Annotated in this window: 109 protein-coding genes, 3 tRNA genes and 1 pseudogene (1 of these 113 running past the window's edge); 64 read left to right on the top strand and 49 right to left on the bottom strand. The window is 33.3% G+C overall.

Annotated elements, in window-relative coordinates; genetic code table 11:
• From JS605_RS13375 to JS605_RS13360, 5 genes are all read right to left on the bottom strand, one after another.
• A protein-coding gene (locus JS605_RS13375; RefSeq protein WP_262896324.1) for a DUF5712 family protein crosses the window boundary here: on the bottom strand, nucleotides 1–258 show its 5' portion. 63 nt of this gene lie to the left of the window's left edge; 258 of the gene's 321 nt are visible here — the first part of the coding sequence; it begins with the start codon at nucleotides 256–258; the stop codon falls past the left edge of the window.
• On the bottom strand, nucleotides 212–475 hold the full coding sequence (locus JS605_RS17750) for a hypothetical protein (RefSeq protein ID WP_394369024.1): 264 nt from the start codon (nucleotides 473–475) through the stop codon (nucleotides 212–214). Before JS605_RS17750 ends, JS605_RS13375 begins: the two co-directional genes overlap by 47 nt.
• Before the next feature lie 92 nt (nucleotides 476–567).
• Nucleotides 568–642: transfer RNA gene (locus JS605_RS13370), tRNA-Pro, on the bottom strand.
• Nucleotides 643–662: 20 nt separating this feature from the next.
• Nucleotides 663–746 (bottom strand) — tRNA-Ser (locus JS605_RS13365).
• Nucleotides 747–842: 96 nt separating this feature from the next.
• Entirely contained in the window at nucleotides 843–2894 is a 2052-nt protein-coding gene (locus tag JS605_RS13360) for an HD family phosphohydrolase (RefSeq protein ID WP_203258223.1), read from the bottom strand.
• 127 nt (nucleotides 2895–3021) lie between these two features.
• Here JS605_RS13360 and JS605_RS13355 point away from each other — a divergent pair, with 127 nt between their 5' ends.
• Genes JS605_RS13355 through JS605_RS13345 form a run of 3 tightly spaced genes read left to right on the top strand, consistent with a single transcriptional unit; the run spans nucleotide 3022 to nucleotide 5384 of the window.
• The gene (locus tag JS605_RS13355; protein WP_203258222.1) at nucleotides 3022–4200 is read left to right on the top strand and encodes an acetyl-CoA C-acyltransferase; all 1179 of its coding nucleotides are present in this window, start codon (nucleotides 3022–3024) and stop codon (nucleotides 4198–4200) included.
• A gap of 4 nt (nucleotides 4201–4204) precedes the next feature.
• On the top strand, nucleotides 4205–4954 hold the full coding sequence (locus JS605_RS13350; RefSeq protein WP_203258221.1) for a C40 family peptidase: 750 nt from the start codon (nucleotides 4205–4207) through the stop codon (nucleotides 4952–4954).
• A gap of 31 nt (nucleotides 4955–4985) precedes the next feature.
• Complete coding sequence (locus JS605_RS13345) at nucleotides 4986–5384, top strand: DUF5071 domain-containing protein (protein ID WP_203258220.1); 399 nt, start codon at nucleotides 4986–4988, stop codon at nucleotides 5382–5384.
• 1 nt (nucleotide 5385) lies between these two features.
• On the opposite strand, the gene JS605_RS13340 is transcribed toward JS605_RS13345, so the two are convergent.
• The 5 genes from JS605_RS13340 to JS605_RS13320 form a co-directional block, all read right to left on the bottom strand.
• Nucleotides 5386–5868 (bottom strand): ABC transporter ATPase, encoded by a 483-nt coding sequence (locus tag JS605_RS13340; protein ID WP_203258219.1) that lies wholly within the window; start codon nucleotides 5866–5868, stop codon nucleotides 5386–5388.
• 11 nt (nucleotides 5869–5879) lie between these two features.
• Complete coding sequence (locus JS605_RS13335; RefSeq protein ID WP_203258218.1) at nucleotides 5880–6671, bottom strand: (Fe-S)-binding protein; 792 nt, start codon at nucleotides 6669–6671, stop codon at nucleotides 5880–5882.
• Nucleotides 6672–6819: 148 nt separating this feature from the next.
• The gene (locus JS605_RS13330) at nucleotides 6820–8133 is read right to left on the bottom strand and encodes a (Fe-S)-binding protein (protein WP_203258217.1); all 1314 of its coding nucleotides are present in this window, start codon (nucleotides 8131–8133) and stop codon (nucleotides 6820–6822) included.
• Between the two features lie 2 nt (nucleotides 8134–8135).
• Nucleotides 8136–9074 carry an MlaD family protein gene (locus JS605_RS13325; protein ID WP_203258216.1) on the bottom strand — a complete coding sequence of 313 codons (939 nt, stop codon included), beginning with the start codon at nucleotides 9072–9074 and terminating at the stop codon, nucleotides 8136–8138.
• A 51-nt stretch (nucleotides 9075–9125) separates the two neighbouring features.
• The gene (locus tag JS605_RS13320) at nucleotides 9126–10268 is read right to left on the bottom strand and encodes an N-acetylmuramoyl-L-alanine amidase family protein (protein WP_203258215.1); all 1143 of its coding nucleotides are present in this window, start codon (nucleotides 10266–10268) and stop codon (nucleotides 9126–9128) included.
• A gap of 200 nt (nucleotides 10269–10468) precedes the next feature.
• Here JS605_RS13320 and JS605_RS13315 point away from each other — a divergent pair, with 200 nt between their 5' ends.
• Nucleotides 10469–13201 (top strand): putative LPS assembly protein LptD, encoded by a 2733-nt coding sequence (locus JS605_RS13315; RefSeq protein WP_203258214.1) that lies wholly within the window; start codon nucleotides 10469–10471, stop codon nucleotides 13199–13201.
• A 34-nt stretch (nucleotides 13202–13235) separates the two neighbouring features.
• Nucleotides 13236–13616, top strand: a complete 381-nt coding sequence (locus JS605_RS13310) for a RidA family protein (protein ID WP_203258213.1) — start codon at nucleotides 13236–13238, stop codon at nucleotides 13614–13616.
• Nucleotides 13617–13619: 3 nt separating this feature from the next.
• Here the strand turns inward: JS605_RS13310 and JS605_RS13305 are convergent, their stop codons facing one another.
• Nucleotides 13620–15053 (bottom strand): response regulator, encoded by a 1434-nt coding sequence (locus tag JS605_RS13305; protein ID WP_203258212.1) that lies wholly within the window; start codon nucleotides 15051–15053, stop codon nucleotides 13620–13622.
• A gap of 129 nt (nucleotides 15054–15182) precedes the next feature.
• Between JS605_RS13305 and JS605_RS13300 the strand changes: the two genes are divergently transcribed.
• Complete coding sequence (locus JS605_RS13300; RefSeq protein WP_203258211.1) at nucleotides 15183–16223, top strand: GMP reductase; 1041 nt, start codon at nucleotides 15183–15185, stop codon at nucleotides 16221–16223.
• Nucleotides 16224–16238: 15 nt separating this feature from the next.
• On the opposite strand, the gene JS605_RS13295 is transcribed toward JS605_RS13300, so the two are convergent.
• The 4 genes from JS605_RS13295 to JS605_RS13280 all read right to left on the bottom strand — a co-directional run bounded on the left by JS605_RS13295 (nucleotide 16239) and on the right by JS605_RS13280 (nucleotide 23738).
• On the bottom strand, nucleotides 16239–17099 hold the full coding sequence (locus JS605_RS13295) for an N-acetylglucosamine kinase (protein WP_203258210.1): 861 nt from the start codon (nucleotides 17097–17099) through the stop codon (nucleotides 16239–16241).
• Nucleotides 17100–17162: 63 nt separating this feature from the next.
• On the bottom strand, nucleotides 17163–18164 hold the full coding sequence (gene gap, locus JS605_RS13290; RefSeq protein WP_203258209.1) for a type I glyceraldehyde-3-phosphate dehydrogenase: 1002 nt from the start codon (nucleotides 18162–18164) through the stop codon (nucleotides 17163–17165).
• A 21-nt stretch (nucleotides 18165–18185) separates the two neighbouring features.
• Nucleotides 18186–19172: a 6-phosphofructokinase gene (gene pfkA, locus JS605_RS13285; protein ID WP_203258208.1), complete on the bottom strand. Its 987-nt coding sequence runs from the start codon at nucleotides 19170–19172 to the stop codon at nucleotides 18186–18188.
• Nucleotides 19173–19316: 144 nt separating this feature from the next.
• A complete protein-coding gene (locus tag JS605_RS13280; protein ID WP_239000350.1) occupies nucleotides 19317–23738 on the bottom strand; it encodes a translocation/assembly module TamB domain-containing protein in 4422 nt (1473 codons plus the stop codon).
• Between the two features lie 178 nt (nucleotides 23739–23916).
• Here JS605_RS13280 and tsaD point away from each other — a divergent pair, with 178 nt between their 5' ends.
• From tsaD to JS605_RS13265, 3 genes are all read left to right on the top strand, one after another.
• The gene (tsaD, locus tag JS605_RS13275; RefSeq protein WP_203258207.1) at nucleotides 23917–24939 is read left to right on the top strand and encodes a tRNA (adenosine(37)-N6)-threonylcarbamoyltransferase complex transferase subunit TsaD; all 1023 of its coding nucleotides are present in this window, start codon (nucleotides 23917–23919) and stop codon (nucleotides 24937–24939) included.
• Nucleotides 24940–25071: 132 nt separating this feature from the next.
• Complete coding sequence (locus JS605_RS13270) at nucleotides 25072–25713, top strand: peptidylprolyl isomerase (RefSeq protein ID WP_203258206.1); 642 nt, start codon at nucleotides 25072–25074, stop codon at nucleotides 25711–25713.
• Complete coding sequence (locus JS605_RS13265; protein ID WP_203258205.1) at nucleotides 25713–26432, top strand: 16S rRNA (uracil(1498)-N(3))-methyltransferase; 720 nt, start codon at nucleotides 25713–25715, stop codon at nucleotides 26430–26432. Before JS605_RS13270 ends, JS605_RS13265 begins: the two co-directional genes overlap by 1 nt.
• A gap of 9 nt (nucleotides 26433–26441) precedes the next feature.
• On the opposite strand, the gene JS605_RS13260 is transcribed toward JS605_RS13265, so the two are convergent.
• Nucleotides 26442–27140 (bottom strand): DUF1223 domain-containing protein, encoded by a 699-nt coding sequence (locus tag JS605_RS13260; RefSeq protein ID WP_203258204.1) that lies wholly within the window; start codon nucleotides 27138–27140, stop codon nucleotides 26442–26444.
• 31 nt (nucleotides 27141–27171) lie between these two features.
• On the opposite strand from JS605_RS13260, the gene JS605_RS13255 reads away from it, so the two are divergent.
• The 5 genes from JS605_RS13255 to JS605_RS13235 all read left to right on the top strand — a co-directional run bounded on the left by JS605_RS13255 (nucleotide 27172) and on the right by JS605_RS13235 (nucleotide 31236).
• Nucleotides 27172–27867: a DUF4159 domain-containing protein gene (locus JS605_RS13255; RefSeq protein WP_239000349.1), complete on the top strand. Its 696-nt coding sequence runs from the start codon at nucleotides 27172–27174 to the stop codon at nucleotides 27865–27867.
• Between the two features lie 201 nt (nucleotides 27868–28068).
• Nucleotides 28069–28401: a hypothetical protein gene (locus JS605_RS13250; protein WP_203258203.1), complete on the top strand. Its 333-nt coding sequence runs from the start codon at nucleotides 28069–28071 to the stop codon at nucleotides 28399–28401.
• 5 nt (nucleotides 28402–28406) lie between these two features.
• Complete coding sequence (locus tag JS605_RS13245) at nucleotides 28407–28907, top strand: TrmH family RNA methyltransferase (RefSeq protein ID WP_203258202.1); 501 nt, start codon at nucleotides 28407–28409, stop codon at nucleotides 28905–28907.
• 54 nt (nucleotides 28908–28961) lie between these two features.
• Nucleotides 28962–30050, top strand: coding sequence for an AI-2E family transporter (locus tag JS605_RS13240; protein ID WP_203258201.1), 1089 nt, complete (start codon nucleotides 28962–28964; stop codon nucleotides 30048–30050).
• 7 nt (nucleotides 30051–30057) lie between these two features.
• A complete protein-coding gene (locus JS605_RS13235; RefSeq protein ID WP_203258200.1) occupies nucleotides 30058–31236 on the top strand; it encodes a THUMP-like domain-containing protein in 1179 nt (392 codons plus the stop codon).
• Nucleotides 31237–31246: 10 nt separating this feature from the next.
• Here JS605_RS13235 and JS605_RS13230 read toward each other — a convergent pair whose 3' ends face one another.
• The 28 genes and pseudogenes from JS605_RS13230 to JS605_RS13095 all read right to left on the bottom strand — a co-directional run bounded on the left by JS605_RS13230 (nucleotide 31247) and on the right by JS605_RS13095 (nucleotide 70867).
• Entirely contained in the window at nucleotides 31247–32014 is a 768-nt protein-coding gene (locus tag JS605_RS13230) for a toxin-antitoxin system YwqK family antitoxin (protein ID WP_203258199.1), read from the bottom strand.
• Between the two features lie 147 nt (nucleotides 32015–32161).
• Nucleotides 32162–32719 (bottom strand): annotated as a pseudogene (locus tag JS605_RS13225) (REP-associated tyrosine transposase).
• A 293-nt stretch (nucleotides 32720–33012) separates the two neighbouring features.
• Nucleotides 33013–33303: a type II toxin-antitoxin system RelE/ParE family toxin gene (locus JS605_RS13220; protein WP_203258198.1), complete on the bottom strand. Its 291-nt coding sequence runs from the start codon at nucleotides 33301–33303 to the stop codon at nucleotides 33013–33015.
• On the bottom strand, nucleotides 33293–33535 hold the full coding sequence (locus JS605_RS13215) for a hypothetical protein (RefSeq protein ID WP_203258197.1): 243 nt from the start codon (nucleotides 33533–33535) through the stop codon (nucleotides 33293–33295). Before JS605_RS13215 ends, JS605_RS13220 begins: the two co-directional genes overlap by 11 nt.
• 467 nt (nucleotides 33536–34002) lie before the next feature.
• Nucleotides 34003–34263 carry a hypothetical protein gene (locus JS605_RS13210; RefSeq protein WP_203258196.1) on the bottom strand — a complete coding sequence of 87 codons (261 nt, stop codon included), beginning with the start codon at nucleotides 34261–34263 and terminating at the stop codon, nucleotides 34003–34005.
• Nucleotides 34247–34708, bottom strand: a complete 462-nt coding sequence (locus tag JS605_RS13205; protein WP_203258195.1) for a hypothetical protein — start codon at nucleotides 34706–34708, stop codon at nucleotides 34247–34249. The genes JS605_RS13210 and JS605_RS13205 overlap by 17 nt, the downstream gene beginning before the upstream one ends.
• The gene (locus tag JS605_RS13200; protein ID WP_203258194.1) at nucleotides 34705–44820 is read right to left on the bottom strand and encodes an RHS repeat-associated core domain-containing protein; all 10116 of its coding nucleotides are present in this window, start codon (nucleotides 44818–44820) and stop codon (nucleotides 34705–34707) included. The genes JS605_RS13205 and JS605_RS13200 overlap by 4 nt, the downstream gene beginning before the upstream one ends.
• Nucleotides 44821–44827: 7 nt before the next feature.
• Nucleotides 44828–45559, bottom strand: a complete 732-nt coding sequence (locus tag JS605_RS13195) for a hypothetical protein (RefSeq protein ID WP_203258193.1) — start codon at nucleotides 45557–45559, stop codon at nucleotides 44828–44830.
• Nucleotides 45556–46821 carry a hypothetical protein gene (locus tag JS605_RS13190; protein WP_203258192.1) on the bottom strand — a complete coding sequence of 422 codons (1266 nt, stop codon included), beginning with the start codon at nucleotides 46819–46821 and terminating at the stop codon, nucleotides 45556–45558. Before JS605_RS13190 ends, JS605_RS13195 begins: the two co-directional genes overlap by 4 nt.
• 38 nt (nucleotides 46822–46859) lie before the next feature.
• Nucleotides 46860–53351 (bottom strand): hypothetical protein, encoded by a 6492-nt coding sequence (locus JS605_RS13185; RefSeq protein WP_203258191.1) that lies wholly within the window; start codon nucleotides 53349–53351, stop codon nucleotides 46860–46862.
• 25 nt (nucleotides 53352–53376) lie between these two features.
• Entirely contained in the window at nucleotides 53377–55809 is a 2433-nt protein-coding gene (locus tag JS605_RS13180; RefSeq protein WP_203258190.1) for a fibronectin type III domain-containing protein, read from the bottom strand.
• A gap of 3 nt (nucleotides 55810–55812) precedes the next feature.
• Nucleotides 55813–57279 (bottom strand): autotransporter outer membrane beta-barrel domain-containing protein, encoded by a 1467-nt coding sequence (locus tag JS605_RS13175; RefSeq protein ID WP_203258189.1) that lies wholly within the window; start codon nucleotides 57277–57279, stop codon nucleotides 55813–55815.
• Entirely contained in the window at nucleotides 57276–57872 is a 597-nt protein-coding gene (locus JS605_RS13170) for a hypothetical protein (protein WP_203258188.1), read from the bottom strand. Before JS605_RS13170 ends, JS605_RS13175 begins: the two co-directional genes overlap by 4 nt.
• A 90-nt stretch (nucleotides 57873–57962) precedes the next feature.
• On the bottom strand, nucleotides 57963–58475 hold the full coding sequence (locus JS605_RS13165) for an OmpH family outer membrane protein (protein ID WP_203258187.1): 513 nt from the start codon (nucleotides 58473–58475) through the stop codon (nucleotides 57963–57965).
• Entirely contained in the window at nucleotides 58468–58962 is a 495-nt protein-coding gene (locus tag JS605_RS13160) for a hypothetical protein (RefSeq protein WP_203258186.1), read from the bottom strand. The genes JS605_RS13165 and JS605_RS13160 overlap by 8 nt, the downstream gene beginning before the upstream one ends.
• Before the next feature lie 4 nt (nucleotides 58963–58966).
• Nucleotides 58967–59920 (bottom strand): hypothetical protein, encoded by a 954-nt coding sequence (locus JS605_RS13155; RefSeq protein WP_203258185.1) that lies wholly within the window; start codon nucleotides 59918–59920, stop codon nucleotides 58967–58969.
• On the bottom strand, nucleotides 59904–60365 hold the full coding sequence (locus JS605_RS13150) for a hypothetical protein (RefSeq protein ID WP_203258184.1): 462 nt from the start codon (nucleotides 60363–60365) through the stop codon (nucleotides 59904–59906). Before JS605_RS13150 ends, JS605_RS13155 begins: the two co-directional genes overlap by 17 nt.
• A 66-nt stretch (nucleotides 60366–60431) precedes the next feature.
• Nucleotides 60432–61616 (bottom strand): hypothetical protein, encoded by a 1185-nt coding sequence (locus JS605_RS13145; RefSeq protein WP_203258183.1) that lies wholly within the window; start codon nucleotides 61614–61616, stop codon nucleotides 60432–60434.
• A gap of 7 nt (nucleotides 61617–61623) precedes the next feature.
• Nucleotides 61624–63561: a type II secretion system protein GspD gene (locus JS605_RS13140; protein ID WP_203258182.1), complete on the bottom strand. Its 1938-nt coding sequence runs from the start codon at nucleotides 63559–63561 to the stop codon at nucleotides 61624–61626.
• A gap of 3 nt (nucleotides 63562–63564) precedes the next feature.
• Nucleotides 63565–64974, bottom strand: coding sequence for a GspE/PulE family protein (locus JS605_RS13135; RefSeq protein ID WP_203258181.1), 1410 nt, complete (start codon nucleotides 64972–64974; stop codon nucleotides 63565–63567).
• On the bottom strand, nucleotides 64975–65454 hold the full coding sequence (locus JS605_RS13130; RefSeq protein WP_203258180.1) for a hypothetical protein: 480 nt from the start codon (nucleotides 65452–65454) through the stop codon (nucleotides 64975–64977).
• A 6-nt stretch (nucleotides 65455–65460) separates the two neighbouring features.
• Nucleotides 65461–65832, bottom strand: a complete 372-nt coding sequence (locus tag JS605_RS13125) for a type IV pilin protein (protein ID WP_239000348.1) — start codon at nucleotides 65830–65832, stop codon at nucleotides 65461–65463.
• A gap of 77 nt (nucleotides 65833–65909) precedes the next feature.
• Nucleotides 65910–67046: a type II secretion system F family protein gene (locus tag JS605_RS13120; protein ID WP_239000347.1), complete on the bottom strand. Its 1137-nt coding sequence runs from the start codon at nucleotides 67044–67046 to the stop codon at nucleotides 65910–65912.
• Entirely contained in the window at nucleotides 67021–67497 is a 477-nt protein-coding gene (locus tag JS605_RS13115) for a prepilin-type N-terminal cleavage/methylation domain-containing protein (protein ID WP_203258178.1), read from the bottom strand. The genes JS605_RS13120 and JS605_RS13115 overlap by 26 nt, the downstream gene beginning before the upstream one ends.
• Nucleotides 67487–67837: a hypothetical protein gene (locus JS605_RS13110; protein WP_203258177.1), complete on the bottom strand. Its 351-nt coding sequence runs from the start codon at nucleotides 67835–67837 to the stop codon at nucleotides 67487–67489. The genes JS605_RS13115 and JS605_RS13110 overlap by 11 nt, the downstream gene beginning before the upstream one ends.
• Nucleotides 67815–69080, bottom strand: coding sequence for a bactofilin family protein (locus JS605_RS13105; RefSeq protein ID WP_203258176.1), 1266 nt, complete (start codon nucleotides 69078–69080; stop codon nucleotides 67815–67817). The genes JS605_RS13110 and JS605_RS13105 overlap by 23 nt, the downstream gene beginning before the upstream one ends.
• Before the next feature lie 146 nt (nucleotides 69081–69226).
• Entirely contained in the window at nucleotides 69227–69904 is a 678-nt protein-coding gene (locus JS605_RS13100; protein WP_203258175.1) for a response regulator, read from the bottom strand.
• A 246-nt stretch (nucleotides 69905–70150) separates the two neighbouring features.
• Nucleotides 70151–70867 carry a LytR/AlgR family response regulator transcription factor gene (locus JS605_RS13095; protein ID WP_203258174.1) on the bottom strand — a complete coding sequence of 239 codons (717 nt, stop codon included), beginning with the start codon at nucleotides 70865–70867 and terminating at the stop codon, nucleotides 70151–70153.
• Nucleotides 70868–71095: 228 nt separating this feature from the next.
• Between JS605_RS13095 and JS605_RS17700 the strand changes: the two genes are divergently transcribed.
• The 8 genes from JS605_RS17700 (at nucleotide 71096) to JS605_RS13055 (ending at nucleotide 76867) form a co-directional block, all read left to right on the top strand.
• Nucleotides 71096–72595, top strand: a complete 1500-nt coding sequence (locus JS605_RS17700; RefSeq protein ID WP_317194157.1) for a polymorphic toxin-type HINT domain-containing protein — start codon at nucleotides 71096–71098, stop codon at nucleotides 72593–72595.
• A gap of 11 nt (nucleotides 72596–72606) precedes the next feature.
• Nucleotides 72607–73011: a hypothetical protein gene (locus tag JS605_RS13085; protein ID WP_203258172.1), complete on the top strand. Its 405-nt coding sequence runs from the start codon at nucleotides 72607–72609 to the stop codon at nucleotides 73009–73011.
• Nucleotides 73012–73013: 2 nt separating this feature from the next.
• On the top strand, nucleotides 73014–73415 hold the full coding sequence (locus JS605_RS13080) for a hypothetical protein (protein ID WP_203258171.1): 402 nt from the start codon (nucleotides 73014–73016) through the stop codon (nucleotides 73413–73415).
• A 63-nt stretch (nucleotides 73416–73478) separates the two neighbouring features.
• Nucleotides 73479–73856, top strand: a complete 378-nt coding sequence (locus tag JS605_RS13075) for a transposase (RefSeq protein ID WP_203258170.1) — start codon at nucleotides 73479–73481, stop codon at nucleotides 73854–73856.
• Between the two features lies 1 nt (nucleotide 73857).
• Nucleotides 73858–74394 (top strand): hypothetical protein, encoded by a 537-nt coding sequence (locus tag JS605_RS13070; RefSeq protein ID WP_203258169.1) that lies wholly within the window; start codon nucleotides 73858–73860, stop codon nucleotides 74392–74394.
• Nucleotides 74381–74818, top strand: coding sequence for a hypothetical protein (locus tag JS605_RS13065; RefSeq protein WP_203258168.1), 438 nt, complete (start codon nucleotides 74381–74383; stop codon nucleotides 74816–74818). The genes JS605_RS13070 and JS605_RS13065 overlap by 14 nt, the downstream gene beginning before the upstream one ends.
• A 232-nt stretch (nucleotides 74819–75050) precedes the next feature.
• Entirely contained in the window at nucleotides 75051–75386 is a 336-nt protein-coding gene (locus tag JS605_RS13060; protein WP_203258167.1) for an addiction module protein, read from the top strand.
• A gap of 440 nt (nucleotides 75387–75826) precedes the next feature.
• Complete coding sequence (locus tag JS605_RS13055) at nucleotides 75827–76867, top strand: tyrosine-type recombinase/integrase (RefSeq protein WP_203258166.1); 1041 nt, start codon at nucleotides 75827–75829, stop codon at nucleotides 76865–76867.
• 359 nt (nucleotides 76868–77226) lie between these two features.
• On the opposite strand, the gene JS605_RS13050 is transcribed toward JS605_RS13055, so the two are convergent.
• Both JS605_RS13050 and JS605_RS13045 read right to left on the bottom strand, forming a co-directional pair.
• Nucleotides 77227–77300 (bottom strand) — tRNA-Arg (locus JS605_RS13050).
• A gap of 102 nt (nucleotides 77301–77402) precedes the next feature.
• A complete protein-coding gene (locus tag JS605_RS13045) occupies nucleotides 77403–78491 on the bottom strand; it encodes a M42 family metallopeptidase (protein ID WP_203258165.1) in 1089 nt (362 codons plus the stop codon).
• Between the two features lie 302 nt (nucleotides 78492–78793).
• On the opposite strand from JS605_RS13045, the gene JS605_RS13040 reads away from it, so the two are divergent.
• Genes JS605_RS13040 through JS605_RS13030 form a run of 3 tightly spaced genes read left to right on the top strand, consistent with a single transcriptional unit; the run spans nucleotide 78794 to nucleotide 80594 of the window.
• Nucleotides 78794–79477, top strand: coding sequence for a DUF4294 domain-containing protein (locus tag JS605_RS13040; protein ID WP_203258164.1), 684 nt, complete (start codon nucleotides 78794–78796; stop codon nucleotides 79475–79477).
• Nucleotides 79477–80103, top strand: a complete 627-nt coding sequence (gene trhA / locus JS605_RS13035) for a PAQR family membrane homeostasis protein TrhA (protein ID WP_203258163.1) — start codon at nucleotides 79477–79479, stop codon at nucleotides 80101–80103. Before JS605_RS13040 ends, trhA begins: the two co-directional genes overlap by 1 nt.
• Nucleotides 80100–80594, top strand: coding sequence for a GNAT family N-acetyltransferase (locus tag JS605_RS13030; protein WP_203258162.1), 495 nt, complete (start codon nucleotides 80100–80102; stop codon nucleotides 80592–80594). Before trhA ends, JS605_RS13030 begins: the two co-directional genes overlap by 4 nt.
• Nucleotides 80595–80672: 78 nt before the next feature.
• Here JS605_RS13030 and JS605_RS13025 read toward each other — a convergent pair whose 3' ends face one another.
• Nucleotides 80673–81059, bottom strand: a complete 387-nt coding sequence (locus JS605_RS13025; protein WP_203258161.1) for a group III truncated hemoglobin — start codon at nucleotides 81057–81059, stop codon at nucleotides 80673–80675.
• A 90-nt stretch (nucleotides 81060–81149) separates the two neighbouring features.
• On the opposite strand from JS605_RS13025, the gene JS605_RS13020 reads away from it, so the two are divergent.
• From JS605_RS13020 to JS605_RS12945, 16 genes are all read left to right on the top strand, one after another.
• Nucleotides 81150–81917, top strand: coding sequence for a Rossmann-like and DUF2520 domain-containing protein (locus JS605_RS13020; protein ID WP_203258160.1), 768 nt, complete (start codon nucleotides 81150–81152; stop codon nucleotides 81915–81917).
• Nucleotides 81898–82428: a KdsC family phosphatase gene (locus tag JS605_RS13015; RefSeq protein WP_203258159.1), complete on the top strand. Its 531-nt coding sequence runs from the start codon at nucleotides 81898–81900 to the stop codon at nucleotides 82426–82428. Before JS605_RS13020 ends, JS605_RS13015 begins: the two co-directional genes overlap by 20 nt.
• A 25-nt stretch (nucleotides 82429–82453) precedes the next feature.
• Complete coding sequence (locus JS605_RS13010) at nucleotides 82454–83038, top strand: toxin-antitoxin system YwqK family antitoxin (protein ID WP_203258158.1); 585 nt, start codon at nucleotides 82454–82456, stop codon at nucleotides 83036–83038.
• Nucleotides 83039–83084: 46 nt separating this feature from the next.
• Nucleotides 83085–83420 (top strand): hypothetical protein, encoded by a 336-nt coding sequence (locus JS605_RS13005; RefSeq protein WP_203258157.1) that lies wholly within the window; start codon nucleotides 83085–83087, stop codon nucleotides 83418–83420.
• A complete protein-coding gene (locus tag JS605_RS13000; protein ID WP_203258156.1) occupies nucleotides 83417–84325 on the top strand; it encodes a geranylgeranylglycerol-phosphate geranylgeranyltransferase in 909 nt (302 codons plus the stop codon). The genes JS605_RS13005 and JS605_RS13000 overlap by 4 nt, the downstream gene beginning before the upstream one ends.
• Nucleotides 84326–84351: 26 nt before the next feature.
• A complete protein-coding gene (locus JS605_RS12995; protein ID WP_203258155.1) occupies nucleotides 84352–84945 on the top strand; it encodes a Maf-like protein in 594 nt (197 codons plus the stop codon).
• Between the two features lie 27 nt (nucleotides 84946–84972).
• Nucleotides 84973–85884, top strand: coding sequence for a septum formation inhibitor Maf (locus JS605_RS12990; RefSeq protein ID WP_203258154.1), 912 nt, complete (start codon nucleotides 84973–84975; stop codon nucleotides 85882–85884).
• Nucleotides 85885–85920: 36 nt separating this feature from the next.
• Complete coding sequence (locus tag JS605_RS12985) at nucleotides 85921–86475, top strand: mechanosensitive ion channel domain-containing protein (protein ID WP_203258153.1); 555 nt, start codon at nucleotides 85921–85923, stop codon at nucleotides 86473–86475.
• Between the two features lie 31 nt (nucleotides 86476–86506).
• The gene (gene corA, locus JS605_RS12980) at nucleotides 86507–87574 is read left to right on the top strand and encodes a magnesium/cobalt transporter CorA (RefSeq protein ID WP_203258152.1); all 1068 of its coding nucleotides are present in this window, start codon (nucleotides 86507–86509) and stop codon (nucleotides 87572–87574) included.
• A 281-nt stretch (nucleotides 87575–87855) separates the two neighbouring features.
• A complete protein-coding gene (locus JS605_RS12975) occupies nucleotides 87856–88338 on the top strand; it encodes a hypothetical protein (RefSeq protein WP_203258151.1) in 483 nt (160 codons plus the stop codon).
• 199 nt (nucleotides 88339–88537) lie between these two features.
• Complete coding sequence (locus tag JS605_RS12970; protein WP_203258150.1) at nucleotides 88538–91063, top strand: PIG-L family deacetylase; 2526 nt, start codon at nucleotides 88538–88540, stop codon at nucleotides 91061–91063.
• Between the two features lie 113 nt (nucleotides 91064–91176).
• Nucleotides 91177–92889 (top strand): sodium:solute symporter, encoded by a 1713-nt coding sequence (locus JS605_RS12965; RefSeq protein WP_203258384.1) that lies wholly within the window; start codon nucleotides 91177–91179, stop codon nucleotides 92887–92889.
• Nucleotides 92867–93856, top strand: a complete 990-nt coding sequence (locus JS605_RS12960) for a Gfo/Idh/MocA family protein (RefSeq protein WP_203258149.1) — start codon at nucleotides 92867–92869, stop codon at nucleotides 93854–93856. Before JS605_RS12965 ends, JS605_RS12960 begins: the two co-directional genes overlap by 23 nt.
• A 113-nt stretch (nucleotides 93857–93969) precedes the next feature.
• Nucleotides 93970–94443, top strand: a complete 474-nt coding sequence (locus tag JS605_RS12955; RefSeq protein ID WP_203258148.1) for a hypothetical protein — start codon at nucleotides 93970–93972, stop codon at nucleotides 94441–94443.
• A complete protein-coding gene (locus tag JS605_RS12950; RefSeq protein ID WP_203258147.1) occupies nucleotides 94433–94633 on the top strand; it encodes a helix-turn-helix transcriptional regulator in 201 nt (66 codons plus the stop codon). The genes JS605_RS12955 and JS605_RS12950 overlap by 11 nt, the downstream gene beginning before the upstream one ends.
• Before the next feature lie 543 nt (nucleotides 94634–95176).
• Nucleotides 95177–95854: a TlpA family protein disulfide reductase gene (locus tag JS605_RS12945; RefSeq protein ID WP_203258146.1), complete on the top strand. Its 678-nt coding sequence runs from the start codon at nucleotides 95177–95179 to the stop codon at nucleotides 95852–95854.
• A gap of 63 nt (nucleotides 95855–95917) precedes the next feature.
• Here JS605_RS12945 and JS605_RS12940 read toward each other — a convergent pair whose 3' ends face one another.
• The gene (locus JS605_RS12940) at nucleotides 95918–96766 is read right to left on the bottom strand and encodes a DUF2911 domain-containing protein (protein WP_203258145.1); all 849 of its coding nucleotides are present in this window, start codon (nucleotides 96764–96766) and stop codon (nucleotides 95918–95920) included.
• A gap of 208 nt (nucleotides 96767–96974) precedes the next feature.
• Here JS605_RS12940 and JS605_RS12935 point away from each other — a divergent pair, with 208 nt between their 5' ends.
• From JS605_RS12935 to JS605_RS12840, 20 genes are all read left to right on the top strand, one after another.
• A complete protein-coding gene (locus JS605_RS12935) occupies nucleotides 96975–97631 on the top strand; it encodes an MIP/aquaporin family protein (protein WP_203258144.1) in 657 nt (218 codons plus the stop codon).
• A 98-nt stretch (nucleotides 97632–97729) separates the two neighbouring features.
• Nucleotides 97730–98386: a TetR family transcriptional regulator C-terminal domain-containing protein gene (locus JS605_RS12930; protein WP_203258143.1), complete on the top strand. Its 657-nt coding sequence runs from the start codon at nucleotides 97730–97732 to the stop codon at nucleotides 98384–98386.
• 6 nt (nucleotides 98387–98392) lie between these two features.
• Nucleotides 98393–99706: an ABC1 kinase family protein gene (locus JS605_RS12925; RefSeq protein ID WP_203258142.1), complete on the top strand. Its 1314-nt coding sequence runs from the start codon at nucleotides 98393–98395 to the stop codon at nucleotides 99704–99706.
• A 1-nt stretch (nucleotide 99707) separates the two neighbouring features.
• Entirely contained in the window at nucleotides 99708–100343 is a 636-nt protein-coding gene (locus JS605_RS12920) for a flavin reductase family protein (protein WP_203258141.1), read from the top strand.
• Entirely contained in the window at nucleotides 100340–101800 is a 1461-nt protein-coding gene (locus tag JS605_RS12915; RefSeq protein ID WP_203258140.1) for an SDR family oxidoreductase, read from the top strand. Before JS605_RS12920 ends, JS605_RS12915 begins: the two co-directional genes overlap by 4 nt.
• Nucleotides 101760–101906, top strand: a complete 147-nt coding sequence (locus JS605_RS12910) for a DUF2256 domain-containing protein (protein WP_203258139.1) — start codon at nucleotides 101760–101762, stop codon at nucleotides 101904–101906. The genes JS605_RS12915 and JS605_RS12910 overlap by 41 nt, the downstream gene beginning before the upstream one ends.
• A complete protein-coding gene (locus JS605_RS12905) occupies nucleotides 101876–103186 on the top strand; it encodes a DASH family cryptochrome (protein ID WP_203258138.1) in 1311 nt (436 codons plus the stop codon). The genes JS605_RS12910 and JS605_RS12905 overlap by 31 nt, the downstream gene beginning before the upstream one ends.
• Nucleotides 103187–103188: 2 nt before the next feature.
• Nucleotides 103189–104673: a cryptochrome/photolyase family protein gene (locus JS605_RS12900; RefSeq protein ID WP_203258137.1), complete on the top strand. Its 1485-nt coding sequence runs from the start codon at nucleotides 103189–103191 to the stop codon at nucleotides 104671–104673.
• Nucleotides 104666–106147 (top strand): cryptochrome/deoxyribodipyrimidine photo-lyase family protein, encoded by a 1482-nt coding sequence (locus tag JS605_RS12895; RefSeq protein ID WP_203258136.1) that lies wholly within the window; start codon nucleotides 104666–104668, stop codon nucleotides 106145–106147. The genes JS605_RS12900 and JS605_RS12895 overlap by 8 nt, the downstream gene beginning before the upstream one ends.
• A 124-nt stretch (nucleotides 106148–106271) precedes the next feature.
• The gene (locus JS605_RS12890) at nucleotides 106272–106700 is read left to right on the top strand and encodes a hypothetical protein (protein ID WP_203258135.1); all 429 of its coding nucleotides are present in this window, start codon (nucleotides 106272–106274) and stop codon (nucleotides 106698–106700) included.
• Nucleotides 106697–106969 (top strand): TIGR03643 family protein, encoded by a 273-nt coding sequence (locus tag JS605_RS12885; protein WP_203258134.1) that lies wholly within the window; start codon nucleotides 106697–106699, stop codon nucleotides 106967–106969. The genes JS605_RS12890 and JS605_RS12885 overlap by 4 nt, the downstream gene beginning before the upstream one ends.
• A gap of 67 nt (nucleotides 106970–107036) precedes the next feature.
• Entirely contained in the window at nucleotides 107037–107732 is a 696-nt protein-coding gene (gene folE, locus JS605_RS12880) for a GTP cyclohydrolase I FolE (protein ID WP_203258133.1), read from the top strand.
• A gap of 4 nt (nucleotides 107733–107736) precedes the next feature.
• Nucleotides 107737–107958: a hypothetical protein gene (locus JS605_RS12875; protein ID WP_203258132.1), complete on the top strand. Its 222-nt coding sequence runs from the start codon at nucleotides 107737–107739 to the stop codon at nucleotides 107956–107958.
• 152 nt (nucleotides 107959–108110) lie between these two features.
• Entirely contained in the window at nucleotides 108111–108326 is a 216-nt protein-coding gene (locus tag JS605_RS12870) for a hypothetical protein (protein ID WP_130935604.1), read from the top strand.
• A gap of 21 nt (nucleotides 108327–108347) precedes the next feature.
• The gene (locus tag JS605_RS12865) at nucleotides 108348–109031 is read left to right on the top strand and encodes an SDR family NAD(P)-dependent oxidoreductase (RefSeq protein ID WP_203258131.1); all 684 of its coding nucleotides are present in this window, start codon (nucleotides 108348–108350) and stop codon (nucleotides 109029–109031) included.
• A 3-nt stretch (nucleotides 109032–109034) separates the two neighbouring features.
• Nucleotides 109035–109571 carry a glutathione peroxidase gene (locus tag JS605_RS12860; protein ID WP_203258130.1) on the top strand — a complete coding sequence of 179 codons (537 nt, stop codon included), beginning with the start codon at nucleotides 109035–109037 and terminating at the stop codon, nucleotides 109569–109571.
• A 7-nt stretch (nucleotides 109572–109578) separates the two neighbouring features.
• Nucleotides 109579–109758: a Lacal_2735 family protein gene (locus JS605_RS12855; RefSeq protein ID WP_203258129.1), complete on the top strand. Its 180-nt coding sequence runs from the start codon at nucleotides 109579–109581 to the stop codon at nucleotides 109756–109758.
• Complete coding sequence (locus JS605_RS12850) at nucleotides 109742–110206, top strand: TspO/MBR family protein (protein WP_203258128.1); 465 nt, start codon at nucleotides 109742–109744, stop codon at nucleotides 110204–110206. Before JS605_RS12855 ends, JS605_RS12850 begins: the two co-directional genes overlap by 17 nt.
• Before the next feature lie 41 nt (nucleotides 110207–110247).
• A complete protein-coding gene (locus JS605_RS12845) occupies nucleotides 110248–110712 on the top strand; it encodes an SRPBCC family protein (RefSeq protein ID WP_203258127.1) in 465 nt (154 codons plus the stop codon).
• An 88-nt stretch (nucleotides 110713–110800) separates the two neighbouring features.
• The gene (locus JS605_RS12840; protein ID WP_203258126.1) at nucleotides 110801–112105 is read left to right on the top strand and encodes a cryptochrome/photolyase family protein; all 1305 of its coding nucleotides are present in this window, start codon (nucleotides 110801–110803) and stop codon (nucleotides 112103–112105) included.
• Nucleotide 112106: 1 nt separating this feature from the next.
• On the opposite strand, the gene JS605_RS12835 is transcribed toward JS605_RS12840, so the two are convergent.
• Nucleotides 112107–113174 (bottom strand): tyrosine-type recombinase/integrase, encoded by a 1068-nt coding sequence (locus tag JS605_RS12835; RefSeq protein WP_203258125.1) that lies wholly within the window; start codon nucleotides 113172–113174, stop codon nucleotides 112107–112109.
• 201 nt (nucleotides 113175–113375) lie between these two features.
• Between JS605_RS12835 and JS605_RS12830 the strand changes: the two genes are divergently transcribed.
• The 3 genes from JS605_RS12830 (at nucleotide 113376) to JS605_RS12820 (ending at nucleotide 115211) form a co-directional block, all read left to right on the top strand.
• Nucleotides 113376–113813: a hypothetical protein gene (locus tag JS605_RS12830; protein ID WP_203258124.1), complete on the top strand. Its 438-nt coding sequence runs from the start codon at nucleotides 113376–113378 to the stop codon at nucleotides 113811–113813.
• Nucleotides 113797–114240, top strand: coding sequence for a hypothetical protein (locus JS605_RS12825; protein ID WP_203258123.1), 444 nt, complete (start codon nucleotides 113797–113799; stop codon nucleotides 114238–114240). The genes JS605_RS12830 and JS605_RS12825 overlap by 17 nt, the downstream gene beginning before the upstream one ends.
• A 161-nt stretch (nucleotides 114241–114401) precedes the next feature.
• Nucleotides 114402–115211 (top strand): HNH endonuclease, encoded by an 810-nt coding sequence (locus tag JS605_RS12820; RefSeq protein WP_203258122.1) that lies wholly within the window; start codon nucleotides 114402–114404, stop codon nucleotides 115209–115211.
• Nucleotides 115212–115343 lie beyond the last annotated feature (132 nt).

Below are 115343 nucleotides of genomic sequence, written 5' to 3'. Positions count from 1 at the left end.
TTTATGTAATAGTCTAAAAGTGACCTGCTTTTCGGTTGTTGGAAGTCCTGCCATGATAGCAAAGAACTTCTTTGGGTCTTTTTTAAACATATTCTTTGCTCGGTAATTCTCCACAAAATTCCGGTTATATCCAAATTTCTTGTCAAAAGTCTTTTCTGATGCCTTGTATTTCGAACCAGGGGACAAACTATAAGAATTGCTCATGTCTCTTCTACTGACAATGATATGGATATGGGTTTGATGCCCTTCCTTTTTCATGCCGTTTACAATTTTGTTGATGCGGAGCTTCCCTTTCTAATTTGGCAATCCTCAGTTTCAGTCTATCAACATTCCCTTTTTCCTCGCCCCGTTCTATTTGCCAGCTCTCTTTTTTAAGTTCCAATATGTTATTGGCATAGGATTGGTTCTCCTGTATATTTTTGTCCGTTTCCTTATAAAAACGTTCATGTTCAATCTTGGCATAGTACTTTACCATATCAATTCAAATAAAACAATTGTCTTAAAACGACAAAAACTTGATAATCATACGATTACCAAGTTTTTATTACTGATTGATTTGTTAAAAAGTCGGGGTGGCAGGATTCGAACCTGCGACCTCCGCGTCCCAAACGCGGCGCGATAACCGGGCTACGCTACACCCCGAGGCTATCTTTAAAATTTTGCGGAGAGACCGGGATTCGAACCCGGGCAACACTTACGCGTTGACAGATTAGCAATCTGCTCCATTACCACTCTGGCACCTCTCCTAAATCCTCTAAAGAACTTATGCAATCGAAATTGCGGATGCAAATGTAATTTAAACATTATAAGAACGCAACTATTTTATTTAATTTTTGACAATTTTATTCTGGATATTCTATGCGCAAATGGTAAATGTTTGCTAGCTTGTGTTTTAGCACTTTTTTTATAGACTGAATTTCTTTAAACGTAATGTTAGCATTCAAAAATTGCTCCTCGTCAATCTGTTTATTTATGATGTTTTCTACAAATTCATCAATTTTAGTAGATGTTGGATTTTTTAAACTTTTGGAGGCTGCTTCTACACTATCGCACATCATTAGTATAGCAGTTTCTTTACTAAATGGTTTAGGTCCAGGGTATCGGAATAAATCTGCATCAATGTTAGCATCAATTTCCTTTGCTTTCCTATAAAAATAATACACAACACTTGTACCGTGATGCGTTCTTATAAAATCGATTACCCTATCTGGTAACTTATATTTTTTAGCTATTTCAATTCCATTTATCACATGGTCTGTTATTATTCTTGCACTTTCTTTTGATGACAATTCATCATGCGGATTAATTCCTGTGGATTGATTTTCAGTAAAATACGTTGGGTTTACCATTTTACCTATATCGTGATACAGAGCTCCTACCCTAACCAACATGGCGTTTGCCCCAATTTCATTGGCAGAGGCTTCGGCTAAATTCGCAACATTTAAAGAGTGATGGAATGTACCAGGAGATACGTTTGATAATTCCTTTAAAAGCTTTGTATTAGTATCTGATAATTCTAGAAGTGATACATCAGACACTAATCCAAATAATTTTTCGTAGGCATAAATTAAAGGCTGTACAAACAGAGTCGCAAGTCCACAAAGAATAAATAATAAAAATGTTGTTAAGTTTATAGTTTCAATACTGCCCTCATGAATCACAAAAAATGCAAAATAAGCAATAATGTAAATTAACGTTATCTGCCCTACTGAAATAAACAGATTAGCTCGTTTATATAGTTCTGAAACCGTTAATATGGTTACTATACCAGCAAGAATTTGTAAAAACATATACTCATAACTATTGGGTACTATGGAGCCCAATAGTAACACTGTAATTACATGGGCAAACATACCCAAACGTGCATCAAAAAAAGCTTTTAAAACCAGAGGTAACATACATAGTGGCACCACATACAGATATTCTGAATTATAATTCACAACCATTGTAGTTATAAAAACCATCAATAATATGTTGAAAAAGATAAAAGTAACTTTAGTATTGTTTTCAAAAACCTCCAGTCTATATTTTCTTAAAAACAACAGCAACATCAACAATGCTAGGGCTACCAACACCGTGTAAGCAAATAAAATCCAATTGTAATTGGCTTCATTCCATACTTGGGATTCGTATTCTGATTGTAATGATTTTAGTTTTTGAAACTTATCGCCTTCTACCACTTCACCTTTGGAAATAATTAGTGTACCACGCTCTACACTACCACGTGTGTAGGATATTTTATTTAATTCGTCTTGAAGGGCTTTCTCTGTAAATGATTTATTATAAGTAAGATTTGGCTCTATAATATCAAAAAACAATGATGTGAACTTAGGTGTGTAACGATCTAACCCTATAGCATTGAGTTTTTTTTCAATCAACAATTTTACCTTGTCTTGTTGAATTAAATTACTATAAATAGTATGTTTCTGCTTTACATTCCCGCTGATGATTTCTACAAGTCTATCTTCTTTAAAAGCGTAACTATCAGATAGTATCCCAAAATTGTATAACTCACTTAAAATACGTCTACCCGAAGTATTTAAGGTAGTAAGATTTGTGGTGGTGGTAAGCGAATCGGAAAACACATTAGGAAACGATGCGTCATAATCTTGAAACACTTTTATCTTTGTAGTGTTATCAACATCAAAATACAAAGGAGATTTAGTTTCTATAGATTTCCTCTCCGCATTTATTTCGTCCTCAGATTTCTTTATGGCAAAATCAAAAGGGGCTAATAAGTTTTCAGATTGCCAAGGTTTCCCTTTTTCAAAACTATATTTAAACTTTCCACTTTTGGGAAATAAATACACAATTAAAAAGGTAGTACATATAAACAATAAAACTTTATAGATTAAAGAATGGTTTCTATATAACTTATTTATAAAGTCTTTCATGTGTAGAAGATAATATTGTCAAATGTAATAAATTCTATGGGTTATAGAGAATCTTATAATCCAATTAATCCCTATATTATGAACCAAAAATTGATTATTTTCGCCTTATCAATTTTAAACTAAAGTTATGAGTACAGAAGTTGTTATAGTATCTGTAGCAAGAACACCTATTGGTAGTTTTTTAGGTGCTTTATCAACTGTTCCAGCTACAAAATTAGGCACTATTGCCATCAAAGGTGCATTGGATAAGATTAACTTAAAGCCTGAATTGGTTGATGAAGTATTTATGGGCAATGTAGTGCAAGCAGGAAACGGACAGGCTCCTGCCAGACAAGCTGCCCTAGGAGCGGAAATCCCAAACACAGTGCCATGTACAACCATAAATAAAGTATGCGCTTCTGGAATGAAAGCTGTAATGCATGGTGCGCAAGCCATTGGTTTAGGAGATGCTGAGATAGTAGTTGCTGGAGGTATGGAAAATATGAGTTTAATTCCACATTACCTTTATGCAAGAACTGGAACTAAATTTGGACCAACAACTTTAATTGATGGTTTGCAACGTGACGGTTTAGTAGATGCTTACGATCAAAACGCTATGGGAGTGTGTGCTGATGCTTGTGCTAGTAAATATGAGTTTTCTCGTGAGGACCAGGATAATTATGCTATTGAGTCATACAAAAGATCAGCTGCTGCGTGGGAAGCAGGAAAATTTAAGAATGAAGTGGTTCCTGTAGAAGTACCACAGCGCAGAGGCGAACCTGTAATTGTTGATACAGATGAAGAATTTACAAAAGTTAAATTAGATAAAATACCTAGCTTACGACCTGCTTTCACCAAAGATGGTACCGTTACCGCTGCAAATGCCTCTACCATTAACGATGGTGCAGGTGCTGTGATTTTAATGAGTAAAGCAAAAGCAGAAGCGTTAGGGTTAAAAATCTTAGCTACTATTAGAAGTTACGCTGATGCTGCCCACGAACCTGAATGGTTTACAACGGCCCCTGCTAAAGCACTACCCAAAGCCTTGGCTAAAGCTGGAATTACCCAAGAAGAGGTAGACTATTTTGAATTCAATGAAGCTTTTTCCGTAGTGGCTTTAGCAAATATGAAAATTCTAGGATTACCTAATAACAAGGTTAATGTTAACGGCGGAGCTGTATCTCTAGGGCATCCATTAGGCTGTTCTGGAGTTAGGATTTTAATTACTTTACTAAAGGTTTTAGAACAAAATAACGCCAAAGTTGGTGCCGCTGCTATATGTAATGGCGGTGGTGGTGCTTCTGCTATGGTAATTGAACGCAATTAAACGAATGCAATACGGAATTTGTAATTTAAGTATCGTTCCCTTACGATTTGAAGCATCTGATAAAAGCGAATTGGTGTCGCAGGTATTGTATGGCGAATGGTTTAAAGTACTTGAAAAACGGAAAAATTGGAGTAAAATCCGATTGGCTTATGATAAGTACGAAGGTTGGATTGATAACAAACAATACCAACATATTGAAGTTGACAACTACAATGATTTAAATTCAGAACCCTTAAAACTCTCTATGGATTTAGTTGAATTTGTTCAAGATGAAAATGAGCAAATATCCCCAATCCAATTAGGGTCTACGCTAAATGGGTTAACACTATTAAACCATACTTTTGATGGCAACACTGCTACAGGTGTTATCCAAAAAGAGAACATTGTACAAACGGCTTTCCTTTACCTAAACAGTCCTTACTTATGGGGAGGTAAAACACCTTTTGGTATAGATTGCTCTGGGTTTACGCAAATGGTTTATAAACTAAATGGCTATAAATTATTAAGGGACGCTTCGCAACAAGCTACCCAAGGAGAGGCCTTAAGTTTTATTGAAGAAAGTGAACCTGGAGATTTAGCTTTTTTTGATAATGCCGATGGGGAAATTATTCATGTGGGTATTATCATGAAAGACAACTACATCATACACGCTCATGGCAAAGTAAGAGTGGATAGATTAGACCATTCAGGAATTTACAATGTAGATAAAAATATACATACACATAAATTACGTGTGATAAAAAAAGTGGTTTAAAATCCGCCTTTAAGTTTTACAGAATTAGTATATGGACATTAAAAGTTTAATTCCTAAAGATAAATTAGATATAGATACCGCTGAAAAGCTATTTAATTTTTCATATCAAGAAATAAAACCTATTGTTCCAGAACTTCTGGAATGGATAAAAGATATGAATTGGCCAGTAGCCCATCCTATTGCAGAGTATTTAGTTACGATTTCCGAAAATATTACTCCTGAAATTATTCAAATTCTATCTGGAAATGATGAAATTTGGAAATATTGGTGTGTTGGAGTTTTTGGAATTTTTTCTAATAAAATTTTAGATGATAAAGTCTATAAGATTTTATGCAAAATAGCACATCAACCCAATGAAACAGAATTAGAGCATGAAGTTAACAAACAAGCTCTAGAGGCGATTAAAAGACATGAATACAAGTGTTCTTAAACTACAAAAACCTAGCATGCCAACTTTCACTAGCTGGTACTTCCCAGTTTTCTTTAAATTCAGCAATATTGTTAACTAAATTATTAAACACAATAGTGTTTTTAGAAACTGCACGTTGTTTAGCCATTTTCTTAAAATCGGCCAAGGGTTTGTAAGCTATAAATTCCCCTTGCTTATACGATACATTCATTTTATCCATTAAATCAACCTTATAGTCCTTTTCTAATTGCTGAATAAAATGCACTGAGGCATCTATAGAACACCCAGTTGCGTTATTTAAGTTTTGGTTTAATCCTATGATTATAAAACGCTTATATTTAATAGAATATCCTGCTTGTAAATTACTACCATGAGCAGTCCAGTTTTCTATAAACACATCTAATTTATGTCCAATTTCTATAATCTCTTCTGGTGTGAATGAACGGTTGGCTTGGTATATCCAAACCCTAGATTCTTCTGGTAATGAGTTAAAATCTACTAACATTTTTTCTTCTACTAATCATTAAAGGAATTGGCAATGAGTTCTGCAACATCTAATACCTCAATTTCTGTTTCTTTTTCTTTTGCTTTTACGCCATCTGTCATCATGGTATTACAATACGGACAACCAGTAGCGATAATATTTGGCTTGGTTTCTAGGGCATCTTCGGTTCTTAAAACATTAATGTCTTTATCTCCTTTTTCTGGTTCTTTAAACATTTGCGCACCACCAGCACCACAGCATAAAGCTGTACTCTTGTGACGTTTCATCTCTACTAAATTTGCTTTAGTATTTTGTAGTACGTCTCTTGGTGCATTATACTCATTGTTGGCACGTCCCAAATAACAAGGATCATGAAACGTAATACGTTTACCTTTATAGGTGTCTCCTGATACTTTTAACCTTCCAGAGGCAATCAGTTCTTTAATATATTGCGTATGATGAAACACTTCGTAATTACCTCCTAAACTTGGGTATTCATTTTTAATACAGTTATAGGAATGCGGATCGCAGGTTACTATTGTTTTAATGTCGTAACCATTTAATAGCTCAATATTCATAACAGCTTGCATTTGAAATAAAAACTCGTTTCCTGCACGTTTTGCTATATCGCCTGTACTACTTTCCTCCTGCCCTAACACAGCAAAATCTACATTTGCAGCGTTTAAAATTTTAACAAAAGCCTTAGTTATTTTTTTAGCACGATCATCATAACTACCAGCTGAGCCTACCCAAAATAATATTTCGGGTTGCTTACCTTCTGTCATGAACTCTGCCATTGTTTTTACTTTGAGTGTTTCGCTCATAGTGTTTGTTTTTAAGCTATAAATAAATTTATATATGCCTTTTTATTTTGACGACGGATTTGCGTTAGGGATTGAGGCATTTGTTGAAGCTCCTCGCAGAGAGCGACTGCCGAAAGCCCGACCGCGCCTTAGCGTGGTAACGCCCTAATTATTCATCTTTCCAATTTAGGCGATCCATTTGGTTATATGGCCAAGGAGCTCCGTTATTCTCGATGTTAGACATCATATTATTTAGTTCGGTTGGTGCAGCACTTTGCTCCATAACCATGTAACGTCTCATATCTAAAATGATAGACAAAGGATTTATGCTTACCGGGCATTCTTCTACACAGGCATTACAGGTTGTACATGCCCAAAGTTCTTCTGATGTAATGTAATCGCCCAATAATTGCTTACCGTCATCTTTAAACACGCCTTTATTAGCGTCGATGTTTTTACCTACTTCTTCTAGTCTATCGCGGGTATCCATCATTATTTTACGTGGCGATAGTTTTTTACCTGTTAAATTAGCTGGACATGCCGATGTACAACGCCCACATTCTGTACAGGTGTATGCATTTAGTAATTGGACTCTATTTAAATCCATCACATCACTAGCTCCGAATTTGGCTGGCACTTCCTCTTCATCACCTTCAGCAGGAGTAGCGTATGGGTCTGCATCCGGATCCATCATTAATTTGACTTCATTTGTAACCGCTTCCAAATTATTAAACGCGCCTTTTGGTTTTAAGCTTCCATAGAATACATTAGGGAATGCCAATAAAATATGTAGATGCTTAGAGAAATAGAGGTAATTAAGAAACACTAAAATACCCAAAATGTGTAACCACCAAGCAGCTCTCTCAATAGTATAAAGTGTTGCTTCAGATATACCAGAAAACCAAGGTGCTATATGCTGGCTTACTATATTCCCTGAATTTAAAGCTTGAAATTCTAGGTCTGTAGCATTCATAACTAAAAATAGAGTCATTAATACCATTTCAAAATATAGAATAAAATTACCATCGTTTTTAGGCCAACTGGTCATTTCACTTTTCCAAAAGCGTGCTAATTTTAAAACATTTCTTCTAATCCAGAAAATAATAACTGATACAAACACCAAACATGCCAATACCTCAAAAGTTCCTATTAAAAAACCATAAACTGATTCTGGCAATATCTTTAAGCCAATACGGTGTGTACCAAATATACCATCTATAATGATTTCCAGCACTTCTATATTAATGATTATAAAACCTATATAAACAACAAGATGTAAGATACCTGATACCGGACGGCGTACCATTTTACTTTGTCCTAAGGCAATATTTATAACATTTTTCCAGCGTTGCGATTTGTTATCTGAAGCATCTACATCATGCCCCAGCTTAATGTTGCGGATAAGCTTTTTTATGTTTTTTACAAAGTAGCCAACCCCTAGCACTAAGGCAATCGCAAAAAGAATATTAGGTAAATAAGTCATGCTTAGTTAGTTTCTTCTTTATATGGTATCTCCTTTTTGGAAAGGATTCTAAAATAACGTTTAGGGTGTAATTTTACATCACGCAATAATTCTTCTAACTCTTTTGAAGCGCCTTTCATATTATTATAAAGCGACTCATCTTTAAGTAATTTCCCCATTGAGCCTTCCCCCTGTTCTAAATCGGCCAGAATGGCATCTACATTTTTTAAGGTAGACTCAAGGTTATTCACTGTCTGTGCTATATTTGTACTTGCTATAGAATCTGATACTTTAGATAAATTTGAAGATACGTTTTCAAAATTATCAAGAGACTTGTTCAGCTTACTATCTTCTTTGGAAATTAATATGTTTAATGACGTTGATGTATTTTTAAAATCAATCATTAATTGGTTAAAACCTGATATACTTTTTCTCAAATTAGACTTCGTTTTATCATCAAAAACCTCATTAAGGTTTACTAAAAGCGCATCAGCTTCAGACATCATATTTTCTATCTTCTCCTGTAATGGTGTTAGCCTTTGGTTAACTAGCTCACTTAAGCCAGCTTTAATACCTCCTTTAAGTTCATCGCCATCTTTGGCATTTTCTGCCCCATCAAAAGTTGGAACTATTGCAATGGCCTTACCTCCTATTAAACCTGTTTCGTATAATTCTGCGCGACTGTTTTTGGAAAAATCAAATTCACTATTTACTACAAGCGTAACTTTTAATTTGCCAGACCCATCGCCTTTAAATTCTATATCCATAACCTTACCAACAGCTAGCCCGTTAATGGTTACTGGTGTAGAAACTACCAAACCTTCCACATTGTTGTATTCAGTATAAAACGTTCTGGAAGAATCGAGTAGATTTTTACCCTTTAAGTAATTGAATCCAAAAATAAATAATACTATACCAGACAAGACTAAAATGCCTGTTTTTACTTCTTTTGATATTTTCAAAATCTGCTTTCTTTTAAAAACAAATTTAAAATAAATTTAGATAGGAACTTATTAATTCGAGGCTGTTTTTAGAACATTGGCTAGCGGAACCCTATTTCCATCCTTGAAAGCTACTACAAAACTGGTAGCATAGCCTTTTGCTTTTGCCTCTTTTACCAAAGACTTGGCTTTGTTATAATCCGAAGTACTTCCATAAAAATACTTGTATAAGTTTCCTTGCCTAATTCGAGAAATATCTTTTAAGCCTTTAAAATTATAGGGTTTGGGTTCTAGTACCCTTGAACTTGCTGCGATTTGAACCTTGAAAGTAACACCTTCTATGATGTTTTCCTCAATAATTCCACCAGAAGGGTTTTGGGGATTTTCATTTTTTTCTGTAACCGCAATAGCTTTCAACTTATTTTGGAAAATAGCATTCACATATTTTTCTATCGCGTTAAATAATGACTTTGTCATTACTTGCTTTCCTTTTTTAGAGTTTAAATAATCTTCTTCTTTTTTGTGTGTTAAAAACCCTAATTCCACAAGTACACTAGGCATATATGTATATGCTAAAACATACAAACCTGCCTGCTTTACCCCTCTACTTTTACGCTTACCTGTAACTTTAAACTCTGTTTCTATATAATTTGCCAACTCTATACTATGATCTAGATAATCCTCTTGCGCTAAAATCAAACTTATTAAAGACTCAGGCGAGTTAGGATTAAAATCTTTATATGTTTCCTCATAATTGTCTTCTAGATAAATTACGGAGTTTTCGCGTTTGGCAACTTCAAGGTTTGCAGCGTTTTTATGAAGCCCTAAAACAAAGGTTTCTGATCCATATGCTGTTCCTTTCCCTCCTGGTTGCGCATTACAATGTATGGATATAAATAAATCTGCCTTGTTATCGTTTGCAAAAACAGCGCGTTTATTCAAGGTAGGGTAAACATCTTTAGTTCTTGTATATAATACTTTTACATTAGGTATATGCTTTTTTATAAGCTTGCCCAATGCAAGGGTTACATCTAAAGCAATATCTTTTTCGGCGGTCTTATACCTCTTCGTTCCTGGTGTTCCAGAATCTTTACCACCATGTCCCGCATCTAAAACAATAACCAATTTGTTATTGTTGGACTGTGCATTAACAGATACATTAAATGTTAATACTATTATAAAACATACGAAACGTAATATCATGTTCGTTTTCATGTGGTAATTGTTAAATTTTGAATTTAGCATTCAATTTTACCTAAAAAGGTTCAGTTTTTGATTAAGCAAAAGGGCTGTATAATTTGGTTTATTTCAAATGAAAATTTTTCTAATGAAATATAAATTAAACCCAGAAAAATATATGTAATTTTGGCATTTCAAAAACCGAGCCATACTTTTACAAAAATACATTAAAAGCGTTGCGTACAAACCAATTTAAAATACTTTTTGCATTGAGTTTTACAGTGTTTATCAACACTTTTAGCTTCGCCCAAGATATCCCAAAAAAGGGGCAGTCTATTGAAGCAACCCCTAAAAAAGAACAGGATACTCTAATAAAACCCACAGATAGTATTATAAACCGAGAAGTTCCCGAAACACCTCAAGACACCACTGTTATAGATTCCATAAACCCCAAAAAGAAATCGTTTTTGGAGCATATAGTTACCTACAAGGCCCAGGACTATACCTCGATGAATCAAAGAAAACAGAAATTGTACCTCTATAATGAGGCAGAGATTACGTATGGAGATCTTAATATCAAGGCAGGAGATATAACCATAGATTATAAACGGAATATAGTTTATGCTAGAGGTATCGTTGACACTTCTGGCACGTATACGCAAGCTCCTGTTTTTGATCAAGGAGGAAATATAGTAAAACCTGACTCTATTGTTTTTAATACTAAAACCCAAAAGGCACTTATTTACAACAGTATTACCGAACAGGGAGAAGGAACCGTTATAGCTAAGGTTACGAAAAAAGAGAATGACTCTGTATATTTTATAAAAGATGCCAAATATACCACAGCTGAAAACTTAGATGATCCTGAATACTATATTCTACTAAAAAGGGCTAAAATTGTACCTAAGAAAAAAATTGTAACTGGGCCAGCGCAGATGTACTTCTACGATGTGCCTACCCCAATATGGATGCCGTTTAGCTTCTTTCCACAAAGGCCAGCGAATACTGCTGCCTCTGGAGTACTTATTCCAACATTTGGAGAACAAAATGAAAGAGGCTATTTTTTACAAAATGGTGGGTATTATTTTGCTATAAGTCCGCATATAGACCTAGCGCTAATGGGAGATTATTACACTAATGGAAGTTATGGTGTCCGGGGGGAGAGCACTTATGCGTTAAGGTATAAGTTTAGTGGTAATTTTGGATTTAGATACGAAAACCTTATAACTAGTGAACGTGGTTTCCCCGACTATTCTAAAACTACAGTGTATAACTTGCGGTGGTCTCACAGTCAAGATGCAAAAGCGAGTCCTAATTCAAGGTTTTCTGCATCAGTAAACTTAGGAAGTAGTACATTTTATAGGGCTTCTCTTAACCAAGCTACCACAGGTGCTTTTTTAAATAATACCTTAGCTTCATCAGTCTCTTATTCTAGGACATTCCAAGGGGAGCCACAAGTGGACTTTAGTGTTACAGCTACGCACTCACAAAATACCCAAACACAACAAATAAACATGACGCTCCCTACATTTCAGGCCAATATGGGACGTGTATTTCCTTTTGCTCCTAAAACTGGGACTAAGAAGGGAATGATTCAAAACATCAACTTTCAATATAATGTGCGTGGAGAAAACAGAATTCAAACCACCGATTCTCAATTCTTTAAAAAGGAAATGTTTGATGATGCCAAAGCAGGTTTTCAGCACTCTGTACCTTTAAGCACAAACTTTAAATTGTTTAAGCATTTTAGTGTAAGTGCTAGTAGTAGTTTTAACGAAGTTTGGACATTTAATACCATAGATAGGCGCTTTGATTTTGAAACTAGGGAAACGATAACAGACACTATAAAAGGCTTTGATTCTTATAGAACCTATAACTTTAGTACCAGTATAGGTACTACAATTTATGGTATGTTCAACTTTGAAAAAAAGGGAGAGGATAAAAAACTAAAGGCTATACGGCATGTAATGCGTCCTGCAATTAGTTACAATATTAATCCTGCTTTTGATAGGTATTATGATAGTTACGAAACCGAAGTAGTAACTGCTGATGGTGCAACGAGAGATGATGTAGAATTCACTCGTTTTGAACAAAGTTTATTTGGAGTTCCTAATAGACGATTTTCCAGTTCAATGGGTATTTCACTATCAAACAACTTTGAGGCGAAAGTAAGAGACAAGGATTCTACAAAAACCGAACCTAAAAAAGTAACACTCCTAAATAACTTAAACGTGTCTACCGCATATAATTTTGCTGGCGATTCCTTACAATGGAGCCCTGTAAGAATAAATGGTGGTACCCAATTGTTTGATAAAAAATTAAGTGTAAACTTTAGTGCAACTTTAGATCCCTACGCTTTGGATAACAATAATAGAAGAATAAACACCTTTAATATCGATAATGGAGGTAGTTTGTTTAGGCTTACAAGTGCAAATATGAATATGAGCTACTCTATTTCTAGCAAAAGCGGTGATAAAAAAGATGATAATGCTAGAGATGCCAGTGTAGAGGAAAATATTAGGAATGGTGGTAGAGCTGATGACTTGTTTGGGCGTTCGGAGGATTATACAAGTAAACGCTTTGATGATACTGACAAGAAAGATGAGGATCAAGAGGATAATAAATTTTATAACTTTAAAGTGCCATGGAGCCTGAGACTAGCCTATGCTGTAAATTATTCTAATCAAAGACGTAATAGTGAAATAGCATCACACTCGCTAATGTTTTCTGGGGATATTGAGTTGTCTCCAAAATGGTCTGTAGGAGGATCTTCTGGTTACGATTTTAAAAATCACGGATTTACCTTTACACAGTTACGTTTTGAACGGGATTTATTAAGTTGGCGTATGAATTTTAGTTGGGTGCCTTTTAGCTCTAGAAGCTCATGGAATTTCTTTATTGGGATAAAATCTAGTATTCTTAAGGATCTTAAATACGAGCAGAGAAGGCAGCCAGACCAAACTCTATAGGATTATCGTATCATTTAACACATAGAATATTCTAATGAAAAAAATAATTACTACCGATAAAGCCCCTGCTCCATTAGGACCATACAACCAAGCTATATTGAGAGGAAACACGTTATATCTATCGGGGCAAATTGCCATAAACCCAGAAACAGGACATTTGGTATTAGATGATATTCAATCTGAAACTATGCAAGTAATGCAAAATCTAAAAGCTGTTCTAGATGCAGCCAATTATACGTTTGAAAATGTTGTGAAATCTTCAATATTCATAGCTAATATGGATGACTTTAGTATAATTAATGATGTGTATGGTAGTTTCTTTAATGAGGAAACTGCACCTGCCAGGGAAACAGTTCAAGTGGCCAGATTGCCAAAGCATGTAAACGTAGAAATTAGTATGATTGCAGTGAAGTAAAACTTAAGACACCTGCTCCTCTTTTTTTAAAGCATATTTCCTTAAAACACTATTTAGTTTTTTACTATCTATAGGTTTTGCTAAAAATTCATCAACCCCAGCTACCTTTGCTTTTTTAATGTCCTCGTCAAAAGCACTTGCTGATACCGCTACTATTGGTATATTATTCTTCTGGTATTTATCAGAATTTTTTATGATTTTTGTGGCTTCATATCCATTGATTTTTGGCATGTATATATCCATAAAAACCATATCAAAGTTAATTACTTTGTAAAGGTTTACAGCATCTAGGCCATTGGTTACAAATGTACATTCAGCACCATGCTGTTCTAATAAAAAACGAAGTACTTTTTGGTTCATTTTATTATCCTCTGCTACCAAAACACTAAACTTGTAATCATATTTGTTTAATAAAATTGGGACTTCTTTTGGTGGTTCTTCTATAACATTAAGGGTTTTTTGCATTTGTAAGCTAAAGTAAAATGTGGACCCTTCGTTCTCCTTACTTTCAAACTTAAGCTCTCCTCCCATGAGTTCTATAAGTTTTTTACTTGCTGCAAGCCCTATACCAGATCCTCGATAATGTTTTAATGGTATTGTGCTTTTCTCTTCTATACTTTTTAAAGTTTGGTTTTGCTCAAAATCACTCATACCAATACCAGTATCTTTAATATAAAATGAAACCACTTGTAGGTTGTCATATGTTACTTTATGGTCAATAGTTATTTCTATTTTTCCACTGTTGGTAAACTTAATGGCATTGTTTACTATATTAATGAGCACTTGTTGTATTTTACTAATATCTCCCAATAATAAAAAATCCTGTTTCTTATCTATTAAAAATTTATAACTAAACTCTAGATTATTTTCCCATGCTTGATATTCAAATATTTTAAACAGCTTGGTAAAATCAGATTTTAAGCGAATAGGTACTTGTTCTATTTTCAAATCAGCCCCAACACTTTTAGAATTATTTAAAATCATATTTATAAGCTGTAGTAAGTGTTCTGAGGAATACTCTGCAATCTCAAGCTGCGCCTGTTGGTCTGAATCTAAGTCGGTATTTTTTAACATACGAATCATACCCATAATTGTACTCAACGGAATACGGATTTCATGACTCATATTCTCTAGATAGATAGATTTGTGTTCAGAACTCTCAGTGACTGTTTCTAATTTTTCTTCTAATTCATTAATTCTATTATTTAAATAAGATTCTACAACCCCATCATCAATTTGAGACCTTAATACATATAAAAACGCTCCAGTTACAATAACTAAGGTCATGAAAATCAATAAAGCGAAAGTTGAGAAATAATCAGCGCTATCAGAAATGTATCGTCCGGCAAAAAATAGAATCCCCAAGGTTATAAGCCCAAAAATAGAACCAATAGTCCACAGTCTAAAGCCTTGTTTGGATTTGGGAGGAAATTTCATTGCTAAAAATTAGTTAACATTAAATATACGAAACAATATGAATTTATGGATGTTATCAAATATATTTTCGTTCAAGAGGTTTAAAATCATAAAAGCCTTAATTTTGAATATTATTAAAATATGTGCCTCATGCGAATTGAATATGATATAAAATTAGGTTTTAAGGATGTTATGATACGTCCAAAGCGGTCAACACTTAAAAGCCGAAAAGAGGTTAATCTTACTAGGGAATTTAAATTTTTACATAGCCCATTAACTTGGTCTGGGATACCAATTATTGCTGCCAATATGGATACTGTTGGTACTTTTAAAATGGCAAATGCGCTTACCGAGGCACAACTATTTACTACGATACACAAGCACTACAGTACTGAAGAATGGACTGCGTTTTTAAATACATCCCCAAAAGGTATTGAAAACCATATTGCAATAAGCACTGGTATTGGCAAACAAGATGCGATACGCCTCTCTGAAAACATAAAAGCTAATCCTCAATTACAATTTATTTGCATCGATGTTGCTAATGGGTATTCTGAGCATTTTGCTGATTTTGTAAAACAAACAAGAGATAATTACCCAGAAAAAGTAATTATTGCTGGCAATGTTGTTACGGGGGAAATGGTAGAAGAATTATTACTCTCTGGTGCTGATATTATAAAGGTAGGTATCGGCCCAGGATCGGTATGTACCACAAGGGTTAAAACAGGTGTTGGTTACCCACAACTTTCTGCTATTATTGAATGTGCTGATGCTGCTCATGGTTTAGGTGGGCAAATAATTAGCGATGGTGGATGCACAACCCCTGGTGATGTAGCTAAAGCGTTTGGTGCTGGTGCTGATTTTGTTATGCTAGGTGGTATGTTTGCGGGACATGATGAAAGCGGTGGTACTATTATTGAACGTAATGGCAAACAGTACAGAAAGTTCTATGGCATGAGTTCTTCTACAGCAATGGATAAGCACTCTGGTGGTGTAGCTGAATACAGAGCTAGTGAAGGTAAAACTGTTGAAGTGCCTTACCGCGGACAGGTATCAGAAACCATAAAAGATATTTTAGGAGGCTTACGTAGTACCTGTACTTATGTAGGGGCTTCTCGACTGAAAGAGCTTACTAAGCGTACTACTTTTATTAGGGTTGCCGAACAGGAAAATAGGGTTTATTCTAAATAAATTTGGACTTATTAATTACATATCCTTTGTGTGGAAAGGTACCAAACCATCTATGGGTCTACGTTCAAAATTACCAACTGTAAAACCCATTTCTTCTGCCACTTCTTTAATTTCTTGTTGTGCAAAAAAGGCGATAGACCCTGCAAAATGCACTGGAACTGTTTTTAGTTCCTCTTTGTATTGAAAAATCATGTTTTTTGCAAATTCCCTAATGCCGTCCTTTATAAGTTTAATGGTGTATTCCGAATCTTTGTGTAAAAACATAAATTCCGCAAAACTTGCAAGATAAGCATTGGGACTTGGTTGCTTGTATAAATTATATTTTATAAAGTCTGCATCCATGTTATACTTAGCCCCAAATGCAACTTTTACATTTTCTGGCATATGGTTATAATAGTAATCCTTAATTAATTGTTTACCATAATAATTACCAGAAGCATCATCCATTAAAGTATAACCAAGGGAGATGATACGTTGGTGCAATTGTTCTCCATCATAATAGCTACAGTTTGACCCTGTCCCCATAATACAAACTACTGCAGCCTCTTTTGGATGATTAATTGTTGCATAAACAGCAGCTAGGGTGTCCTCATTTACCTCGACATGAGCTTTGGTAAATATGCTTTTTAAAACTGAAGATAGTAGTTCTCTTGCATTTTCTGTACCACAACCAGCACCATAGAAAAAGACATGGGTGGCCTCATCCTTATGTGCTTTTAATTCCTCACTCTTTAGGATTGTCTTGTGTAGCTTTTTTTCACTTAAAATAGCTGGATTAAGCCCTTTAGTGCGAACTTTTTCCATGAGTTTATTTCCTTCTTTGTCTACTGCTAACCAATCAGATTTGGTAGAACCACTATCAACAATTAAAATCATAAGTATGGGAATAAAAAAGCTTCGCAACCGTAGGATCGCGAAGCCTTTGAGTTATTTAAAGTATTATAAAGTACCAATGTGTTGTGCTAAATCAATAAGTTTAGTTGAGTAACCAAACTCATTGTCATACCAAGAAATTAATTTAATGAAACCATCATTTAAACCAATACTTGCTCCTGCATCAAAAACACTTGTGCGCGGTTCTGAAACAAAATCTTGGGATACCACACCTTCTTCAGTATATCCTAATATACCTTTTAATTCGTTTTCTGAAGCTTCTTTAAGCGCTGCTTTAACATCATCAAAAGATGCCGGGTTCTCTAAACGACATGTTAAGTCTACTACAGATACATCTGGTGTAGGAACTCTAAATGCCATACCTGTTAGTTTTCCGTTTAATTCTGGAATCACTTTACCAACTGCTTTTGCAGCACCTGTAGATGAAGGAATGATGTTAGCAATAGCCGCACGACCTAATCTGTAGTTTTTTCTAGACGGTGCATCAACAACAAATTGTGTTGAAGTGGCAGCGTGAACTGTTGTCATTAAACCTTCTGCAATTCCAAATTTATCATTAATGACTTTAGCTAAAGGCGCTAAACAGTTTGTAGTACAAGATGCATTAGAAACAATAGTATCTGCATCAGTGATTTTATCATGGTTTACCCCCATTACAAACATTGGTGCATCTGCAGATGGTGCGGATATAGCAACTTTCTTAGCTCCTGCTGTAATGTGTGCTTGTGCTTTATCTAAAGTTGTAAATATACCTGTACAGTCTAAAACAACCTCAGCACCTACTGCATCCCATTTTAAATCTTCTGGATTACGCTCTGCTGTAATTCTTATCTCATTACCATTTACAACTAGGTTACCGTTTACTACTTCAACAGTACCGTTAAATTTTCCGTGTACAGAATCATACTTTAACAAGTACGCTAAATGCTCAACATCCAGCAAATCATTAATTCCAACAACCTCTATGTCTGGTCTAGTTACTGCTACTCTAAAAGCAATCCTTCCTATTCTTCCAAACCCGTTAATTCCAATTTTTAAATTTGACATGTTTTTATTTATTAATGTTTATTATGTGCTCATTATATCTGAGACACGAAGTAATTCTAAGTTAATTTTTGATTTTCCTTTTATGGCTTGATCTAAAGGTGTTAACTGCATTACATTATTCAGCAAACCTACCATAAAATTTGTTTTACCTTCTAGTATGGACTCTACAGCCTTTACCCCCATTCTACTGGCAAGTACCCTATCAAAACAAGATGGGGCTCCACCACGCTGCATATGGCCTAAAACAGAAACCCTAACATCGTAGCCTTCCATGTTTTCATCAACATATTCTTTAAGTTCGAATATGTTTTTACCTATTTTGTCGCCTTCAGCAACTACAACTATACTTGAAGACTTTCCAGATGTTCTACTCTTATTTAAAGATTCTACCAATCTATCAAGTCCTAAATCTTCCTCTGGGATTAAAATTTCCTCTGCTCCACCGGCTATACCTACATTGAGAGCTATATGGCCAACATCGCGACCCATAACCTCTATAAAAAACAACCTGTTATGTGAGCTCGCAGTATCCCTAATTTTATCAATAGCTTCTACTACTGTATTTTGCGCAGTATCAAAGCCCAGGGTATGTGATGTTCCAAAAATATCATTATCGATAGTTCCAGGAATACCCATCACTGGAAAATTAAACTCTTGATTAAAAATCATGGCACCTGTAAAAGTTCCATCCCCACCAATTGCTACCAAGGCATCTATTTCTGCTTTTTGCAATTGATCGTATGCTTTTTGTCTACCTTCCTTAGTTCTAAATTCTTTAGAGCGGGCAGATTTAAGTATGGTACCTCCTTTATTGATGATGCCTTTCACACTTCTAGGACCTAAAATTTCAAAATCCCCTTTCATCATTCCCTCATATCCTTGGTAAATACCTACACACTCTATATTATGAAAGGCACAAGTTCTTACTACAGAACGCACTGCTGCATTCATTCCAGGAGAATCCCCTCCTGAGGTAAAAACACCTATTTTTCTTATTTTTTCTGACATTAACGCTTTAATTTCGAGGTAAAATTACTAAACAAATATTATATTTTTATAACATATATCATATTTTAATAGTATTATAAAACTATAACGTTTTAGTTAACAAAAAGCTCTGTTTTATTAACAAAACAAGTGGATGCCAAATGATTACCCTTTTTTCTCAGAAGATTTTATTGTTATAAAACTTGGGAGTGCCTCTGCTTCATTTTCCTGAGGTTGTTCTTTTGTAGGTGCTTTTGGTTTTTGTTTCTTTTTAAATAAACTTCTAATCAGTTCTTTAAAGGTATCGAAATCTACATTGTATGATAAACCTACACCTTGTTTATACCCTATATCTTGACCAAAACTCTGAATATCAACTTCTCTATTAAAAACTTTAGCAGATAAGGTACCTTCTTTATTTAATAAAAAATTAATCTCTAAATCCCCAGCAACAACGGTTTGGGTTTCCCCCGCACCTCCTACGGGCACACCAACACTTCCGTTGAAAAATACTTTATCGTTAATTTGTGTTTGAAATGTGGCCACTACCCTATCATCAGTTTGATAATCTGGCCTATTTTGGCCTGCTTCATAATTAAAACCAAAGTTTACTTTTCCATCCTCGCTAGAAAAGATACCATTTACGATACCATTTAAACGTTCTGCTATGGTGCCGGACACATTTAACTCTCCTGAGCCTCTATTTTGGAATGACCCTCCTGTAGCCAGAAAATATAATGCTTGGCTTTCACGCTCTGCATCAGAATCCAAACGGTATTGTAACTCTGACTTAATAGTAGAGTTAGCATTAGGAAATTCGAAATCGTAAGTTGGTTTTGGGCGTTCTAAATCTCCTGTTAGCGTAATATTTAATTCCACAGGAATACTTCTATTTATTGGATTATCTAATAGTGGAGAAGGGTTCGTTTGGGTTTTATAGGTTGCCAGCATATTTATAGTTGTGTTTCTTAGCGGATCCCCATTCCATGCTATGGTACCACCAGGTTGCACTATAAACTGTTTCTGCACTAAACCTCCGTATGCAAAATTATACACCCCTTCAAATACGGAGAAGTCCCCCCACATATCAAATTTACCATTAGTATTTATTTCAACTAAAACACCGCCAACTCCCCTGCCTTTAAGTGCGTGACCAGTTTCTTTATTTATAATTATTTCTAATTCTGCATCTTGTGTAACATCCAAATCAAAATCCAATTCTAATCCTTCTACATCTTCCAAAACAAATTCCTCACCTTTTTCGCGTGCCAGCTTTTGTTCTGGTGTTATAAAGTGTATGAAGGAATTATCCCCAAATGATTCTGTGTCTGATAAAGGAATTTTAAATACCGTACCTCGTTTTGTTTCTCCTACTACACTAATTACTAATTCTTCAGTAGGCCCATAAATACTTGCGGTTCCTCCAATAAACCCAGTACCATAATATAGGGATTCTTCTGTTTCTTTGGTATCGAGCACTAAAAGCCTTCCTGTTGATAGGCCTAAATCCAACCTCCAATCGGATAAATTTACATGACTTAATTTACCATTTAATCGTGCTGTAGAATTGTACTTTGTATCGGTTAACAAAATATCCTTAAACAAAAAACTCTGGTCTTCTAGAACGACTTCTGCATTATTGTTAAATTGATAATCTACATTTAAGTAAGGTATCGTAAAGCCTCCGCCATCGAGATTGAGTTCCCCTACTATATCGGGACGTTTTAAATTCCCAATAATATTGGCCTCTCCTGTAACCGCTCCTCTAATATTGGACAAAATACCTGATAACAGAGGGTTTAGTGGGTTTAAGTTAAACCTATCGAACTCCAAATCAACATCTATATTCGTATTGTTTCGTTTTACATTTATATCACCTATGGCAGAAAATGTACTTTTAATGTCATCGATTATACTAACATCAACATTATACTTGGTTAAATCTTCGTTACCTATAATTTGGGCATTGAAATCTCCTAGAGGAAAATTGTTGACTTTAAAATTATCAATCACTACAGTAGAGTTAGGAAGATATCCACCATTCGTTTGTAAAATATCCAATTTACCATTTACACGTCCGTTTAATTTTAGGCTATCGATATCAGGGATTATTTTTGAAAGCCTTACGTCTTTAAATTTAAGTTTTAAATCCTTTTCGGTAGAGTCCTTAACAAAACCTGATAAAGTCACTTGTTCATTACCGTGATTTATTTTTAACCTATCAATTTCTAAAGAAGATAAATCTTTTGTAAATGAAATTTTATTATACTTATCATTACTACCATTGATATACCATTTATAATCCTTAACAATGACATCAGATGTCTTAAAACCGATTACAGAATTATTCTCTTCATTTATTGTGTGGTAAAAACTAAGGTTAAACTTATCATTATTACGCTTTCCTCCTGAAAATTCTGAACGTATAAAAAGCGTATCATTAACAGTAACATTAATTAAACTAAACTTGGATGCACTATAGTATTTTGTATTTATACTATCTACTTCTACATAAGTGTTGAATAAAGGGTTGCCATTGTCTACTTGTAGCTCGATACCCTTGGCAAAATTTTCCAATAGTTTTATTTGAGGCGATTTAAAGGTAAGTCTAAATTGGTTTGCCTCACTCTCAATACGTCCACGAATAAAGGTGTTTTTACCTAGTTCTATTTCTGGATATATAACTTCTACAATTTTGTTATAGATTTTTAAATTAAAGTCTATTCTTTGATTGTCTTCTACCTTATGCGGTTTATAATTTGTGTAAATATTACCAACGGAGTTCTCTAAGAGCTTTACAATATCCCTAACCTTAAACTCTCCGCTTATGCCACCTTCAATAATATCTGGAGAATTAATATCCACATATCGTGTTTTACCTTCAAATCTAGATCCTATCTTAAAACTCTTAAAGTTATAGGTATCATGCTCATTTCTGTAGGATGTATTTCTAAACGCTATTTTACCATACGCATCGTCTAAACTACTACTGTTCATATTCATGCTAACAGTACTTCTAAAAATTGAAATACTGTCTTTTTTCACAAAGTTTAAGACGTTTAAATCTGCATAGTCTACTTCAGCTACAAAATCATATTTATTGATGGCATCAGAATAATCGATTAACCCATTAAACTTCAATTTAAGATTATCATCATTTACCAGTAAAATGCCATCAAATATTTTATTTTTTATTTTACCTGAAACTTGGGTTTTGCTGTAGTTGTAATCATTATAATTAAGCTGATATACATCTCCTTTTACTTCGGTGTTAATGGTTTCCGCTAGAAATCCCCTTCCGTTTACATTCATGTCAAGAGAGACCTGCCCTACTTTGGGATCTTCTATAAAAGTCCCTAAATTAAATGTATCTAATACAATTCTTCCTTTATAAGATGCATTATCAATATCGTTTATTTTGGTAATATGTAAGTCGGATTTCACAAAACCTAACTCTGTATTCATTACAATATCTGCATCCACCTCAGAAGCGGTAACTCTAGAATTTCCAGTGATCTTAAATGTACCCAACCTATCAAAAGAAGATGGGATAGCTGCTCCTAAAACATTTGGCAACAAAGCTTTTAAATCTTTGTATGTAGACGTAAGGTTTTTAAACTTGCCATCCATTAAAAAATCGTTGGAGGCTTTACTAAACAGGTTTTTAAAAACAATGTCCCCGTAAACTAGAGTATTGCTACTAGTGGTAAGTGCTAGATTTTTTGCAGTTAAATCATTTAATGTGCCAGAGAGGTTTACACTAAACGTTGTTTTTTGGTTTTTCCCAAACTCATCATAAAAGGTATTTAGCTCGTCCATGAGCACACTCGAATCTTCAAAAGAAGCCTCAAGCACCACTTTATCTGTAAAAAACTGTAAATCTTCTCTTTTGTAAAAAAACTTTAAACGCCCCTCTAAAACGGAATTAGCTGTTTTTATCTGTAAAGCATCAAACGTCATACTGGATAAGGTGTACTTAAAATTAGTCATCAAGTTATCTACCTTAACCCCTCTACTATCTTTAAAAGACAAGGTGTTTATTCTGGTACTTACATCACTACCGTGTATTAGAAAATTAGTGGCGTTAATATTTAAGTTGTTCAATTCTAAAACCTTGGTAGTCTCCCTGTTTTCATCTAAAAGTCTAAAAGTACTATCGTAAATGGAAACATCACTAGAGGATAATAAAAAACTACCATCTCCCTTTTTGGGGTTATCACCTTCTAATTTTGCTACAAATATATCTAGGTTGGTGTCTTTGTAGTCCTTGTAGGTTTTAATATTGAATACGAGATCCATAATATCAATATCTCCAAACACAAGCTGACCGTTAATTAAATTTGAAAAACTAAGTATAGAAGTATTTAATTCTTTAATGCTGATTAGCGTATCCTGCTTAAAATCTTCAACATAGATGTTTTTTAACTCTACATCACCATTAAATTGAAGTCCTAACTTTTCAATATTAATATTGGTTTTAAAAGCTTCGTTAAGACGTTTTGTAGCATAGTTACCCAGGCCGGTTTGTACAGAAGGAATAGTAAAAATAAGTACCAAAATAACAAAGAGCAATACCAGTATTGCCAAAATTTTATATGATATTTTAAATACTCTCTTAATGTTGCGTATTGGTTTTAAAACTTAATACCCCATTACCCCTTTTTAACATAGAAATAATGCCTAGTTTTGTATTTACGTTTTTACAAAAGAAAACAGATGTAAATTCGATTTCAAAATTAACAATTATTGTGCCTAATATTTAGTAATGGCAAAACAAAATATTTATATTCTGGGGATTGAGTCTTCTTGCGATGATACATCAGCTGCCGTAATACACAACGGAAAGGTTTTAAGTAATGTTGTGGCGAGTCAAAAAATACATGAAGACTATGGTGGTGTTGTGCCAGAATTAGCCTCGAGGGCACATCAACAAAATATAGTACCTGTAGCGCATCAAGCGCTTAAAGAAGCGGGCATAGATAAAACGCAACTAAGCGCTATTGCTTTTACCAGGGGCCCAGGACTTATGGGAAGTTTGCTGGTAGGTACATCGTTTGCTAAATCCTTAGCTTATGGTTTAAACATTCCTTTGATTGATGTTAACCATATGCAAGCCCATATTTTAGCGCATTTTATTGAAGAAGCCGGTTTTAAAAAGCCCCCGTTTCCGTTTTTGGCAATGACTATTTCTGGTGGCCACACGCAAATTGTAAAAGTAGATAGCCATTTTCATATGACCGTAATTGGAGAGACTATTGATGATGCTATTGGTGAGGCTTATGATAAAAGTGGTAAGATTTTAGGCTTAGGTTACCCTGCTGGCCCAGAAATTGATAGACGGGCGCAGTTAGGGAATCCCAAAGCATACAAGTTTACAAAACCTAATGTAGACGGACTAAACTTTAGCTTTTCTGGGTTAAAAACTGCAATTCTGTATTTTATTCAAAAAGAAACACAGGCAAACCCAAATTTTATAAATGAACATATAAACGATGTGTGTGCTTCTATACAATACACCATTATTGGCATTTTAATAGATAAACTAAAAAAAGCTTCAAAAGAAACTGGTATCAAACATATTGCCATTGGTGGAGGTGTTTCGGCTAACTCAGGAATTAGAAAAGCCTTAAAAGATGGCGAACAAAAATTTGGATGGACCACTTATATCCCTAAGTTTGAGTATACCACAGATAATGCAGCTATGATTGCTATTGTTGGTTATTTAAAGTTTTTAGAAGGTAATTTTGCTGATCAAGATATTATGGCTTCGGCTAGGTTGAAGATATAAAATTAGTTAGTAGTAATCAGTTGCAGTTAGCAGTACAACAAAGTTGTAAACAACCAATTCTTAAAAACTTCTTATGTATTAAAAATTATTGTTTTGTTTAAAATTTAAATTTGAAAAAATTTAATACAAAACATGAAACAATACCTACTATTTGCACTCGTTTTTTTATGCGCTATTGTGTCTTTATCTGCCCAAGACGACACAGAAGAAGCTCTTGCCTCTATTGAAACACAGGAGCAAGCCAAACAATTTATAAAAGATAAATATGCTTTTAACAGCAAGATTTTTACGTTTAATGAAGAAAAGCACAAATCCCAACTCGCAAAAGCCTTATTTACACTAGATAAAGGACAAGTAAAAACGGAAAAGACAGCGTACGAAAAAGTACTTTATAAAATCTTAGAAAAAAGTACAAACCCTTATTATCGTGTAGCCTATATCTTTTTAGACGGAAACACCTATAGCTTAGAAAGCATTAATGCTTTAAGAGAAACCTTAATAGAAAAATATAACAATGGTACGCCGTTTAGTGCATTAGCAAATCAATATTCCATGGATAAAAATCGCAAAAAAGGTGGTGATACTGGCTGGTTTACAGTAGGAAGTATGCCTGCAGCGTTAGAAAATGCGATTATATCTAACAATCATGTGCTTGAAGATATCTATACCGTTGATGTACCATCAAAACAATGGTATTATTTGGTGTTTCAATCTCATGAGCCAAAAGATATTTCTGAAATTAAAGTCCTAAAAATCGTTGAACCTCTAGAATAATGCAACTTTTTTATAGTCCAGACATTAATGAAGAATCAAAAGATTTTTCTTTCTCAAAGGAAGAAAGTAAACATATTGTTAAGGTACTGCGTAAATCTGTTGGAGATGTTTTAACTATAACTAATGGCAAAGGTTGGTTGTTTACAGCAAAAATCACTTTAGCTACTCAAAATAAATGTGTTGTTTCCATAACTTCAAAAGTCTTTGAAAAACAAAAAGATTATTCTTTGCATTTAGCTGTTGCTCCTACTAAAATGAATGACAGATACGAATGGTTTTTAGAGAAAGCTACCGAGATAGGTATAGATGCCATTACTCCTATTATTTGCGACCATAGTGAACGTAAAATAATTAAGCCAGAACGTTTTGAGCGTATTTTGCAATCAGCAATGAAACAATCGTTAAGTTGCTATAAGCCTAAGCTTAATGAGGCTATACCGTTTAAAGCATTTGTTGAACAAGACCACAACAGTAGTTTATTTATCGCGCATTGCGAGAATAGCGGTAAAAAATCACTAAAAGCAGAATTGCAACCAGCAACCAGTATTACTATTTTAATTGGTCCCGAAGGAGATTTTAGTAGTGAAGAGATTGAATTGGCTTTGCAGAAGAATTTTATGCCAGTTACTTTAGGCGACACAAGATTGCGTACTGAAACTGCTGCAATAGTAGCATGCCACTCTGTAGCTTTTGTCAATGAGGATTGTTCAGTAAACTGATTTAAATATTTATAAAGCTATTTGTGTGCCTCCTGTAATATCTAGATTTTCAGATTGCACCAGAGCCACAATAGCTAAATCATCTTTATCGTCTACAATTTTTGGAATTTTCAAATGCGTATTGCCAGTCTTGTCATCTAACTTAAAATACACTTCTTCAACTACAATATTCGAATTTTTTAAAGTCCTGTTTCTATTCTCGCCACGTTTTACATCGGTTACCCGTTCTTTAATTACCAATACCAATCGCAGGGTTCTATCTAACAGCGTTCCATCTACGATATAATCAAAATTTAGACTGGCATCCATTCGTTTTACATTAGAAATTGTAACCGTATTGCTCGGTAATTTTTTAGAATATAATGTTACATTTTCTTCCATTTTAGATGCATTAGACCCCACAAAATGCGTCTTCCCATTAACCACAACCTGGGGCGTATAAACAGACCTACTGTAAAACTTGTTGCCATAAGCTTTTTGCTTCTCTGTATAAGACACTTTACTAAAAGGATCTTTCCAACCTATATAATTCCAATAATCCACATGGTAAGAGAGTGCTATAATTTTGTCTTCGTATTCTGCCTGTACCTTATCAACCAAAACATCTGCAGGAGGACAACTAGAACACCCTTGAGAAGTAAACAACTCCAAAACCACAAGAGGTTTGTTATGGTTAACTTGAGACTGTGCGTAAAAAAAAGTACTCAAAAATATAATTGGTATTAAAAAAGTATTTCGCATGGTATTTCTTATTATTTTTGGAATTATGAGTTTTAGTTGTCAATCCTTACGATATCTTACACTGCTGTTTATATTTGGCATTTTTTTAACAGCTACGTGTTCTGCACAAGAAATTGCTGTTTTAAAATACAAAGGTGGTGGCGACTGGTATAGCAACCCTACAGCATTACCAAATTTGATAAAATTCTGCAACGACAACATAAACACTAAAATAACTACAAAACCAGAAACGGTTGAGACAGGAAGTACAGATATATTCCAGTATCCGTTTTTACACATGACAGGGCATGGCAATGTGTTTTTTACTGAAGATGATGCTGAAAATTTACGCAATTATTTGATTTCAGGCGGTTTTCTTCATATTGATGATAATTACGGGATGGAACCTTTTTTGAAAAAAGAACTTAAAAAAGTATTTCCAAATAAAGATTTGGTTGAGATACCTACAACGCATCCCATATTTAATATTGCCTATAAATTTCCCAATGGATTACCAAAAATTCATGAGCATGACGGTAAGCGTCCACAGGCATTTGGTATTTTTTATGAGGATAGATTAATAGTAATATTCACTTTTGAAAGTGACTTAGGAGATGGTTGGGAAGACCCCGAAGTACACAACGATCCTGAAGACATACGCCTAAAAGCATTGAAAATGGGTGCTAATATTGTGAAATATGCGTTTGAGCATTGAAATTAATTATCTTGGTTGATTTATGAACTTTTTCTTAGAAATGTTATTTTCAATATTTGATTTTTTTTCTGAGTATACTATCAATAAAGGTCAAAAGAATAAATTAACAAAACAGCAACGAAAAACAACTTATATTTTTTTAATTCTATTTCTCACAATCTCTATCACAGTTATTCTTTATCTAAACCAAACAAATAAAATATGAAGCTACAATATTACTGCAGTTCTCCTTCTTGTGGCAAAAGCAATACTATTAAAGTAAAATCCAATAACAGATTTGATTTAAAAGCTGAAATTGGAGAAGAACTAAACAAACGTTGTAAACATTGTGGACACCAAACAAAGCGACATATTAACAGACTGATGGCAGAACCAAATTATTATCTAATTATTGGAGGCATCATTTTAGCAGTGATAATAACAGTGTTGCTTTGGGATCTAGGCTTTATCTCCACACTAACAGGTACCATCCCCATAGCTATCTGGATGAATGAGAAAAAAAAGGCTAGTGCGTTTAATAAAATTATGGTGTAGTATTCATGCAACTTACCCACTATAATTCAACGTTTACTAAACAAACATTCCCAATAACATTAATTTGCGACAATGTTACTAATGCATCAAATATTGGTAGTATTTTTAGAATCTCGGATGCTTTTGGCATAAAACAACTCATACTTTGTGGCGATGGTATTACCCTGGGAAGAAAAATGACCAAAACCTCTAGATCTACTGAGAAAACAGTTAATTTTCAAATTAAAAATTCGGCTTTAGACACTGTAAAACACTACAAAGATTCAGGCTATCACATTATAGCTTTAGAGATTACGAGCAACAGTACCCCTATGTATATTGCCAAGTTCCCTTCTAAACATCCCATTGTTTTGGTAGTTGGCGATGAAAATTTTGGAATTTCAGAGCGCATTTTAAAACTATCTAACGACATCTTACATATTGATATGTTTGGACAAAATAGCAGTATGAATGTTGTACAGGCTACAAACATTGCATTATACGAAATCACAAAGCAATTGCGCTAACATCTTCTTACTTCTGTTTTTTATGCTTCCATCTGCATTGTTTATATTTACTACATGAATTCAAAAATCATCTCGAACGGCATCCTAAGAGCTATTGCCATTGTTTGTGGTATAGCACTTCTGTTCTATTTTCTTTATCAAATACAGTCCGTTATTGGATATGTTGCTATAGCAGCTGTAATATCGCTTATTGGGAGACCAATTGTGTTGTTTTTAGAGCGAAAGCTTAAATTTAAAAACACCATCGCTGTAGTAGTCACAATGACGCTTTTATTGGGACTTTTTATAGGGCTAGTAAGTTTATTTATTCCTTTGATTATAAAACAGGGGCAAAACTTATCCCTTCTAAATATTGAAGAATTACAAGGTAATATTGAAAATTTATATGCTGAAATCGTAACTTATTTTGATTTACACCAAATTGATGTAGAACAGTCCTTAAAAGATTCAAATTTATTATCGAAAATAGATTTCTCCTTAATCCCTAATTTTCTAAACTCTGTAATTGGTGGACTCGGCAGTTTCAGTATAGGGCTCTTTTCTGTGATTTTTATTTCTTTTTTCTTTTTAAAGGATAGTAGGTTATTTGAAAATAGCATTTTAACCTTAATCCCTGACAATAAAGAGAGTCGCTGGAAAACATCTTCCACAAAAATTAAGGATTTGCTATCGCGCTACTTTGTTGGTTTGATTTTCCAAATATTGATACTCTTTATCATTTATATGATAGGATTACTCATCATTGGTGTTGAAAATGCAGTGGTTATAGCATTTTTATGTGCGCTTTTAAACCTTATCCCCTATGTGGGACCATTAATTGGTGCTGTTTTAATGCTCACACTTACCATGACCAGTAATTTAGGTGAGAGTTTTAGTGATGTTATTTTACCAAAAACCTTTTGGGTGCTGCTTGTTTTTGTTATTGGACAATTGGTTGATAATTTTGGGAGCCAACCTATCATTTTTTCTAAAAGTGTAAAATCCCATCCGTTAGAAATCTTTTTAGTCATACTAATTACAGGTATTTTATTTGGTGTAGTTGGTCTTATTATTGCAGTGCCAGCTTACACGGCTATCAAAGTGATTTTAAAAGCCTTTTTATCAGAAAACAAGATTGTTAAAAAGTTAACTAAAGACTTATAGTTTTTGTTTGAATACATCAATTTTAAATATTGAAGTACAAGAGTTTATAAATTCCAATTTAAATTCTGATATTAATAAAATACTTTTAAAAGGCATAACTTTTGAAGGTGTAGAAACCCCCGAAATTGTTAACCATATTGAAGCAAAAAAGCGATGCAAATTAAAGCTTCCCACATGGTTTAAAACCAAAAATATTTACTATCCCAATAAGCTAAATATTGAACAAACCTCTTCTGAAATAACAGCAAAATACAAATCAGAGATCATAAAAGGCAACAGCTTAATAGATATAACCGGTGGCTTTGGTGTAGACAGCTATTATTTCGCAAAACGATTTAAAACTGTTACACATTGTGAAATCAATACCGCATTGTCGTCTATTGTAAAGCATAATTTTAAGCAACTAAATATTCAAAATATTGAGGCAAGGCAAGTTGATGGCATTACATTACTATCAGAAACCAACACTACATACGATTGGATTTATGTAGACCCCTCCAGACGTCACGATTCTAAAGGAAAAGTGTTCTTTCTTAAGGATTGTTTACCAGATGTCCCAAAGCATTTAGAAGTACTATTTCAGCGTTCTAAAAACATACTTATAAAAACTGCGCCTCTATTGGATATTTCGGCAGGAATTAACGAATTACAGCATGTAAAAACTATACATATTGTAGCTGTAAAAAATGAAGTGAAAGAACTATTGTGGGTTTTAGAAACAGATTACGATAGTACTATCGCAATAAAAACAGCTAATTTAAAAAACGATGCTATAGAAACATTTAACTTTGGTTTAAATGATGAAATTGTATCTGAGGTAAGCTATAGCGAACCCCTAGCCTATTTATACGAACCCAATGCAGCTATCTTAAAGTCTGGAGGTTTTAATCAGGTATCAAAACAATTAAATATTTTTAAATTACAAGCGCATTCTCATTTGTATACTAGCCAATTCTTGATAGATTTTCCTGGAAGACGATTTAAAATAGATACTGTAATTCCGTATAATAAAAAACGCTTTAAAACACTGAAGATAGATAAAGCCAATGTAACCACCAGAAATTTTCCTGATAAAGTTGAAGCTATTCGAAAAAAACTAAAACTAAAAGATGGAGGCAACCATTACCTCTTTTTTACCACAGATACAAAAGGTAATAAGATTATTATTAGTTGTAGTAAAATTTAATAAACCACACTTATCCTTTCTTTTTAAATAGGCGCTTAATAAAACTTTTCTTGTTACCTCTGGCCTTTTCAATAGAATCCAAACGTTTTTTGGTTAATCGTTCTTGCTTATTTTTTGCTCTTTCAATTGAGTCATTACGCTTTTTAACAATCCTTTCTTGTTTTATCTTAACCTTTTCAATAGAATCAAATTTTCGTTTGGCAATTCTATTAAATTTTATTTCTGCTTTTTCAATTGAGTCTTTTTTTCTTAGGATACTAAGCAACATAAGCTTAGGCTTTTCGGTATAAATAGTGTCTTTTGCGTGGTACGTAGTATCTTTAGTTTTATAATTTATCCATCGCCCTACTTTAATATTATGTCTATACGTACCAGCTAAAACCATATCCCCGTTGGTGCTATATGTTATGCATTTGCCTTGTTTATAACCATTATGCCAGTGTTCTAGTAACAATAGCTGTCCGTTTTCATCCCAATATTTCCAAATACCAGTTTTTAGGCCATAATCAAAAGCACCTTGTTCTGCTAGTTGGTTAGATCTGTAATACTTTAAATAAGAATCGTGTAGCACATTGCCACCGGCATTTGCTAATGATTGATGTACACCACCAGACTTAAACCAGTAATATGTTTTGTCTGAGCTGTAATTGTTTAACTTTTTGGTAGAGATGTAGCACTCAATATCATAGCCATTTTCTCTTACCATTCGCTTTTGCACATCGGTAGTAAACGCTATACATGTTAAAACCACGCATAAAACAAGTATCTGTTTTTTCATTTTTAGGTAAGTAAATTTTTTATGGCTAAAGTTATATACTCTACCTTAATGACAGTTAGGGTTTTGCCTTATTAAATGTATGGTTTTGGAGCGTAGATGTATCCTAAAATACATCTCAAAAAAAAAGAATAATAATACGGTTAGTGTTTATTGAAAAAATCCAATATCATCTGTTTCTAAAACAGTATGGTCGTCTTGATGATTTCTGGCACTTGAGTATTTCCAATCTTCAGGATTAGTTACAAAACCACTTTCTACAGGATTATTATGAATATAATCTATTTTCTGTTTGATTACTTTTTCGCTCCATAACTCTATTGGCTTATTGTGATGCTGCTAAAATTGGTATTTTGAAATATTGCCTTGTTTTTTTCCTGCACGTTCAAACATCCACAACAGCCATTCTTTTCTGCTTTCTTGTGGATTGTTTGCAATGGCTTCTATTACTTTTTTAGACGTATGACGTTTAAAGTCTCGCAATAGTTCTGAGGGTTGTTCATTTCTTGACCTGAATATAAAATGCACATGGCTAGGCATAAAACAGTAGCAATATAGTTCCATACCTTTTTCTACCCTGCAATAGTTTATACTGTCTACCAAAACGTTAAAATATATCTGCCTTGTAAATACGTCAATCCAATTTACGGTGGCAAAGCTTACAAAATATAGACCTGCTTTGTTGTGAAACTTATAATTTCTACTCATGATGCCAATATAGTAAATCTTTACAGCTACCGCTACTTTGTAGCTAGTGAACTAAAAACAACAAAAAAGCCTTTACGTTGCCGTAAAAGCTTTTCTTTTTTTCTTACTCTTGTACTAATCTTTACCGCCACTAGCAAATGCTAGCGGTAGCAAGAACTACAAACTAGGACCATCGGGGTTATTTTATTTTAAAGAACTTATGATTAATACTAGATTAATCGAAATCTAAGATATAAAAACCCACCTAGCAAATAGATGGTTTTCACTTTAAAATTTTATAATGTAAATCTGACTTATTTCGGTTTCTTATCTGGATTATCTTTGGTAGGAAATACAGAATAAACTATAATATCATTATCTAAAATCTCATAAATAATAACATAAGGAAATATCTTTAAAACACCTTCCCGTATATTTTTAAACTTAACTTGATAATGATGTGGATATTGTTTTATGTAGCCAAGTATCTTCTGAACTTCAGTATAGAATCTTTTACCTAATCCAATTTGCTTCTTCTCATACCAATCATAACTCGCAAACACATCTTTAAGAGCATCATCCCTAACAATAAGATTATATGCCATATCTCGCAGAAACCTCTTGCTTGAATTCTTCTAGAGTATAAGACTTTCCTTCTCCAGCTAAATGTTTTTCTCTCCTTCTTTCTACTTCTTTTTGTTGTGCCTTGGTTAAAACAGATGTAGATTTTTCTCGTTTATATTTTTCAACAAATTCATCAAAAGCCTTAGCCAAATCCAAATCATTGGTATATTTCATCAGCTCTTGCAGTTTATGCCTTAATTCTAATGCACTCATATTACAAATATACAAATTATTAAATTCTCATTATTTCTTAACACATAAATCATACCTAAAACGCCATGCTTTTCATCGGATGATGAAATTCCAGCTTTTTCTGTAAATTATCAATACTTTTAAAATGATATCGCTTTATACTGATTACGTACCTGTAGCCATCTAATACTATGCTTAACGTCATCCCAATTTCTTTACCCATATTGCTACATCACTATATTTTGAAACACTTAATATAGGAAAACTAACAGTTGTTACCTTAAAACTAAAAAAGCCTTTACGTTGCCGTAAAAGCTTTTCTTTTTTTCTTCTCACTCTTGCCTCCACTAGCAAATGCTAGCGGTAGCCGTAACTACAAACTAGGACCATCAGGGGTATGCCATGGCATACCAATTATCACTTAATTATTTATATTTTAAAATATTCCGCACACTACATTATACTTCTACCGCCTTTACCAATCAAAATTATTTTAATTTACTTTTTGAAATACTATCATTGCTATTTTTGATAGTTTCTTTTGTCATCTGATTAAACTTCTCAATCTCGAAAATCAAACTATCTATTTTTTCTGCCCTATCAATACTTTGCATCTCAATTTCCATCTTTAGATTCTCCAATTTTTCAGTATTCTCTGCTTCAATAATATCTTCAGAGGTTTTTGCCTTTTCAACATCTGTACAGCTAATTAAAAAAAACAATAATATAAAACTAAAATAGTTCGTCATCTTCTTCGGTGTAATAGTCAATATATTTTTCATAATTAATATTTAAATCATTTAGAAAATTTTCAAAAAAGGATTCTACTAAGTCAAAAGCAATTTCAACTTTTAACAATTCTAATATATCTTTTAAATTTATCAACAAATTTTCCATGAAAAAAATTGTTATTTCTTTAGAAGATATTCCTTTTTTAATAATTCCATTAAAAATTGAAAAAGTAACAATCTTATTTCTTTTATCAATATCAGGACCTTTTAACAATATGTCTTTAATAGGTTTTGAATGAGATAAATTTAAGCTTAAAATCCAATCTTTATACTTAGGATTTGCAATAATGATTTCTTTTTCAAAAACATTATTAAACCTTTCATGAAATAAAAGACCTATTTGATATGGAAATTCATATTCTAAATCTGAATCTACTAAAATTGACATCAATGATGCTTTCATATTTTCTTTCGTTTTGCTTTCTTCTTTCTCTCTGCTGCTTTTCTTTCCAATACATTACCTTTAGGGAAGGTCTTAAACTTTTTAACGTATTTCCTTACTGTTTTAGCTTCTATTTCCTTAATCTTCTTTGTTGTTATATTCTTCCTATTAAAAATTACCTTACCAGTTATAAGTTTTCCGGGGAATTTCTTTTTTAACTTATTAATTTGTGACTGAAGTCTTCTTGGTAAACCAGTGGAACTCATATTTGTCATATCAGCTTTCCCATACTTAAAGGTCTTTCCATTAACTTTAATCTCATAAACCCCTTGATGTCCTTTATACTTATTATTATTCTTATGAAGGCTATTATTAGTATTTGTAGCTTGAGATTTGGTTGTGGATGCGTTTGGGATTCTTCTATAAATCTCATAACCGCCATCTTCGGTTTCAAAAACAAGTTCTTCTGCTACATCACTATCTAAAAATTCTGCTAATGTTTTATTAATTTCATTGTAATAAGAATATAACCTCTCATACTCGTCTATGCGTTCTTCAGTTATAGAAACTACGTTATCGTACATTTCTTGAAGCTTTTCATCTGTAAAAGTATAAATAGCCTCGTTAATCCAAGATGATAAATTGTTTCTTTCAAAAAAGCCTAATGCCTGACGTTTCTGATTTACCAAATCCAACTCAGCATTCATAGCTTCGATTGTTTTTGTCCCATCTTCAATAACACTAGCTATATTTGATAACATCTCGCTCAATACAGTTATGTAAAGCAAGCCTTGATAAACTGTAATTGCTGGCTCAGGGTCATCTCCTAATCTATCAATATAATACATTGGGTTGTTAGAAAAAGCCACATAAGGACTTTCAAAAGGCTTGTAAACAGGGTCTATAGAAAGCCATCTTCCTATTCTTGGGTCATACTGTCTCCATTCAGTGGTGTAACTATTACCGCTTCCTTTAACTTCATCATCTTTTTCAAAACCATTAAATCCATAACGATAGTCGTCAGATTGTCCACTTCTACCCGGTAGGGCTTGACCGAAGGGATAGTAATCATTATATGAAAGAACGTCTGATGTAAATATACCATTTTTTAATAATTTACGATCGCTTATTACACTTAAAACATTGCCTAAGTGGTTACTTAGTTCGTAACGTTTATCTCCAATAGTATTGTTATATGTGTGTGCAACTAAAGTAGGGGTCTCTGTATATTGTTGTATCCCTAATCTTGAGCTACCGTATATATGATGTTCTGATAATTCTAAACCTACAATTTCAGTTACAGGTGGAATATTAATGTTTTGATTAATCTGTAAAAGTGCTTCTGCTCCTGACTCTATATGTGTTTCTGGTTTTAAAGTAATAGAATTACCAGCTTCTACAGTAATATTTCCATTTGGAGCAGTAACCGTAAATGTTCCGTTTCCGCCAAAGATAATATCTTGATTGGCTTGGTAAGTTTCTGTCCCCGAAATAATTCCTGATGGAATATTTGCTGTAGTAGAATTAGATACTTCCACAAGCCCTTTATTATAAACAGCCATTACATTGCCTTGGGCATCACGTATGTAATAGGTATGTGTGGCATCACTGGTATTACCTAAAGGTATATGTGTCTTTGATATGCGGTTACCTAAGCCATCATATTCAAAACTTGTTATGGTACCATCATCTTTTGTAATGCTTTCTACCTTACCATCTACACGCCAGTTTATGTTCGTAATCCCTTCTTGTTCATCACTTATAAGTTGCCCTATTGCATCGTATTGGTAATTGGCATTATTGAACTCTCCGGATTGGGTATCGAAAACACCTGTGGATTGTCCGCCATCAATATCTATATCTTCAAAGGTATTTGCAGCTACTGTATCGTCTACACTGTACAAGCGGTTGTTACGTAATGTGGAATTTTGAGTTAATTGATTGGAGTTATAGTTATAAGATAAACGATCCATTGGAGTTCCGTTAGCATCACGCTCTAAACTTGTGAGGTTACCATTTTTGTCATATGTATAATTGGATGCATAAACTAAATTGCTGTTTGCTATATTGTATGACTGCATGGTTTTTATACGATTTAACTGATCGTAAGTGTAATTGTTTTGCAGTACACTTAAGGCATCTTCATTTAAATCAATTAAACTAGTAACCATTGTTTTTATGTTACCATTGTACAAGTTATTTGGATTTTGGTTTGAGGACTCAGCTACTGTAAAAGGCGTAGTTCCTGCAACATTAGTATAGTCTCCACTAAAATAGTTTAACGAGAACCCAAAAGCATCTTTTGCTGTAAGTGTACCATCATCATTGCCCATATCATTAACACCTGCATTTTCTCCATTTACTCCTTTTAACCAGCCTTGTATGGTGTAAGCATAATCTATACCTTGTACTTGCTGTTCCCCTAGCACAGTACGAGCTAATGGTCCATACTCATAATACTGATAAGAAGCATCTGTTTCCCAAAGGACACCATCTCTGGAAGTTTGTACTGCTGTTATCCTATTATCTGCATCATATTGATAACGATGTATAAATTGATCTGGTTGATCTTTTTGATAAATAACTTGGTTAACATTACCGCTTATTAGATCGTACTCGTACTCTGTAGTTTTTAAAGTTTTTTGTGCACTTGGATCTCCAAGATACACGTAATACCCCATTTTTTTTACATTACCGTGAATGTCATAATCATAAAAAATAGCATTATTACAATCTAATCCAGAACTTGAGTCTTCAATGTAAATCACAGAGGTTACTCTATTTCGTGTATTTGTTGATTGATTAAAACCTAAACTTTGTGCTAGCGATGATGTGGTTGTATAGGTAGTTTTTGTAATTTGCTTTCTGTCCAGAAACTGAGGAAAGCTATTTTCAATATTAGCAGGATTGTATACGCCATTTACCAATCTGTACAATTTTCCATCATCACCAATTGCCCTCTTATAAGTGTTGTTTCCTGGATTTTGAATGGTAACCGGGTCAAAGACTTCTCCAGCTTCTATTATTCTACCTAGTTCATCATATTGGGTATAACTAAAGAAATTGCCAAAACCTACTTCAGGATTTCCTTTGATTTGTTTTGCATTTTGTGAAGCAATAATTCTACCTAATTCATCATAAGCAAAACGCGTTTCTCCACCATCTGGTGTACTTTGCCATACTAATTGGTTTAAAGAATTATAACGGTATTGTGTTTTAAATGTATGTTCTGGTTGATCTCCATTAGCTATTTCACTGGCGTTTAGTTTATCTACACCTTCTGGTGCTACGGTTTGTACCAGATTACCTGCTTGATCGTAATAGTATAATGTGTATTGGTATTCTTTATCAGAATATGATGCTGTTAGTGTCTCTTCTACATTTGTAATACCTTGTTTTATATACTCTCTTTTAAACTCCTCCTTTAGTTCATTAAGATAGCTTTCATAGGCTTCTTGTTTATAAGCTTCAGAAATACTTAGTCTAAAGCTTTCGCACGGATTTACTGGAGGAGTTTCAATTACAAATGTTTGTTTTGGTTGCATTGGTACTGGTGGACAAACAAAGTTATTTACCATATAAATGGTATTAACATAATCGTTCCAATAAATATCTTCTTCATTATCTGTTTCTGAGTGACCACCAGTATATGACACATAGGCGGCTACTACAGTATCTATCATATCGTATCCGTAATTTAGATTTGTATCTCCAAATTCAGCAATAGTAAGGTAGTATTTATCGTAAGTTGATGTAATGTTTAACGCTTCAATATATGCTATATAAGAATCTACTAAATACGCATAATTAAATGCCCTAAAGAATTCAAGAGTTTCATCATCATTGGGATCTGTTGTTGTTAATTTTGGTAAACTTGAGAAATATAAGTTGTTTATTTTGGTAGATTCTGGATCTGCATCTGAATTAAATGCTAAAAAGTTTATAAAATCGTTATATTTTTCATCAGAGCTTATTGGTGCTACTGTTTGAGGTATACAGTCCGCTAAGCAATTAGTATTAGAGCTAGATACATTAGAATTATCGATGGTTTTAGTAACCTTTATTCCATCAATACCTATATAGGATTTTGGCGTTCCTAAATTTGCTTTAAGACCTGCAAAATATAAATCATGTATAGAATCAGTTGCTACAAAAGTATGTTCTACATATTCCCACCTCTTAGCTCCAGAAGCAAAAGACATATTATCGCTAGTAGTTAAAGTTTGTTCATTAGGGCTATAACGATCTATAATTACCAACCATTTAGCAGGCGATAAACTAAGGTTAGAATTAGTAATAGCATGGTCTGAAAAACCTAAGTAAGTTTGATAGAATGATATCGTATAGGTTTCTCCAATCTCTAGATCGCGTACTTTTATATTTAATCCATCTGTTCCATTATCACTGTACTGAAAAGAAGCCATAAATGCACCACCATCAGGAGAGGGGTGTACATCTTCAGGAAAAAAACCATAATTAGGACTATCTATAGCTCCATATTGGTTGTGATTATAACAGCTAGTATCGTTAATAGCAGCATTTGAATAACCTATAGAAGGAAGACGTATTTCGAATGATGAACTAATTGATGATGTAGTCCAATCGGCATTTGGTAAAGTAAAACCAGTATTGTTAATGTCATAGTTACACACATTAGCAATCTCATTTTCATTAACCCAACTGAAAGATCCCAGCCCATTAATTAAATCTTGCCCTATTATATCAGAACTTCTCTCTGCAAATACAACAAATTGGTTTAAATGACCTGTTGCAGAATCTTGATGATCTAGTTGTAAAATAAATCCAGCATCATTGTATTCGGAATAGAGAGGATGGGGAGCGGGTATATCTCCCATAAATTTTATTTTTGTTTTAAGAAAATATAATCCATAGTTATCAATTTGATTCCAATGTGTCTCTAGTTGATCACTAAATTTTAGACCTGTACCATGTATTGGGTCTGTAATCCAGCTATTTTCATTAGTATTCATTTCTACTAAACCAAGAGAAGAAAATGCATTACCAGTACCTTCATTAAAATCAAATTCAACAAGTGGATCGTAATCATACGATAAATTATACATTTCAAAATCAAAAGGATAATACGCATTCCAAGATATGCGATTACGTGCACCTGCATGTACAAAACCATGAATATCCATGTTTTCTAAAAAAGAGATAGCCAATTTGCCATTTTCTCTTGTAAACTCCTCTCCATTAAGAAATAGTGTAAAATTAAAATCTTCAGGATTAGTAGAATTAAAAAAATTATCATAACCACTTCCTGCATCAAAATCTATATCAATAATTTCATTCAATCCAAATGAAATCCCCAATGGTTTTACTGTAACATCTTTGTAATACAACCTGTTACCCAGTGTGCCATCTCCGGTAATACCTCCATTGCTAATTTGTTTTCTAAAAGTAAAAGTTGGTACTAATTGAGGCCCTTCATCATCTTCTGGACAACAGGAATAATTTAGCCCTGGAGATATCCCTCCTCCTAAAAGACCAACACCAGTATCGTTATATATATTTCCTAATTCATCAGAGGCATAGATACTTATTTGATCTGAAGCTCCCTCATTAATAGTTATATATTCAAATGTGTGATCATTAGCAATATCTATGGATTCTGCATTAAAGGTAAACGTTATATTTCCTGAAACTTCTACAGTATAGGATGAAGAACTAAAACTCCAAGTAGCTGTATGATTCTCTGTAAAATCGTTAAAAAACTCTGGTAAAATACTGTTTATATAAGCAGGGTATTGATTTAAACTTATGTTAGTACCATTAATTGTATTATTTTGATTAAGAACATTTAAAAGTTTTACAAAGTCTCTCTTAAATTTGGCTTTTCTTGTACATCCAAACTTACTCTCAGGATTTGAGACATTGGTATCTATAACCTCACCAATGGTATCTCCATCATCAAAAGTAGAACACTCTCCGATAGCTGTACAAGTAGTTCCAGTTAAAACAATTTCTTTGAGTTCCGTTCCATCCTGAATACGTGCTAATATTTGAAATCCATAATTAGTATTACCGTTACTAAAATCAGATAAATCGTTATCATAATAAAGATTAGATAATCCTATTATATGCCAACCTGTACCTATTGTGGGATTATAGTTACTCCAACTTAAACTTGAAGAAGCAGGTAATGTTAAAGTAACTGGATTAACACATGGCACAGCTATTTCAGGAATAGAAATACTAATTGAGCTACCATTAATATTTGAATTAATATTTATAGTACTGGTTTCATTAATAATACCTCCAAAAGCTTCATATAAATCTGAAGATAAGTATTGACCTGCATATACTCTATTTTGAGTAATATTAAGCTGAATACCAGATGAGTTTTTCTCTTCAACAAAACCACTTAGAAACGCCTCTAAATCTTGTAAAAGTGGACATTCTCCTGTTTGTAAATATACAGCCACCTCAGTATCTACTTCTGTGTTTTCGATTAGGTCGTCTATATCTAAAGAAGAATCATATCCAATATCAATTGGTACAAATTGTTTTGTTTTTTCTATATATAGGCTCGATTGTGTAATATCACAAAATTGTGGGGTTGTAATGTTATTTATGTAATTGGCAATGTTGTCTTTTTGAGCATAATCCCGAATTACATTGGTAAGGGTAGAAGCTCCTTCTACACCAATACAACCATTATAGCAACCTTCGTTTTTGGCATATACATTTATAAAAACATACTTAATCTTCTCTTTAAGTGACAAATAAAATGATCTATAGGTTTCCCATATTCTATCTTTTAACTTCTCATTACTTAAATTGTTTATTTCACTAAAGTTTGAAGGAGTATTACATGTTGTAATACCATTACACATTACTGTAATATATGCCATTTGCCACATGCTTACATTAGCATTACCATCATAGTTAGTTGTAATGGCTTCTGTCATAATACCTCGTCTCCAAGTTAATATATCATTAGTCTCGTAAGGTGTACCCAAGGTATTATGGAAATAAGGATCTTCATCATAAATATCATCTTCATTTGCAAATACACCAGCAGAAACTGCATCGGCAAAGGTTGTGATAGAATTTATATAGCTATCATAAGCATCTGTATCTAAATCGTTATATGTTAATGTACACAACTGTGTATTATACTCCAAATAACAATTTTCTGGATGGTATTCTATAAGCGATTCTGCCCAAGAGTCTTCCCAATAGGATAAAAAGTCTTCTACATATAAGAGATCTTGAGGTTGTACCCATAAATATTTTAAAGTACCATCCTCATTATTTACAGTACGTACTGTAACATCTGGTTGTATTTGTGGAATATAGCTTCCATCTGCATTTTGAATAACTTCTATTTTTGCTACATTTCCATAAGAATCAAAATAAGCATCAGGAGATCTCCAGTGTGTTCCACCAGAAACCCCATTTATAATTAACTGGTTTGCTTCATTAAATATGCTTAATGGGTCATTAATGGTAAGTATATCGTCTGTGTCATCACTGTCTTGAATGCTTCCATATTGTCCAAGAGGACTCATATCTTGCAATAACAATGCAGTGTTTACAGAACAGGAAGATAACACTGGGGTTACACTACAGCCTTCCAACTGCTCACATGCCTGATAAAGTAACTCCCACTCTCGATTAAAAGTTATTATTAAAATCTCTACTTCTTCTTGATTGATATCTTCCGTTCCGTTGTTATCATCATCAGATTGAGGAATTGTATCTACAGTATACCCAGTACTACTATTTCCTGTTATTACAAAATCACTCTTACTACCGTAGTAGCTTCTCAATTCATCTTCAATATATTCATTTTGTAATCCTAAATCATTTTTACACTCATCACAGGTAAGATCACAGCCTTCTATTTCTGCTTCAGGGGCAAAACCATCTGGATTAATGTAGCAACTTGAACTTGAATCTTTAAGTTGAGAAATATAATCATTAGCATAATTGTTTAAAACATTTTCATCAATAGTTAGATTTTTATACAACGTATAAGTTCCTGTATTTAGAAACACTTCACTTAAGTCTTGGACTGTAGATGGTGTATTTACAGGTATAGCCGTACCATCTAGACTTTCTGTACCTACTATAATATTATTCACTGTAGATGGTAATAACTCATTAGCACAATCATCTTTGAGACTTAAAGTAAGGTTGTATACAAATGGGTAAATGTGTGTTGAACAATATTGAGGGGTAAAAGGTGTATCATTCAAAATTTGATAATCTATATCATAACTAGAAGCATCTGAAGCAACTGCTATTTGTTTCGATACTTGTAGGCCATCACGTATGTTACCAAATCTGGAAGTTGCATATTTTATATTATTATCAAGATCAGTATCTGTATCGGATGCATTCTTCTTGTTTAAAACATCTAAGACTTGTGATGCCTGATTCTCACTAGTTATTGATTCTAGAGCAGGTGGATTATCTCCTGTTAATGCTGTAGCTATGGTTCTACCTTGTGGATCTATATAGCTTATGCTTACTTGGTTGTTAGGGTCTACAACCATATTTTTTTTATAGTGTAAAACATTACCAACATTACTCCCAAACAACCTCGTAAGTTCGGTCTGGGAAGGTGTACTATAATAGTACTTCATTTCATGACCAGAGCCTAATTGGTGTTCAGCACCTACACCGCCTTTTCTTCTTATCCTTCCAGTATTATCTGGCGTATATTCTATTTGAGAAAAGGGGAAATTTTCAGCATCAGGTACGTAGTCTTGAAATGTATTTGTTATATTATCTAAAACACCATAATATTTACTAGCCCCATTTTGAGTGGACATACCCAATTTATCTTTATCAATTTCACATTGTGAAGCATCAGCCGAGTCCCAATCAAAATTATTATGTGTATATAATTCATTATCTATATTTAAATTAAAATCTGGATAAAAATCTAGCCTATTGTCTCCAGCTGGTACTGGTAATACTTCTATTGCTGGACGTCCTTGATTATCATATATTACCTCACCCACAATAGCATTATTGTCACTATTAATTTTAGTTACGGTTTGCCTGTTTCGTAGTGTTCCATCAAAATAACTTACTACTTCTTTTTTCTTACCTTCTTCAGCATAACTTGCTTGAAACTGCCAATTCTTTTTATTTTCATGAGATGTTATTAACGTTTTATCGTTCCATTCACTAACATAGGTTTTAGATGTAATACCAGAGCTCCAATCTCCATAATTGTATTTTGTAGGATCTGATAAAAATTTACCAACTGCCCTAATGCGATATACAATATAGCCTTGAGAATATATTAAAGGTATTTGATAACTTAAGTTACTGGTATTTATTCTAGTACTGTTTCTTTCAAAATTACTATTTGATAGCTTAATATCTGTTGCATCCAATGGAGTTGGATTTTCGGGATCGCTACCATAATTATCAACCCATGTCCATTCCAGATCATAAGAAATTGCTCCCTCTATAGTTGTCCAACTTAAACCTAGGCAGTTACAGTTTACAGTTGTATTATTTTCATCAACATAAGTACCTAAAGTACTTGTAAAGCTTGTGGGTTGATTTGATTGAAAATAATAGCGTTCTGATTGAAACCCTGTTTCTAGATATATATTTGTTGGAGATGTACTCGTATTTATAGGCTGCGAAGTATCGCTCAAATTTTCAGTTGTAATACTTAGTACTTTTATTTTAATGCCGTTACTATTTGGAATTTGGTGTTGTGTTACATCAATATAATTGTTGCTAGGCCCAGAAGGGTTATATTCTACAGACAAGGCATCATCTCCATTTAATAGATAAGCAGTACCATCAGTACCATCAGACAAAATAGGTGTTATTTCTAAAGTTATCGTATACTTGTACCAGTAGGAAAAAGATGTATCATGATCCACTCCTAATTTTACGTATGAGACATCAGCCAAAGATACTTTGTCTTGGAGCGCAATTTCCGCATCTTCTTGACTTGATAGAAATGTACCCGATGCTACATTAGCATCTATTGATGCAGAATTGTAAGTTCCTGATACTTCATAAGTATAATCTTGACCATAGCTAATATTTTTTACAGCCAGTACTACAAGAAACGTACAGATATAATTTCTAAACATAGAGGAAGTTGTAAGTATTGATGTGATTTTCATGTGAACTCTAGTTTTTTGAAGCATTGATAAGTTGGTATGCTTCTAATTTTTTTGATGGATTTATTATATTCTGAGATATGTTTACATAATTATTTAGTATGAAAACATCTTGAGAATTGTTGATGCCTTTATTCGAGAAGTTAGTAAACATAATCTCTAGTCTAGGATTAGAGACAACATCTTTTCCATTTTTATCTTTTGATATGGAATGCTGCGCGAGATATACAACTTGTTTTTTTAATCTAAAACTATTCTTATCTACATATAGTACTAATTTAGTAAATGGAAGAAAGGTAACTTGTTTAGCAGTAATTTCGCATTTATACATTCCATTCTCTAATGCAATATTTGCTTCATTAAAATGTGCTAAATATTTTGTAAAATCTGTAATACTCTCAACCTCCTTAGCTGGCTCATTAATATATAGCATTGCTTTTTCATCATGATTAATCTTCACATATGCATTGGTAAACTGAATAAACTCTGTATTGTTTATTTTGGAGTAATATTGATTATTATCTCTTATAATTTTACCCGTAAAAAATTCTTTTGGAGTAGTGCTCGTAGAGTTCTCATACAACTTATATGTTACATTTAAGCTATACATATGCTCATCCTCGTAGGAGTGTTTTACTTTTTGAATCAAGCTTTGCACATCTAAATCTTCTTGTTGTGAAAAGCTAGTATGAGTAGCTAAACAACACATAGCAAATAATATAAATGTTAGTTTTTGTATCATGGCGTATTCAATTTAGAGTTTCCAGATCGTGTTTCTTGTATAGTATATATACCTCTCTCTGTTTCTTTTTTAACACGTACAAGACCACCTTCTTGGTCATATTCATAAAGTGTTGCATAATTGTTTTCGTCTAACTCTGCCATAAGGCGTTGCGTCATTGGGTCGTATACAAAACTCTTCATTGAACCATCTGCTCTATGAATACGTATGTCATCAAAATAAACTGGATTAGGGTTTACGTTATTATTTAACACGATATGTATATCTGTACTACCATTTGGAATTGAAAAAATTCCTTCTATACGTTGCCACCCATCAATAATGTGACCAGAAGGATAAAACTGAAAAGTATCTGTAGCATTATTAAAAGAGATATCTACATTGCTAGAATATGAGGTTTGTTGTATAGTGTGCTCTTCTTTTACCCATGCACTTAACACATAATTTCCTGGAGCAGGTTTAAAAGAACTGCTTTCTCTCTGCGTTACTCTAGCTGGTGCGTTACATTCTCCTTCTCTATATAGCTCAATATTATCTAATAACAAATAGTTGTCAACATAAAGTTCATCAGAAGTAGGTGAATTCATATTCTCTACTTTAAATTTTATATCGTAAGGTCCAGCACTAGGTATATAAAATTTTAAGAATGCTCTTTTCCAATTTCCTGTATTATCAATAAAATCGGTTGAATTTGGCATATATATACTTCTTTTTGTTACTCCATTTATTGTTACTGCCCACCTTGAAGAACTTACTGCTCCTAATTCATTAACCTTAGTAGCATTTAATTGAGAGAAAAAAAGGTAATAATAACCTTCTTCTATAAAATTTAATTCTTTATGAATACCACCTCCTGTTTTTGCTCCTAACATAGTGCCAGATCCAGCTAAATTAAGAGGGCTTTTGTAAGTGTCTTCTACGATATGAGGAGATATCAAGTAACCTCGATCTTGCCCTTTATATATCCCTGAATTACTGATAATCTTAATGTTTCCATTCCATGGAGTACTAATGATGTTGGCATAATTGCTAGATGTATTAAGTTGTAACCATCCTGATCCAGCTAAACTTATTGACAAATCTTGTTGACTAGTTTCATTGTAACCATGTGATCCTATGCTTAATTCAAAATTAGAACTATTTGTAGTGCTTGTCTCGTCGTTTTGATAGTTAGGTATTAAACTTTGGCACTGTTGAGAGTACAAAGAATAGTTGAATAACAAACAAAGGCTTCCTACTAATATTTTATGTAAAATTTTCATGCTCATCTTATGTGTTGATTAACTTATAATTATTACAATTATGGGGTAACTCCATCTAGATCTACTGTAAAACGGGTATCATTAAAAGGTAAGTTAGATTGTACTCTACCATATTCATCTAAAAAGCGAAACTCTACGATTGAATCAAATTCTAATCCAACAGGGGCATCGTAAGTTTCCACTTCCAACAAGTAGTCGATAGTTAATTTCAAGTTTATTTTCATTAAAAGGTCTTCATTGTCAATAGGTGTATCTGGGAATGTAAGTTCTATTAGCTGGCTTGTATTATTTTCTCTAATAAAATCATTAGTTTCGGAACTAAATATATCACACTCTAATACATTTATAACACTTGAGTCATTATTTGGATTGTTTAGATCTTCTAACTCAACCACTGTCGATAGAGCATTTGTAAAGCCATTTTGTGGATTTTGAGGATCTTGAGGATTATCTTGACCACAAATTGGGAAATCAAGTTCGTTCTTAATATTTACGAATAGAAAAGTTCTATCCATGGTAGCTAAATCTTCTATTGCATCAGCACTAATTTGTATTTCAAACTGTCTTATTGCATTCCCTCCCATGTAACTACTATTCCCAATGACCTGACCATTACTATCAAGGATATCCGCATAAGATGAATCATGATCATCCACCTGATTAGGATCTACTATTAGACTAAGATCTGTATCTAAATATTTTATTTGAGGCAATTCGCCTTCTTCTAGACATAAAGGTGGATTAAATTCATGCTCTAATTCAGTAAGGTCTCTAGTTACCTTTACCTGATCTCCTGTTACTTTATAGCTCTGGGTGCCAGTATGCGATTCTTCAGCACTTACCTCTCCATTTCCAGTAGTATCTTCAGTTAGTGTATTAAAGCTAAAGTGATCTCTATTAAAATATGTTATTTCTCCTGTTACAAAATTTACGTCATCTACAAGTGCAGAGGTTTCGTTTAAAGGGGCATTATTGTTACCATCTTCAAAACCATCAAAAGCAATCTCACTATATTTGTTATTTGATGCTACTGCTGTTGGCAAAGTATAGCCGTAACCGTATATGGCAGAAGAGTATCTATTTAGTGCATCTTTATTTTCAAGCTCTGCACCATAGGGGCTATATTGTGTTACAGTACTCGCAGTTGTCCAATTAGTATTATTAACTTCCCAATTGGTGCCATTAAGTTTATAAAATGGTTCAAAAGCAGTAAAATAGCCATCATCTTTTAAATTAGGATCATTACCAGCATTTACGATATTAGAATTTCTATTGGTTAAATACGCATAAGATTCTATAGCACGCCATTCTCCTCTTACATTGTATATATAAGGGTTAAAACCATAGGCAGTAGCTTCTACGTTTGGACTGTTATTAACAACATTATTAATAGCCTCATTAAATTGGCCATCAACAGCTGTTGATAGTCGTGGTAAACCAAACTGATCTTGAGGTTTCCAATACTCATTGTACCTAACAGCACTACTATTAATAATGTTAGAGTTTATAGTTTCGTTAGTATTAAAAGAAGTATCTGATAAATTATTATACTCTCCACTAGGTAGGTGTGCATCATTATCAATATCTATAGGATTTATTTGACTAGTTACAGATGACATAGATGCCATTTGTTGGTTTTTGTAACCAGATCGTACAACTTTAAAGTATACCTGTCCGTTTTTAGTAAAAGGTGAGCATTCATGATTAATTAGATTACCGTCTTTATCCATAAATTTTACTTCATCGTCTGTAACTTCTGCTACCCATAATAATTCATGCTTCTTTTCATTTTCTTCTAACGCTTCCTCGTATAAGGTGTATAACATATCACCCGGATATAAGGGTAAATTACTGGTAAGGTTTGTGGCAGATGTTAATGATCTAATATTAAAGCTACCGTCGGTTTTTTCAGTAGATAACAAAAACCCTTCAAGCCCCAAATTTGTTGATGCTAAATCCATACCTTTATAATACCAATAGGCCGGATATGTAAAATTGTAGTATGAATTATCATACTCATTAATAGTTTTGGTAAGTAGTACATTTCCTGTTTTTGCATCCCAAGCAATATTCTCTGTAGATACACTAGCACCTAAATCGTAAGCTATTTTTTCTTTTAAAATACCTGTTTTGTGTATTACTTTTGTAGTAACAGCAGTACGTAAAATATCTTCATGAAAAGCATACTGTGGTACTGGGAGTACCACAAAACCAGGGAAAATACCCACCAGAAATGCAGTGAAATTAGTATTTACACCAAAGGTTTCTGATTTGCTGTAATTTTCTCTAAAATCGTTAACTACATCATAGTGTACTCCTAATAAATGTGTATTGTCAACAATACCCTTATTGTTAATGGTAGGTAATACATTGTTAAGCGTACCATCTTCATTCACACTATAGTTATAATCTACTCCAGAAATTGCAGAGTTTTGATCTTCAGCATATACGCGTTGTCTTTTTAGTTTCCCATTCATGTCGTTAGTTTCAACAACAAACCCTTGAGATAATGTATAATGATTTCTAACATAAATATTAAAAATACTAGACAACTTAGAAGCATTGTCTGGGTATTTAGGATTTATATCTGTGTAGTCTGTAATTGTTGGAAAATCAAAAGAGGTATAAAACTCATTTACTACTTTACCTGTAGCATGTTTTTTTAAAATAATATCTGTATCGTCTACTGTTTTTACCCTTTTAAGGTTTTTTACTTCTACGCGCCCATAAGTTACAGTTGGTAATGGAAAAAAGGATTCCCCAATTGGTTTTTCTGTATAATTAGATTCTTTAGGTGCGGTTATCTTATCTCTAAGATTGTTATTTTGTTCGTCAAATACAGGCTCTATAAATGGATTTTCCTTACTAGATGTAGGTTCAAAAGTTGCTACACCACTTGTGTTTCCATCTTCGTTATTATAATTATATTCTTGCCCATAAAACTGGTTATAAAGTACATCTGTTGGATTATCTGTCATTGCTCCCCAATTATCATACATTTGTATTTTTGTAACTCTTAGACCTCCTCCTAACTTTCGCTTAGTTGGGTTTAACAAGCGTACCCATGATTTTTCTGGGTTAAATAATCGAGCACAACCTTTATCTTGTAGTCTACCATTTGGACCAGGAAATATTTCAAAAACAGATCCAAGACTTGAAACTAAATCACCAACTATATCAATAAATTTAGTATTTGTTGATGCCCCTCCTAAACTATAAACTTCTCTATTTAGATAAGTTCTTCCAAAATACCACCCAGCTTTAGATATTGGGTTAACAAGTGCGTTACTGTTTATAAAACCACCTTCTTTTTTTATTTTTTTTACTGGCAAAGCAGCAAAGGTGCCTCCACTATCTGGTTTTATAACCTTAAAATCCAAGCTATTATCAAACTCAAAATATCCAGTTACATAATCATACTGCCATCCTTTATTGGTCATATTTAGTAACATTCTAAATTGAATAGCTTCGCCTATCTGATCTCCTATATAATTATCTAGTAAATCTTGATCTGTTATGTTTTCTATTGACTCATCACTTAATTTTACATATATATATTCAGCATGATTTGCTCCATTATATAATACTGTATTGTTTAATTGTGCGTCAGACGGATTATTTGTATCTCCAGCACCAGTAACATTAAACATTTGCATTACTTTTTTGTTTTGAACGTATTGGTAATCGTCAGCTTCTGTCTCAATTTCTAATTTACCTCCTGATGGTAAGTCAATTGATGTTAATGTCCATTGCTTAGCATTTTTATCTGCAAGTGCTTTAGTTTGATCTGTATAGGGGAACTCTGCAGCAGTAATAGGAGCATTAGCTTCACAGCCTGCAGAAGGGCTATTGGTTTTATAATTTCCCCATACGTCATACCCCTTTAAGTTATAGGGTTCATTATTATCAATAATAGCGTCTCCATCAAAATCTTTTTCATAGTTAAATTTGTAAGGTGTGTACATGCCCATATTAGAGCCTCTATAAGTAAAATAAACTTTCTCTAGAGTAAGCTTTCCTCCTCCGTTAAGGTTATTAGGCACTCCAGGGCAAAGGATGTAACTATAATCAAAATGAGCCACCTTAATAGCTATTTTTTCTAAGTCTTCATAGACAGGGGCATTATCATCATTTATGTTGTTTATTTGATCTCTATAAGGCTCAAACTCTGGTCTTGATAATAAATATATTTTGTCTATCGCACGTTGATACCCTGGCTCAGATACATTAGCGGTTTCTCCTCTTGCTCCTCTACCATCTTCTCTGTTTTTTAATCTAAAAACAGCTACGTGTGTCTTAGTTTCAATTTTATCAATGTATACTAACTCTTTTTCTCCATACAAATAATTTCCTTTTTGGTCATTATTTTTAGACTTTAGGCCTTCATTATATGAGGCCTCATTTACATCATAAGGTATTCTCCATTTATAATTGTCATCAGCTGTCTTATAGGAAAAAGTAGTGTATGCTCCCAAATCATTAAGCGATGGCCCATTACCATCAATATCTTCATAATCACTAGATAATACACTGCTTAATAAATAGGTATGCACATACTCAGGCGTTGTTATTCTATTTAAAAACGCATCACTATTTAAATTATCATTTATTCTTCTAGGATCGCCTCCATCATTTTGAGGTGTATTAGCTCCAACATTACTTATAATACCTGTAGCGCAATCAATACTTTCATTACCAACTCCAGACATATCAAAAGTAGCTTCAACTTTTTTAGTATTGTAGGCTGTATTACCAAATACATAAGTACTACCATCAGGTTTAAGCACTTTTATTCCAGCAGTGTGGTGGGGGTTATCAAATTCATTTGCTCTGTTTACAATTAAATTATCATACTCAGCCTCAGCATTAGTGACTTTATGTATCGATTGGTTTCTGCTTTTACGAATTGTTCGCTTTATTGTTGAATTTATATCGTGTTTTTCGTAGTTAGCAGTACCTGCTATAGTCCCATTACTACCATCGTTGATAGTTTTTACACTAAATTCTGCTAATGCTTTGCGGTTATATCTAGAGCCGCCAAGACCTATTTTTATAGGCTTGTTTTTATATAGTTTAGAATTGTATATCTCAGGTTCTGTATCTAAACCTAATTCTGCAATAGTTTGAAAATAAACTGGTTCGTAAACAATGTCATTCTTGTCATTTTCCGTTTCAATAAATCTTGGTAAGGCAAAGTTCTTATCTTCCCACTTGCTAGTATAACTAGTTGAAGGTGATACTTTAATATCAAAACCAGTATGTACTAAATTACCAACATCTGCTTCTATACCAAAGCTGCCTCCCATTCCATAATCAGTAATTTTTTGATCGTAAACATAACTTGTTTGGCTTCTAAAAGGTCTAAATTGGCCCCCAGCTCCTTGTCCCTGAATTGCATAAATATCATAAGTATAATTTGTAATAGGCAATACAGTGGTATTATGTGTATAAGCTTTTTCTTTTTCTCTGTTAAAATCTAAAATTCCATTTAATCCTTCATTAGCTTCTGTATGTTCGTAACCAAAAGTTGGGACATATTTGTCTTTTTCTGAGTTTCTTATATCTTGATAAGAACCATAACCTGTAATTCTAGCTTGAACATCTACTCCGAATACAGTAACACCAGCACCACCACTAAAGGAGAAATTTTTATTTTCTAATCCAGCTCTTTTTGTGGGTGTGTAACTTTGATCATTAAAAGAAATATACCCTCCTGTATTTCCGCTACGTAGAGTTTCACCTACATCATATTCTAACTCGCCAGTTGTAGCATTTGAACTAGCGTTAAGCATTTCATTGACCCTTCCTGATGCGGAGATACTCATATTTTCTAAACCTTTTCTTGAATTAAAACTAACACCTAAGTTCCCACTGGCTGTAGAAACAGTCATGTCTTCTAATTGCTCTCCCTTTTTGGATATAGAAATATTAGGACTAACAGTAGGCCCTTCAGCTGTAGATGAAGAAACATTAACACCTAATTGTACATTCTCACTAATTGAATATGTTAGTCCATAAGAGGGCTTCCAAGAAATACCTTCATAATTATTATACTGAACACCTAAACCTAGGCCTATATCTAGAGGTGCATCTTTTCCAAAAAAACCCGGTTGAATATTGAAATTGACCCCTACGGTAACATTTTCTCGCATGTCATTTTCATACCTAATTTCATCCCCTTTAAAATCATCTGGTATGCCACGGACGTTTCTAGCTATTTGACCTACATTTAAATTCCAACCTAAACCAACCCAAGAAGCTTCTTGATCCATAGTAATACCAGAGTTATAAGCTAAGTTTAGAGGATAGCCTCCCACATCCATAATGGGAATATTGTAATTAAAATCTCCTGAAGATAAATCAACCATATCCGATGTTCCTATTGGTGTAAAGGAATTAAACTCTGGTTGGGATGGACCACCAGTAAGCGCAAACAAATTTGAAGGCTGAATGGTTGTAAATATCAATTGAATAGCTAAATAGCTAGCTATTATTTTTGAATATCTGCTTTTTCGAATATTATGGATCATAATAATTTAAAAGGTTTAAATAGTTTTATTCTTTTATACTTTTAACCAATGCCTCTAACTGTTGTAAACGTTTTTCCAAGCTTTGGTTGTTTGCTTCTTGTTGCTTTAACTTATTTTCTTGCTGAATTATATAAAGGGTTAGCTCCTCTATTTTCTCAAGGAGTTTAGCATTCATTTCCCCGATGAGTACCCCATTTTCTTCAACTTCTTTTGCGGATGGTATATTTGGTAGATGCCCTTGTTGTTTTATATAGTCCTGTAATTCTTTTAGAGTAGGCAGTTTATATGTTTTATCAAAAACATAATCTGGCCAAACGCTTTGTAATTTTACTTTAACTTCTTCGCTTATTATTTTACCAGCAACTGCTAATTGATAATCAGATGGTATTGCAGAGAATTCAGCACCTATGGCTAATTTTCCATTATTAATAATATGTACATCATTTTCAAAACTTGTTTTGTGTTTGTTTATCAAACCATAGCCTAGGTTCTTTTTATAGTCTCCATAATCACCAATTACTATAGTGGATTTTTCTTTTGGCATATGGATAAAATTTGTTGCTGTTGTTTCTCCTTCAAAAATGGCTGAACTAAGCTTTATGGCATTACTTTCTGCATTATCATTTCTGAATTCTTGAATTACAACGCTATTATTAAGATGTCCTTGATCCGATCTACTTGTCATCGTAACGGCATATTTTCCATTATCAGCTCTATACACACCTACATAGCCTCCTCCATGCCAATTTCCATCTATATCTACAGTTTTATTATTTGTTGGCGCATAAATCTTATGGTTTGTATTAATGTTGATTTCAGTTCTAGCACCGTCTGGGTTACCTATTACAAGATTATCAGAATATCGACCAGTTCCATTTACATCTAAACTGTATTGTGGAGTATCAGTCCCTATACCCACATTGCCCGTATTGTAGTATACATCTTGATTTTCAAGACTCCAATAGCCAGATGCAGCTTGGTTATTTCCTGAGTTACCATTTGACTGGGCATTACTTACGAGCTCTTGAATAGTCGGCTCTTGTCCGTTAACTTCATACATGGTAGGGCCGTAGGTCTCAAATTCGATATTTGCATCCGTTGTGTGTGACAAATAGTTACGCAGCCTAAACCTTGTAGCAGTAGAGGAGAACTTATAATCTGTGGTGTTTAATTGCTTGACACCATTTGTATCATATACACCGCCTATACTCGTTTGTGTACCATAACTGCTATTATGAATATATCCAACTACGAGATACCACTGGTCTGTATTAGGGAGGCTTGTATCAAAAACATAAGGATTCCCATTAACACTACCATTCAAACGTAAACCAGTATTATTATCTAGATCGTCTTTACAGAAAAAAGCCATATAATGCCACCCGTCCAATGTGTTTTTTTGTTTTACCCAAGTAGTAAACCTATATGTTTTTGTATGGTCTATGCCAATGTAGTCTGTAATCCAACCTCCTGGTTTATTAATAGTTTCGTCATAAACGTTTTTCCATATTACTCCTTGTGTTCCATACGGTGTTGTGCCAATCTCTCTTATATTAACCTCATCTGCATATATTGTACTGAAACCAGATGTATGCCCTGTTCCTTCGGTCCATCCAGAGCTATCAATGAGATTAACCGCTGATGTTGTCTCGTTGTTGGTCGTAACAGAAATAGCACTACTTTCCGTACTCTCATTTCCAGCATCGTCTAAGGCTGTTATTGTATAATTGTATAATGTTGCCGCTGTTAGTCCTGTCACTTGGTAGTTAGTTATATTACCAAGTGTAACAGCTAAAGTTCCATCTTGATAAATATTATAGCCTGTTACACCTGTATCATCCGTTGCTCCAGACCAACTTAAATCTACTGTTGTTTCTGTAATGTTAGAGGCAACTATATTTGTAGGGACGGTTGGAGCCTGAGTATCAAGTGCTCCAACTTCTTGTATTGATATACTACTTATATATAGTTTATCATCAACTGAAGAACAAATACAACCATAAGCTGTAATAACTAAATCGTTCCCATCTGAAGTTATTGGAAAAATATAATCTTGATATGTGGTTGAAGTAACAGCTGTATCTATAGTTTCTGAAATACCAGACCATGCATAGAAATATCCATTACTTGTATTATTGATATCTTTCCTAGCTCTTATCACTACGTTATACTGTGTGCCGTTTGTAAGGTTTGAAATGGTAGTTTGTGCGGCATTAAAACCCGTAGCACCATTACCTCTTGTTATTACGACAGAATAATTACTAGAGCCATCAGTTTCAGTAACCAATCCAATGGTAGAAACTCCTGTTGCTACCCATCCTGTAAGAGTATTAGACTCATTGTTTATACTCGTTGCATTATTTATATTATATAAATCTTCTGAGTTTGTTTGTAGCCCTAATGCATCACCTGAAATGAATACTATTAAAACGTAAAAAAATATCTTTTTTAATTCCATTTTTTACTCTGCTTTAAGCTTTTCTAAAATTGCATCAATCGTATTCTTTTGCAATTCTATTTGTTTTTGTTGTTGTAAAATATATAGTGTGAGCTCTTCTATTTTTTCGAGGAGTTTAGCATTCATCTCTCCAAGCTCAATACCATTGTTATCTTTTACCTCCTGAGCAGAAGGTATATTTGGTAGATGCTTGTTGGTATATATATAAGCCTCTAATTCTTCTAAACTTAGCAAGTTGTAATTAGCATTGAACACATAATCTGGCCAACCGGTTTGTAGTTGAACTTTTACTTCTTCGCTTATCATTTTTCCTGCAATGGCTAATTTATATCCACTAGGCACAACTGAAGTTCCTATAGCTAGATTACCTTCTACATGTAATTTTGATCCATGAACTTTTACGCCTTCATTAAAATCTCCCCCATAGTTGATAATTAATAATGATTTATCAGTTGCTTCAACATAACTTGGCACCAATGCTCTTCTATATTGAGGGTCGTTACTTGCAACTCTTCTCATTTGTAGATCTCCAAAAGAGTTGGAAAACTTAAAAGTAGGTGTTACAACTAAACCCTCTACATGAAGCTTTCCTGCAGGAGTTTGGGTTCCTATTCCTAAATTCCCATTAATGTTTACAAAATTTTGATTAAAATCGCCATAAATAAGAGGGGTATTTGTTGACGAATTATCTATATATAATTTATTATTACCCAATTCATTATAACCAGCATAGTTTCCTATAAAAATGTTACTGTGGCCTGAAATATTTGTACCTCCAGCAAAAGGACCTAAAAACACATTTCTGTATCCCGATTCATTCTTGGTACCACTGTGCTGACCTAAAAACACATTATGAAACCCACTATTATTTTTATAACCACTTTTAGTTCCTACAAATACATTTTCAGCCCCCCAATTATTGTAGAAACCACTAGCGTTTCCAAGAAAGACATTTCCACCACCTTTATTGGTGCGTCCACTATTAGTACCTACAAAAGTGTTATATCCTGAACTATTATTACCATACCCACTTCCATAACCTATAAACACATTACCCTTACCTGTGGTATTAGTACCCCCAGATTCACTTCCTAAAAACACATTTCTATATCCAGTTGTGTTGCTTTGCCCACTGAAGGTTCCATTAAAAAGGTTATGTGAACCATCAGAGTTATTAAAACCACTATTAATCCCTAAAAAAACATTACCGTTGCCACCAATATTGTTCTTGCCTGAATTGAGCCCTAAAAACACATTATAATTCCCATAGGTAGTTTTTCTTCCGCTGCCATACCCTAAAAAAGTATTTCCGTTACCAGTGGCTATATTACCTGAATATTTGCCAATGAACGTGTTATCATTTCCATTTGTCCCACTAAAATCACCTAAGTTAGTAGCTTGTGATAAAGACGTTTTTGATATTGTTAAAAACAATATCAATACTAATATTTGTTTAATATGATTCATCATAGTTTTAAAGGTTTATCGTTAAAATCAAATTTTATAATGCCATTTTGGAATAAATGGTCTTGATACAGTAATTTTATGTGGTCATTGGGATCAATATTATTAAAGTAGAGTAGCACTCTTTTAAAAGGTGCTATTTTAAAGTTACGTTCAAAATTAACTCCAGAACATTGTATAGTATCGTTTGAAGAGGTTACTGCAGTAAAATCTTTTTCTATTGTAAACGCCATATATTTTACAGCGTCTTCGTAACTTCTGTTGGTGTATTCTTGTTTTAAAAGATCTGTATTATCCGCATGTTGAAATTCTATTTCAACAACACGTTCTCTGTTACTTAATTTGTATAGAGAATCTATTTTTTGATGATTGCCTGGATTGTTTTTTAAGAGATAGTATTGTATAGGGACTTCTGTAGCTGTATAATTTATATCTCCTATAAATTGAGTGATGGATTGTGACTTCCACTCACGCTGGTTTAAACTAAAAGATTTGTAGCTTAATCGTGTTTTCTTATCATTGGAGTTACCACATGATATACATAAGCAAAATGTGAAAATTAATATTAAAAGGCAGGTTTTATTACTTGTTAAAATCACAAAAACTAGTGTTAAAATACTAGCTAAAAGTAGTAAAGCCTATTTGTTTATGTGTAGGGTATAGCCATCACATAATTAAGGAAAAACCCGCTATTTCCCCTCATACTTTTTATTTGAAAATTCTAATACTTTATCAGTGATATTAATAGCATCTTTTGCATACATTATATTACCTTTACCGCTTGTTCCTAAAATAACAGAACACCCTTTTTCCTTTGCATACATCTCAATATATTCATTGAGTCTTTTCCATACATTCACATTTAAACTATGGCTATATGTATCCTTTAACTCTTGTAGTTGCTTACTCTTTATTGCTATTTGTTGCTGTAACTGCTTTGTGGTTGTTTGCTTTTTTTCTTTATCTGATAAAGCATTATAACTTGCATACAAACTATCTAATATTTTGGTTTGCTTTTTAATTTTAGCTTCTTCAAAAAGCTTAATATCCTTAACCATATTAAATCCATTAAAAAGTTGGATATTATCTACGTAAACTAAATTATTATCCTGGTTAGAGGAAAAGTAATTGATAAGTAGCATGCTACTTATTACCAATAAAAGTATGAAATTTAATACTGGGAGTTTATTAATATTAGTCATGAATTTTCTTTATGTTTTTTATGTTGTTTTGATAGGATACTTTTAAGGAATCGTTGTACACTTTAACTAATGTTATACCTTTAACACTTTCCGTTACACGTTTTCTGTACAACACATTATCTACATTTAATAGAATTAATGGAGTATTCTGGTAGTTGCTTTTCACAAAACCATGATATTTTATTTTTGGCCATTCTAATTTGGCATTAGTTTTTGGTTTTACTTTTGGCTTTGCTTTATGTGTCACTATGGTTTTGCTATATTTTTTATTAACACTTATAGCCGTCTTGAAAGGATTGTTATTAATTAATTGTAATGTAAAGGTATCCTTAGAGAAGGCAGCTTTTGGTGTGTAAGCAACAGTATTTATATTATTTTCTTGGGGATTTACCACTACATTTGACTTGCCAAAGTGCTTATATAAAACACCTCCCCATATTACGATAAGTAATACCAATAAAGTTATATTAAAATGTTTTTTATTCATGTAACTATTCAACAATAATTGATCTTATTGTGCTGTAATCGCTTTTATTGGAGGCTGCATCCATAGCTACAACACGCCAATAATATGTATTTGGTGTTGTAAACTCATATTGTAAGGTGTTGTTCACTGTATTTTCTGAGTGTATTATATTATTAAAACTATTATCTGTTGCTATGTCCAAGGTGTTTGTAATTTCAGATGTTACAGCTCCAGTATCAGATCCATTGGTCCAATTAAATGTAACGATTGAAGGAGACACAGTATTTTCATTCGCTGGCTCAGATAGGCTTGGTTGGTTAGGAACAGTAGTATCTAAATAGAAAGATCGTTCTGAAAACGCACTTTCAGATGTTGTATTCACTGCTTTTACCCTCCATCCATAAGCTGCATCTTCATTTAGTAATGAAGCTTCGATGGTAATAGCATTAGACATAATATTTGCTTCTTGAAATATTGTTTGCTCTCCCGTAGTTGTTTTTTTTATCAACTGAAAGTTATAATGCTCTGCCGTATTTATGGCATCCCAATTAAAAATAGTAATCGCTGTATTGGTATATAGGTTTTCTGAGGGAGCTTGTAATGCAACAGACTGTCCAGATAAATCGTTAGTTTCTTTTACTGAAAAATTCACAGGGAATGTGTAAGTAGATTGATATGCGAAATTTTCTGCCCTAACACGCCATTGATAGTTTCCTGTATTTAAAGTGTACTTTAACTCTGTATTGGATACTAATGTGTCAATCGTACTTGTTAGCTCTTCATTAGTAATTTGAATTCTATAACTATCAGCCCCATCTATGCTTTGCCACAAAAACAGAACTGTATTACCTTCAATAGACGCATTGGATACAGGGGCTATTATTTGTACTGTATCATTTGTGATGTCTTCTTCCAAAATATCATCGCAAGCACACAATAATGCTAAAAAAAGTGTAAAATACTTACTTAAGGTTTTCATAGTTTTGTAAAATTATTTTTAGAAAAAGTTTTTTAGAATTGGTTCTGTAATTTTTTTTCGAAAAAAAATGAGCATTCGCTACTCTTGAATCCTTAAAATTTTTCTCTATTTCGTATAGGGTATGTATTAAATCTGTATAATTTCCCTCTAATTGGATCTGATTGGAATAAATTAAGAAATCATTATCTGAGAACAGATGAACGTCTTCAATAGAAACAATATCTATAGCAGCCTCTTTTTGAGAAATAAAATCTAATAGACTTTGTTGTACTAGTTGTGGGTTATTAGTTTGCCCTCCAATTATTTTATTTAAATGATTGATTTCATCTTTTAAATAGCTTAAGTTGATTAATAAACTTTCGTTATTGGATAAATTTTCCTCTACACGGTTTAATTCTTTTTTTGCTAATAAGGTATGTTTAAATGTCTTTTTATAAGACGCCATAAATAGTATTATAAAACCTATTATAACAGCAAAGAACTTTTGTTTATATGTAAAATTTTTAAACACTTAAATTTGTATTATAATGGAAAAATTATTTTCTCTGGTAGTTTCTTGAGAATAGTCCTCAATCTTTATTTTTTTAATCCATTCCAAGCTTTCAATATTTTTAATCCATGTATTAAACATTTTATCATCCATTGATACACCAGATATGTTGATGGCATTTATGTTAAAATTGATTTTTTCTGAAGGCTTTATTTTTTTTTGATTGGGCATTACATGTATTGCTGCTATACTTAAGCTTTTTGGAACTGTATTGCCAATATCTGCGATATATTTTGTGATAAAACTGTTGTTATTTATGCCACTGGATTGTAATATTTTTTCCTTTACTGTTTTTTCCTCTTTCAAAACGTTAAGCTTCTCTATATTTTTTTGTGAAATGAGGCTAAGTGATTTTTTTTCGGCTAGTTTATTATTGTAATAATCCATGAATTGATGGCTGGTAAAAAGTGTAACTAAAAAAAATACCAATGTGAAAATACCTGCTATTTTAAACCATGTTTTATACTTTATTTCAGATTTATTTTTGTCTAAAAAACCTGTGTCAAACTCAACAAAGCTGTTAGGAAATTTATAATCAAAAAAAGAAGCTAGCAGGGCTATTTCCTTTTCATTAAAAACATCTCCATTTATATTATATTGTTTATCTGTTACACCCTTGTTTTCAAAAGAAAAAACACTTTTGTTTTCGATGTTTAGACTATAATTTGAAGATGATAATTCACTGCTATCTTCAAGCATAGGTATTAAATTAGCCATTACAAAAGGCCCAAAAGAAAGGTGTACCACAAATTTATCATTTGCAGTTATTTTTGATATTAGTTCATTAATGTTTTGCTTTCTTGCTACTGATGTATATATGGTTTCTTTTTGATGGTATTCGTAAAAATAAAAATCGTCCTGATTGGCTTTAAATATTAAGTTTTTTCTGTAGCCTGCTTTGTTTTCTACAGCTTTATTAATGATACTATCGCCTTCTACATGTAAAATTATTGGGTAATCTTTATTTAGTTTTGATACAAAAGATGCATCATTACTCTCCAAAGGACAACTACGCTCTAATTTTAAGTTACCATTCTTATAGGAAAGCTCTATAAGATGACATTTTAAAGCACTAGAAATCGAAGTAATTCCTATTACGTAATACCCTTTTGAATGATTTAATATAGATTTTATGTTATCTATCATTTGCCACTTAATAGGTTACTGTTGGTTTAATAAAGATGTGTAATTTTGATTTTTCTTTACGTTTTGTTCTGCCACTAAACAACCATTTTATAATTGGTATCCTAGACATTAATGGCGTGCCTGTACCAGAGTTTTCATTTTCCAATTCATCTAAACCACCAAGTAAAACCATTTCATTATTTCTAACTCTAACTAAGGATTCAAATTTTTGAGTAGACTTTCCTGGAGGTGCATTTTCTCCAGCTCTTCCTAAAAACGAACTTTTTTCTACACTAATGGTTAATGTTACATTTTCATCCTTTGAAACGAAGGGTTTTATACTAATACTTAAATTAGCTTCGGTTGATTTCCAAGTTCCAGATTGTAGAATGTTGTTGTTTATTCCAGAGTTAATCAATCTATTGTTCTGCTCAAAATAATAATTTGTCTCACCTATTGAGGATGTGGCATCATGTCCGTTTAGGGTAACCAGTTTAGGTGTTGAGGATAGTTTTATTAATGAGTTATTTTCTAGAGCTTTTAAGTTTAAATAAAACCGCTCTGATACTTTGCCCAAATTAATAATACCTAACCCATTAAACGCATCAATTAAGCCATTAACTGATGTTGCGTTAAGCGCAACATCACTAGAGGGAAACAACACACCAGAGGTTTCAGCTCCTGCTTCATTATTAAGACCGGCCTGTAAGCCTGTTTGTATTTCATAAGATTTCTGATATTGCACGATAATAACCTCTATTTGTATTACAGGTACCACCAAATCAATTTCATAAATATAATCCTTGAACTCTTGAATATGGATTTTAGATCCAGAAACTACAAATCCATTAAGTTCAATAAACTCTTTAATTTCAAGCCCTTGGGTTAAATTAGAAGGTAACGTTGCCAAAACTGTCTCAATAGTTCTGTTTTCTAATTGGATGAGTTCTGTTGTTCGTAAACCTTGTGTTGCATGCTCACCTATTAAATACAAGTCGCCAGTTTTCTTATAGGTATAATTCTCGCCAGTGAATAGGTGATTTAACAAATTATCAAATGTAATACCCTTAGCCATTAATGTTGTACTAACATCAGCTGGAGTATTATACATGAAATAGTTAATATTTAATTTTTCTGCTACGTCCATAATTATGGACGCAGCATCAGCATCAAAAGCTTTAATATCCAAAAAACCTTGCGCATCAACTTCAATTTCATAGTTTCCTTCTTGATTACTTGGGAGTTTGTTATTCTGAGAAGCACCGCTTCGTCTACTTCTGCTTCTACTGGTTTGTGTAGTTGGTTTTGCAGTTTCTTTAGGTGTGTTATCTTTTTCTAAATAATAATTATCATGCTCATCAACTGTAAGTACCAAATTATTGGATTTAGCCATCATTTCCAGTACCTGATCAAAGGGTCTGTTTAAAATATATGCTGATACTTTTTCTGCTTTTACATCTGGTGCTAATACTACATTTTTTTTAGAAATATCCGTAATGGCTTGTGCCACCCTAGGTAAGGAATCATTTTTTAATTTAACAGATAAAAAATTATTGCTTTCGTTATAGCTAACATCTATTTTCTTTAAAGGTTTTGGCTGAATTTTAATAACCTCTTCTTTCTTTTTATTAAATACCATAATGTTGTTGATAACCTTAACATCTAGGTTATGCTTTTGGATTAAAAAAAGAAATACATCTTTTATATTAACATCATAAAAATTACTGGTGACTAATTGATTTAAATTAGAATCTACACTTACATTTAATTCATGCTCTTCTGCTATTGCATTTATAAAATCATAGAGGGTTAATCCCGATAAATCAATTCTCACATTATCATTCAAGCCTTCTTTTATTTTCGCTAGTTCATCAAGCTTTTTAGTAAACACATCAACAGGTGTTTGGGCAAAACCTACATGACATAGGACGCAAAAGAAAAAAGTATATATAAATCTGTTTAACATAGTTTATGAGTTAATGAGTATGGGGTAGATTTCATCTAAAGAGGTAGTACCTTTAGATAATAGGCTAAACGCTTTGTCTGATAGTTGTTTTCCTTTAATACTATCCAGTTGCTGCAGGGTATTGTTTTTAATGGCGCTTGCCACGTCATGTGTAATTGGCAATATTTCATAAATTGCTGTACGCCCTTTGTAACCTGTATGGTAGCATTCATTGCACCCTACAGCAGTATAGTGTTTCTCTATTGCGTATTCTGGTTTAAACGATTTTGGTAAGTCCTTTGCATTAAAAGGGGCTTCTTTTTTACAAGTATCACATAACACTCTTAAAAGGCGTTGTGCCACCGAGATATTAATAGTTTCAGCAATTAAAAAAGGAGGGATATCCATATCTATTAATCTAGAAATGGTGCCTACGGCTGAGTTGGTATGGATTGTTGATAACACTAAATGTCCTGTTAACGATGCTCGAATGGCCATTTGCGCTGTTTTCGCATCCCTTATTTCCCCAAGCATTATAATATCTGGGTCTTGCCTTAAAAACGAACGTAGCGCCGATGTAAACGTAAGCCCTATATCTTCTTTTAGTTGTACTTGATTAATACCTTTTAATGTATATTCAATAGGATCTTCTACTGTTACTATATTGCGTTTTACATTGTTAAGGTGTTTTAATGTCGCATAGAGAGTAGTTGTTTTTCCAGATCCTGTTGGTCCACTAATAAGTACAATACCGTTAGGTTTTTTAACTGCTTCTATATACAGTGCTATATCGTCTTGTTCAAGTCCAAGCTTATTAATATTTAAATGTGATGCATCTCTTCCTAATATCCGCATAACTACTTTTTCGCCATGGTGGGTTGGTAGTATGGACACCCTTACATCAAAATCATCATATTCAATCCTGCCATCTTGGGGGAGTCGTTTTTCTGTGATATCCAGATTAGACTTAATTTTTATTTGATTTATCAACTCTAAATAGTTGTCTTTTTTAATGTGGTTTTTTTCAATAAGATGCCCATCTACGCGAAGTCTTACACGCACATCGTCTTCGTATATTTCTATATGTATATCACTGGCATTTATATTTTTAGCCTCAAAAATCAAATCTTCTAAAAAATCATTTTTATAAGACACCAATCTCGGACCTTCATTACTTTTTCTGTAGTAAACGGAAAGTGCTCTCTTTATCAATGACGAGTCGATCTCCTCTAAAATAATGGCTTTATTAAAAATGAGTTTTAACTCTTCTTTTATGGACTCTTTTTCTGATAGTTTAGATGCATCAAAATAGAAAACGTAGGTATCGTTAGTGATTTCTTTTGGTACGATTGAGAAATGGTTAGCCATATCTGCATCAATGGCTTGTTGTAAATCTACACTTAAATTTATATGTTCAATGTTACCTATATCCATCTACAACTTTATATTAATTTTCAGTAGGTTATTTGCGACAATGTTTATCGCTAGAAATAGTGCCAAATACCCTGCTAGAGGAATTGTTTTTACCTTTTTAAACAAAAGCAAAACACCATGAACCATTAAGGAAAACACTAACCCTACAATAAAAAAAAGTATAAAGGGTTTTAAGTGAAATAATGGGGTAATGGCAAGGAAAAATGCAATATCACCCATGCCTATAAAGGAATCTATAGGGTTGACTAAAGTTTTATGTTTTAACGAAAAGTATAATGTTAGCCCCAATATATTTATTGTTATAAATGCCAAATTGTACAGCATTTGGTAAACGCTAAAATCATTGGATATAAGATTCACTGTAAGTGCAATGAGGAATACCCCTAATGGCAAACTCACATGAATGGTTCTCATCATGAAATCTTGATAGAGAATAATCGCCAAAACAATAATTAATAATATGTTTAGTGTAATAAGCATGTATTATTAGTCTTTAACTATTTCCTTTAAAATTCTATCTTGATTAATTTCCCATGTATTGTACACACCATCGCCATCAAAATCCTGTAAAGCGGTAGCTGTAGCTTTAAACGTATTTAGCGATGCTTCTGTAATTTCTATTTTATAAACAGCCTGACCTCCTTTATCTATGGTAAGCGCTTCTTCAAAACCTAGTTCATTAAAATCTGCGGTGTATTTGGAATGACGGTAAAAGTGACTTTTCTCCAAACCATGAATCATGCTTAACATATTTTGTGCCTCAATTGACTTTGCACTTGTAACTACAGATGTTTGGTTGGGTACTACCAAATAAATTAGAATTCCGATAATGCAGAGTACTATTAAAATTTCTGACATTGAATAGGCTTTTAAGTGTAATTTATTTTTGTTTCTATGTTTAGTTTTCATTGTCTAAAACGATTTACTATTTATGTTTAACTTTCTATAACCTTGCTTAAATTAAAAATGGGAGAGTACATTGCTATCATAATAAAACCAACAATCCCACCAATTACTACAATCATTAAAGGCTCTAAAATGGTACCTATCATTTTTGTAGCATGATCTACTTCTTCGTTGTACTGATTTGCCAAGCCATCATACATTGTATCTAACTCATTAATCTCTTCTCCTATAGAGGTTAGTGAAATAATTTTGGGCGTAAAAAATGAACTTTTTTTAAGACTGGAGGATAATGTTTCCCCTTTCATTACATCCTTTTTTGCTAGAGAGATAGCCGACTTTAGTGGGTAAAAAGAAATCATTTTCTCAGTAAGCTCAAGTGCTGTAATAAGTGGTGTTTTAGCCGACAAAAGCAAACTAAAGGACTGGCAGAATCTGGCTAAGTATACCTTTCTAATCAAACTCCCAAAATAGGGTAGCTTTAATAGTATTTTTGATGTAATGTTTTGATATTTACTATTAATTTTTAACATTCTATGGCCAACATATAATGCTAAACAAAAGCCTAATACAACACATAAAATAGTGTTGAAGTTATTAGAAACACTTACTACGAATTGTGTAATCTCTGGTAAATCTTTACCAAATTGTTGAAATACCGAAGCAAACATTGGTACAACAAAATTTAACATAAAGTATAGTACTGCAAACGTAATAACTAAAACAAAAATGGGGTATGCCAGTACTGATACTACTTGACGCTTCATTTTAATTTTTCTTGAAAAGAACTTTTGCAATTGATCAAAAATATCGGGTAGTCTCCTAGTATCTTCTCCTATTTTTATACTATAATACTCATAAGCAGAAAAATATTTATAATCCTTAATGGCTTCGTGTAATGATTTACCTTTTACCACATCGGCATTAATTTTCTTGTAAATAGAACTTATGAATTTTGATTTTTGCTGATGGGTTAAAATTGATAATGCCTTGTTAAAATCCACTCCAGATTTAATTAGTGTAGAAAACTCTCTGTAAAAATCCTCTTTTTGTTTATCTGAAAACCTTTTTAAAATAGGCCCAGATAAATTCGTGTCGAATTTTAAAGCATCCTTTTTTTTAGGTTTGTTATATGTAACCGTATCAATCTTCATTAAAAAAGGTGGCATTTATTAATTCTGAATTATCTTTCTTAAAAAAATAATTTGCGTTTATGGTATCATTAAGAATATCTAATGTTAATAAAACTGTGGCATCTGCATCATTACTATCAGAGATACCAAAATCAATAACTTTTAAATTAAATGTATCAACCTTAACATCATTTTGTCTCAATATATATTGCTTGTTTATGCTGTAATGTATGGTAGAGGCATCGTAATTTTCTATAAATAATTCATGTTCTGTATGTTCAAATCGTGTAGATTTTTCGATATCTCTCAATAAAGTTGAATTGAATAAATTGTATTCCAATACCTCAAAATTTTCCTGTTTAAAAAGTGATAGTTGTTTTTCTGTTAAACTAAACAAGGCATATGTAAGGGTAATGATTATACTCATTAACATCAAGCTAATTAGCGCCTCTAAAATTGTAAACCCCTTAAGCGTTTTATTCTTCATAGGGGATAATTTTATGGATTATATCAGTATTATGTCCTGTTTTAAATGTAAAGGTTAGCGTGGCGGTTTGGTCTGCTTTATTTATTTCAACACTTTTATCTATGGTATACCTTTTAAACGTATAGGTACTGTTGCTGTAGTCTTTTTGTTCAACGGTTTCTTTAATTAAACGACTGATATTGTGTTTTGCATTAAAATAGTTAATTGATCGATGTTGACGTATTACATTTAAATAAACCGTAAAAGCCACAAGAGCACATACCGAAATTATAGAAATTGCAATTACAGATTCCATTACAGATGAAGCTTTTAGCGTATTAAAATTCTTTAATGACTGCATAAGCTCTTTTATTATTAGTGGTATTGTCAAATAATGGTAACTCTATAAAGTTTTCTGGTAAACTGTCCCTGTTTATAACACTATTTAAAATAACATTCTCGTAATTTGAAGTTTTTGTTTTTAAGAAAAACTTATCTGTGTAAACACTACCTATAACCTTACCTTTCAACTCCGTATTTCCATAACAATATATATTGCCTATTACTGTAGCATTCTCCGCTATATGTAAGTTGCGATGTAACGCACTATTAAAAGCATCACCATCAATAACAATACCACCAGCTACTATAGTGTTTTTACCTACTCTTACTGTTGCTATTGCATCGTTTTTAATATATATACTAGAGGGGTATTTCAGTTGCACATCCTCATCTATCTTAACACTATCTGTAGCAATAATTTGAATATTACCTTTAAATCCGTTAGCTACATGCACAAATGGGGCAGATACCATTACATCATTTAAATGGGCTGTACTGGATATAGTAAGCTTGTGTTTAGACAACAAAATAATATTACCTTTACACGTAATGTTAGTAAGCACTTCACTTCCGGTAGATTCTATAACTTTGGTTGGCACATCAAAGCCATTTACAATAACAGCGTCTTTGTCAAATTGATCTAATGGAATTGGTTTTGATTTTAAAACATTAACAAAAATGTCTTTCTTTATTTTAGGAAGCCGATCCTGAGACTTTCGCTGTTTACCTTTAAGCTTAATGTTGTTGCCTTTTTGTCCATTTATATATGCAGTCTCTGTACGTGCATTAGGAATTTCCATAGCTCCTAATATTTTTGTGTTGCCAGATAGCTTTAGGGGTTTATCATAATCTGTTACATATAGCGCTAATTTATTTTTTGCATTGTCTTTTTGTCCCACTAGGGCTATTTTAGAAACCGTATCATTGCCAACCCCAGTTTTACATACTAAAATGTCATAAAAACCCCAATGCTTTTTTTCAATGTAAGATGCTAATCCATCACTAAACACATCAATAGTCCCACTTTTGGTATTTAATAAGGATTCAACATTATTAAGTAAATAATTAAATGAAGAATCATTTCTGTGTATTAAATCCTCTTGGGCATAAAGCTTGTTGTTTAATATATTTTGATAATGGGAGAGTAAAACAATACAACCACAAAATATTGAGATAATAACGCATATGAAAATGGCATTTACCAAGGAAGATCCCCTAAGGTAACGGGTTTTTAAAATGCTATATTTATGGTTATTATGCAATGGGGATAAATTATTGTAAGCTTTTAAAAAAGCCTAAATGCTTCTATTAAAACTTACTATTAAACGTACAAATATTGTCATCTTACCTACTAGGGTAGCGACTTATAATAATTAAGGTATTACCTTGTTAAAGCGTTATGTTTAGTTTATATAAAACCTCGCTCTCTAGCTGAGACCAATAGGGCCCTGTCACCTTTGCCATGCACATTAAACACATCTTTTAATATGCGTTTTCTACGTTCTAAAGCAGCAATAGACAGAGGTAAGACTTGTGGTAGTTCATTCATTTTTGTGCCATTTGCCAATTCATAAAGCATTTTACGGTCTATATTATCCACAAAGAAATCGTTAGTAGATTGTTTTCTAAAAAGCTTCATTACAGTATGGCTATAAAACGGAGGTTCAATAACAATTTTTTCAATAGCCTCTAACAATACTGGAGTGGTCAAGTCTTTTTTAACCAAAAGACCGTCTGGGTCTAGATTTTTTAAAATGCTATATATTCTGTAAGCATCATCATAAGATGTTGAAACAACAACTTTAGTGTTTTTAAACTTGTTTTTAATTTTGAGACCCAAATCTTCTCCACATAATATCTTACCACATTTAGATTCCGGTATTCTCATATCTAAAAAAATAATATCAAAAGCTTCATTTTTTCCTAGTCTATCAAGCTTTAAAATAGCCTTATCACAATTTACAGCTGATTGGATATCGAAAGATAAAGACTTATCTTTAGCAGCAATTTTTAACAAAGTACGCTCATAAACATTAATAATTAAAGGTTCGTCCTCGATAATTAAAACTCTAATGGTGTTCTTCATGTTCTAGTATGTTTTATGGTTTGTCTAGATTAAAAATGATAGATATGGGGACGAAAATTCATTTTTATATATAAGTAAACGCTTTACTGTTTTAGATATTTTCTTTTGTTTAAAATTGTCAATTCTTACTTAAAAGTAAATATATTAAACTAATTAAAAATTACCAATACATTAACTTTTCGTTGAGTGAACATTATAGTTGTATGGGTAAAACACCTGTTTTTAAGAGTGAAATTACTTTTCCCGTTAAGCGGAAGCTATGGGGGATAAATAATTAATCATATACTCTACATTATTTTTATAGGTTTTGGTAAATGGCACATTGTGTTTGTGCCGTTTTAATGTACATTTAGAATTACCGTAGTTAACCCTAGACACATAATTAGAATTTATTATATAACTTTTATGTACCCTTAAAAAATTGCTTGGTAAGATAGCCTCGAATGTCTTTAGCGTTTTAAAAGAATTAATTACACTGCCATCATTCATATGAAAATCTGTAGTGTTATTGTCTGCCCTTAGAAATAAAATCTCATCAACATTTAAATATTTATAATCCTTATAAGATTTTAAGCATATGGTTCTATGTGCTTTAGTAGGGCGTTTTTTTTTATATTTAATTACTGCTTTTCGTGTATCTAAACCATTGATGGGACTCAGTAAGTAGTCGAAAAAACCAATTTTAATAGCATCATATGTTTTTTCTTTGGAAGCTGAAATGGCAATAAATTCCGTATCAGTTTTTAAATACTGCTTTAGCTCGTTTACCAGTCCAAAAGGGGCATCTTTAACCTCGTCTATATTAACAAAAATTAAATCTGGCATTTCCCGTAACACTACATCCATAGATTGCTCATAATTGTGCGAATGCCCAATACAATTAAACTCAGGGAAATCATCAAGAATTCCGGTAATTTTATTAATTATTTTAGGATCCTTTTCAATTAATAAATAGTTTGTCAAAGCTATAGTGTATTTAAAATACTAATTTATTAAGGCACTAAAAATTAGCGATAAGGTTTTGCCTTAATTATATTAGGGTATATCATTAAATTTTAGCGAACTTTTAAAAGCATCGATAAATGGTAAGGAAATTTTTATATTTTTAGATTATGATTTTCGAGTGTTTTTTGGCTCTAAAAACAGCCAAAAATTACACGATTTAGCATTTTTTAGGTTTTAAAAAAACCAATACGTTCTTATTATTACTGGCTTTATAGCTATTTTGATTACTATCCCTTTGGAATGCTGCTGCCCAATCGAAGTGGTAGTGCGGATTCTTATAGGTATGGCTTTAACGGTATGGAAAAAGATGATGAAGTTTCTGGTGAAGGAAATAGTTATACTTCTCATTTTAGACAATATGACCCTAGGTTAGGTAGATGGAAAACCGTTGACCCTAAATATAGAGACCAGCCATGGCAAAGTCCATATTCGGCTTTTGATAATAGTCCACAATGGAAAAATGACCCTAATGGAGATATTGCTCCAATTGTAATTTGGCTATTAAAAAAGTTAGGAGAGGCTGCCCTATATGTTGCTATTGATGTTGCCATTCAAGCTGCTATTGAACATTATATAGGAGGAAAAGATTGGGATGATATAGAAATAGATTGGTGGGCAGCTGCAGGCTCCAGTAGTGAAGCCATTATACCTGGTAAAAAAGCTAAAATAGCGGCCTCTGCTGGTTGGGACATGCTTACTTACTCTTTTACTACAGACGATTGGACAACAGAAGGATTTGTAATGGCTGGAGTTAAAGGAGGTATCTCTTCATTAATAGGAGATAAAGCTGGGGATTTAATTGCAAAGTATGGTATAGGAAAGCTTCTTAAGTTCTATAAGCAGATTAATTTAAATCCTTGTGGATGTTTTTCTGCTGGCACAAGGGTAATGACCGAATCAGGCTACAAAAGTATCGAGGAAATAAAAGTGGGTGATTTAGTGTACACTTTTAATGAAGAAACCAAAGAAATAGAAGTAAAACCTGTTACTAATACATTTAAATTTGAAAGAGACCATATATATAAAATCTATTTCGAAGATGTATTGATAGAAGCAACTGAGGACCATCCATTTTATGTAGATGGTAAATGGGTAAAAGTAAGTGATTTAGAGGTTGGAGATTTATTAACACTATCAAACGGAAAAACATTACCAATTACCCAAATATTATACTTGGATGAAATTCACGAAGTCTTTAATATTGAAGTAGAAGATAATCATACTTATTACATCACTGAACTCAACGTGTTAGTTCATAATAGTGGGCTATGTGATATGATAATTAGGGGTATACGAAGTGAGGCGAAAAGAGTAATGGGTAAATCTAAAATTATGTCTCTTATAAAGAAATTAGATGGTGATGCCAAGTTTGGATATCGTGGGTCATTAGCTAGAGGTAAAAAACATATTGATAAAGGAGGGGGTAATTTTATGCCAGATGACTTTGATATCGATGCTTTTGTTGTAAGTGATAAATTAGCTAAAATGATAGAAGAAAATGGTGGAAATGTTAAATGGAGAGATTTAGCGGAAATTCCTGGTTTGGAAGGACAAATTGATAAGTTGAAAAAGGAGCTTGCAAATAAATTTGAGGGAATGAGAGATGAGTTTTCAATTAGAGTTTATACTAAAGAACAATTTAAGAAAATGGATTTGACCAAAGACCCTGTAGAGATTATAGAATAAATTTAAAAATTATGATAGACGTAATTGACCGTGTTAATATATCTGGAAATCTATGTATTCTTTCCACACTTCCTTTAGATGAGCTTGCTAGTATAGTTTCTGAAAAAATATTTAATAATCTTCAATTTGGAGGAAAAGAATTAAAAATCAGAGACGAATTTGAAGCGGTTTTTATTCCAGATTTTTTAGGATTTAGAATTGTTTTAATGGATAATGGAGGAAAAAAATATGGTTCTGAAAATCAAGAATTATTCTGGTTGCAATTTAAACAGAAAATTGTTTTTGAAGACAGCTTTGAAGGAGTTAGAATCAATAGCTTCTTATTTGAACTATTTAAAAAGAAGTTAAATGGTTTTTCAGAAATAGAAATAATAAAATCCCCAATTGATAAAAACAAGTATCCAAATTTAGAATAATAATGAAAAAAATACTTTTTACTATTTTACTTCTTTTTAGTTTGAATAATTATGCTCAAAAAGAATCGTCTATTTTAGCAAAAAAAATAGGTGTAGCGGAACAAAGTAAGCTAATTACAGAAAAAATATTTGAAATTTATAAAGAATTAAGCCCTAATGTTCCTCAGAAAGTATGGAGCGAGATTAAAACACAAATTAATACACTAAAATTTAGTAATGAAGTAGAAGCTCTGATTATTAAATATTATTCCCAGCAAGAATTAGCCACATTAAATGAAAAGGAAATCTCAGTGGCTAATTTAAAGCCACAGTTTTTAAATGATTTAAAGAAAGTAGCAGAAAAATTTGGAAAGTATGTTGGTGTGACGGTGAAGACAAGTTTGGCAAATAGAGGATATAATTAATCCCCCGCTAGCGCTCGACTGTGTCGGGTGCCGATAATGAGTAGCGGTAAACAATAGCACTCGTTGCAAACGAGCGCTAGAAATAGAATAAATAGCCATGGTGTTAAATCATGGCTTACTTCCATAAACCCAGCACAAGTTTCGTATTTTGTGGCTATGAGCAGAAAGTATAAATTTTACAACAGGCAAGGTCTGTATTTTGTTTCGTTTACCACCGTAAATTGGATTGACGTATTTACAAGACTAGTCTATTTTGATGTTTTGGCGGATAGCGTAGGCTATTGCAGAGCAGAAAAAGGAATGGAATTGTACAGCTATTGCTTTATGCCAAGCCATGTCCATTTTATATTCAGGTCAAGTAACCAAGAGCCGATGGAACTGTTACGGGATTTTAAAAAATGTACAGCCAAAAAAGGAAGAGATTTAGGAAATATTGATTAATATGGAGATAAGCTTATTTTCGCAACAAATACAAAATGAAAAAATATATTCACACTTTATTGAGTATGATACTAAAGAGTGTTTCATTAATGAAGGTGATAAAAGATTCTTTTATAAGTTTGTACTAGACAACTTTTTTAAGTTAAATGATAAAATATTTTTAGTAATTTCTGGAGGTCATAGACTTAATAATTTAGTATCACTTAATATTATAAATAAATTTGAGTATAAAGGTTCGTTATTAATTGAATCTGAGTTTAATGAAGAGTTTGTTTTAATGATAAACGAGATTATTTTTAATGATAATGATGTATTATTTTTGAAAACACAGAGTACTGTTCAATTCAAAGATTTATGTGATGTTTTTAAAAGAAAAAGTCTAAAAAAGGGTGGTTTTTTATCAAAATATCGTGTCTGGAAAGAATACTCAGGCAAAATATTGAATTTTGTTAGTCATTTCGATTATTTTATTTATTATTCTGAAAAAGAAGATAAAACACTTGTGGAATTAATCAAAAAAATAAATGAAATCAATTAAAGTTTTCATATTCGTACTATTCAGCTTTTTATTAAACTCTTATACCTTAATAAACAATAGACAACATATTGGAAAATGGATGGGAAAAGACAACCATGATATAGGTTATTTAATATTGGACAAAGAAGGTTATGCTAGTTTTGAAATTAATGGTAAAGTTTTAGGGGGTAAAGAGTCTTATAGAAAACAAGAAAAAGTTAAGATGGAATATCAAGTAGATTATAGCAAAAATCCAATTGAGATTGATTTAATAATTTCTACAATTAAGACCAATAAAGAGCAAGAGAGGATTAAAGGAATAATAGAGTTCATAAGTACAGAAAAGATGATTTTGGCATTGCAATTTAATTCTACAGGTGAGAGACCCGAAAATTTTACAAAAAACAACTCCATTACATTGCATAAAGAGATTGTTTTGAATTAGAAAATTCTAAAGGATGCCGCTAGCATTTGCTAGTGGCGGTAAAGATTGGGACAAGAATAAGAAATAAAGAATAGCTTTTACGGCAACGTAAAGGCTTTTTTAGTTTTAAAGTCAATATATGGATAAAGAAATTGGAATGACGTGAAGCACAGTATTTAGATGGTTACAAGTATGTAATCAGTATGCTGCCATATCATTTTAAAAGTATTGATGATTTACAGAAAAAGCTGGAATGTCATCATCCGATGGAAAGCATGGTGTTTTAGGTATGATTTGTGAAGCAATAAATAATGAGAATTTAATAATTCGTATATTAGTAATTATGGCAGAAATAGAATTAAGAAATAGTTTGATAAAGCGTTTTAACAGGATTATTAAAGATGATTCAAAGTTAATGACTTTGGATGGTATCTTTGATTCTATTAATGCAGTAGAATCATCATCAGTAGTTCCAGAAGAACATTATAAAATCGTTGAAGAACGCAGAAGAAAACATCAAGTGGGAGAAACAAAAGGTAAAAGTTGGGATGATGTAAAAAGCGGGATTAAAAAGAAGTATGGGTTCTAAATTGTTATTGAGCCAGAAGCTGAAATTGAAATTTATGATGCGATTGACTGGTATGAATCTAAGCAATTAGGTTTAGGACAAGAATTTTATAATTATCTGGAAGGTTATTTTGAAACTTTAAGGAATGGAAATGCAGATTTTTCCATAAAGCGAAAACCAGTATTTAGGGAACTACCTTTGAAACGATTTCCATTTGTGATTATTTATTAGAAAATAAAAGATACAATTTTTGTTTATTCTGTCTTTAACACACATCAACATCCTCTCAAAAAGATCAAATAATATACCTCTAAAAATATGCCCAGCTACCGCTAAGCTGAGCTTAGTGTAAGTAAGAGTAAGAAAAGAAATCTCTCATAAACAACTTTACCTACAATCTATACCCATTGATTTTTTTCATGTAGATTTATACGCTATAAACCATCATAAGGTTATAGCACATGAAAAAAACCACACTCCTACTCCCATTATTTAAACAGTTTATTCGTGATAGCGAAACAGGAAAACGCCTGAAGAAAAACGGAGAAAGAATAACAAAAGGTTCTATAAATAATTATAAATACACGTTTAATAACCTACAGAAATTCAGTATTGATACAGGTTATGAATTGCGTATCTGCGATGCATCTAAATTAAACAAACGCGAATTACGATCAGAGAAAAACTATTGGAAAAAGTTTTATAAAAGCTTTACCGATTACATGTATAAAAATGGATGTTTTGATAATTATGTAGGTGCCAATATAAAGCTAATACGCACCTTTTTTAACTATTTAAAGTACGATAGGGACTTCCCTACTGGCGACTTTCAACATCTATTTTATGTAAGAAAAGAAGATGTAGATATTTTAGTATTATCGCCAGAGCAACTAAAATTTTTAATACATGATACCGAGTTTGAAAATAGTTTAACCCCAGCCATAAGGCGTATTAAAGACATTTTTGTGTTTGGATGTACTACGGGCTTACGCTTTTCTGATATTTTTAATTTAACCAATAAAAACTTTGAACAGCAAAATAACGATTGGTACTTAAAAATAAAATCTCAAAAAACAAAAACCTATAGTTTTATTAAACTTCCAGAATATGCCATAGAGATTTACAAAACATATAAATCTAAATCCTCAAAAATACCTGTTTTTAAACCCATTAGCTTATTTGTTTTTAATAGAAATCTAAAATTAATTGGAGAGAAAGCTGGTTTTACAACCCCGATAGCAATGACACGTGAGCGTCAAGGCAAAACTAAAATGCTACATAAAAACGTAAAGCAAATACGCTTTTGTGATAAAATGAGTTCGCACATGATGAGACGTACTGCAATAACCACACTACTAATATTAGGCATGCCAGAACATTTGGTTAGAAAAATTAGTGGACATAGCTATGCCAGTAACTCCTTTAACAGATATGTACATTATGCACAAGCGTATATTGATAAAGAAATTGATAAAGTACATAGTAAATTGGAGGCATATTAAATCCCTTCTAAAGTGGTAATTGATGTATGTTTGTCACAGCAATAAATAGTCACAGTTTATATGCAGAATGAGCGTTGAGATTTGTTTAAAAACATCAATTGCAATAACACGATTATATGTTCAGTCGTTTTTAACCAATGAAGATCACAAACAGGATTCACTTCGTGCATTCTGGAAAGCTATCTATAAAGAAAAACAAGAATAGCAACAAAACTATCAGGCTATTAGTCCGTTTTAAACTAATGAAAATCACGAACAGGATTCACTTCGTGCATCCTGAAAAGCTCCGCTTTGAAAATAGTCCAAATAAAAAAACGCTCAAGTATACTTGGCGTTTTTTTATTTGGACTATTTATTCGTGATCGCGACAGGATTCGAACCTGTGACCGTCTGCTTAGAAGGCAGATGCTCTATCCAGCTGAGCTACGCGACCATTGACATTTTAAATAATAATTTATTTAAAAGCGGTGCAAATATAAAATAGCTGTAACTATTAAACAAGATAAATGTTTTTTAATTTAACTTAATTTTTCAGCTAATCAAAATAGCTAAAACTTTCGCCTTCTTTTATGTTTAGAAGCGACTCGTAAATTAATTTAATCACGTTTTCCACATCGGCTTTATGCACCATTTCTACTGTGGTATGCATGTAACGTAATGGTAATGAAATTAATGCAGATGCTACCCCTCCATTACTATATGCGAAAGCATCCGTATCTGTTCCTGTAGCTCTAGATAATGCCGAACGTTGAAAAGGTATTTTCTTTTCTTCAGCAGTATCAATAATTAAATCTCTAAGTTTTTGCTGTACTGCTGGCGCATAAGCTACAACTGGCCCCTTCCCTATTTCTAGATGTCCTTCTTTTTTCTTTTCTATCATCGGGGTTGTAGTATCATGCGTTACATCGGTAACAATGGCTACGTTGGGTTTAATTGTTTCAGTAATCATCTGTGCACCACGTAAGCCTATTTCTTCCTGTACCGCATTGGTAATGTATAAACCAAAAGGTAACTTCTTTTTATTTTCTTTTAATAAACGTGCCACTTCTGCTATCATAAAACCGCCCATACGGTTATCTATAGCGCGACATACAAACTTATCGTCATTTAATATATGAAATTCGTCTGGGTAAGTTATAACACACCCCACATGTACGCCTAATTTTTCAACTTCTTCTTTGTTTGCACAACCGCAATCAATAAAAATATTATCAGGTTTTGGCGGCTCCTCTTTAGCTCTATTTCTAGTATGTATCGCCGGCCACCCAAAAACACCTTTTACAATACCTTCTTTGGTATGGATATTTACAACCTTACTCGGTGCTATTTGGTGGTCACTTCCACCATTTCTAATAACGTAGATAAGTCCGTCATCCGAAATATAATTAACATACCAAGAAATTTCATCAGCATGTCCCTCTATAACAACCTTATATTTAGCTTTTGGATTAATAACCCCAACTGCCGTACCGTAGGTATCTGTAATAAACTCATCTACGTAAGGTTTCAGGTAATCCATCCATAGTTTTTGCCCATCCCACTCATATCCCGTAGGTGCTGCATTATTTAAATATGCCTCTAAAAATTCTAATGATTTTTTGTTTAAAATCGACTTTTTTGCCATGTGTTAAATTTTGCACTAAAATAAAATATTAATATGATTTTAAAGTTTTTGAAGTAAGTTTTTATACTATATATGTATTATAAATTATAGACGTAGTTCGCATTAGGGATTGCAGTGGCAGCTTTTGGAGAGGCGCGCATCGAGCCAAAACTATTAACGTAAAGCCCGACCCGAGCAACAAGATGTTATGAAACTTACAGTATATTCATCGAGGGTAATGCCCAAAAAATAATATTGATTTTAAAGCGAAACAACTTGTAAATTCTTAATTTTGGTACTGATTTTGCTCCAAAGGTTTTAGCATGAATTATTTAAAATACATACTGCTGTTGTTGCCTGTTTTGGCGTTTTCTCAAGTGAATGAAGTAGAACAGGATTCTACCGACGTAACTTATATTATCGTTGAGGGCGATTCTATACCTAAAACGGCGATTGATTTAGACGAAGTAATGCTGCTTCACAAATTAAAATTTGACAGTAAAAAAGATAGAATTCGCTATTTAATTTTAAGACGTAAAACGATTAAAGTATATCCCTACGCTAAAATGGCTGCGGAGCGTTTGGACTCTCTAACAACTCATCTTGCTAAACTCACTAAAAAGCGCGAAAAGAAGCGCTACACAAAAAAAGTACAAAAATATATTGAAGGCGAGTTTTCTGATGAGTTAAAGAAATTAACCCGTACGGAAGGCCAAATTTTGGTAAAACTGATACACCGACAAACGGGACGTACAGCCTTTGATTTAGTTAAAGAACTGCGTAATGGTTGGCGTGCGTTTTGGTATAACACCACCGCCAATGTGTTTGATATAAAACTTAAGAAGGAGTTTGACCCTTGGAATGATAAAGAAGATTATTTAATAGAGGATATTTTACAACGTAACTTTCAAAGTGGTAGGTTAGAACGTCAAAAATCTAAATTAGAGATTGACTTTTACAAGCTGACTGATAAATGGGTGTACAACGCACCTAAAACCGAACAGTAATGCGTATTCAATCTGCTGTTGAAGAAAAGTTAAATACCATATCGCATGCAATTGGTGCTGCATTTGGCGTTGTTGCCTTGGTACTTCTTATAGTTTTTGATACCCGAAAAACCGATTACAGCTTAACAAGTGTTGTTATTTATGGGTTTTCTATCATTATACTATTTACAGCATCTACATTTTACCATGCTGCAAAAAATGAGTGCAAAAAACGTTTTCTAAGAGTTATAGACCACATTAGCATATACCTTTTAATTGCTGGTACGTACTCGCCGGTATTACTTATTATGTTAGAGCAAAGCTCTGGATGGACTCTATTTTATATTGTTTGGGGCATTGCCACTTTTGGGGTTGTTTTAAAAACATTTTTTACAGGTAAATTTGAGATCTTCTCTACCTTACTCTATTTAGTTATGGGGTGGCTTATTGTGTTTGATTTTTCTACCTTATCACAAATTATGCACAGTAATGGTATTTTACTTTTGTTTGCCGGGGGTTTAGCTTATACTGTTGGTATCATTTTTTATGCGGTAGAAAAAATACCATTTAATCATGTAATTTGGCACTTGTTTGTCCTTGCTGGTGCCGTATGTCATTTCTTTATGATATTTTTATATGTGATATGATAACGTTCACTAAAGCCACAAACAACCAACATTTTGCAACTATTGAAACTCTTGCAAATACTATTTGGCAGCAACACTACACCCCTATTATAGGAGAAGCCCAAGTGATATATATGTTGAACAAATTTCAATCTGCACATAGTATAAAACAGCAAACCATAGATGGGTTTCAATATTTTATTTTAAAAAAAGATAATATTGAAGTTGGTTATATCTCAATAAAAAAAGACCGTAAAACACTTTTTTTAAGCAAGATTTACGTCTTGAAAACCTTTAGAGGTAAAGGCATTGGAAAAAGCGCAATGCAATTTTTAGAGGCTAAAGCCAAGGTGTTTGATTGTGACTCTGTGACTTTAACTGTGAATAAAAACAATGTAAACACCATACAGGCATACGAAAGTATGGGGTTTAAAATCCTAGAAGCCATTTGTATAGATATAGGTAATGGTTTTATGATGGATGATTATAGGATGATGAAAATTATTGACTAAATATGGTCTGTAATGAAGCTTAAGCATCCGTAAAGAAAAATTCCTGATAAAAAAGCTTCACTAGGTTTCGAATAACCACTATGGCCTAGCCTCAAAAATCTTTAAATGTATAAATGTTGCCATTTTCCTAGCACGCCGTTTTGCGTTTTCAGCATAATCACCCTCAAATAGCTCGTTAATGGTTTCAAACCACAGGTTGAGCCATATACCAAAATGCAGTTCTGAAATAGAATGGTTAAACGTTTGGTCTACCGCAATATGGGCCATTAAGGGATCTCCCATATAACGCGTTTTCAAAAACAAACTAGACTCCCAAAAGGTAGTAAGATGGTCTAAATGTGCATCCCAATCACTTATAGTTTCATTAAAAAAAGGGGCAAGTATTTCATTACGTCTAACTTTTAGATAGAATGTTTCTACCAACAAAAATACATCTTCCCTTGTTTTTATGTCTCGTCTTTCCATGTTTCAAAAATAAAACTTTAAGCAATTCTAGAACCATAAAAATTATCAATTCGTAATTCGTAATTCATAATTCGTTAGTATTTTAGCATCATGATTTCTGTAACCATCATTGGTGCTGGCAACGTAGGCACACATTTATTTAAAGCTTTTAATGACAATAGTCAAATTTCTGTAAAACAATGGTTTAACAGAAGTTTAGGTGTGATATCAAAATACAAGAGCAAAGTTAATATCACAAACGATTTGAAAACTTTGGAAGAGGCCGATGTTTACATTATTTCAGTTAGTGATGAAGCTGTTGCTCCTATTTCCTCGGCTTTACCATTTAAAAATAAATTAGTAGTCCATACAGCAGGAAGTATCAATATACATGATTTGGATAAGAAACACAGACGCGGTGTGTTTTATCCTTTACAATCGTTCACTAAAACTGCAGATTTAGATTTTTCTGAAATCCCCATCTGTATAGAAACTTTAGATAAGAAAGACTACCATACACTAAAAACCCTAGCCCTTAGCCTTGGCTGCCCAGTAAAAAAAGTAAATACAGACCAACGCAAGGTATTGCATTTAGCTGCGGTATTTGTAAATAATTTTACAAACCAAATGTACCGTATCGCTCATGAAATTACAGAGTCTGAAGCAACAGAGTTCGATCTTTTAAAACCTCTTATCTTAGAAACTGCTAAAAAGGTACAAGATTTGTCGCCTTATATGGCGCAAACAGGTCCAGCAAAGCGTAATGACCAAAAAACCATTAAGAATCACCTCAAGCTTTTAAAAAGCGAAACACATAAAGACATTTATAAATTAATAACCAAATCAATCCAGAATACACATGGCGGAAAAGAGTTATAAAGAATATTTGCATCAAATTACCACGTTTATTTTTGATGTTGATGGTGTGTTAACCGACGGTACAGTACACATTACATCATCAGGGGAAATGCTTCGTACCATGAGTATAAAAGACGGTTATGCCCTTAAAACCGCTGTAGACAAAGGTTTTAATGTTTGTATCATTACCGGAGGTAGTAACGGTGGTGTAAAAAAACGTTTGGCAGGTTTAGGTATTACAGATATCTATATGGGTGCGCACAACAAAATTGAACAGTTAAACGATTACTACAACCGTAAGAATGTGAATGCTGAAAATGTGCTATATATGGGAGATGATATTCCAGATTACCCTGTTATGAAAGCTATAGGCCTACCCTGCTGTCCGCAAGATGCAGTACCAGAGATAAAGGCAATTTCTAAATACATATCACATAAAAACGGTGGTAAGGGTGCAGTACGAGATGTTATTGAGCAAGTATTAAAAGTACAGGATAAGTGGGACGGTAATTTTAATGCAAAGTATGATTAGTTTAAATTACAACCAATTTTCAATAATGAAAAAGCAAATTTTACATATAATATTTTTAGTAATTATAACTTCTTGCTCTTCATCAAAAAAAGCAGTTGAAACATCTAACAGCTCTCAAAATCAACTTAATGGAATAACAAAAGAGTTTTATGAAGATGGAGGGTTAAAAATAGAATGGAAATATGAAAATAATATACTAAATGGAATTTCAAAGGAATACCACAAAGATGGCACATATTCTGACTGGAATTATAAAAATGGAAAGCTAGTTGAAGGGAAATCTTATTTTAAAAACGGAAAGCTTCTTCAAGAATACACTTTTAAAGATGGAAAAAAAGAAGGGGCAGCAATTAGATATTATGAAACTGGAGAGAAAAATACAATATGGATATTCAAAGACGATATTCTAGTTTCAGGTGTAGCTTATTACATAACTGGAGAAAAGAAAATAGATTTTAAATATGAAAATGGAATTCCTGAAGGAATATCAACTGAATATTACAAAAATGGTAAAAAGAAGATTGAATGGAATTACAAGAATGGCAAGTTGAATGGAGAGTCAATTGAATATTTCGAAAATGGAAACATAAAAAAGATTTGGAATTATTAAAAACTAGCCACGCTATTTTTGAATTTAGTTCTTGAAATTTGAATACATGAGACGTAAAAGTAGACGTATTAGCATAGGATTTGGTTATATAGGCTTTGGGAACAAGCAAAGTAATTTTAATCAGAAAAACGACAATCCGTTTACAACAGCAAAAGAGAGACTACATGAAGCGTCTCATTATCATTTTAAACTCGACTTTAAACACGAAAAACTCTCTAAAACGGACAAGGCGCTTATTAAAAATAAAATTAGAAAAGCAGAAAAACGCAAAGTTGTCATCTCCGCTATTATTACCCTTATCGTAATCATCATCTTATTTTTCCTTGTGCGTACTTATTTATTTACTGCTATCGACAATAGAAATACACCCATTATATATTGAAAGTTTTAAATCTCATTCGCTGGAAAAATTTAGTAATGATTGTATTGGTACAGTTACTACTAAAGTATGCACTTCTAGCACCATTTGGCGTCTCGGTAGCTTTAGATGGCTTGGGTATTACATTACTCATTCTAGCTACAATAGCCATAGCAGCTGCAGGTAACATCATCAATGATATTTATGATGTAGTAACTGATAACATCAATAAACCCAACAAGGTTATCGTTGGGAAAACCATTTCAGAGAAAACCGCCTATACCATATTTATAACTTGTAATTGCATAGGCATAGCTGTAGGTTTCTACATTTCACACAGTGTAGGCAAAAGTGCCTTTTTTACCATCTTTGTACTTATTTCTGCTTTACTGTATATGTATGCATCTTACTTAAAAAGCATAGTTCTGGTAGGCAATATTTTAATTTCAATATTAGTAGCCACAAGTATTCTTATCGTTGGGTTATTCGAACTTATCCCAACAATAACCGAGTTTAACAGAGATATACAAATAACCTTTTTTAAGCTTATTATGGACTACGCCGTATTTGCTTTCATGATAAATCTACTAAGGGAAATGGTAAAAGATATTGAAGATATAGATGGCGATTACCAAACAGGAATTTACACCCTACCCATTGCGATTGGCAGGGAACGCACCAGGAACATAGTGATTGTTCTAAACAGTATTTCACTGGCAATACTTATATTTTATGCAGTTTCAGGGTTTTATAAGCAACCACTCATGCTCATCTATTTTTTAGGTGCAGTAATAGGTCCTTTAATGTATGTTGGTATAAAATTATTCAGCGCAAAAACCAAACAACACTTTCATCATGTATCTACCCTATACAAATGGATTATGTTATTTGGTATGCTGTCGCTATTGGGCTATGCATTTATTTTGTAATTTCACAACTAACAACTAACTGTCAAATGCTCAGGGAAAAATTAAAAGATTACAACATCATTCTAGCCTCACAATCTCCAAGGAGGCAAGAGTTTTTTAAAGCACTTGATGTAGATTTTGAAATACGATTAAAATCTGTAAAAGAAGAATACCCACCACGTCTAACACACTTTGAAATCAGTAATTATCTAGCACAATTAAAGGCATTACCATTTAAAGATGAGCTGCAATCCCATGATATATTAATTACTAGTGACACTATAGTTTGGCACAACAACATAGCTTTGGGTAAACCAAAAGATGCCACCGAAGCATTTACCATATTAAAATCCTTGAGCAATGCGACCCACGAGGTAATTACCTCGGTTTGTTTTACTACAGCAAACTATGAAAAAACACTACATAGCACAACAAAAGTAAGCTTTAAAGCATTAAGCGACCAAGAGATAAACTATTATATAAAACAACACAAACCCTTTGATAAAGCAGGCGCTTATGGTATACAAGATTGGATAGGGCAAATAGGCGTCACAAACATTCAAGGTTCGTATTTTAATGTTATGGGCTTACCTATACATCTTGTTTACAAAACGTTAAATGCTATTGCAGACCTTAAGTAAGTTTGTAATTTTATAAAAAATAATGCTATGAAACAGATATTAAAACCAATAGTAGTGCTTGCATTGCTATTAGTATTTACTGCATGTAACAACCAAAAAGCAAATAAAGACTTACTAGCCGTTAACACCCACACGGCGCAAAAAAAACCAGCCCAGCCCTTATCCCAAGAATTTAAAGGCTACTGGTATGCGGGTAAAGCAGAAATTTCATCCTATAAACTAGAACAAGCCCGCTATGGTGAAATACGAGAAGGTAAAGCCGTTTTAATATATGTAACCGAAGATTTTCTTCCAGAGGTACAGGTAAAAGCCGATTACCAGAGCAGTAACAACATTCCCGTATTAAAACTAAATGCCACTAAAAACTTCAATACGGGTATTTACCCATACTCTATTATGCAGAGCACCTTTTATCCTGTGGCGAATAACCAGCATGCACTAAAAGTATCAAGCTCTATGCAGGAATGGTGTGGCCATATATATGCCCAGTTAAACAACAAGGAACAGTTTAACATCATGTCGCATTCCTATTTTCAAGGAGAAGCCGATGAGCAATTCAAACTAGATAAAACCATTTTAGAAAATGAGTTATGGACCCAATTACGTATCAATCCAAAATCGTTACCAACAGGAAACATTTCGGTAATACCATCGTTTGAGTTTACCAGAATGAAACATGTAAAAATAAAACCTTACCAAGCAATGGCCAAAACTACCGAAAATAGTTACACACTAACCTACAAAGACTTAAACAGAACCTTGGTAATTAATTACAACCCTAAATTTCCATACGATATCTTAAGTTGGGAAGAAACTTTTAAAAGCGGTTCTAAAACCATGAAAACCAAGGCCACAAAACTTAAAACCATAACCTCTCCCTATTGGCAACAAAACAATAACGCAAGCGAAGTTTTGCGAGACACTTTACAACTAAACTAATTTGGGTGTATCTTTGTATCATAATCCACCAGAATTATGATTGCTAACTTTATTGAAACCTACCAAACAGAGCTTATTCGCACAGCGTTTGTAATAGGAATACTCTTTATTATTGGTTTAATTACAAACATCTTAATAAAAAAAATAGGCGGTAAAAGCGGTATTAATGACGCAAGGATAAGACTTATGCGCAGATATGTAACAGTGAGCCTCTTTTTAATAGGTATCCTAATGGAATGCTTTGTTCTAGGAGCCGAATTCGAGGATATCGCCGTTATATTTTCCTCTGTATTTGCCATTATTGGTATTGCCCTTTTTGCCATTTGGTCCATATTAAGCAATGTAACGTCTGGTATCATCATGTTTTTTAATTTTCCATATAAAGTAGGCGATAAAATAGAAATTCACGACAAGGATTTCCCTGTAAAAGCCATCATTGAGGATATACGTGCCTTTCAGTTGCACTTAAGGCTAGACAATGGCGATTTGGTAACCTACCCCAATAATCTCATGCTTCAAAAAGCAGTTACCCTAGTGGAAAAAGATGCTATAGATCATGAAAACAGTGATGATGGTGCAGATATCGTTTAAATAACCCTATCTTTAACAAGACGCATCACTTATGCCACGACAAAGAATATACCGTTCCAAGAAAAAGCTAGGGCAAGTCCCGGGTAGTGTTATTTACACAGGAGAAAAAGTAAAAAGTCAGCTTTTTCTGGAAGCTTTCGATTTTACCAAAGACAATTGCTCCGAAACCCAGCTGCAAAGCGTAGAGCATGTATTCAACTTTAAAGACACGCCTACCGTATCTTGGATAAACATAAACGGACTAAACCATGTTAAACAAATAGAACAACTAGGGCAACACTACAATATACATCCGCTGGTTTTAGAGGATATTGTTAACATTGCACAACGCCCAAAAATTGACGAGTTTGACGATTACCTTTTTCTAGTACTTAAAATGTTGTATTACGATAATGATAAAAACATCGTCTCAGAGCAAGTAAGTTTTATTTTGGGAAAAAATTATGTGCTATCTTTTCAGGAATCCGAGGGTGATGTGTTCGATACCGTAAGAGACCGAATTAGGCACGCCAAAGGACGTGTAAGAAGCATGTCTGCCGATTATTTACTATACACCCTCATAGACGCCATTGTGGACCATTACTTTAGTGTTATAGAGATTTTAGGTGATAAGGTAGAAGATTTTGAAACTGCTATTTTCTCTAATGAAGTAGAAGAAGATACCAGTAAAAATATCCAAGATTTAAAACGTGAAATATTACGGGTACGCCGTGCCATATTTCCCTTGCGTGAAGTGCTTAACCGCATTGAAAAAAACGACAACAACCTTATACACCCAAAAACACTTACCTATTATCGCGATATTTACGATCACCTCGTACAAGTTTCAGAAAACATAGATATATACAGGGAAATGATATGGAGTTTAATGGATATGTACATGACTTCCATCAGTAATAAAATGAACGAAGTGATGAAAGTGTTAACCATAATGGCTTCCATATTTATACCACTCACGTTCATCGCTGGAGTATATGGTATGAATTTCCAGCATATGCCAGAGTTGCACTACAAATACGGTTACTATATTGTCTGGGGAGTTATGGTTGTAATTTTTGCTGCCTTACTCTATTATTTTAAACGTAAAAAGTGGTTGTAAATTAGAATCCTGCCAACTTGACATTTTTAAAACACATAACATTTACTCCAACCCATCTGGCATATTTTTTGAAAATTCCTTCATGTTTTAAACATATAATTTGAACTCATCTTGACTTTTTTGATTTAAGCGAAAAATAGATGTTTTGTGACCCCTATGAAACAGTTTTTTCTTTGCATAGCAGAGCTACGGAACTAAAAAATGTGAAATATGGATGCAAAAGAACATTTTTATAGCAAATTATAAAAAGTAAAGATGAGTTCTTTAAAAAATAAGTAAAGATGAAAACCTTAAAACTCTTATTGTTGTTTTGTCTGTTATTTTTTAATTGTTCAGGGCAAGACAACTCAAAACAAAAAACAAAAGAAAGCACCGTTACACCCGATGAAAACATTACCGTTAACAAAGAGTATGATGAATTTGGAAACCTAAAACGCTACGATTCTATTTACTCCTACAGCTATTCATCAAACGGAAAACTAAGCGATAGCCTAAAATTACAATTCCAGCAGCATTTCAATAATCATTCGCTTTTTAACAACTCTTTTTTCGATGATTTTTTTGGAAAAGATTCTATCTCAGGTGGTGGTTCTTATCCAGACAATTTCTTTCAAAAAGGGTTTATAGACCATAACCAAAGCATCCAACACATGATGAAACGTATGGATTCCATTCAGCAACTCTTCTTTAACGACAAGCACCAAATGCTAATTCCGCCAGAGCCAGAAGAAAAGGCAAAACCTAAAAATATGAGACAAATTTAAAATAGCAGTATTATCCAAAAGTGATGCACGAAGGACGAAGTAAAATCCCATACAACTAGAAAACATCATAGTGCAAATGAACCAGATGGCTTTACTTCATTCACAATGACATCAAATTTAGATACCGTTAAAGAAACATTAAAACCAGCACACCTGCTGGTTTCTTTAGTTATATTTGGCAGTCCGCTAAAAGAAAGTTATGCAAAAAAGAGTACTCACGGTCCTAATAGCCACTTTTACACTGTCGTTCATTACAGCCCAAAAACCAAAAACACCCTCATCTTCTGAAATTTATGAATCTATCCAAAAACTAAACGTTTTGGGTTCTATTTTATATGTGGCAGCACACCCAGATGATGAAAACACACGTCTTATCGCATACATGGCAAATCATGTAAAAGCGCGAACCGCTTATTTATCCTTAACCAGAGGCGATGGGGGACAAAACCTGATAGGTCCAGAAATACGAGAACTTTTAGGGGTAATTCGCACCCAAGAGTTATTAGCGGCACGCCGTGTAGACGGTGGAGAACAACGTTTTACTAGAGCTAACGATTTTGGGTACTCCAAACATCCAGACGAGACTTTAGACATTTGGGACAAAGATAAAGTGCTAAGTGATGTGGTTTTAGCCATTAGAAAATTTAAGCCAGATATCATTATCAACAGATTTGACCATAGAAGAGCAGGAAAAACCCATGGGCACCATACCACTTCAGCTATGCTAAGCATAGAAGCTTTTGATTTGGCTAACAGCCCAACTGCATATCCAGAACAATTACAGCAAACATCATTATGGCAACCAAAACGCCTGTTTTACAATACTAGTTGGTGGCGCTACGGCAGTAGAGAAGCTTTTAATAAAATTGATAAAGGCAATATGCTTAAACTAGATATTGGGGTGTATTACCCGCTTAAAGGTATGTCTAATAACGAGTTGGCATCCATAGCAAGCAGTCAGCATTTATGTCAGGGTTTCGGGCGCATATCCACACGCGGTACCCAAAACGAATATATTGAGTTTTTAAAGGGAGAACCTATTGATGACACCAATAATGTATTTGCTGGAATAGATACCTCATGGAATCGTGTAAAAGGCGGAAACGCTATTGGAGCTATTTTAAATGACGTTGAAGCCAATTTTAATTTCACAAACCCAGCAGAACATATTTCAGACCTTTTGAAAGCCTATAAACTACTTCAAAACATTGACAATAAACATTGGAAGCAGTTAAAAACTAAAGAATTAAAACACATCATCCAGATGTGTGCAGGATTATACCTTGAAGCCTCTGCTGATACCAATTGGGCTTCAGCTGGAGATAAGGTAAATATGGCTTTAGAAGTTTTAAACAGAAGTACTGTACCTATATCGTTAATAAGCATAGGCAACTTGGGTAGTACAAATGTGTCTAAAAACATTGTACTAGATAATAATACAAAATTTATATTTAAAGAAGTGCTGAAAATAGAAGAGGATGCCACTCCCACAACGCCCTATTGGTTGGATAAAAAAGGCACTTTAGGCATGTATCAAGTGGAGGATAAAACTTTAATTGGACATCCCGAAACACCACGGCGCTATAACGTTGCTTTTAACCTCCTCATAGAAAATACTCCAATAACGTTCACTAAACCCGTAATTCAAAGATTTTCAAAACCAGAAAAAGGCGAATTATACCGTCCGTTTGAAATCATTCCAGAAGCTTCAGCAAAAATCAAAGAAAAAGTATTCATTTTCGAAAATGGTAACCAGCAAGATATTACAGTGGTTGTAAAGGCTGGCAGAGACAATTTAGAGGGCGATGTTGAAGTATGCCATCCAAATGATTGGCAAGTTTATCCCAAAAAACAAAAAGTGAGTATTGCGCATAAAGGCGAAACCCAAACTTTGGTATTTACAGTAATTCCTCCAAATAAACAAAGCGAAGGGTTTATTGGACCGATTGTACATATTGGCGATAAAGACTATACTAGAGAACTCATCGCGATAGATTACGATCATATTCCATTCCAAACCGTGTTGCTGCCCAGTGAAAGCAAAGTAGTACGCTTAGACATTAAAAAACGTGGCGAAAATATTGGCTATATCCAAGGTGCAGGAGATGTAGTACCAGAAAGCTTGCGCCAAATTGGGTATAACGTACGTGTGATTACTACAGATGAAATTACTCCTGAAACCTTAAGTAGGTTTGATGCTGTGGTTGTTGGTATTAGGGCACATAATACTTTGGATGATTTACAATTTAAGCAACAACAGTTATTTGATTTTGTGTCAAACGGAGGTAATGTTATTGTACAGTACAGTACATCCTATCGTTTAAAAACACAAGATTTAGCACCTTATGATTTAAATTTATCAAGAGATCGTGTAACCGATGAAAATGCTGAAGTACGCTTTTTACAGGCAGACCATAAGGTGCTTAATTTCCCCAACAATATAACCCAAAAAGATTTTGAGGGGTGGACACAAGAACGTGGGTTGTATTTTGCTGATAGTTGGGGTAAAGAGTTCACGCCTATCCTATCTATGAACGATAAAGATGAGCCGGCAAAAGAAGGTAGTTTACTTATAGCAAAACATGGTAAGGGTTATTATATCTATACAGGCTTAAGTTTTTTTAGGGAATTTCCTGCTGGCGTTTCTGGTGCCTACCGATTATTCGCAAATATGCTATCTTTAGGTAAAGACGAGATTAAAAATTCACTAAAACTAGAAGATTAAACATGAAAGAAGACGCCCCAAACCAAAAATGGAATACACTTTACACCGTGGTTTTAGTAGCTAACCTGTTGTATTTTTTAATGTTCTACCTTATCACAAAAGCCTTTTAAATGATGCACATGCTAAATTGGGTAGATTGGATTGTACTTTCCATCACACTTATTGCCATAGTTACCTACGGTACATGGCAAACACGGGGCAGTAAAAATGTAAAGGACTATTTAAGAGGAGGCAACACCTCTAAATGGTGGACCATTGGCCTATCCGTAATGGCAACACAGGCCAGTGCCATAACGTTTTTATCAACTCCGGGACAAGCGTTTAACGACGGCATGGGCTTTGTTCAATTTTACTTTGGGCTCCCCATTGCCATGATTGTGATTTGCATGGTATTTATTCCGCTGTACCATCGCCTAAAAGTATACACAGCCTATGAGTTTTTAGAAAATAGATTCGATTTAAAAACAAGGACGCTAGCAGCAATTCTGTTTTTAATACAACGCGGTTTAGCTGCTGGAATAACCATCTTTGCACCCGCTATTATTTTATCCGTAGTGTTAGGTTGGGATTTACTAACGCTAAACATAGCTATTGGAGTCTTGGTAATTATTTATACTGTCTCTGGTGGCACAAGAGCTGTAAACGTTACGCAAAAGCATCAAATGGTAATTATTTTTGCTGGAATGTTAGTGGCATTCTTTTTAATTGTGGACAAATTACCAGAGGATATCACATTTCAAAAAGCTCTAGAAATTGCTGGGGCTAGTGGTAAAATGGAGGTTTTAGATTTTTCTTTTAATCTGGATAACCGTTACACGGTATGGTCTGGACTAATTGGCGGTACGTTTTTAGCCCTCTCCTATTTTGGTACAGATCAAAGCCAAGTACAACGTTATCTATCTGGAAAATCTGTTAAAGAAATGCAATTGGGATTAGTCTTTAATGGTCTTTTAAAAATACCCATGCAATTTTTTATTCTTCTAGTTGGTGTGATGGTATTTGTCTTTTATCAGTTTAATGAAGCACCTGTGAATTTTAATCCAACTGCAACCGAAGTCGTTTTAAATTCTGAATATGCCGAGGATTATAAAAAACTTCAGAATGAACAACAACAGATTTTTAGGGATAAGCAAAAAATTATAAAAGCCTATGTGAACTCTGAAAATACAGAAGCTGCAAAATATATTTCAGCAGCTAATGCCGCAAATGAAGAGCTACGCAAAGAAGCTAGAGTCCTAATTGATAAAGCAGGAGAAAGCAAGGAACTAAAAGTAGAAAGTAATGATAAAGATTATGTGTTTATTCACTTTATTTTGAACAACCTACCTCGTGGTTTAATAGGATTACTGTTAGCCGTAATTTTAAGTGCGGCTATGTCTAGTACCGCAAGCGAATTGAATGCCTTAGGCTCCACTACCACAATAGATTTGTACAAAAGAAACGTTTCTGAAAAAACCGAAGAACAGATGGTAAAGGCTTCTAGGTGGTTTACACTGTTATGGGGTGTTATTGCCATTGCTGTAGCTTGTGTTGCAAAGCTTGCTGAAAATTTAATCCAGTTAGTAAATATCATAGGGTCTATTTTCTACGGTAATGTTTTGGGAATTTTCCTGTTAGCGTTCTTTTTCAAATTTGTTAAAGGTAATGCCGTATTTATCGGGGCACTAATAACACAGCATATCGTGATTGCATTATTTCTATTAAATGAGTACGAATATATAAACCTACCTTTTTTATGGTTAAATTTTGTTGGCTGTATTATTGTTATTTTTATAGCTTGTACACTACAAGGATTTACAAAAAATGAACCATCAACCACTACCTAAAACCATAAACTGGGGCATTATAGGCCTTGGCAATATTGCCCATAAGTTTGCGACTGATCTACTGATTATTGAAAACGCTAAACTTTATGCTGTTGCCTCCAGAAACCAAAATAAAGCAGATGCCTTCGCCACTAAATACAATGCAGTAAAAGCCTATGATAGTTATGGAGCCTTAGCTAAAGACCCAAATGTAGATGCGGTGTATATCGCCACACCACACGCACTTCACAAAGAGAATACCCTACTTTGCTTAGAACACGGTATTGCTGTATTATGCGAAAAGCCATTTGCTATGAATGCCAAAGAAGTCTCAGAAATGGTAGTTAAGGCTAAAGCAAAAAATGTGCTGCTTATGGAAGCACTATGGACGTATTTTTTACCACATTATCAATATGTACTAAAGGCTTTAAACGAAAAAAAATATGGGGAGATTTTAAAAATAGAAGCCGATTTTGGATTCAATCGTGCTTTTGATAATTCTCATAGACTGTTTAATAAATCCCTAGGCGGTGGTAGCTTATTAGATATTGGCATCTATCCTATTTTTGTAGCCTTATCTACTCTTGGTATTCCCAAGCACATTGATGCTAAAGCCTCTTTTTTTCACAATGGTGCAGATGCTTCATGTAATATGGTATTTAAGTATGACGATAATGTAAAAGCCTTTTTAAAAAGCACCTTAACTGAAGATACGCCTACAGAAGCTATATTTTATTGTGAAACAGGTACTATTAAGATAAATAGCATGTTTCATATGCCAACAACTGTAACGCTTGTGCCTAACGAAGGTGTTAATGAAACTTTAGATTTTGGTTACAACACCATTGGTTATAATTATGAGGCTATCCATTTTAATCAACTTCTACTTGATGGTAAAACTGAAAGCGATGTGATGACTTTTAAATTTAGTAAACAGTTGATTAATACTTTAGACCACGTTCGTTCTCGTATCAATTTACAATACTAAACAGTAATAAAAGACTAGTTTTTAAGACTTAATGTAATTTTTATTTGTCTAAATGTAAAGTTTGTTTTACTTTTGATAGATCAATTATTTTGTCAATCTTAAAACGAACAATTATGAAAACAAATTATTTATTACCAAGTAAGTGTAAGATACTTGGCTGGTTTCTATTTATAGCTGGAATAATATCAGGATTTAAAATTGTTTTTTCGGATTATGAACATGAGCCGATAAGGGCAAAAGTTTTATCAATTTTTAATGACTACGCTCTTGGAATCAAGCAAATGGAATACTTTGCAATTATTGAAACTGGTATATCTAGTGAATTAACGTCTATAGCTATCATAATTGGTGGTCTTATCATTGTATTTTCTAAAGAAAAAATTGAAGATGAATTCATTTATAAATTAAGAAAAGATTCTTTAGTTTGGGCTATTGTTTTTAATTACTTTATACTGATGTTGACCATTATATTTGTATACGATATCACTTTTTTTCACGTTTTGGTTTACAACATGTTTACTCCATTACTATTCTTTATCATTCGCTTTAATTTCTTAAAACTTAGATCTAGAAGCGATGAAGAATAGCATAAAGGTACAACGCGCCATACACGATATGACCCAAGCTGATTTAGCAAAAAAAATTGGTGTAAGCAGGCAAACTATTAACGCCATGGAAAAGAATAAATATGTGCCATCTACAGTACTTTCCCTAAAAATCGCTAAGCTCTTTAATCAGCCCGTAGAGAAATTATTTTTTTTAGATGATAATGATTAATGTTAATTACTTCTATATCTCTTCTAAAACTTCAATCAATTTAAACTAAAAAGAACAACAAATGAAAATATATATTTCTATTATAATTATCTCCATTAGTTTAACATCATGCTCAAAATCAAATAAATACATTTTAAATAGTGTTGTTGATAATTTAAACAACCTTAAAACAGTAAAATACTCTTCGTATTAGAAGCAAAAGAAAATGGACGCCCCATCTTTAATGACACCACATTATTTGCTTTTGATTTTACAAAAAATAAGCTAAAATATCATCTATTAAATAGTAGTGCTGAAAGGGTATATAATGGAGAACTCATACAAAATATAAAGCATAAAGAAAAAGTTGTAATTGTAAAAAAAACAACTGATACTAATGTAATCAATAACCCTTTAATCTCCAGTTTATACTATCTAAAGAACGTCATCCCAAAATTTATTGAAAATAAAGAAATCCATACGGAAAGAATAAATGATACCTTAATCAATAGGACACCATGTTATGGATATAAATTTACTCTAAAAAATGCTTATATAAATTTCGTGAATTATAATTATGAAAAAGGAATAGATTACAACTCAACGTATTTTTTGTTTATTGATAAATCATCCCTTTTACCCTATAAATATATAAGCCCTATGGGAGAAAATACTACTTCCAGTACAACTATTGAGAATGTTGATGTGAATTTCAAATTTAAAGAGAATCAATGGACACAAAAAATTTATCCTGACGGGTATTTGATAACCACATCAAACGAATATTATAAAAAACTTAGAAATACCGTTCTGAAAAACATAGGAAAGCAAATAAAAAGTTTTGAATTGCCTGTTCTTAATAAAGAAAATACTATAAATATTTCTAAACTGAAAGGAAACGTTATTTTATTAGAATTTTGGTTTAAGGGATGTGGTCCATGTTTGGCTTCAATTCCTAGCTTAAATAAAATTGAAGAAAAATATAGAGGTAAAAAATTTAAGCTCTATGGCATTGAAACTAAAGAAAAAAATACTTCAGATGAGCTAATAAGTTATATTAAAAAACAAAATATTCAATATGAAAACCTATCCAATGGGAAAAAATTCTCAGAAGCCTATAATGTTGTTAGTGCTCCTACTTTTTTTCTTATTGATAAAAACGGAACCATAGTATCTATAAAAACGGGGTATAGCAAGCAAAATATGAAGAAGTTGGAACTATTAATTGAACAACTTTTATAGTCATATTAAAAAAGCGCAACCCTAAAAAAATTGCGCTCTTAAATTGTAATCGTAAATCTAGTGTTACATAGCTCCCCATTCTTTTAAAGAATCTGTATTCATTTTCACATATCCTTTATTCCCTGCTTTTTCAGCAAGCTCTAAAGACTTTTTAGCGGCAGCAATAGCAGTGTCTTTAGCCCCTGCTTTAGCATGAATTAAAGATTGTTGTCTCAATACCCAGAAACGTGGTTTATCCTTAGTCATTTCCACAGCTTTATCTATCCACATTTTAGCTTTTTTAATGTCTTTATTTTCTTGTAAATAGTAGACCGCAGCAGAAAAATAATCGTTTACACTTGGACCTCCCATTACGCTATTTATACTTTTTAAAACAGCATTATCTGTTGGTAATGTAAAAGGAACCGCCACATAAGTTTTTTCCCAAATAAACTCCAAAGTACCCCCGCTATTGGTAATATTATTGATATCCATAGCATAAGTCTCCACATTAAAAGGTACAGGATAAGACTTTACAGTAGTTTTTGCAGCTACTTTACTATCATCCCAATCTCTAGGTGTACCCCAGTTTTCAGTATCCGTGTAAAAATACACTTCCCACATTTCTTTACCAGGTTTAGTGAAAATAGCATAAGTACCTGCTTGTAGTGTTTGCCCATCAATAGTAGCTGCTGTGCTAAAGGTAATAGTGGTGTTTTTATTGGCACCTGTTCTCCATAATTCTCCATACGGCACTAAACCTCCAAATATTTTACGCCCCTTTACACCAGGTCTGGAATAAGCTATGGTTACGTCAGTTAACCCTACTTTTTGCTCTAATTTAGCAGTAGGACTTGGTTGTGGGGTTTCAATTTGTGCTTGTACAGAAGTCATAGTGGTACAAGCCATAAACAATAATAGTAATTTTTTCATTTTTAAGTAGTTATTAATAATCAAGTTTTATCCCATAAAATTAACCAAACTAAAATCGCTTATTGTTAACAAAAGCTTAAAATAAGGGGAAACCCCCACGTAACCTATCTTAAGGAAGAACATCTAACTTTTGATATAAAAATTTGGGAACAGCTGTTTGGAATTTAGATTTTGGAATTTGATATTTGAGTTTTGGAATTTTATACTCATGAAACAATACTTATCTGAAACCATAGGAACTTTCGCCATGATATTTTGTGGTTGTGGCGCCATGACTATAAACGAAGTCACTGGAGGTAGTATCTCTCATGTAGGCGTTGCCATTACATGGGGGCTTATCGTTATGGCTATGATTTACGCTTTTGGGGAAATTTCTGGTGCGCATTTTAACCCTGCAGTAACCATAGGTTTTGCCTTTGCCAAAAAGTTCCCTTTAAATAAGGTCCCAAAATACATTTTAGCCCAAGCCATAGGAGCCATTCTAGCCATAGCTTTACTATGGTTTTTATTTCCAGAAAGTAAAACCCTAGGAGAAACAGTACCTGCAAATGGATTTCCAGCCTATAAAGCTGCTATTTTAGAATTTCTACTTACGTTTTTCTTAATGGTAGTTATTATTAACGTATCTACGGGCAGTAAAGAAATAGGCACTATGGCAGCCATTGCGGTTGGTGGAGTAATTTTACTTGAAGCCATGTTTGCAGGCCCCATGACCAAAGCATCCATGAACCCTATACGCTCTATAGCCCCAGCAATCTTTACAGGCAATTTCCAATTTTTATGGCTCTACGTCTCTGCACCAATTTTGGGAGCTATCGTAGCGGTTTCTAGCTGTAAATTGGTTAAAGATGAGCAGTGCTGTTAACCTAAAATAGATAAATCAAATAGTTCTATATTTTATTTTGTTTAACTTTTTTATTTAATTGTTAAACATTTTGTATCTTTACCATAAATATTACAATTATGGCAAAGAAAAAATCTATTACTAAAAACGATATCATTACCTGGTACATGGATTATGTACTAGAACATGACGAAAACCCAAAAACAGTGTTTGCTTTTGCCAAAATGAACAATTTTGAAGAAGCTAAATTTTATGAGCATTTCTCATCTTTTGAAGGCATAGAAAAAGGGATTTTCGAAGCATTTTATACAAATTCCATTAATGTATTAGACAAAAGCGAAGATTATAAAATTTTTGATGCCCGAAACAAACTACTGAGTTTTTACTATACCTTTTTTGAGAACTTAACTGCAAACAGAAGCTATGTAAAGCATGTTCTAGACAAGTACAAAAATGACCTTAAAGGCTTAAAAATACTATCTAGATTAAAAAAGCATTTTACACACTACATCAGCGGACTCGGTATCCAAATGCTAGACATTAAACAAGAGCAATTGGAAAAAATCCAAGACAGAGCTTTAAAAGAATCAGCTTGGTTACAGTTATTGCTGACCATGAAATTTTGGTTGGATGATACATCTGCATCCTTTGAAAAAACAGATGTTTTCATTGAAAAATCGGTCAATACAACTTTTGATGTACTCGATATAGCTCCAGTTAAAAGTGTACTGGACTTAGGCAAATTTTTGTTTAAAGAAAAATTCCACATGAATTAAACGTGTATGAAAACCATTGACAACATACCTACATCTAAAATTCAACGTGCCACAAAATTAGTATCCACTGGTGCTAAAGTGGGTGTTAATTACTTAAAATATTACGGCGATAAGATTGTAAATCCTAAAGAAGAGGCAAAAGAACGCCTAAATAAAAATAACGCTGCCGATATATACGACGGCCTAAAACAACTAAAAGGAAGCGCGCTTAAAGTAGCACAAATGCTAAGCATGGAAAAAAGCATATTGCCAAGAGCTTACGTAGAAAAGTTCTCCCTTGCACAATTCTCCGTACCGCCATTATCGCCACCTCTAGTTATAAAAACATTTAAAAAATATTTCGGAAAACACCCTAATGAATTGTATGATACTTTTAATGCAACTTCTGTGAATGCGGCTAGCATCGGCCAGGTGCACATTGCCTCTAAGAATGGGAAAAAACTTGCTGTGAAAATCCAATATCCAGGAGTTGCTGAAAGTATCGCTTCAGATTTAGCCATGGTAAAACCTGTGGCTATGAGCATGTTCAATATAAAAGGAAAAGATTCTAATAAATATTTTAAGGAAGTAGAATATAAATTGATTGAAGAAACCAATTATGTATTGGAGGTCGCCCAAAGTAAAGAAATAGCCAGTGCTTGCGCCCACATTACCAATCTTAAGTTTCCAAAGTATTATGAAACATTATCATCAGAGCGTATTATTACTATGGATTACATGGAGGGCGAACACCTTTCAGAATTTACAGCGCATAATACCAATCAAGACAAAGCAAATATATTAGGACAAGCCCTTTGGGACTTCTACATGTACCAAATTCATAACCTAAAAAAAGTGCATGCAGATCCTCATCCAGGGAATTTCCTAGTATCTGAAAAAGGAGAATTAATAGCTCTTGATTTTGGGTGTATGAAATCCATACCACAGGACTTCTATACACCCTACTTTGAGCTTGCAAAACGAGAAAACATTGACAACGAGGCCTATTTTACTTCAAAATTATACGAGCTTGAAATTTTAAGAGAAGACGATTCTAATGAAGAAATAGACTTTTTTACAGCCATGTTCCATGAAATGCTAAGCTTATTTACACTACCATTTCAAAATGAAACCTTCGATTTTTCTGATGCAGATTTCTTCGGAAAGATAGCTGAATTGGGAGAGCGGTACTCCAAAAGCACCGACTTAAAGAAAATGAATGGTAATCGTGGCTCAAAGCATTTTATATACATCAATAGAACATTTTTTGGACTATACAACCTAATGTTTGATTTAAAAGCTAAAAACATCAAAATTGATAATTATTTAAGACTGTCGTAATATGAAATATTTTAGCGAATCAGATATTCAAGAGTTAGAGCACATCTATAAAATCAATCTAATAAATAGCTGTTCTGGCTACAAATCGGCTAACTTAATTGGTTCCATTTCAAAGAATGGTGTAGAAAATGTAGCTGTGTTTAGTTCGGTTACCCACATTGGTTCAAGTCCTGCAATTTTAGGATTCTTTTTACGTCCCACCACAGTAATCCGTAATACTTATGAGAATTTAAAAGCTACAGGATATTATACCATTAACCACATACACGAGGCTATAAAAGAAGATGCGCATCATACATCAGCTAAATATGATAGCAACATATCAGAATTCGAGGTTACACATTTAGAAGCAGAATACAAAACAGGTTTTAATGCACCATTTGTAAAGGGAGCACCCATACAACTAGCCATGGAATACCTTGAAGAATACCCTATAAAAGCCAATGATACCATTTTGGTAATTGGTAAAATTATTGGGTTATATGTTGATAATGAACTAATTGAAGAGGACGGCTTTATCAATTTATCCAAAGCAAAAGTAGCTGCCATTAATGGTTTGGATGGTTATGCAGTACCAGAGTGCAAAACACGTTATGGATATCAGAGACCAAAAAACTTAGTAACAGAAACATCATGAAAGTCTTAGTAACAGGAGCAACAGGCTACATAGGCAAACGTCTTATCCCTTTTTTGTTACATCAAGGGCACACTGTTGTTTGTGTTGTAAGAGATCGGTTAAGAGCGGATAAGAGTTATACTGAAGATGAAAATGTATACGTTATTGAGGCAGACTTTCTAAAACCTGAAACCCTAGAAAACATCCCTAAGGGTATAGATGCTGCCTATTACCTTATTCACTCCATGTCCAACTCGTCTAAAGATTTTGAATCCTTAGAAGAAAAATGCGCAGTAAATTTTAAAAATTACGTAGAAACCACAGAGGCTAAACAGGTAATTTATTTAAGTGGTATTACTAATGAAGATAAACTTTCCAAGCATCTAAGGTCGAGAAAAAATGTAGAAGGCATACTGGCATCAGAGCAATATGCACTCACGATATTTAAAGCGGGAATTATAGTAGGTTCGGGGAGTTCTTCTTTTGAGATTATCAGGGATTTAGTAGAAAAGCTCCCCTTTATGATTGCCCCCAAATGGTTAAACACCAAAACCCAACCATTAGCCGTACGGGATGTATTGGCTTTTTTATCTCGTGCTGTAGGTAACGAAGCGTTGTACAATAAGAGTTTTGATGTATTTGGTCCAGAAATAATAACATACAGGGAGATGCTGTTACAATTCGCCAAAGTTAGGGGACTTAAACGTTACATCCTAACTGTACCGGTAATGACACCAAAACTATCGTCTTATTGGTTATATTTTGTAACATCTACCTCATACAAATTAGCAACATCACTAGTAGATAGCATGGGTGTACAAATTATAGGTAAACCCAGTGATATTAACCAAATATTAGATGTAAACCCCATTACTTACAAAGAAGCAGTCGCTTTAGCTTTTGAAAAAATAGAACAAAATGGTATCGTATCAAGCTGGAAAGACTCTATGGTAAGCAGCGGACGCCTCGGCAAACAATTACACAAATATGTAAACGTCCCAAAATACGGGTGCTTTAAAGATTACAAAGAACGTTACGTAACTGATGCTAATGAAACCATTGAGAAAATTTGGAGTATTGGTGGAAAAAACGGATGGTATTATGGTACTATACTTTGGCGCATAAGAGGTTATATTGATAAGCTCTTTGGAGGTATAGGACTAAGACGCGGACGTACAAGCCCCACAAATATAGATGCTGGAGATGCTTTAGACTTTTGGCGTGTAATTTTTGCCGATAAAGAAAAACAAAAACTGCTACTCTATGCTGAAATGCGTTTACCAGGAGAAGCTTGGTTAGAATTTAAAATTGAAGACAATAAATTAAAGCAAACCGCCACGTTTAGACCCAGAGGTTTGTGGGGACGTTTGTATTGGTATAGCGTTTTGCCTTTTCATGGCTTTATATTCTCGGGAATGATTGATAAACTGGTTAAAGTTGAGACACAAAAAACAACACTTACCACAGAAAACGTGTAACACCTGTAACCTACCTTTTACTTGGCGAAAGAAATGGGAAAAGAACTGGTACAACGTTAAATATTGTAGTGAACGATGCAGGAAAAACAAAAAAACCTCGGCTTAATTTGGTTTAGAAACGACTTAAGGGTAAATGATAACATAGCCCTCAATAAGGCACTACAACATCACAAACACTGTATTGCTGTTTACTGTTTTGAACCCAGGCTTTTTAGCGTAGGGAATTTTGGATTTAAAAAAACAGAGAAATATAGAGCAAAATTTTTAATTGAAACACTACAGGATTTAAAGAAAAATCTAAGCGATTTAAATATTGAACTGTTTGTTTACCATAACCATCCAGAGCAAGAAATTCCTAAATTAATAGAACAATTCAATACCAAAACCATTTATCTTCAAAGGGAATGGACACAAGAGGAAACCAAAGTTTTAGAACAGGTAAAATTAAATAGTCCTGCCCATACCGTATTTAACGAATACTACAACCAGTTTTTGTTTCATCCAGACGATATAGGAATATCTTTTTATAACATCCCGCAAGTGTTTACCAATTTTAGGAAAAAGGTTGAAAAAGAAAGTAAAGTTAGGCCTATCCATCATCCTATACCGAAAGCCCCCCTACAAGACATTTACAACCCTACACAAATACCATCATTGGAGGATTTAGGCTATAAAGATTTTACAGCACACCCTAACTCCGCTTTCCCATTTGAAGGAGGCGAGAATGCTGCATTAAACCGTTTAGATGATTATATATTTCAAACCAAAACCCTAGGAGTTTATAAAAAAACAAGGAATGGACTTGTAGGTAAAGACTATAGCTCAAAGTTTTCATCATGGTTGGCCAATGGCAGTATTTCTCCTCGCACCATTTTTTGGCAAGTAAAACAATTTGAAAAAGAATATTACAAAAACCAGTCTACCTATTGGTTAATCTTTGAATTGATTTGGAGGGATTATTTTAAATATATCTCGCTAAAACATGGTAATAGTATCTTTAAAATAGGTGGTATCCTTAAAAAGGAATACCATTGGGAGAGAGAAAAACAACAAATTGAAGATTGGATTGAAGGGAATACATCATCAAGTTTTGTAAATGCCAATATGCTAGAGCTTAAGCTTACAGGATGGATGAGCAATAGGGGGCGACAAAATGTGGCTTCGTTTTTTGCTAAAGACCTACTACTAGATTGGAGAATTGGTGCAGCATATTTTGAGTCGCTACTTATAGATTATGATGTGCACAGCAATTATGGCAATTGGATGTATGTAGCTGGCGTTGGTAACGATCCACGCGACCGAAAATTTAATGTGGAGTTACAGGCACAACGCTACGATGCTTCCAATAAATTTCAAAATATGTGGTTACAAACAACATTGTTTTAAGCATGCAAGACACACAAATACATATTATATTTCCTCACCAATTATTTAAAACTTCGGAGGTTTTAAACCATGTAGATGCTATTATCCTGATTGAAGAATATCTATTCTTTAGGCAGTACAAATTCCATAAACAAAAAATCGCATTTCATCGGGCAAGCATGAAAGCTTATCAAGCGTATTTAGAATCGCTGGATAAACATGTAACATATATTGAAGCCGAAGAGGAAACATCAGATGTAAGGCAGTTATTGCCAGAGCTAAAACAACAAGGTGTATCAACACTTCATATCATAGACCCCACAGATAATTGGCTTGAAAAACACATAACATCATCTGCTCAAGATATCAACATTGAATGGTATAATAATCCACTTTTCATCAATACCAAAGAAGAATTGTCTTCATTTTTTAAACCAGCAAAGAAAAAGTTTTTTCAAACTTCTTATTACAAAGATGAACGCAAAAACAGGAACATCTTGATGCAAGGCAACCAACCTGAGGGTGGTAAATGGACCTACGATTCTGATAATAGAAAAAAATACCCCAAAGGTAAAACCCCTCCAAGCATTCAATTTCCAGAGAAAACCAAATTCCATAAAGAAGCAGAAGCCTATGTTAGGGATAATTTCTCTGAAAACTACGGACAGCTAAATGATGTTTTAGTTTATCCAATCGATTTTAAATCTGCTGAAGCATGGTTAGACCAATTTTTAGAACTACGCTTTCATGAATTTGGAACTTATGAAGATGCCATAGTCAAGGAAGAACATATTTTAAACCACAGCCTCTTATCCCCTTTAATTAATGCTGGATTACTACATCCAAAAACAGTTATAAACAAGGCTATCAATTATGCAAAAAATTATAATGTACCCATAAACTCCACCGAGGGTTTTGTTAGGCAAATTCTAGGATGGCGCGAATTTATTCGAGGTGTATATGAGGCTAAAGGTACCGAGGAACGCACGAAAAATTTTTGGAAGTTTTCAAGAAAGATACCAACATCGTTTTATGATGGTACTACTGGAATTCCCCCTGTAGACGATGTGATTAAAAAAGTACTAAAAACAGGATATGCACACCATATAGAACGCTTAATGATTTTAGGCAATTTTATGGTATTGTGCGAATTTCATCCAGACGATGTGTATAAATGGTTTATGGAACTATTTATTGATGCTTACGATTGGGTAATGGTACCCAATGTGTATGGCATGAGTTTATATGCCGATGGCGGATTGATGTCTACAAAACCCTATATAAGCAGTAGTAATTACATCATGAAAATGAGCAACTACGGCAAAGGCAAATGGCAATCTACCTGGGACGGGTTATTTTGGACGTTTATGGACAAACACCGCAATTTCTTTTTAAGTAATCCAAGGTTAGGTATGCTTATTAGGACTTTCGATAAAATGAAACCAGAAACCAAACAACAGCATTTTGAATATGCCGAAGCATTTTTTAAAGCCCTAGATCATGACTAAAAAAGAACACGTACACATTGTTTGGTTAAAACGAGACCTAAGATTGTATGATAACGAAGCCATTTTTAATGCCTTAAAAACTGGCAAACGCGTTTTACTACTATATAGTTTTGAGCCTATGCTTATTAACGATCCACATTATAGTGAGCGCCATTGGAATTTTATAAAAGAATCCATAGTAGACTTAAACAACGCCTTAAAAACGTATAATTCTAAAGTATTGGTAGTGCAATCGGATATTATAGCCACCATAAATCAGTTACTAACCCACTACCATATATCAGATATTTTCTCGCATCAAGAAACAGGTATTCTAGTCACTTACAATCGTGATAAAAATTTTAAGCGGTTTTGTAAAAACAATCTCATCCAATGGCATCAAAACATTAACAATGGCGTTATACGAGGGTTAAGAGACAGGGAAGGTTGGAATGAAAAAGTAGATGCATTTTATGCCATTACACCACTACCCTTTCAGCCAAAACAACAGCAATTAATAGCTATAGAAGCTATTAATAGCTTAGAGCAAAACTTTAAAGTACCAGAGTTAACAACACCAGAGTTTACACCATTTCAAAAAGGAGGGCGAACTACTGGAAAACGTTATTTAGAATCCTTTTTATCCGAGCGTTATCCCAATTATATGTTTCATATTTCTAAGCCAGAGTTGGCAAGAACAAGCTGCAGTAGAATGTCCCCTTATTTAGCTTGGGGAAATTTATCGGTTAGAGAGGTGTACCATGAAGCATACCAATTAAAACAAACCTCAAAACACAAAAAGGCTTTGGAGGCCTTTATGTCCAGGCTACGCTGGCAAACACATTTTATACAAAAGTTTGAAATGGAACATACCATGGAAGAGGTCAGTGTAAACAAAGGGTTCCATAAACTAAAAAAGAGTGTATCTAAAGCCTACCAAATCGCCTGGAAAACAGGCAATACAGGGTACCCTTTGGTAGATGCATGTATGCGCTGCTTAAATGAAACAGGGTATCTTAACTTTAGAATGCGCGCCTTAGTAGTCTCCTTTTTTACACATAACCTATGGCAACCTTGGCAAGAGGCCACTACCCACCTATCGCAAATGTTTCTGGATTTTGAACCTGGTATCCACTTTCCGCAACTGCAAATGCAAGCAGGAGAAACGGGAATAAACATGCTTCGCATATACAACCCGGTAAAAAACAGTATAGAACACGATCCGGAAGCAACTTTTATAAAAAAATGGCTCCCAGAATTAAAAAACCTAGATACCCCTTTTGCACATCAACCCTATTTAATGACGGACATGGAGCAACAGTTCTATAACTTTAAACTAGGATTAGATTACCCAAAGCCTATTGTAGATTTAGAACTATCCAGAAAAAAAGCGGGAGACACACTTTGGAAATTACGCAAAGACAAAACAGTTTTAGAGGAAAGCAAAAGAATTCTAAAAAAGCATACCTTAAAAAACAGAATAAAAAACCCCTAAACCCCTATAAAATAAGGCGTTAAACTCACGATAAATTTTTCTGATAGTAATATGTTAATTTTTGTTTAACTTTTAACTTTAAAGGTTAAACATTTTGTATCTTTGGTATGTAAATAAAGAAAAATTGATACTAAATACTACACATTACAGTAAAGAGCACAAACATTTATTGACCGACATAGTAGGCAGATCGTTTACATTGTTGGAAGCTTTAAAGATGAAAGGTGTAGGTTCTAAAAGAATGATTGTAGAAGATGTTAGCCCAAATATGAAAACCTATATGAATGCAGTATCAGACATAAATTATGCCAATATAGAACTTAGAAAATCTGGTATTCTGGTATTTATAAATAAAGGCTTAAAAAATTTTACGTGGGCTATCCCCTATTACCAGTTAGTGCTGTATAAGATAAATGGTGCAAGCATACATGCACAGGGTAAATTTATTCACTTTAAAAACAACAAAACATTTAAGGAGAATAAAGGTTTTTTTAAAAAGATGTTAGAAGAGAAAATTAAGTACGACCAACAGTATAACTTTATGCAGGCATGACTTTTACTATTGAAGATATAGACAGAATAATAGAAATGGCATGGGAGGACAGAACCACTTTTGATGCTATAGAGTTTCAATTTGGATTAAAGGAACAAGAGGTAATAACGCTCATGCGCCGAGAAATGAAACCAAGTAGTTTTAAAATGTGGCGAAAAAGAGTTCAAGGTCGTGCTACAAAACATGAAAAACTAAGAACATTTGAAAGTGGTCGCTTTAAATGCAGCAGACAAAAGCAAATAACACAAAATAAAATTTCAAAACGCTAACGTGCTTTGATCAATACACACTAAGCATGAACAAGAATGTATTGGTACAGCACATAAAAAAGATGATATGCAACTAGAAAAATTAAAAAAAGAAGCTAACGGACACAAGTTAAACGGATTTTCGATTGAAGACATAGGAGACGACCATCTCTTTACTGGCCTAGAAACTCCAATGCGACCAGATGCCTTTAAATTAAGCGACACCGAAAAGAAAGCACGCATTGCTATTTTATTTGAAGAAATAATGGAAGTAATGGGTTTAGATTTAACAGACGATTCCCTTAAAGGCACACCAAAACGTGTAGCTAAAATGTATATTGAAGAGATATTTTCAGGATTAAACCCTAAAAACAAACCTAAAGTGGCTTTGTTTGATAATAAATATCAATATAACCAAATGCTTGTAGAGAAGAATATTACATTTTACTCTAATTGTGAACATCATTTTGTACCTATCATAGGCAAGGCACACGTAGCATATATTTCATCAGGAAAGGTTATTGGGCTTTCAAAACTAAATAGAATAGTACAGTACTATGCAAAACGCCCGCAAGTACAAGAACGCCTTACCAACCAAATTGCCAATGAGTTAAAAACCGTTTTAGATACTGAGGATGTTGCTGTTATTATAGATGCAAAACATCTTTGTGTATCATCTAGAGGTATAAAAGATGATACATCTTCAACCGTTACAGCATACTACGGAGGTAAATTTAATACCGCAGAAAAAATTACAGAATTACAAAATTATTTAAATAGCTAGTATTATGGAATTAGAATTAATTAACAGAGCATTAGAATTTGAACAAAGAAAAATGAAATCATTGTCTACTAGCGATCGCGTAAAAATATCCAGAGAAGCTAAAGCATTGATTTTAGATTTAAATCAAATTTATAAAGTAAAGAAAGACGAGCAAATCATGGACATCATGAAACGCTTAACCACAATTAAACGAAAAGTAGAAAAACGTTTAAAAATGCGTATCTAATCGCATAATCGTAAAAAGTAAGGTAAAACCACACCTGAATATTAAATTTTATCTAATAAATAGCCGTAAAAACAGTTAATCTGCTATATTTTATTATATTGCGAAGCTACCCAAAATTTAGGTTAGTGAATTAAAATTATAGTAACAAAATTATGGAGATTATTGATAAGGCTTTAGAGTTCGAGCAGCGCAGACACACTTTTAAAACAACAAGTGAGCGTATCGAATCGTCTAGAGAAGTGAAAAGTTTAATTTTAGGTTTAAACGACATCTACAAAAAAGAAAAAGATCCTGAATTAATGGATTTGATGAAGCGTTTAACCGTCATCAAACAAAAAATAGAAAAGCGGCTAAAGGGCAGGCCATAAAAATTATATGCCCTGAAACCCATGAAAACAATTATAATAGTTGGTGGAAGTAAGGGCATTGGAAACGCTTTAACAGAAAAGCTATTACCCTATTGCAATGTTATAAACATAAGCAGAAGCACCCCAGACATATCGCACAACAACCTCTCTCACTTTAATTGCGATGTAACACAAGATGAATTACCAGATATTGAATATGCGAACGGACTTGTTTATTGTCCTGGTAGCATAAATTTAAAGCCAATATCCCGCCTAAGTATCGATGATTTTAAAAACGATTTTGAAATCAATGTATTAGGAGCGGTAAAAGTAATTCAAAAATACCTTCCTATCTTAAAACAAGGAAGCTTACCATCAATAGTACTGTTTAGCACAGTAGCTGCCAAACTGGGTATGCCCTATCATGCCAGTATAGCCGTTGCCAAATCTGGAGTAGAAGGTTTGGTAAAATCACTAGGTGCAGAATTAGCACCTAAACTTCGTATCAATGCCATCGCCCCTACCGTTACAAACACAGACTTAGCGTCGAAACTATTGCGTAACGAAAAAATGGTAGAAAATATCACAGAGCGGCATCCCTTAAAAAAGTTCCTGGCACCAGAAGAAGTTGCAGACATGGCTGAATTTTTACTATTTGAAAAATCATCGTCAATATCAGGGCAAGTATTTGAAATGGATTGTGGTATAGTAAGCTTTAAAATTTAAATTATGAATTTGTTAAAAACATTTGTGGCGACACTTGGAACATCTTCAGAAGAAAAAAAACTGGATGTAAAACGTGTCTATGATATCAAGATAAATGCATTAAATGGACAACCCATAGACTTATCTAAATTTAAAGGAAGATATATATTGTTTGTTAATGTAGCCTCAAAATGCGGCTTTACACCACAGTATACATCGCTACAAGAACTACAAGACACATACAAGGACAACCTACAAGTAATAGGTGTACCGTGTAACCAATTTGGAGGTCAAGAACCAGGAGACGCCAAAGCCATCACAACGTTTTGCGAAACAAATTATGGCGTAACATTCCCCATAACAGAGAAGATTAAAGTTAAGGGCAAAGACCAACATCCCCTATACAGTTGGTTAACACTAAAAGTAAACAACGGGATGTCCAATACTTCAGTAAAATGGAACTTCCAGAAATACCTAATAGATAAAGAGGGTAATTGGGTAGACTATTACCTTTCATCTACCAACCCCATGAGTTCGAAAATTACGAAACACTTAAAATAAAGAAGCTATGTTTGGATTATTTAAAAGAAAATCAAAAAGAGAAAAATTAGAAGAACGGTTTAAAAAATTAATGCAAGAGTGGCATGAACTGTCCTCTGTTAACAGAGCCGCTAGCGATAAAAAATATGCCGAAGCTCAAGACATCGCCAAACTCATAAATGCGCTAAAGCATGAAACTGCTTCTTAAATACAGTTTTATATTCTTAGTTATAAATTTTGGAGCCTTGGCCATAGGCAATTGGCTTATGGCCAATGGCCCGCAAACCCAGTGGTATTTAAATCTAAATAAAGCACCATGGACACCACCAGGATGGGTGTTTGGTGTTGCATGGACCACCATTATGCTATGCTTCTCCATATACATGGCTTATTTATACAAGCTTAAGCCTACTGCAACAGTACTTAGTTTATTTACAGTGCAATTTATACTAAATACCATCTGGGGATATTTATTTTTTAACATACACCTTGTAGGTTTAAGTTTAACTGTAATTGTGCTTTTAACATTTGTTATAGCTGTGTTTGCAGTATTGTTTAAAAACCTATTAAAAGCCAAAACCCTATTAATTTTACCGTATTTAATATGGTTGTGCATTGCAACATCACTTAACGGGTACATTGTATTAAACAATTAAAACAATGCCTATTTATAATATATAAAAGCCATAAACATCACATGAAAATATATACACTGCATAAAACACAAAATTTACCTATAAGTATAGAACAGGCTTGGGAATTTTTATCAGATCCAAAAAATTTAAAAACTATTACCCCAGATTATATGGGATTTAATATACTATCTGGAGCAGATAGACCGATGTATGCAGGGCAAATAATCCAGTATATAGTAACACCAGTTTTAGGCATTAAAACCAAGTGGGTCACAGAGATTACACATTGTATTGACAAGCAGTATTTTGTAGATGAACAACGCTTTGGACCCTATGCCCTATGGCATCATAAACATTTTATTAAAGCAATAGAAGGTGGTATAGAAATGGAAGACATTATAGACTATAAAGTACCCTTTGGTATTTTAGGTCAGCTTGTACATCCTATTTTAGTAAAACCAAAATTAGAGGAAATATTTAATTACAGAACAAAAAAGTTAGAAGCGCTATTTGGTAAGTATAGCTAAAACACTGTTTTAAACAACAAATTTCCCAATTACGCAGATAAACATATACACAACAAGTTCCTAAACACAACAAAACCAACTTAAACGTATGAAACAACCAATTTCTATTTTTTGGTTTAGAAGAGACTTAAGATTAGCCGATAATAAAGGCTTTTATGAAGCCCTAAAAGGCGAATACCCCGTACTTCCTATTTTTATTTTTGATACTGAAATTCTAGACAAACTACCACGAGACGATGCAAGGGTTACATTTATTCATGACATATTGCAACACATGCGTGATACACTCCAAACAAAATACAATAGCAGCATAGCCTTATACCATGGTAACCCTATAGATGTTTACAAGCGCCTAATAGAAACTTACAATATTAAAACCGTTTACACCAACCATGATTATGAGCCTTATGCTATAACACGAGATAAAGATATAGAAAATGTATTAGCACAGGATGATATTGCATTTAAGAGTTATAAAGACCAGGTTATTTTTGAAAAAGACGAAGTGGTAAAAAGCGATGGCACCCCTTATGTGGTTTACACACCCTATATGAAAACCTGGAAAGACAAATTTACATCCCAAAATTTAGAAATATACCACACCAACCCGTATTTAAAAAACTTAGTAATAGATACACAATTACCCAACTTAAGTTTATCAGATATTGGGTTTAAAAAGTCCAACCAGAATATTAAACCCTATACCCTAACACCAACACTTATCCAACAATACGAAAGCACCCGTAATTTCCCTGCGAAGGATGCTACATCTAGGTTGGGGCCACATTTACGCTTTGGTACAGTAAGTGTACGTAAAATGATAAAACAAGCCATAGCAGAAAACAATGAGATATTTTGGCAAGAGTTGATTTGGCGTGAGTTTTTTATGCAAATTCTATGGCATTTTCCACATACGGTAAATAAAAGTTTTAAATCTAAATACGACCGTATACAATGGCGTAATAACGAGGCAGAATATAAGGCTTGGTGTGATGGTAAAACAGGGTACCCTTTAGTAGATGCGGGCATGCGACAGTTAAACGAAACAGGATTTATGCATAACCGGGTGCGTATGCTAGTGGGCAGTTTTTTATGTAAACATTTACTTATAGATTGGCGCTGGGGCGAAGCCTATTTTGCGGAGAAATTACACGATTACGAGATGGCCAGCAATATAGGTAACTGGCAATGGGTAGCAGGCTCTGGTGTAGATGCTGCACCTTACTTTAGAATTTTTAACCCTACTACACAAATACAAAAGTTCGATAAAAATTTAGAATATATTAAAACCTGGGTACCCAATTTTCAGGAACTTACCTATCCACAGCCTATTGTAGATCATAAATTTGCCAGAGAGCGCTGCTTAGGTGTATACAAAGCAGCTGTTGCATAACTTACAGGGTGTCTAGTGGGCTCATAATATTTTTAAGTGCTCGGTTAGATACTTTGGTATACACTTGTGTTGTTTTTATGGAATTATGTCCCAAGAGTTCCTGTATAAAACGCATATCTGCTCCAGATTCTAACAAGTGCGTTGCATAACTGTGTCTCAATCCATGAATACCTATTTTTTTATTTATACCTACCTTAAGCATAGCTTTTCTAAATATTTGTTGTACACTGCTTTTGGAATAACTACCCCCATAAGCCCCCTCAAACAAGTATTCTTTTGGTTTGTAAATTTGATAGTATGTTCTAAGTTCCTTTAAAATTGATTTAGGTAATGGTACATAGCGATCTTTTTTTCCCTTAGCCCCCACTATGTGTACCATCATTCTAGTGCTATCGATGTGATGTAGCTTAATATTTACAACCTCAGACACTCGCAAACCTAAACCATAACAAATTTTTAACGCTAATTTATGCTTAAGATTAGGTGTTGCAACTATTATTCGTTTTACATCATATTTACTAAGTAATCTAGGTAATGTAGAAGGTTTTTTCGGCCTTGGTATATTAAAAAACATTTTTGGTCTATGAATTACTTGTTCGAAATAGAACTTAATCGCATTTATTTTCCCATTCATTTTCCGCTCTTTCATTTTCAAATTTTTACTACAATACAAAAAATAATCCTTGAGTCTTTTTGGCGATAAATCCTGAACTCTATAATCATTAATTAAAATAAGTAATTCAGCAAATTCTTTTATATAAATACGTTGCGTATTTATACTGTATGCTTTAATTTGAAGTTGACTTAAAAAATCTAGAAACGCTTGTTTATTAATAGAATGGATATTATTAAGAAACTGATATCCCATTTCCTTTTGCTGCACTTTCAGTTTAGCTCTTAACACGGGCAAATCTGGCAAATACCAACATTTATTGCTTCCACTATATGATACTGAAGGGAATTTACTTTTTAATTCAAACTGCATCTGCTTATTATAAGGAAAGATAATCCAAATAACATCTTTACCTCTATGCGTTCCTATCTTAAATTTATAATTATCTAGCTTCATTAGTTGTGCATTTTGTATATCATTTTTAAATATACGCTTTTTTGATATACAAAATACACAACTCGCTATTTCCTTTAAGACACTGAAAACATTATATGATAGGTAAATTCAACAATATTTTTTACATTGCAATCAATTGTACATATATATGTGTTGTGCATAATGTAGAGCAACATTCTCAAAAACCGAAAAACGACTGAATTGAAAAGCGAAAGTTCGATAATTGAATATCTGAAAAATAATAAAAAGCAACGTCTGATTTATGGCGGAATTTTACTCTTATGGATATTTGTCGGATTGAAATTCGTAAAATATAAATATGATTTTAGTCCATTTAGAATTGACATGTTGACTTTAACAATCATTTCGATTTTAATACTAATTGGACCAATTATTATTAATAAGAAAATAATGTGGATTGGAGCCTTCGGATTTGCTTTACTACACGGACTTTGGACAACATACAAAATTATATTTAGTTCATTAGTAGATTTTCATCGTGATTACGTTCCTAGTACAACTTGGAAATTAAAAGATATCTTAGTTTCTATTTCTCTAATATTAATTTCATTTTTTGCGACTTGGATTATTTGGAAAATGAAACCTAATAAACAAGAACATATTGGACAAAACGCCTAACAAAATAAAATATCTGATTTATGGACTCTGCGGACTGATTTTCATTGCGCTGAATTTTGGACTTGGAGCAAAAATTCAGATTGAACTGACTGAAAACTTACAAAAACTGACTGACTATTTTTTTGGAATTTCAACAAATACCCTTGACTACTTGCTTTTTGCCTCTATTCCTTTTTTTGGGATGATTTACAATTCAACAAGAAAGGATTTTAAAGTAAAAGAGTTAACTATGGATATTTTGACTATTCTTTTTTTTGTAATTATAGTATTTGTAATTGGACTTTTTATAATGGTTTTTTCTGCCAAACACTCAAATCCTTTGATTCCTAATTATTTAAAAGCTGAACCTTTTGATTTATATTCGACAATATTAATCGGAATTGGAATAATGATGCCATTTTTAATAATAAAATTGATAAAAAAATAAAACACTATGCACAACACTGTGTATAATTCATTGCTAGTAAAGGCTTACTTACGAAAATTCCGCTGGAATTTTCTATCCGTGATTATTTGCTAACTTTAGTGCCTAAACACGCAACGATATCATACACTAACCCGTTACCTGCAAGCTGAACAAAAATCCGTATGAAATCATATTTATTCGCGTGGAACCCTAAAAAATGGGATTGGACAACTCTTGAAGAGAGTATTGACCAAATCGAACAAACGGGACGTGCGAATGAAAAATGGAGTGTTGTTAGCCATAAGAAAATTAAAGCTGGCGACAGAGCATTTTTGATGCGATTAGGGCAAGAACCGAAAGGAATAATGGGCTCGGGTTTTGTAACGTCAAATCCGTTTTTATCGCCTCATTGGGATGGTTCGGGCAGATTAGTAAAAAGAGTAATGATTGATTTTGAGGTTCTTCTAAACCCAAACGAAGAACCACTTTTAAATCTGAATTTATTGAACCAAGGGAATTTAGGACAAGTCAATTGGACACCTCAATCATCTGGTGTCGAAATCAAACCAGAAGTAACAGCTGAACTTGAAGCAGTTTGGTTTGACTTTTTAACAACTCAAGACATAAGAGTAAATCCATTCCAAGAAAATGAAAATTCTGAACAAACCGTATATACAGAGGGAACACCAAATCAAGTCCGAATAACCAAATACGAGCGAAATCCACACGCAAGAAATAAATGTATTGAACATTATGGACTATCCTGTTCTGTTTGTGAATTTAATTTTGAGGATGAGTATGGCGAATTAGGAAAAAACTTTATCCACGTCCATCATTTAAAACAAGTCTCTGATATCGGAAAAGAATATAAAGTTAACCCAATAGTTGATTTACGACCAGTTTGTCCGAATTGTCACGCTATGATACACCGAAAAAAAGAACCTTACTCAATAGAAGAAATTAAAAAAAGAATGGAAAAAGCCAGCAGGTAACAACGTGTCCTATGAAAAGCCATTGTTTAAGCAAGTACCTTAGATGAGTTTAAATTTACTATTTTATTTTTAATTATATCATAATGCTAATGTGGTGTTGGAATGTTGGCTAACGCGCAGCGTTATCAACAT

The sequence above is a fragment of the Hyunsoonleella ulvae genome (assembly GCF_016827605.1).
GTDB classification, from domain to species: domain Bacteria; phylum Bacteroidota; class Bacteroidia; order Flavobacteriales; family Flavobacteriaceae; genus Jejuia; species Jejuia ulvae.
This window is presented reverse-complemented; position numbering and strand designations above follow the sequence as displayed.

What these genes read in the sequence shown, in the direction of transcription:
- JS605_RS12925 (WP_203258142.1), top strand. Translation starts at nt 98,393, where the DNA reads ATGAAAACCATTGACAACATACCTACATCTAAAATTCAACGTGCCACA.
- folE (WP_203258133.1), top strand. Translation starts at nt 107,037, where the DNA reads ATGCAACTAGAAAAATTAAAAAAAGAAGCTAACGGACACAAGTTAAAC.
- JS605_RS13080 (WP_203258171.1), top strand. Translation starts at nt 73,014, where the DNA reads ATGAAAAAAATACTTTTTACTATTTTACTTCTTTTTAGTTTGAATAAT.
- JS605_RS12900 (WP_203258137.1), top strand. Translation starts at nt 103,189, where the DNA reads ATGCAAGACACACAAATACATATTATATTTCCTCACCAATTATTTAAA.
- JS605_RS12875 (WP_203258132.1), top strand. Translation starts at nt 107,737, where the DNA reads ATGGAATTAGAATTAATTAACAGAGCATTAGAATTTGAACAAAGAAAA.
- JS605_RS13135 (WP_203258181.1), bottom strand. Translation starts at nt 64,974, where the DNA reads ATGGATATAGGTAACATTGAACATATAAATTTAAGTGTAGATTTACAA.
- JS605_RS12865 (WP_203258131.1), top strand. Translation starts at nt 108,348, where the DNA reads ATGAAAACAATTATAATAGTTGGTGGAAGTAAGGGCATTGGAAACGCT.
- JS605_RS13165 (WP_203258187.1), bottom strand. Translation starts at nt 58,475, where the DNA reads ATGACTAATATTAATAAACTCCCAGTATTAAATTTCATACTTTTATTG.
- JS605_RS13145 (WP_203258183.1), bottom strand. Translation starts at nt 61,616, where the DNA reads ATGATAGATAACATAAAATCTATATTAAATCATTCAAAAGGGTATTAC.
- JS605_RS13160 (WP_203258186.1), bottom strand. Translation starts at nt 58,962, where the DNA reads ATGAATAAAAAACATTTTAATATAACTTTATTGGTATTACTTATCGTA.
- JS605_RS13340 (WP_203258219.1), bottom strand. Translation starts at nt 5,868, where the DNA reads ATGTTAGTAGATTTTAACTCATTACCAGAAGAATCTAGGGTTTGGATA.
- JS605_RS13350 (WP_203258221.1), top strand. Translation starts at nt 4,205, where the DNA reads ATGCAATACGGAATTTGTAATTTAAGTATCGTTCCCTTACGATTTGAA.
- JS605_RS13305 (WP_203258212.1), bottom strand. Translation starts at nt 15,053, where the DNA reads ATGAAATTTCCTCCCAAATCCAAACAAGGCTTTAGACTGTGGACTATT.
- JS605_RS13190 (WP_203258192.1), bottom strand. Translation starts at nt 46,821, where the DNA reads ATGAAAATTTTACATAAAATATTAGTAGGAAGCCTTTGTTTGTTATTC.
- JS605_RS13205 (WP_203258195.1), bottom strand. Translation starts at nt 34,708, where the DNA reads ATGAAAGCATCATTGATGTCAATTTTAGTAGATTCAGATTTAGAATAT.
- JS605_RS13140 (WP_203258182.1), bottom strand. Translation starts at nt 63,561, where the DNA reads ATGTTAAACAGATTTATATATACTTTTTTCTTTTGCGTCCTATGTCAT.
- JS605_RS12870 (WP_130935604.1), top strand. Translation starts at nt 108,111, where the DNA reads ATGGAGATTATTGATAAGGCTTTAGAGTTCGAGCAGCGCAGACACACT.
- JS605_RS13130 (WP_203258180.1), bottom strand. Translation starts at nt 65,454, where the DNA reads ATGCTTATTACACTAAACATATTATTAATTATTGTTTTGGCGATTATT.
- JS605_RS12905 (WP_203258138.1), top strand. Translation starts at nt 101,876, where the DNA reads ATGCAGGAAAAACAAAAAAACCTCGGCTTAATTTGGTTTAGAAACGAC.
- JS605_RS13360 (WP_203258223.1), bottom strand. Translation starts at nt 2,894, where the DNA reads ATGAAAGACTTTATAAATAAGTTATATAGAAACCATTCTTTAATCTAT.
- JS605_RS13245 (WP_203258202.1), top strand. Translation starts at nt 28,407, where the DNA reads ATGCAACTTACCCACTATAATTCAACGTTTACTAAACAAACATTCCCA.
- JS605_RS12840 (WP_203258126.1), top strand. Translation starts at nt 110,801, where the DNA reads ATGAAACAACCAATTTCTATTTTTTGGTTTAGAAGAGACTTAAGATTA.
- JS605_RS12885 (WP_203258134.1), top strand. Translation starts at nt 106,697, where the DNA reads ATGACTTTTACTATTGAAGATATAGACAGAATAATAGAAATGGCATGG.
- JS605_RS12960 (WP_203258149.1), top strand. Translation starts at nt 92,867, where the DNA reads ATGAACCATCAACCACTACCTAAAACCATAAACTGGGGCATTATAGGC.
- JS605_RS12990 (WP_203258154.1), top strand. Translation starts at nt 84,973, where the DNA reads ATGAAACAGATATTAAAACCAATAGTAGTGCTTGCATTGCTATTAGTA.
- JS605_RS13185 (WP_203258191.1), bottom strand. Translation starts at nt 53,351, where the DNA reads ATGATCCATAATATTCGAAAAAGCAGATATTCAAAAATAATAGCTAGC.
- JS605_RS13045 (WP_203258165.1), bottom strand. Translation starts at nt 78,491, where the DNA reads ATGGCAAAAAAGTCGATTTTAAACAAAAAATCATTAGAATTTTTAGAG.
- JS605_RS12835 (WP_203258125.1), bottom strand. Translation starts at nt 113,174, where the DNA reads ATGAAGCTAGATAATTATAAATTTAAGATAGGAACGCATAGAGGTAAA.
- JS605_RS13270 (WP_203258206.1), top strand. Translation starts at nt 25,072, where the DNA reads ATGAAACAATACCTACTATTTGCACTCGTTTTTTTATGCGCTATTGTG.
- JS605_RS12820 (WP_203258122.1), top strand. Translation starts at nt 114,402, where the DNA reads ATGAAATCATATTTATTCGCGTGGAACCCTAAAAAATGGGATTGGACA.
- JS605_RS13300 (WP_203258211.1), top strand. Translation starts at nt 15,183, where the DNA reads ATGCGAATTGAATATGATATAAAATTAGGTTTTAAGGATGTTATGATA.
- JS605_RS13295 (WP_203258210.1), bottom strand. Translation starts at nt 17,099, where the DNA reads ATGATTTTAATTGTTGATAGTGGTTCTACCAAATCTGATTGGTTAGCA.
- JS605_RS13040 (WP_203258164.1), top strand. Translation starts at nt 78,794, where the DNA reads ATGAATTATTTAAAATACATACTGCTGTTGTTGCCTGTTTTGGCGTTT.
- JS605_RS13240 (WP_203258201.1), top strand. Translation starts at nt 28,962, where the DNA reads ATGAATTCAAAAATCATCTCGAACGGCATCCTAAGAGCTATTGCCATT.
- JS605_RS12955 (WP_203258148.1), top strand. Translation starts at nt 93,970, where the DNA reads ATGAAAACAAATTATTTATTACCAAGTAAGTGTAAGATACTTGGCTGG.
- JS605_RS12950 (WP_203258147.1), top strand. Translation starts at nt 94,433, where the DNA reads ATGAAGAATAGCATAAAGGTACAACGCGCCATACACGATATGACCCAA.
- JS605_RS13005 (WP_203258157.1), top strand. Translation starts at nt 83,085, where the DNA reads ATGAGACGTAAAAGTAGACGTATTAGCATAGGATTTGGTTATATAGGC.
- JS605_RS13055 (WP_203258166.1), top strand. Translation starts at nt 75,827, where the DNA reads ATGAAAAAAACCACACTCCTACTCCCATTATTTAAACAGTTTATTCGT.
- JS605_RS13250 (WP_203258203.1), top strand. Translation starts at nt 28,069, where the DNA reads ATGAAGCTACAATATTACTGCAGTTCTCCTTCTTGTGGCAAAAGCAAT.
- JS605_RS13100 (WP_203258175.1), bottom strand. Translation starts at nt 69,904, where the DNA reads ATGAAGAACACCATTAGAGTTTTAATTATCGAGGACGAACCTTTAATT.
- JS605_RS12915 (WP_203258140.1), top strand. Translation starts at nt 100,340, where the DNA reads ATGAAAGTCTTAGTAACAGGAGCAACAGGCTACATAGGCAAACGTCTT.
- corA (WP_203258152.1), top strand. Translation starts at nt 86,507, where the DNA reads ATGCCACGACAAAGAATATACCGTTCCAAGAAAAAGCTAGGGCAAGTC.
- JS605_RS13150 (WP_203258184.1), bottom strand. Translation starts at nt 60,365, where the DNA reads ATGGCGTCTTATAAAAAGACATTTAAACATACCTTATTAGCAAAAAAA.
- JS605_RS13220 (WP_203258198.1), bottom strand. Translation starts at nt 33,303, where the DNA reads ATGGCATATAATCTTATTGTTAGGGATGATGCTCTTAAAGATGTGTTT.
- JS605_RS13085 (WP_203258172.1), top strand. Translation starts at nt 72,607, where the DNA reads ATGATAGACGTAATTGACCGTGTTAATATATCTGGAAATCTATGTATT.
- gap (WP_203258209.1), bottom strand. Translation starts at nt 18,164, where the DNA reads ATGTCAAATTTAAAAATTGGAATTAACGGGTTTGGAAGAATAGGAAGG.
- JS605_RS12930 (WP_203258143.1), top strand. Translation starts at nt 97,730, where the DNA reads ATGGCAAAGAAAAAATCTATTACTAAAAACGATATCATTACCTGGTAC.
- JS605_RS13070 (WP_203258169.1), top strand. Translation starts at nt 73,858, where the DNA reads ATGGAGATAAGCTTATTTTCGCAACAAATACAAAATGAAAAAATATAT.
- JS605_RS13120 (WP_239000347.1), bottom strand. Translation starts at nt 67,046, where the DNA reads ATGCCACCTTTTTTAATGAAGATTGATACGGTTACATATAACAAACCT.
- JS605_RS13110 (WP_203258177.1), bottom strand. Translation starts at nt 67,837, where the DNA reads ATGCAGTCATTAAAGAATTTTAATACGCTAAAAGCTTCATCTGTAATG.
- JS605_RS12970 (WP_203258150.1), top strand. Translation starts at nt 88,538, where the DNA reads ATGCAAAAAAGAGTACTCACGGTCCTAATAGCCACTTTTACACTGTCG.
- JS605_RS13155 (WP_203258185.1), bottom strand. Translation starts at nt 59,920, where the DNA reads ATGAAAACCTTAAGTAAGTATTTTACACTTTTTTTAGCATTATTGTGT.
- JS605_RS13065 (WP_203258168.1), top strand. Translation starts at nt 74,381, where the DNA reads ATGAAATCAATTAAAGTTTTCATATTCGTACTATTCAGCTTTTTATTA.
- JS605_RS12940 (WP_203258145.1), bottom strand. Translation starts at nt 96,766, where the DNA reads ATGAAAAAATTACTATTATTGTTTATGGCTTGTACCACTATGACTTCT.
- JS605_RS12850 (WP_203258128.1), top strand. Translation starts at nt 109,742, where the DNA reads ATGAAACTGCTTCTTAAATACAGTTTTATATTCTTAGTTATAAATTTT.
- JS605_RS12995 (WP_203258155.1), top strand. Translation starts at nt 84,352, where the DNA reads ATGCTCAGGGAAAAATTAAAAGATTACAACATCATTCTAGCCTCACAA.
- JS605_RS13335 (WP_203258218.1), bottom strand. Translation starts at nt 6,671, where the DNA reads ATGAGCGAAACACTCAAAGTAAAAACAATGGCAGAGTTCATGACAGAA.
- JS605_RS13310 (WP_203258213.1), top strand. Translation starts at nt 13,236, where the DNA reads ATGAAAAAAATAATTACTACCGATAAAGCCCCTGCTCCATTAGGACCA.
- JS605_RS12920 (WP_203258141.1), top strand. Translation starts at nt 99,708, where the DNA reads ATGAAATATTTTAGCGAATCAGATATTCAAGAGTTAGAGCACATCTAT.
- JS605_RS12845 (WP_203258127.1), top strand. Translation starts at nt 110,248, where the DNA reads ATGAAAATATATACACTGCATAAAACACAAAATTTACCTATAAGTATA.
- JS605_RS12895 (WP_203258136.1), top strand. Translation starts at nt 104,666, where the DNA reads ATGACTAAAAAAGAACACGTACACATTGTTTGGTTAAAACGAGACCTA.
- JS605_RS13175 (WP_203258189.1), bottom strand. Translation starts at nt 57,279, where the DNA reads ATGATGAATCATATTAAACAAATATTAGTATTGATATTGTTTTTAACA.
- JS605_RS13060 (WP_203258167.1), top strand. Translation starts at nt 75,051, where the DNA reads ATGTCATCATCCGATGGAAAGCATGGTGTTTTAGGTATGATTTGTGAA.
- trhA (WP_203258163.1), top strand. Translation starts at nt 79,477, where the DNA reads ATGCGTATTCAATCTGCTGTTGAAGAAAAGTTAAATACCATATCGCAT.
- JS605_RS12935 (WP_203258144.1), top strand. Translation starts at nt 96,975, where the DNA reads ATGAAACAATACTTATCTGAAACCATAGGAACTTTCGCCATGATATTT.
- JS605_RS17750 (WP_394369024.1), bottom strand. Translation starts at nt 475, where the DNA reads ATGGTAAAGTACTATGCCAAGATTGAACATGAACGTTTTTATAAGGAA.
- JS605_RS13320 (WP_203258215.1), bottom strand. Translation starts at nt 10,268, where the DNA reads ATGAAAACGAACATGATATTACGTTTCGTATGTTTTATAATAGTATTA.
- JS605_RS13025 (WP_203258161.1), bottom strand. Translation starts at nt 81,059, where the DNA reads ATGGAAAGACGAGACATAAAAACAAGGGAAGATGTATTTTTGTTGGTA.
- JS605_RS13355 (WP_203258222.1), top strand. Translation starts at nt 3,022, where the DNA reads ATGAGTACAGAAGTTGTTATAGTATCTGTAGCAAGAACACCTATTGGT.
- JS605_RS13255 (WP_239000349.1), top strand. Translation starts at nt 27,172, where the DNA reads ATGGTATTTCTTATTATTTTTGGAATTATGAGTTTTAGTTGTCAATCC.
- JS605_RS12975 (WP_203258151.1), top strand. Translation starts at nt 87,856, where the DNA reads ATGAAAACCTTAAAACTCTTATTGTTGTTTTGTCTGTTATTTTTTAAT.
- JS605_RS13030 (WP_203258162.1), top strand. Translation starts at nt 80,100, where the DNA reads ATGATAACGTTCACTAAAGCCACAAACAACCAACATTTTGCAACTATT.
- JS605_RS13125 (WP_239000348.1), bottom strand. Translation starts at nt 65,832, where the DNA reads ATGTCAGAAATTTTAATAGTACTCTGCATTATCGGAATTCTAATTTAT.
- JS605_RS12855 (WP_203258129.1), top strand. Translation starts at nt 109,579, where the DNA reads ATGTTTGGATTATTTAAAAGAAAATCAAAAAGAGAAAAATTAGAAGAA.
- JS605_RS13180 (WP_203258190.1), bottom strand. Translation starts at nt 55,809, where the DNA reads ATGGAATTAAAAAAGATATTTTTTTACGTTTTAATAGTATTCATTTCA.
- pfkA (WP_203258208.1), bottom strand. Translation starts at nt 19,172, where the DNA reads ATGTCAGAAAAAATAAGAAAAATAGGTGTTTTTACCTCAGGAGGGGAT.
- JS605_RS13265 (WP_203258205.1), top strand. Translation starts at nt 25,713, where the DNA reads ATGCAACTTTTTTATAGTCCAGACATTAATGAAGAATCAAAAGATTTT.
- JS605_RS13010 (WP_203258158.1), top strand. Translation starts at nt 82,454, where the DNA reads ATGAAAAAGCAAATTTTACATATAATATTTTTAGTAATTATAACTTCT.
- JS605_RS13015 (WP_203258159.1), top strand. Translation starts at nt 81,898, where the DNA reads ATGGCGGAAAAGAGTTATAAAGAATATTTGCATCAAATTACCACGTTT.
- JS605_RS13115 (WP_203258178.1), bottom strand. Translation starts at nt 67,497, where the DNA reads ATGAAGAATAAAACGCTTAAGGGGTTTACAATTTTAGAGGCGCTAATT.
- JS605_RS12985 (WP_203258153.1), top strand. Translation starts at nt 85,921, where the DNA reads ATGATTGCTAACTTTATTGAAACCTACCAAACAGAGCTTATTCGCACA.
- JS605_RS12965 (WP_203258384.1), top strand. Translation starts at nt 91,177, where the DNA reads ATGCACATGCTAAATTGGGTAGATTGGATTGTACTTTCCATCACACTT.
- JS605_RS12860 (WP_203258130.1), top strand. Translation starts at nt 109,035, where the DNA reads ATGAATTTGTTAAAAACATTTGTGGCGACACTTGGAACATCTTCAGAA.
- JS605_RS13210 (WP_203258196.1), bottom strand. Translation starts at nt 34,263, where the DNA reads ATGACGAACTATTTTAGTTTTATATTATTGTTTTTTTTAATTAGCTGT.
- JS605_RS13230 (WP_203258199.1), bottom strand. Translation starts at nt 32,014, where the DNA reads ATGAAAAAACAGATACTTGTTTTATGCGTGGTTTTAACATGTATAGCG.
- JS605_RS13215 (WP_203258197.1), bottom strand. Translation starts at nt 33,535, where the DNA reads ATGAGTGCATTAGAATTAAGGCATAAACTGCAAGAGCTGATGAAATAT.
- JS605_RS13195 (WP_203258193.1), bottom strand. Translation starts at nt 45,559, where the DNA reads ATGATACAAAAACTAACATTTATATTATTTGCTATGTGTTGTTTAGCT.
- JS605_RS13200 (WP_203258194.1), bottom strand. Translation starts at nt 44,820, where the DNA reads ATGAAAATCACATCAATACTTACAACTTCCTCTATGTTTAGAAATTAT.
- JS605_RS13345 (WP_203258220.1), top strand. Translation starts at nt 4,986, where the DNA reads ATGGACATTAAAAGTTTAATTCCTAAAGATAAATTAGATATAGATACC.
- JS605_RS13020 (WP_203258160.1), top strand. Translation starts at nt 81,150, where the DNA reads ATGATTTCTGTAACCATCATTGGTGCTGGCAACGTAGGCACACATTTA.
- JS605_RS13330 (WP_203258217.1), bottom strand. Translation starts at nt 8,133, where the DNA reads ATGACTTATTTACCTAATATTCTTTTTGCGATTGCCTTAGTGCTAGGG.
- tsaD (WP_203258207.1), top strand. Translation starts at nt 23,917, where the DNA reads ATGGCAAAACAAAATATTTATATTCTGGGGATTGAGTCTTCTTGCGAT.